General features: G+C 67.8%; 105 protein-coding genes, 5 tRNA genes and 4 pseudogenes (2 of these 114 only partly in view). 49 read left to right on the top strand and 65 right to left on the bottom strand.

The features are described from left to right. The 8 genes from UAJ10_RS20245 to UAJ10_RS20280 all read right to left on the bottom strand — a co-directional run. Positions 1 to 21 carry the start of a DUF1489 family protein gene (locus UAJ10_RS20245; protein WP_322917028.1) on the bottom strand. Its footprint begins 408 nt before the window's first position, so 21 of the gene's 429 nt are visible here — the first part of the coding sequence; its start codon is at positions 19 to 21; the stop codon falls past the left edge of the window. A gap of 123 nt (positions 22 to 144) precedes the next feature. After that, on the bottom strand, positions 145 to 486 hold the full coding sequence (locus tag UAJ10_RS20250) for an acyl carrier protein (protein ID WP_322917029.1): 342 nt from the start codon (positions 484 to 486) through the stop codon (positions 145 to 147). A gap of 176 nt (positions 487 to 662) precedes the next feature. Next, on the bottom strand, positions 663 to 1,622 hold the full coding sequence (locus UAJ10_RS20255) for an ion channel (protein WP_322917030.1): 960 nt from the start codon (positions 1,620 to 1,622) through the stop codon (positions 663 to 665). Beyond that, positions 1,622 to 2,227, bottom strand: coding sequence for a 2-hydroxychromene-2-carboxylate isomerase (locus UAJ10_RS20260; RefSeq protein WP_322917031.1), 606 nt, complete (start codon positions 2,225 to 2,227; stop codon positions 1,622 to 1,624). Before UAJ10_RS20260 ends, UAJ10_RS20255 begins: the two co-directional genes overlap by 1 nt. Before the next feature lie 128 nt (positions 2,228 to 2,355). Continuing rightward, positions 2,356 to 3,543 carry an acetyl-CoA C-acyltransferase gene (locus UAJ10_RS20265; protein WP_322917032.1) on the bottom strand — a complete coding sequence of 396 codons (1,188 nt, stop codon included), beginning with the start codon at positions 3,541 to 3,543 and terminating at the stop codon, positions 2,356 to 2,358. After that, complete coding sequence (locus tag UAJ10_RS20270) at positions 3,533 to 4,162, bottom strand: TetR/AcrR family transcriptional regulator (RefSeq protein ID WP_322917033.1); 630 nt, start codon at positions 4,160 to 4,162, stop codon at positions 3,533 to 3,535. Before UAJ10_RS20270 ends, UAJ10_RS20265 begins: the two co-directional genes overlap by 11 nt. A gap of 159 nt (positions 4,163 to 4,321) precedes the next feature. Beyond that, positions 4,322 to 6,607, bottom strand: coding sequence for an NADP-dependent malic enzyme (locus tag UAJ10_RS20275; RefSeq protein WP_322917034.1), 2,286 nt, complete (start codon positions 6,605 to 6,607; stop codon positions 4,322 to 4,324). Between the two features lie 245 nt (positions 6,608 to 6,852). Beyond that, a tRNA-Leu gene (locus UAJ10_RS20280) sits at positions 6,853 to 6,937 on the bottom strand. A gap of 189 nt (positions 6,938 to 7,126) precedes the next feature. Between UAJ10_RS20280 and lipB the strand changes: the two genes are divergently transcribed. Both lipB and UAJ10_RS20290 read left to right on the top strand, forming a co-directional pair. Next, positions 7,127 to 7,885 (top strand): lipoyl(octanoyl) transferase LipB, encoded by a 759-nt coding sequence (gene lipB, locus UAJ10_RS20285; RefSeq protein WP_322917035.1) that lies wholly within the window; start codon positions 7,127 to 7,129, stop codon positions 7,883 to 7,885. A 102-nt stretch (positions 7,886 to 7,987) separates the two neighbouring features. Continuing rightward, positions 7,988 to 8,758, top strand: coding sequence for a hypothetical protein (locus UAJ10_RS20290; protein ID WP_322917036.1), 771 nt, complete (start codon positions 7,988 to 7,990; stop codon positions 8,756 to 8,758). A 24-nt stretch (positions 8,759 to 8,782) separates the two neighbouring features. Here UAJ10_RS20290 and mscL read toward each other — a convergent pair whose 3' ends face one another. The 7 genes from mscL to UAJ10_RS20325 all read right to left on the bottom strand — a co-directional run bounded on the left by mscL (position 8,783) and on the right by UAJ10_RS20325 (position 15,945). Beyond that, entirely contained in the window at positions 8,783 to 9,184 is a 402-nt protein-coding gene (mscL, locus tag UAJ10_RS20295; protein ID WP_145613939.1) for a large conductance mechanosensitive channel protein MscL, read from the bottom strand. 203 nt (positions 9,185 to 9,387) lie between these two features. Continuing rightward, positions 9,388 to 10,197 carry a CheR family methyltransferase gene (locus tag UAJ10_RS20300; protein WP_322917037.1) on the bottom strand — a complete coding sequence of 270 codons (810 nt, stop codon included), beginning with the start codon at positions 10,195 to 10,197 and terminating at the stop codon, positions 9,388 to 9,390. Then, on the bottom strand, positions 10,194 to 11,420 hold the full coding sequence (locus tag UAJ10_RS20305; protein ID WP_322917038.1) for a protein-glutamate methylesterase/protein-glutamine glutaminase: 1,227 nt from the start codon (positions 11,418 to 11,420) through the stop codon (positions 10,194 to 10,196). The genes UAJ10_RS20300 and UAJ10_RS20305 overlap by 4 nt, the downstream gene beginning before the upstream one ends. 20 nt (positions 11,421 to 11,440) lie before the next feature. Beyond that, positions 11,441 to 11,806 (bottom strand): response regulator, encoded by a 366-nt coding sequence (locus UAJ10_RS20310; protein ID WP_004272883.1) that lies wholly within the window; start codon positions 11,804 to 11,806, stop codon positions 11,441 to 11,443. Positions 11,807 to 11,860: 54 nt separating this feature from the next. After that, entirely contained in the window at positions 11,861 to 12,352 is a 492-nt protein-coding gene (locus tag UAJ10_RS20315) for a chemotaxis protein CheW (protein WP_044559593.1), read from the bottom strand. Continuing rightward, complete coding sequence (locus UAJ10_RS20320; RefSeq protein ID WP_322917039.1) at positions 12,349 to 15,018, bottom strand: hybrid sensor histidine kinase/response regulator; 2,670 nt, start codon at positions 15,016 to 15,018, stop codon at positions 12,349 to 12,351. Before UAJ10_RS20320 ends, UAJ10_RS20315 begins: the two co-directional genes overlap by 4 nt. 291 nt (positions 15,019 to 15,309) lie before the next feature. Further along, positions 15,310 to 15,945: a histidine phosphotransferase family protein gene (locus UAJ10_RS20325; protein ID WP_322917040.1), complete on the bottom strand. Its 636-nt coding sequence runs from the start codon at positions 15,943 to 15,945 to the stop codon at positions 15,310 to 15,312. A 206-nt stretch (positions 15,946 to 16,151) separates the two neighbouring features. Between UAJ10_RS20325 and UAJ10_RS20330 the strand changes: the two genes are divergently transcribed. The 3 genes from UAJ10_RS20330 to UAJ10_RS20340 all read left to right on the top strand — a co-directional run bounded on the left by UAJ10_RS20330 (position 16,152) and on the right by UAJ10_RS20340 (position 18,717). Continuing rightward, on the top strand, positions 16,152 to 16,367 hold the full coding sequence (locus UAJ10_RS20330; RefSeq protein ID WP_322917041.1) for a DUF3553 domain-containing protein: 216 nt from the start codon (positions 16,152 to 16,154) through the stop codon (positions 16,365 to 16,367). A 217-nt stretch (positions 16,368 to 16,584) separates the two neighbouring features. Next, positions 16,585 to 17,658 (top strand): GTP 3',8-cyclase MoaA, encoded by a 1,074-nt coding sequence (gene moaA / locus UAJ10_RS20335; RefSeq protein WP_322917356.1) that lies wholly within the window; start codon positions 16,585 to 16,587, stop codon positions 17,656 to 17,658. 189 nt (positions 17,659 to 17,847) lie between these two features. Continuing rightward, the gene (locus tag UAJ10_RS20340; protein WP_322917042.1) at positions 17,848 to 18,717 is read left to right on the top strand and encodes an NAD kinase; all 870 of its coding nucleotides are present in this window, start codon (positions 17,848 to 17,850) and stop codon (positions 18,715 to 18,717) included. Positions 18,718 to 18,864: 147 nt separating this feature from the next. Here the strand turns inward: UAJ10_RS20340 and UAJ10_RS29935 are convergent. Then, a pseudogene (locus UAJ10_RS29935) lies at positions 18,865 to 19,772 on the bottom strand (N-formylglutamate amidohydrolase). A gap of 146 nt (positions 19,773 to 19,918) precedes the next feature. On the opposite strand from UAJ10_RS29935, the gene UAJ10_RS20355 reads away from it, so the two are divergent. After that, positions 19,919 to 20,935, top strand: coding sequence for a M14 family metallopeptidase (locus tag UAJ10_RS20355; RefSeq protein WP_322917045.1), 1,017 nt, complete (start codon positions 19,919 to 19,921; stop codon positions 20,933 to 20,935). 21 nt (positions 20,936 to 20,956) lie between these two features. On the opposite strand, the gene UAJ10_RS20360 is transcribed toward UAJ10_RS20355, so the two are convergent. The 3 genes from UAJ10_RS20360 to UAJ10_RS20370 form a co-directional block, all read right to left on the bottom strand. Further along, on the bottom strand, positions 20,957 to 22,747 hold the full coding sequence (locus UAJ10_RS20360) for a hypothetical protein (RefSeq protein WP_322917047.1): 1,791 nt from the start codon (positions 22,745 to 22,747) through the stop codon (positions 20,957 to 20,959). Between the two features lie 222 nt (positions 22,748 to 22,969). Continuing rightward, positions 22,970 to 23,461: a CreA family protein gene (locus tag UAJ10_RS20365; protein WP_322917048.1), complete on the bottom strand. Its 492-nt coding sequence runs from the start codon at positions 23,459 to 23,461 to the stop codon at positions 22,970 to 22,972. After that, positions 23,458 to 23,874 (bottom strand): HRDC domain-containing protein, encoded by a 417-nt coding sequence (locus UAJ10_RS20370; RefSeq protein ID WP_322917049.1) that lies wholly within the window; start codon positions 23,872 to 23,874, stop codon positions 23,458 to 23,460. Before UAJ10_RS20370 ends, UAJ10_RS20365 begins: the two co-directional genes overlap by 4 nt. 278 nt (positions 23,875 to 24,152) lie before the next feature. On the opposite strand from UAJ10_RS20370, the gene UAJ10_RS20375 reads away from it, so the two are divergent. Continuing rightward, a complete protein-coding gene (locus UAJ10_RS20375; protein WP_322917050.1) occupies positions 24,153 to 24,470 on the top strand; it encodes a 2Fe-2S iron-sulfur cluster-binding protein in 318 nt (105 codons plus the stop codon). Positions 24,471 to 24,547: 77 nt separating this feature from the next. On the opposite strand, the gene UAJ10_RS20380 is transcribed toward UAJ10_RS20375, so the two are convergent. From UAJ10_RS20380 to UAJ10_RS20395, 4 genes are all read right to left on the bottom strand, one after another. After that, positions 24,548 to 25,315 carry a SapC family protein gene (locus tag UAJ10_RS20380; RefSeq protein WP_322917052.1) on the bottom strand — a complete coding sequence of 256 codons (768 nt, stop codon included), beginning with the start codon at positions 25,313 to 25,315 and terminating at the stop codon, positions 24,548 to 24,550. Between the two features lie 187 nt (positions 25,316 to 25,502). Next, positions 25,503 to 25,868 (bottom strand): hypothetical protein, encoded by a 366-nt coding sequence (locus UAJ10_RS20385; RefSeq protein ID WP_322917053.1) that lies wholly within the window; start codon positions 25,866 to 25,868, stop codon positions 25,503 to 25,505. A 170-nt stretch (positions 25,869 to 26,038) separates the two neighbouring features. Continuing rightward, a complete protein-coding gene (locus tag UAJ10_RS20390; RefSeq protein ID WP_322917054.1) occupies positions 26,039 to 27,106 on the bottom strand; it encodes a Leu/Phe/Val dehydrogenase in 1,068 nt (355 codons plus the stop codon). A gap of 248 nt (positions 27,107 to 27,354) precedes the next feature. Beyond that, positions 27,355 to 28,263, bottom strand: coding sequence for a peptidoglycan-binding domain-containing protein (locus tag UAJ10_RS20395; RefSeq protein ID WP_322917056.1), 909 nt, complete (start codon positions 28,261 to 28,263; stop codon positions 27,355 to 27,357). Positions 28,264 to 28,606: 343 nt separating this feature from the next. Between UAJ10_RS20395 and UAJ10_RS20400 the strand changes: the two genes are divergently transcribed. Next, entirely contained in the window at positions 28,607 to 28,999 is a 393-nt protein-coding gene (locus tag UAJ10_RS20400) for an Hpt domain-containing protein (RefSeq protein WP_322917057.1), read from the top strand. 238 nt (positions 29,000 to 29,237) lie between these two features. Here the strand turns inward: UAJ10_RS20400 and UAJ10_RS20405 are convergent, their stop codons facing one another. Next, complete coding sequence (locus tag UAJ10_RS20405) at positions 29,238 to 29,963, bottom strand: response regulator transcription factor (protein ID WP_004273058.1); 726 nt, start codon at positions 29,961 to 29,963, stop codon at positions 29,238 to 29,240. Positions 29,964 to 30,250: 287 nt separating this feature from the next. Continuing rightward, complete coding sequence (putA, locus tag UAJ10_RS20410) at positions 30,251 to 33,433, bottom strand: bifunctional proline dehydrogenase/L-glutamate gamma-semialdehyde dehydrogenase PutA (RefSeq protein WP_322917058.1); 3,183 nt, start codon at positions 33,431 to 33,433, stop codon at positions 30,251 to 30,253. A gap of 129 nt (positions 33,434 to 33,562) precedes the next feature. Here putA and UAJ10_RS20415 point away from each other — a divergent pair, with 129 nt between their 5' ends. Together UAJ10_RS20415 and UAJ10_RS20420 are read left to right on the top strand one after the other, a co-directional pair. Beyond that, positions 33,563 to 34,048, top strand: a complete 486-nt coding sequence (locus UAJ10_RS20415; RefSeq protein ID WP_322917059.1) for an Lrp/AsnC ligand binding domain-containing protein — start codon at positions 33,563 to 33,565, stop codon at positions 34,046 to 34,048. Positions 34,049 to 34,097: 49 nt separating this feature from the next. Continuing rightward, entirely contained in the window at positions 34,098 to 34,676 is a 579-nt protein-coding gene (locus UAJ10_RS20420) for a hypothetical protein (protein WP_322917060.1), read from the top strand. A gap of 112 nt (positions 34,677 to 34,788) precedes the next feature. Here the strand turns inward: UAJ10_RS20420 and UAJ10_RS20425 are convergent, their stop codons facing one another. Together UAJ10_RS20425 and UAJ10_RS20430 are read right to left on the bottom strand one after the other, a co-directional pair. After that, on the bottom strand, positions 34,789 to 35,301 hold the full coding sequence (locus UAJ10_RS20425) for an NAD(P)/FAD-dependent oxidoreductase (protein WP_322917061.1): 513 nt from the start codon (positions 35,299 to 35,301) through the stop codon (positions 34,789 to 34,791). After that, positions 35,298 to 36,023 carry a TIGR03862 family flavoprotein gene (locus UAJ10_RS20430; protein WP_322917062.1) on the bottom strand — a complete coding sequence of 242 codons (726 nt, stop codon included), beginning with the start codon at positions 36,021 to 36,023 and terminating at the stop codon, positions 35,298 to 35,300. Before UAJ10_RS20430 ends, UAJ10_RS20425 begins: the two co-directional genes overlap by 4 nt. Before the next feature lie 220 nt (positions 36,024 to 36,243). On the opposite strand from UAJ10_RS20430, the gene UAJ10_RS20435 reads away from it, so the two are divergent. Then, positions 36,244 to 37,317, top strand: a complete 1,074-nt coding sequence (locus UAJ10_RS20435) for a homocysteine S-methyltransferase family protein (RefSeq protein WP_322917063.1) — start codon at positions 36,244 to 36,246, stop codon at positions 37,315 to 37,317. Between the two features lie 13 nt (positions 37,318 to 37,330). Continuing rightward, a pseudogene (gene metH / locus UAJ10_RS20440) lies at positions 37,331 to 40,051 on the top strand (methionine synthase); the annotation flags it as partial. 51 nt (positions 40,052 to 40,102) lie between these two features. Here the strand turns inward: metH and UAJ10_RS20445 are convergent. From UAJ10_RS20445 to UAJ10_RS20460, 4 genes are all read right to left on the bottom strand, one after another. Next, positions 40,103 to 40,450: a beta/gamma crystallin-related protein gene (locus tag UAJ10_RS20445; RefSeq protein ID WP_322917065.1), complete on the bottom strand. Its 348-nt coding sequence runs from the start codon at positions 40,448 to 40,450 to the stop codon at positions 40,103 to 40,105. Positions 40,451 to 40,479: 29 nt separating this feature from the next. Beyond that, positions 40,480 to 41,175, bottom strand: coding sequence for a beta/gamma crystallin-related protein (locus tag UAJ10_RS20450; RefSeq protein ID WP_322917067.1), 696 nt, complete (start codon positions 41,173 to 41,175; stop codon positions 40,480 to 40,482). Between the two features lie 137 nt (positions 41,176 to 41,312). Further along, the gene (gene metF / locus UAJ10_RS20455; RefSeq protein ID WP_322917068.1) at positions 41,313 to 42,278 is read right to left on the bottom strand and encodes a methylenetetrahydrofolate reductase; all 966 of its coding nucleotides are present in this window, start codon (positions 42,276 to 42,278) and stop codon (positions 41,313 to 41,315) included. Between the two features lie 26 nt (positions 42,279 to 42,304). Then, positions 42,305 to 43,234, bottom strand: coding sequence for an ArsR/SmtB family transcription factor (locus tag UAJ10_RS20460; RefSeq protein WP_322917069.1), 930 nt, complete (start codon positions 43,232 to 43,234; stop codon positions 42,305 to 42,307). 402 nt (positions 43,235 to 43,636) lie between these two features. On the opposite strand from UAJ10_RS20460, the gene UAJ10_RS20465 reads away from it, so the two are divergent. The 8 genes from UAJ10_RS20465 (at position 43,637) to UAJ10_RS20500 (ending at position 52,065) form a co-directional block, all read left to right on the top strand. Continuing rightward, positions 43,637 to 44,407 (top strand): MlaA family lipoprotein, encoded by a 771-nt coding sequence (locus UAJ10_RS20465; protein ID WP_322917070.1) that lies wholly within the window; start codon positions 43,637 to 43,639, stop codon positions 44,405 to 44,407. Positions 44,408 to 44,544: 137 nt separating this feature from the next. Next, positions 44,545 to 45,198, top strand: coding sequence for an MlaC/ttg2D family ABC transporter substrate-binding protein (locus UAJ10_RS20470; RefSeq protein ID WP_322917071.1), 654 nt, complete (start codon positions 44,545 to 44,547; stop codon positions 45,196 to 45,198). A gap of 99 nt (positions 45,199 to 45,297) precedes the next feature. After that, complete coding sequence (locus tag UAJ10_RS20475; RefSeq protein WP_322917072.1) at positions 45,298 to 46,077, top strand: hypothetical protein; 780 nt, start codon at positions 45,298 to 45,300, stop codon at positions 46,075 to 46,077. A gap of 95 nt (positions 46,078 to 46,172) precedes the next feature. Continuing rightward, entirely contained in the window at positions 46,173 to 46,688 is a 516-nt protein-coding gene (locus tag UAJ10_RS20480; protein WP_322917073.1) for an RNA polymerase sigma factor, read from the top strand. Then, positions 46,688 to 47,293, top strand: coding sequence for a DUF4880 domain-containing protein (locus UAJ10_RS20485; protein ID WP_322917074.1), 606 nt, complete (start codon positions 46,688 to 46,690; stop codon positions 47,291 to 47,293). Before UAJ10_RS20480 ends, UAJ10_RS20485 begins: the two co-directional genes overlap by 1 nt. Next, entirely contained in the window at positions 47,203 to 47,682 is a 480-nt protein-coding gene (locus tag UAJ10_RS20490) for a FecR family protein (RefSeq protein ID WP_322917075.1), read from the top strand. The genes UAJ10_RS20485 and UAJ10_RS20490 overlap by 91 nt, the downstream gene beginning before the upstream one ends. A 136-nt stretch (positions 47,683 to 47,818) precedes the next feature. Then, positions 47,819 to 50,710, top strand: coding sequence for a TonB-dependent receptor (locus UAJ10_RS20495; RefSeq protein WP_322917076.1), 2,892 nt, complete (start codon positions 47,819 to 47,821; stop codon positions 50,708 to 50,710). After that, the gene (locus UAJ10_RS20500; RefSeq protein ID WP_322917077.1) at positions 50,710 to 52,065 is read left to right on the top strand and encodes a histidine-type phosphatase; all 1,356 of its coding nucleotides are present in this window, start codon (positions 50,710 to 50,712) and stop codon (positions 52,063 to 52,065) included. Before UAJ10_RS20495 ends, UAJ10_RS20500 begins: the two co-directional genes overlap by 1 nt. Here UAJ10_RS20500 and ettA read toward each other — a convergent pair. After that, on the bottom strand, positions 52,037 to 53,713 hold the full coding sequence (gene ettA, locus UAJ10_RS20505; protein ID WP_322917078.1) for an energy-dependent translational throttle protein EttA: 1,677 nt from the start codon (positions 53,711 to 53,713) through the stop codon (positions 52,037 to 52,039). The two genes, UAJ10_RS20500 and ettA, sit on opposite strands and share 29 nt — an antisense overlap. A 126-nt stretch (positions 53,714 to 53,839) precedes the next feature. Between ettA and UAJ10_RS20510 the strand changes: the two genes are divergently transcribed. After that, a complete protein-coding gene (locus UAJ10_RS20510) occupies positions 53,840 to 54,292 on the top strand; it encodes a YaiI/YqxD family protein (RefSeq protein WP_322917357.1) in 453 nt (150 codons plus the stop codon). A 369-nt stretch (positions 54,293 to 54,661) separates the two neighbouring features. Here UAJ10_RS20510 and UAJ10_RS20515 read toward each other — a convergent pair. Beyond that, positions 54,662 to 56,011, bottom strand: a pseudogene (locus UAJ10_RS20515) (calcium-binding protein); the annotation flags it as partial. A 251-nt stretch (positions 56,012 to 56,262) separates the two neighbouring features. Here UAJ10_RS20515 and UAJ10_RS20520 point away from each other — a divergent pair. Both UAJ10_RS20520 and UAJ10_RS20525 read left to right on the top strand, forming a co-directional pair. Continuing rightward, the gene (locus UAJ10_RS20520) at positions 56,263 to 56,994 is read left to right on the top strand and encodes a tetratricopeptide repeat protein (protein WP_322917079.1); all 732 of its coding nucleotides are present in this window, start codon (positions 56,263 to 56,265) and stop codon (positions 56,992 to 56,994) included. Positions 56,995 to 57,077: 83 nt separating this feature from the next. Beyond that, positions 57,078 to 57,938 carry a tetratricopeptide repeat protein gene (locus UAJ10_RS20525; RefSeq protein WP_322917080.1) on the top strand — a complete coding sequence of 287 codons (861 nt, stop codon included), beginning with the start codon at positions 57,078 to 57,080 and terminating at the stop codon, positions 57,936 to 57,938. 89 nt (positions 57,939 to 58,027) lie between these two features. Here UAJ10_RS20525 and rpoC read toward each other — a convergent pair whose 3' ends face one another. The 12 genes from rpoC to UAJ10_RS20585 form a co-directional block, all read right to left on the bottom strand. After that, complete coding sequence (gene rpoC / locus UAJ10_RS20530) at positions 58,028 to 62,227, bottom strand: DNA-directed RNA polymerase subunit beta' (RefSeq protein WP_322917081.1); 4,200 nt, start codon at positions 62,225 to 62,227, stop codon at positions 58,028 to 58,030. A gap of 107 nt (positions 62,228 to 62,334) precedes the next feature. Continuing rightward, positions 62,335 to 66,522, bottom strand: coding sequence for a DNA-directed RNA polymerase subunit beta (gene rpoB, locus UAJ10_RS20535; protein ID WP_322917082.1), 4,188 nt, complete (start codon positions 66,520 to 66,522; stop codon positions 62,335 to 62,337). A 313-nt stretch (positions 66,523 to 66,835) separates the two neighbouring features. Further along, entirely contained in the window at positions 66,836 to 67,216 is a 381-nt protein-coding gene (gene rplL, locus UAJ10_RS20540; protein WP_040842378.1) for a 50S ribosomal protein L7/L12, read from the bottom strand. Between the two features lie 54 nt (positions 67,217 to 67,270). Beyond that, a complete protein-coding gene (rplJ, locus tag UAJ10_RS20545) occupies positions 67,271 to 67,789 on the bottom strand; it encodes a 50S ribosomal protein L10 (protein ID WP_322917083.1) in 519 nt (172 codons plus the stop codon). A 365-nt stretch (positions 67,790 to 68,154) separates the two neighbouring features. Further along, the gene (gene rplA, locus UAJ10_RS20550) at positions 68,155 to 68,862 is read right to left on the bottom strand and encodes a 50S ribosomal protein L1 (RefSeq protein ID WP_416235386.1); all 708 of its coding nucleotides are present in this window, start codon (positions 68,860 to 68,862) and stop codon (positions 68,155 to 68,157) included. After that, entirely contained in the window at positions 68,859 to 69,293 is a 435-nt protein-coding gene (rplK, locus tag UAJ10_RS20555) for a 50S ribosomal protein L11 (protein ID WP_044562769.1), read from the bottom strand. The genes rplA and rplK overlap by 4 nt, the downstream gene beginning before the upstream one ends. A 181-nt stretch (positions 69,294 to 69,474) precedes the next feature. Further along, the gene (gene nusG / locus UAJ10_RS20560) at positions 69,475 to 70,005 is read right to left on the bottom strand and encodes a transcription termination/antitermination protein NusG (RefSeq protein ID WP_004271317.1); all 531 of its coding nucleotides are present in this window, start codon (positions 70,003 to 70,005) and stop codon (positions 69,475 to 69,477) included. A 4-nt stretch (positions 70,006 to 70,009) separates the two neighbouring features. After that, positions 70,010 to 70,207: a preprotein translocase subunit SecE gene (gene secE / locus UAJ10_RS20565; RefSeq protein WP_040842369.1), complete on the bottom strand. Its 198-nt coding sequence runs from the start codon at positions 70,205 to 70,207 to the stop codon at positions 70,010 to 70,012. Positions 70,208 to 70,311: 104 nt separating this feature from the next. Then, positions 70,312 to 70,387 (bottom strand) — tRNA-Trp (locus UAJ10_RS20570). Between the two features lie 355 nt (positions 70,388 to 70,742). Continuing rightward, complete coding sequence (gene tuf / locus UAJ10_RS20575; RefSeq protein WP_322916196.1) at positions 70,743 to 71,933, bottom strand: elongation factor Tu; 1,191 nt, start codon at positions 71,931 to 71,933, stop codon at positions 70,743 to 70,745. Between the two features lie 65 nt (positions 71,934 to 71,998). Then, positions 71,999 to 72,072, bottom strand: a tRNA-Gly gene (locus UAJ10_RS20580). 97 nt (positions 72,073 to 72,169) lie between these two features. Next, positions 72,170 to 72,255 (bottom strand) — tRNA-Tyr (locus tag UAJ10_RS20585). Between the two features lie 170 nt (positions 72,256 to 72,425). Here UAJ10_RS20585 and rlmB point away from each other — a divergent pair. Next, positions 72,426 to 73,406, top strand: coding sequence for a 23S rRNA (guanosine(2251)-2'-O)-methyltransferase RlmB (gene rlmB, locus UAJ10_RS20590; protein ID WP_322917084.1), 981 nt, complete (start codon positions 72,426 to 72,428; stop codon positions 73,404 to 73,406). A 46-nt stretch (positions 73,407 to 73,452) separates the two neighbouring features. Next, positions 73,453 to 73,528, top strand: a tRNA-Thr gene (locus tag UAJ10_RS20595). Positions 73,529 to 73,585: 57 nt separating this feature from the next. Here the strand turns inward: UAJ10_RS20595 and UAJ10_RS20600 are convergent. Further along, positions 73,586 to 74,347 carry a hypothetical protein gene (locus UAJ10_RS20600; protein ID WP_322917085.1) on the bottom strand — a complete coding sequence of 254 codons (762 nt, stop codon included), beginning with the start codon at positions 74,345 to 74,347 and terminating at the stop codon, positions 73,586 to 73,588. Between the two features lie 139 nt (positions 74,348 to 74,486). Next, positions 74,487 to 75,200, bottom strand: coding sequence for a phosphate signaling complex protein PhoU (gene phoU, locus UAJ10_RS20605; RefSeq protein WP_322917086.1), 714 nt, complete (start codon positions 75,198 to 75,200; stop codon positions 74,487 to 74,489). A 295-nt stretch (positions 75,201 to 75,495) separates the two neighbouring features. Between phoU and UAJ10_RS20610 the strand changes: the two genes are divergently transcribed. The 5 genes from UAJ10_RS20610 to UAJ10_RS20630 all read left to right on the top strand — a co-directional run bounded on the left by UAJ10_RS20610 (position 75,496) and on the right by UAJ10_RS20630 (position 81,141). Further along, positions 75,496 to 76,797 (top strand): pentapeptide repeat-containing protein, encoded by a 1,302-nt coding sequence (locus UAJ10_RS20610; RefSeq protein ID WP_322917087.1) that lies wholly within the window; start codon positions 75,496 to 75,498, stop codon positions 76,795 to 76,797. A gap of 227 nt (positions 76,798 to 77,024) precedes the next feature. Continuing rightward, the gene (aguB, locus tag UAJ10_RS20615) at positions 77,025 to 77,903 is read left to right on the top strand and encodes an N-carbamoylputrescine amidase (RefSeq protein WP_322917088.1); all 879 of its coding nucleotides are present in this window, start codon (positions 77,025 to 77,027) and stop codon (positions 77,901 to 77,903) included. A 168-nt stretch (positions 77,904 to 78,071) separates the two neighbouring features. Further along, entirely contained in the window at positions 78,072 to 78,536 is a 465-nt protein-coding gene (locus UAJ10_RS20620; RefSeq protein WP_040848567.1) for a helix-turn-helix domain-containing protein, read from the top strand. A gap of 98 nt (positions 78,537 to 78,634) precedes the next feature. Beyond that, positions 78,635 to 79,798 carry a succinylglutamate desuccinylase/aspartoacylase family protein gene (locus UAJ10_RS20625; RefSeq protein ID WP_322917089.1) on the top strand — a complete coding sequence of 388 codons (1,164 nt, stop codon included), beginning with the start codon at positions 78,635 to 78,637 and terminating at the stop codon, positions 79,796 to 79,798. 236 nt (positions 79,799 to 80,034) lie between these two features. Continuing rightward, entirely contained in the window at positions 80,035 to 81,141 is a 1,107-nt protein-coding gene (locus tag UAJ10_RS20630) for a bactofilin family protein (RefSeq protein WP_322917090.1), read from the top strand. Here the strand turns inward: UAJ10_RS20630 and UAJ10_RS20635 are convergent. Beyond that, positions 81,135 to 81,608 (bottom strand): Rrf2 family transcriptional regulator, encoded by a 474-nt coding sequence (locus UAJ10_RS20635; RefSeq protein ID WP_322917091.1) that lies wholly within the window; start codon positions 81,606 to 81,608, stop codon positions 81,135 to 81,137. The genes UAJ10_RS20630 and UAJ10_RS20635 overlap by 7 nt on opposite strands. A 138-nt stretch (positions 81,609 to 81,746) precedes the next feature. Between UAJ10_RS20635 and UAJ10_RS20640 the strand changes: the two genes are divergently transcribed. Together UAJ10_RS20640 and UAJ10_RS20645 are read left to right on the top strand one after the other, a co-directional pair. Then, complete coding sequence (locus UAJ10_RS20640; protein ID WP_322917092.1) at positions 81,747 to 82,634, top strand: NAD(P)/FAD-dependent oxidoreductase; 888 nt, start codon at positions 81,747 to 81,749, stop codon at positions 82,632 to 82,634. Positions 82,635 to 82,707: 73 nt separating this feature from the next. Beyond that, the gene (locus UAJ10_RS20645; RefSeq protein WP_322917093.1) at positions 82,708 to 83,214 is read left to right on the top strand and encodes a hypothetical protein; all 507 of its coding nucleotides are present in this window, start codon (positions 82,708 to 82,710) and stop codon (positions 83,212 to 83,214) included. 13 nt (positions 83,215 to 83,227) lie between these two features. Here the strand turns inward: UAJ10_RS20645 and UAJ10_RS20650 are convergent, their stop codons facing one another. Both UAJ10_RS20650 and UAJ10_RS20655 read right to left on the bottom strand, forming a co-directional pair. Next, entirely contained in the window at positions 83,228 to 84,187 is a 960-nt protein-coding gene (locus UAJ10_RS20650) for a pseudouridine-5'-phosphate glycosidase (RefSeq protein ID WP_322917094.1), read from the bottom strand. 40 nt (positions 84,188 to 84,227) lie between these two features. Then, positions 84,228 to 85,001, bottom strand: a complete 774-nt coding sequence (locus tag UAJ10_RS20655; RefSeq protein ID WP_322917095.1) for a 5'-methylthioadenosine/adenosylhomocysteine nucleosidase — start codon at positions 84,999 to 85,001, stop codon at positions 84,228 to 84,230. 93 nt (positions 85,002 to 85,094) lie between these two features. Between UAJ10_RS20655 and UAJ10_RS20660 the strand changes: the two genes are divergently transcribed. Next, positions 85,095 to 87,584, top strand: a complete 2,490-nt coding sequence (locus tag UAJ10_RS20660) for a ligase-associated DNA damage response DEXH box helicase (protein ID WP_322917096.1) — start codon at positions 85,095 to 85,097, stop codon at positions 87,582 to 87,584. Between the two features lie 66 nt (positions 87,585 to 87,650). Here UAJ10_RS20660 and UAJ10_RS20665 read toward each other — a convergent pair whose 3' ends face one another. Further along, entirely contained in the window at positions 87,651 to 88,001 is a 351-nt protein-coding gene (locus tag UAJ10_RS20665; protein ID WP_463667866.1) for a carboxymuconolactone decarboxylase family protein, read from the bottom strand. Between the two features lie 171 nt (positions 88,002 to 88,172). Between UAJ10_RS20665 and UAJ10_RS20670 the strand changes: the two genes are divergently transcribed. The 6 genes and pseudogenes from UAJ10_RS20670 to UAJ10_RS20695 all read left to right on the top strand — a co-directional run bounded on the left by UAJ10_RS20670 (position 88,173) and on the right by UAJ10_RS20695 (position 93,828). Further along, positions 88,173 to 89,117, top strand: a complete 945-nt coding sequence (locus tag UAJ10_RS20670; protein ID WP_322917097.1) for an AraC family transcriptional regulator — start codon at positions 88,173 to 88,175, stop codon at positions 89,115 to 89,117. Between the two features lie 20 nt (positions 89,118 to 89,137). After that, positions 89,138 to 89,902, top strand: coding sequence for a ligase-associated DNA damage response endonuclease PdeM (gene pdeM / locus UAJ10_RS20675; RefSeq protein ID WP_322917098.1), 765 nt, complete (start codon positions 89,138 to 89,140; stop codon positions 89,900 to 89,902). 422 nt (positions 89,903 to 90,324) lie between these two features. Beyond that, the gene (locus tag UAJ10_RS20680) at positions 90,325 to 91,257 is read left to right on the top strand and encodes a cryptochrome/photolyase family protein (RefSeq protein WP_322917099.1); all 933 of its coding nucleotides are present in this window, start codon (positions 90,325 to 90,327) and stop codon (positions 91,255 to 91,257) included. Then, positions 91,161 to 91,801, top strand: a pseudogene (locus UAJ10_RS20685) (FAD-binding domain-containing protein). Before UAJ10_RS20680 ends, UAJ10_RS20685 begins: the two are co-directional and overlap by 97 nt. 79 nt (positions 91,802 to 91,880) lie before the next feature. Further along, complete coding sequence (locus UAJ10_RS20690; RefSeq protein WP_322917101.1) at positions 91,881 to 93,218, top strand: NAD(P)/FAD-dependent oxidoreductase; 1,338 nt, start codon at positions 91,881 to 91,883, stop codon at positions 93,216 to 93,218. Between the two features lie 115 nt (positions 93,219 to 93,333). After that, positions 93,334 to 93,828, top strand: a complete 495-nt coding sequence (locus UAJ10_RS20695; RefSeq protein WP_322917103.1) for a P-loop nucleotide/nucleoside kinase family protein — start codon at positions 93,334 to 93,336, stop codon at positions 93,826 to 93,828. Positions 93,829 to 93,851: 23 nt separating this feature from the next. Here the strand turns inward: UAJ10_RS20695 and UAJ10_RS20700 are convergent, their stop codons facing one another. After that, positions 93,852 to 94,613: an alpha/beta fold hydrolase gene (locus UAJ10_RS20700; protein WP_322917104.1), complete on the bottom strand. Its 762-nt coding sequence runs from the start codon at positions 94,611 to 94,613 to the stop codon at positions 93,852 to 93,854. Positions 94,614 to 94,691: 78 nt separating this feature from the next. After that, entirely contained in the window at positions 94,692 to 95,162 is a 471-nt protein-coding gene (locus UAJ10_RS20705) for a GNAT family N-acetyltransferase (RefSeq protein WP_322917105.1), read from the bottom strand. A 361-nt stretch (positions 95,163 to 95,523) separates the two neighbouring features. On the opposite strand from UAJ10_RS20705, the gene UAJ10_RS20710 reads away from it, so the two are divergent. From UAJ10_RS20710 to UAJ10_RS20720, 3 genes are all read left to right on the top strand, one after another. Beyond that, entirely contained in the window at positions 95,524 to 96,330 is an 807-nt protein-coding gene (locus UAJ10_RS20710; RefSeq protein ID WP_322917107.1) for an N-formylglutamate amidohydrolase, read from the top strand. Positions 96,331 to 96,358: 28 nt separating this feature from the next. After that, entirely contained in the window at positions 96,359 to 96,667 is a 309-nt protein-coding gene (locus UAJ10_RS20715) for a DUF1244 domain-containing protein (RefSeq protein ID WP_322917108.1), read from the top strand. Between the two features lie 105 nt (positions 96,668 to 96,772). After that, positions 96,773 to 97,033 carry a DUF2312 domain-containing protein gene (locus tag UAJ10_RS20720; protein WP_322917109.1) on the top strand — a complete coding sequence of 87 codons (261 nt, stop codon included), beginning with the start codon at positions 96,773 to 96,775 and terminating at the stop codon, positions 97,031 to 97,033. Positions 97,034 to 97,107: 74 nt separating this feature from the next. Here the strand turns inward: UAJ10_RS20720 and UAJ10_RS20725 are convergent, their stop codons facing one another. From UAJ10_RS20725 to UAJ10_RS20735, 3 genes are read right to left on the bottom strand one after another with little or no spacing between them, the layout of a single operon-like run. Further along, positions 97,108 to 97,455, bottom strand: a complete 348-nt coding sequence (locus tag UAJ10_RS20725; RefSeq protein WP_322917110.1) for a type II toxin-antitoxin system PemK/MazF family toxin — start codon at positions 97,453 to 97,455, stop codon at positions 97,108 to 97,110. After that, positions 97,452 to 97,694 (bottom strand): AbrB/MazE/SpoVT family DNA-binding domain-containing protein, encoded by a 243-nt coding sequence (locus UAJ10_RS20730; RefSeq protein ID WP_322917111.1) that lies wholly within the window; start codon positions 97,692 to 97,694, stop codon positions 97,452 to 97,454. Before UAJ10_RS20730 ends, UAJ10_RS20725 begins: the two co-directional genes overlap by 4 nt. A 55-nt stretch (positions 97,695 to 97,749) precedes the next feature. Then, on the bottom strand, positions 97,750 to 98,610 hold the full coding sequence (locus UAJ10_RS20735) for a DODA-type extradiol aromatic ring-opening family dioxygenase (RefSeq protein WP_322917112.1): 861 nt from the start codon (positions 98,608 to 98,610) through the stop codon (positions 97,750 to 97,752). A gap of 126 nt (positions 98,611 to 98,736) precedes the next feature. Between UAJ10_RS20735 and UAJ10_RS20740 the strand changes: the two genes are divergently transcribed. The 4 genes from UAJ10_RS20740 to UAJ10_RS20755 all read left to right on the top strand — a co-directional run bounded on the left by UAJ10_RS20740 (position 98,737) and on the right by UAJ10_RS20755 (position 103,319). Next, on the top strand, positions 98,737 to 99,741 hold the full coding sequence (locus UAJ10_RS20740; protein WP_322917113.1) for a LysR family transcriptional regulator: 1,005 nt from the start codon (positions 98,737 to 98,739) through the stop codon (positions 99,739 to 99,741). 79 nt (positions 99,742 to 99,820) lie between these two features. Further along, positions 99,821 to 100,855, top strand: a complete 1,035-nt coding sequence (locus tag UAJ10_RS20745; RefSeq protein ID WP_322917114.1) for an aromatic ring-hydroxylating dioxygenase subunit alpha — start codon at positions 99,821 to 99,823, stop codon at positions 100,853 to 100,855. Between the two features lie 53 nt (positions 100,856 to 100,908). Continuing rightward, positions 100,909 to 102,714: a M3 family oligoendopeptidase gene (locus tag UAJ10_RS20750; protein WP_322917115.1), complete on the top strand. Its 1,806-nt coding sequence runs from the start codon at positions 100,909 to 100,911 to the stop codon at positions 102,712 to 102,714. 71 nt (positions 102,715 to 102,785) lie between these two features. After that, positions 102,786 to 103,319 carry a hypothetical protein gene (locus tag UAJ10_RS20755; RefSeq protein ID WP_322917116.1) on the top strand — a complete coding sequence of 178 codons (534 nt, stop codon included), beginning with the start codon at positions 102,786 to 102,788 and terminating at the stop codon, positions 103,317 to 103,319. Positions 103,320 to 103,403: 84 nt separating this feature from the next. Here UAJ10_RS20755 and UAJ10_RS20760 read toward each other — a convergent pair whose 3' ends face one another. The 8 genes from UAJ10_RS20760 to UAJ10_RS20795 all read right to left on the bottom strand — a co-directional run bounded on the left by UAJ10_RS20760 (position 103,404) and on the right by UAJ10_RS20795 (position 108,615). Then, positions 103,404 to 103,895, bottom strand: coding sequence for a F0F1 ATP synthase subunit B family protein (locus UAJ10_RS20760; RefSeq protein WP_322917117.1), 492 nt, complete (start codon positions 103,893 to 103,895; stop codon positions 103,404 to 103,406). Then, positions 103,895 to 104,605, bottom strand: coding sequence for a F0F1 ATP synthase subunit B family protein (locus tag UAJ10_RS20765; RefSeq protein ID WP_322917118.1), 711 nt, complete (start codon positions 104,603 to 104,605; stop codon positions 103,895 to 103,897). Before UAJ10_RS20765 ends, UAJ10_RS20760 begins: the two co-directional genes overlap by 1 nt. A gap of 222 nt (positions 104,606 to 104,827) precedes the next feature. After that, entirely contained in the window at positions 104,828 to 105,052 is a 225-nt protein-coding gene (locus UAJ10_RS20770) for an ATP synthase subunit C family protein (protein WP_088870973.1), read from the bottom strand. 69 nt (positions 105,053 to 105,121) lie between these two features. Beyond that, positions 105,122 to 105,871, bottom strand: a complete 750-nt coding sequence (locus UAJ10_RS20775) for a F0F1 ATP synthase subunit A (protein WP_246134637.1) — start codon at positions 105,869 to 105,871, stop codon at positions 105,122 to 105,124. Next, positions 105,861 to 106,142, bottom strand: coding sequence for an AtpZ/AtpI family protein (locus tag UAJ10_RS20780; protein WP_246172610.1), 282 nt, complete (start codon positions 106,140 to 106,142; stop codon positions 105,861 to 105,863). Before UAJ10_RS20780 ends, UAJ10_RS20775 begins: the two co-directional genes overlap by 11 nt. Before the next feature lie 303 nt (positions 106,143 to 106,445). Continuing rightward, positions 106,446 to 106,958, bottom strand: coding sequence for a copper chaperone PCu(A)C (locus UAJ10_RS20785; RefSeq protein WP_322917119.1), 513 nt, complete (start codon positions 106,956 to 106,958; stop codon positions 106,446 to 106,448). Positions 106,959 to 107,041: 83 nt separating this feature from the next. Beyond that, complete coding sequence (locus UAJ10_RS20790) at positions 107,042 to 107,707, bottom strand: SCO family protein (protein ID WP_322917120.1); 666 nt, start codon at positions 107,705 to 107,707, stop codon at positions 107,042 to 107,044. A gap of 128 nt (positions 107,708 to 107,835) precedes the next feature. Further along, positions 107,836 to 108,615, bottom strand: coding sequence for a PhoH family protein (locus tag UAJ10_RS20795; RefSeq protein WP_322917121.1), 780 nt, complete (start codon positions 108,613 to 108,615; stop codon positions 107,836 to 107,838). A gap of 976 nt (positions 108,616 to 109,591) precedes the next feature. Here UAJ10_RS20795 and minC point away from each other — a divergent pair. From minC to minE, 3 genes are read left to right on the top strand one after another with little or no spacing between them, the layout of a single operon-like run. After that, complete coding sequence (gene minC / locus UAJ10_RS20800) at positions 109,592 to 110,368, top strand: septum site-determining protein MinC (protein ID WP_322917122.1); 777 nt, start codon at positions 109,592 to 109,594, stop codon at positions 110,366 to 110,368. A gap of 47 nt (positions 110,369 to 110,415) precedes the next feature. Beyond that, the gene (gene minD / locus UAJ10_RS20805) at positions 110,416 to 111,231 is read left to right on the top strand and encodes a septum site-determining protein MinD (protein ID WP_322917124.1); all 816 of its coding nucleotides are present in this window, start codon (positions 110,416 to 110,418) and stop codon (positions 111,229 to 111,231) included. Continuing rightward, on the top strand, positions 111,228 to 111,536 hold the full coding sequence (gene minE, locus UAJ10_RS20810; RefSeq protein ID WP_322917125.1) for a cell division topological specificity factor MinE: 309 nt from the start codon (positions 111,228 to 111,230) through the stop codon (positions 111,534 to 111,536). Before minD ends, minE begins: the two co-directional genes overlap by 4 nt. Before the next feature lie 82 nt (positions 111,537 to 111,618). On the opposite strand, the gene UAJ10_RS20815 is transcribed toward minE, so the two are convergent. Beyond that, positions 111,619 to 111,654: the 3' portion of a hypothetical protein gene (locus tag UAJ10_RS20815; protein ID WP_322917126.1), read on the bottom strand. 849 nt of this gene lie beyond the right edge of the window; the window shows 36 of its 885 coding nt (coding positions 850-885); its start codon lies off the right edge, out of view; its stop codon occupies positions 111,619 to 111,621.

Consider the following 111,654-nt stretch of genomic DNA (forward strand, 5'->3'; position numbering starts at 1 on the left):
GCGCAGCATATGAAGGGGCATGGTCTCAACAAGGCCGGTGTCTATCGGGGGATCGAGACTACGAGCTTAAGCCCCGGGGTCAAGGCGCCCCATCACAGGGGTGGCCCTCAAGCCGGCCACCGGCAACTGAAGGAACAAAAGAATCTAGGCCCCGGCCGAAGCGTTCATGGCGCGGCACTTGGCCTCGAACCCGTCGGAGATGAATTCCGGCCGCTTGAACATGCCCTTCAGCCATGCGGCCAACAGGCACAGCTCTTCCAGTTTCAGCACCTCATCCAGGGTGCCTTGGGGGAAACGGATGGCGAAGCTGTCGGCGACAATGTCCAGCACCTCTTCCACCTGCTCGATGCTGAGGCCGCAGTCGGTCTCCAGCACGGCGGTGCGGGTCAGGATTTTCTCGTCGACGCCGTAGTCGTCGCGGATCAGCTTCACGATCCAACGGAATAGGTGCATCCAGTTGGTGACGCCCTCGATCGACCGGCTCACGGCATCCCGCCCCTTAAGTTTAGGCCCCGCGCCAGGGGGGTTGCCCTACCCCGCGCGGCTTTCAGACCCCACCCCTATCAGAGAAGCGTTAAGACTTTTTTGACGCGGGCACCAGTGATGTTTCTCGGGCGACCAATGGCACGGGCCATGTACCGACATACCCTGCGACCTTGGGCTCAGCGGTCGGGCGGCCGGCGGCTGCTGGAGTAGCTGAAGATGGCGTTGAATCCGAACAGCAACAGCAGCATGCCGACGATGACCTCGGCCGCCACGATCAGGCGGATGAAGCTGCCCACCGGCACGATATCGCCGTAGCCCACTGTCGACAGGGTCACGACGGAGAAATAAAGGCTCTCCGCGAATCCGATCTTCTGCGGCGCGCCGCCGATCATGAATTGGCTGACGGGAGAGAAGCGGTCCACCACCGTGTAGAGGGCGGCGAAGACGATCACCAGCAATGAGTAGAAGGTGAAGAAGGCGAAGGCCGGCTCCGCCAGGCCGGCCACCTGCTCGAAGAACTCCTCGAACAGTAGGCCCGTCTCCAACAGCAGCACCACGACATCGTAGCTGACCAGCAGCACGATGAAGGCGATGAAGCCCATGGCGGCGACGAAGGCGTCGCGCACCACGGGCTCGGGCGTTTCGGGGGTCAGCAGGAAGGTGGCCGCCCCCACCAGGCCCAGCGGCACCACCCAGCCGAAGGCGCGACCGAAACGGCGCAGGTCGCGGCGCCTGGCGTTGCCCTCCGGCCGCGCCTGGACGATGGCGCGAATGCCCTCGCGCCGGATCACCACGCCGGCGAGGAAGGCCGCCAACGGCAGAACGAATCCCAGGCCCAGCAGGCCCGGCCGCAGCTGCGAGAAATGCGCCTCGACGAAGAACTCGAAAATGATGGCGTAGATGCCGACGAAGTTGGCCAGGCCAATGGTGAAGAACCGGCTGCCGGGAAACAGCAGGTGGCAGGTGCCCACCACGACGACCACCGCCCCCAACAGCGCCAGCATCAGGCCCGGATCCGCCCCCTGGATGGTGAGCGAGATCAAGGCCAGCAAGCCCACCGTCAGGACGATGGGCGTCACCAGGGTGCGCTTGCGCCGCCGCCGGGGGGCCGCGGGCCGGGGTGTGGTCGCGTTCATCACCAGCCGCCCCGCGCCAGCCAGCGTTCCACCTGCACCAGGCGGTCCGCCCCCCAGAACCCCTCCCCATCCACGAAAATGAAGGGGGAGCCGAAGACGCCCCGGGCCATGGCGGCATCGGTGGCGGCGCGCAGCGCGTCCTTCACCGCCGGCTCCTGTACACCGGCCTTGAGGCCATCCGCATCCATGCCGATGCCGGCGGCGACATCCGCCACCACGTCCATTCCGGAAATGTCGCGCCCCTCCTGCCAGTGGGCGCGGTAAAGCGCCTTCGCCAAGCTCCGCGCCAGGCCGGTGTCCCGCGCGGCCGTCCAGTAATAGGCGCGGGAGGACGCCACGGCGTTGATCGGCATCACCTGCGGCCACACCAGGGGCAGGCCGTAGTAGCGGGCGGAGCGCATCACGTCATGCCGTAGGTAATCGCCCTGCAAGGGGCGCAACACCGTGGCGGTGACGCCCGTGCTCTTGAACACCGCCCCCAGCAGGATGGGGTGCCAGGCGACGGCGCGGCCGTGGCGAGCCGCCAGCTCATCGATCGCCATGGCGGCGAAATAGCCGTAGGGCGAGGCGAAGTCGAAATAGAAGTCCAAGGGCTGCGCTGCCATCACAGATCCCCTCCCCACATGTTATTAGGGCGGCCGCACCCCTCGGCACGGCCGCCCGCCAGTATGCCCACTCGCCGGATCAGGTCCAGCGTGGATGGCCAGCGCGGATGGCCAGCGCGGATGGGGCGTCAGTTGAGACGCTCGATGGCCACGGCCGTGGCTTCGCCGCCGCCGATGCACAGGCTGGCCACGCCCCGGGTCTGGTCATAGCGCTGCAGCGCCGCCAGCAAGGTCACCAGGATGCGGGCGCCCGAGGCGCCGATGGGGTGGCCCAGGGCGCAGGCGCCGCCATGGACGTTGACCTTGTCATGGGGAATGTCGAATTCCCGCATCGCCGCCATGGGCACCACGGCGAACGCCTCATTGATCTCGAACAGGTCGACATCGCGGGCCGACCAGCCGGTCTTGGCGAACAGCGTCTCGATGGCGCCGATGGGGGCGGTGGTGAACCAGTTGGGCGCGCGGGCATGGCTGGCATGGCCGACGATGCGGGCCAACGGCTTCAGACCGCGCTTCTCCGCCACGCTGGCGCGGGTCAGAATCAGGGCGGCGGCGCCGTCGCTGATGCTGGCGCTGCTGGCCGCCGTCACCGTGCCATCCTTGCGGAACGGCGTCTTCAGGGTGGGGATCTTTTCCGGCTTGCCCTTCAGCGGCTGCTCATCCCGGCTGATGACGACGTCACCGGCCCTGCCCTTCACGGTGACGCCCACCGTCTCGCCGTCGAACCAGCCGCCTTCCACCGCGGCCTTGGCCCGGCGCAGGCTCTCGATGGCGTAGGCGTCCTGCATCTCGCGGGTGAACTGGTAATGGGCGGCCGTGTCCTCGGCGAAGGTGCCCATGGCGCGGCCCCGGTCGTAGGCGTCCTCCAGCCCATCCAGCGCCATGTGGTCGTAGATGGTGGCGTGGCCGTAGCGATAGCCGCCACGGGCGCGATCCAGCAGGTAAGGCGCGTTGGACATGCTTTCCATGCCGGCGGCCAGCGCGATGTCGACGCTGCCCGCCACCAGCAGATCGTGGGCGACCATGGCCGCCTTCATGCCGCTGCCGCACATCTTGTTCAGGGTGCTGCAGGGCACCGACTGCGGCAGGCCCGCGGCCAGCGCCGCCTGGCGGCCGGGCGCCTGGCCCTGGCCGGCCTGCAGCACGCAGCCCATCACCACCTCGTCGATGGCGTCGGGGGCGAGGCCCGCGCGCTCCACCGCCGCCTTCACGGCGGCCGCGCCTAGCTGGGCGGCCGGCAGGCTGGACAGATCACCCATCATGCCGCCCATGGCGGTGCGGGCGGCGCTGACGATGACAATCGGATCACTCGACATGGTTCATCTCTCCCGTTTGATTATGTGCGGAGCCCAAGGCGCCTTCCACCTGAAGGCGCCAGGCGCGGCGAACGAAATCCAGACCCTCCGGCTCGCCCAACAGGCGGCAGGTCATGGTCTGGGCGAAGGCGATACCCACCATCTGGAAGGCGAACAGGGTACAATCGAGGCCGGGGCGGAAATGCCCCGCCGTCACCGCCATGGCGGCCCCCTGCCGGATGAAGGCGCGCAAGCGGCGCTGGGCCCCCGCGATCTCATCCCGCAGCAGGCCCGGCCGGTCGTCCAGTTCCAGGCTGGCCGCCTGGATGGGACAGCCGCCTGGAAAGGGGGGTGAGCGGTTCCACGCCCACCAACCCTCGGCGAAGGCCTCCAGCCGCGGCAAGCCGCGCGGCAGGTCCAGCACGGGACGGATGACATGGGTGGTGAAGCAGGCCTGGGCCTCCTGCAACACCGCCACCTGCAGCTGTTCCTTGGACCCGAAGTGGGCGAACAGCCCGCTTTTCGACAGGCCGGTACGCTCCGCCAGCAGGCCGATGGTGAGGCCTGACAGTCCATCCGTGCTCATGAGGCTCAAGGCCTCACCCAGGATGGCGGCGCGCGTGCGGACACCCTTGCTCATGGGGACGAAAAATAAACGAACGATCGTGCTATTGTCAAGGCGAGCTCCCGCGCTGAAAGGCGAAGACCCGCCCCAGATCAATCCGGGACGGGTCTCATCAACAGGCCTTGCAAGCCTTCCGGCCGGAACGCGGGACCGGAACGCCGGGGAAGCGGAGCCTTACGCGTCCTCGCCCATCTCGTGCATCTGGGCGTCGACCACGGCCAGGGCCGACATGTTGACGATGCCGCGCACGGTGACCGAAGGGGTGAGGATGTGCACCGGCTGGGCGGCGCCCAGCAGCACCGGACCCACCGGCTGCCCCTCCCCCAGGGTCTTCAGCAGATTGAAGGCGATGTTGGCGGCATCGCGGCTGGGCATGATCAGCAGGTTGGCCATGCCCTTCAGGCGGCTGTTGGGGAACACACGGTTGCGGATGTCTTCCGAGATGGCGCTGTCGGCATGCATCTCGCCCTCGACCTCCAGCGTCGGGCACTGCTGCTCGATCTTGGCCAGGGCGGCCCGCATGGTCAGGGCCGAGGCGTCGCCGTGGCTGCCGAAGTTGGAGTGCGACAGCAGGGCCACCTTGGGCACCACGCCGAAGCGCCGCACCTCTTCCGCCGCCAGGGCCGTCATGGCGGCGATCTGATCGGCCGTGGGTTCCGGCGTCACATAGGCGTCGGCCAGGAAGAAGGTGCCCTTGGGCAGGATCAGCACCGACAGGGCGGCGGGAATGGTGGTGCCCGGCTTCAGCCCGATGACGTCCAGCACATGCTTCAGATGCCAGTCATAGAGGCCGACCGTGCCGCCGATCATGGCGTCGGCGTCGCCCTTGCGCACCATCATCAGGCCGATGACGGTGGTGTTGTTGCGCACCACCTGGCGGGCGCGGTCCGGGCTGACGCCCCGGCGCTCCATGATGGCGTGGTAGCTCTGCCAGTAGTCGGCATAACGCGGGTCGTTCTGCGGATCGACCAGTTCGACGTCGCGGTCCAGCTGGATGCGCAGGCCCAGCTTCTCGATACGGCGCGCCACCACCTCGCGCCGGCCGATGAGGATGGGCTTGGCCAGGCCGTCGTCCACCACGAACTGCACGGCGCGCAGCACCCGCTCCTCCTCGCCCTCGCAATAGACCAGGCGCTTGGGCGCCTGCTTGGCGCGAGAGAACACCGGCTTCATCAGCAGTCCGGAGCGGAAGACGAACTGCGACAGCCGCTCGCGGTAGGCGTCGAAATCGGTGATGGGCCGGGTGGCCACCCCGCTGTCCATGGCGGCCTTGGCCACCGCCGGTGCGATCTCCAGGATCAGCCGCGGGTCGAAGGGCTTGGGGATGATGTTGTCGGGGCCGAAGCCGGCCTGCTGGTCGCCATAGGCGGCGGCCACCACGTCGTGCTGTTCCGCCATGGCCAGGCGGGCGATGGCCTCCACCGCGGCGATCTTCATCGCCTCGTTGATTTGGGTGGCGCCCACGTCCAAGGCGCCCCGGAAGATGAAGGGGAAGCAGAGGACGTTGTTGACCTGGTTGGGGTAGTCGGACCGCCCGGTGGCGATGATGGCGTCGGGCTGCGCCTCGCGCGCCTCCTCCGGCATGATTTCCGGGGTGGGGTTGGCCAGCGCCAGGATGACCGGCTGGCCCGCCATCTTGGCCACCATGGGCTTGGTCAGCACCCGCGGGGCGGACAGGCCCAGGAAGATGTCCGCGCCATCGATGATGTCGTCCAGGGTACGGGCGTTGGTCTTCTTGGCGTAGCGGGCCTTGCGCGGGTCCATCAGCTCGGTGCGGCCGTCATAGACCACGCCCTTGATGTCGCTGACCCAGATGTTGTCCACGGGCATGCCCATGTCGACCAGCAGGTCCAGGCAGGCCAGGGCGGCGGCGCCGGCGCCGCTGGCCACCAGCTTGACCTCGTCGATCTTGCGGCCGCGCAGCTTCAGCGCGTTGGTGATGGCGGCGGCGACGATGATGGCGGTGCCATGCTGGTCATCATGGAAGACCGGGATCTTCATGCGCTCGCGCAGCTTGCTTTCCACGTAGAAGCATTCCGGCGCCTTGATGTCCTCAAGGTTGATGCCGCCGAAGGTCGGCTCCAGCGCGGCGATGACCTCGACCAGCTTGTCGGGATCCTTCTGGTCGATCTCGATGTCGAAGACGTCGATGCCCGCGAACTTTTTGAACAGGACGCCCTTGCCCTCCATCACCGGCTTGGCGGCCAACGGACCGATGTCGCCGAGGCCCAGCACGGCGGTGCCGTTGGTGATGACGGCCACCAGGTTGCCGCGCGAGGTCATCTGGCTGGCCTCGGCCGGATCGGCCACGATGGCCTCGCAGGCGAAGGCCACGCCGGGCGAATAGGCCAGGGCAAGGTCGCGCTGCGTCGCCAGGGGCTTGGTCGGCGTGACGGCGATCTTACCCGGCGTCGGCAGCCGGTGATAGTCAAGGGCGGCTTCGCGAAACTCGTCGGACATGGGGCCGGTCTCTTCTGCGGGGGACTGGGTCGCGAGCGGCGTCACGGGGCGCCGATGCTTCCACGGGCGTCGTAAACCGTTCGGTCTGCTTCCTGCTTAAGGCGGGGGGGCGGCATTGTCCAGAGGCCATGGGCACTATGGTGCCATTCGACGCCAGCGCGCCCGTCTGCCATGCGCGATATCGGCCCATAAGCGATGCCCGGAAACGCGAAAGGCCGACCCCATAGGGCCGGCCTTTCAGGTGATGGTGCGGTCAAGAAGACTCGAACTTCCACGGGTTGCCCCACAGCGACCTCAACGCTGCGCGTCTACCAATTCCGCCATGACCGCATCATGTCAGAACCTCGTCGGCAAGGGCTTGCCAACGGGTGAACGGGGGAATAGCAAATCGCCGATCCCATAGCAAGCCCTCGTGTGGCCCCATCGGGATCGGGACACACTATATAAAGGTGTGACCCGGAAAAGCCCCCGGCGCCGCACCCGCCGGAACCGCCTTAGCACGACAGGTAAGCAACCGCGATGTCCCTGCCCCTGACCGAAACCGACGCCATTCCACCCTCCCCGCATTTGGCCTCCCCGCATTTGGCCTCCCCGCCTTCGGCCGGCCCGGAATGGCGCATCAGCGACCAGCCCGTGGCCTATCCCGAGGCGGTGGCCGCCATGGAGGAGCGCGTGGCGGCCATCCGCGCCGGCACGGCGCCCGAACTGGTGTGGCTGCTGGAACACCCGCCGCTGTACACCGCCGGCACCAGCGCCAAGGCGGAGGACCTGCTGGACCATGGCCGCTTCCCCGTGTTCCAGACCGGGCGCGGCGGGCAGTACACCTATCATGGTCCCGGCCAGCGCGTGGCCTACGTCATGCTGGACCTGGTGAAGCGCGGGCCCGACGTCCACCGCTACGTCACCAACCTGGAGGAATGGATCATCCGCACCCTGGCCCTGTTCAACATCAAGGGCGAGCGGCGCTGTGGCCGCGTGGGCATCTGGGTGGACAAGCAACCCTATGGCGGGCTGCGGGGCCAGGAGGACAAGATCGGCGCCATCGGCGTCCGGGTGCGCCGCGGGGTCACCTTCCACGGCATTTCCCTGAACGTGGATCCGGATTTGGAGCACTTCGGCGGCATCGTGCCCTGCGGCATCACCCAGTTCGGCGTCACCTCCATGCATGCCTTGGGGCACCTGGTCAGCCTGCACGAGGTGGACGCGGCGTTGCGCGACAGCTGGAACGGGGTGTTCGAAACGCCGGACGCCGCCCCAGCGGGGACGTGCGCCCGGTAGACGGGCGCTCGCTATCCATTCGACAGCTAAACCTGTGATAGTTGGATCCCGGCCACCAAAGCCACGCATAATTGAAGCGGTGTGGCAACGGTGGGGGGCGCCATGAAAACCGCGATCACATCTCGGCCGGTCGCAACGGCCAATCGGCACACCTTTTATGTGGCCATGGCCGCCATCTTCCTAGCCATCGCCTTCGGCGGGTTCACGCCGACCTATTGGCGGCCGGTGCTCAGCGGCACCTTCCACCGGCCGGCCATCGTCCATATCCACGGCTTCGTCCTGTTTTCCTGGTGCCTCTTCTATTTCGCGCAGACGCTGCTGGCGGCGCGGGGCCGGACACCCGACCACCGCAGCTGGGGCCTGGCCGGCATCGCCCTGTTCAGCGTGATGATCTGCACCATCCTGGCCAGCCAGGTCGCCGTGCTGAACCTGTACGCCCAACTGGGGTTCGGCGATGCGGCCAAGCGCTTCGCCGCCGTCTCGCTGACGGCGTTGCCCCTGTTCATCGCCGTCTTCGTGCTGGCCATCGTGATGGTTCGACGGCCGGAGGTACACAAGCGGCTTATGATCCTGCTCATGGCCCTGCTGATGCAGCCGGCCATCGCCCGCGTTTTCGTGGCCCTGCTGGCACCGCCCGGGGCGGCGGCGGAGGGTCCGCCCCCGCCGCCCTTCGTGGCAATCCCCCCGGGTCTGGTCGCCGACCTGCTGCTGGTCGCGGCCCTGGTCCATGACTGGCGGACACGCGGACGGCCCCATCCCGTCTATGCCTATGGCCTGCCGCTGGCCATCCTGAACCAGGTGGTCATGGTGCCCATCGCCGGCAGCGCCGCCTGGATGACCCTCATGGATGGCTACACCAAGCTGTTCGGATAGGACGCCCGGCGGACAGTCCCCGGATCAGTTCCTGGCCTTCAGCAGATCGCGGATTTCCTCCAGCAGCACCTCTTGCCGGGGCGGGGCGGAAACCGCCTTGGTGCGGAAGCGGTTCACCTGCTTCACCAGCAGGAACACGGCACCGGCGACGATGAAGAAGCGGATGACGACGTTGATGAAGACGCCGTAGTTGACGGTGGCGGCACCCGCGTCCTGCGCCGCCTTGAGGTTGGCGTAGTGTTCGCCGTTCAGGGCCAGGAAATAGCTGGAGAAGTCGATGCCGCCCATGAGATAGCCGATGGGGGGCATGATCAGGTCATTGACCAGCGAATTGACGATGCCGGTGAAGGCGGCGCCAACGATGATGCCGACGGCCAGGTCGATGACGTTGCCCCGGCTGATGAACGACTTGAATTCTTCCCACATCCTCGCGTCCCCTTTATTCGTGCGGTCCCGGTTGCGCGGGCCGCTTCATGGGTTGGTGGACGCAGTATGCAGGCAGCGGGCCGCCAGGGTCACTACCCACTGGATGTAGGCGGTCCCCCGCGAAAGCCCGATACGGAAAGGGCCGGTCCCGTCACCGGGCCGGCCCTCTATGAAGCGAAATTCTCCGCCCTCAGGCCCCGCCCTCAGGGTAGGACGTACAGGCCGCGCTGGCCTTCCATGGGCTTGAACCTGTCGGTGATGCCTAAGACCGTCTCGGCACCGCCCAGGTACAGCACACCGTCGGGCGGCATCTGCTTGGCGATGGCCTCCAGCACCTTGGTCTTGGTCGGCTGGTCGAAGTAGATCAGCACGTTGCGGCAGAACACCACGTCGAACTGGCCCAGCGGCGACAGGTCGGTCAGCAGGTTGTATTCCCGGAAGGTGGCCATCTGCCGGATCTGCGGCGACAGCTGCCACTTGTCGCCGGTCTGCTTGAAATACTTCACCAGCATGGTGATGGGCAGGCCGCGCTGCACCTCGAACTGGGTGTAGATGCCGGCGCGCGACTTCTCCACCATCTCCGACGACAGGTCGGTGCCCACGATCTCGATGCGCCAGCCGTTCAGGCGGACGGAGTCCTCCGATAACATCATGGCCAGCGAATAGGCCTCCTGTCCACTGGAGCAGGCGGCCGACCAGATGCGGATGGACTTCTTGGTGGCCCGGCTTTCCAGCAGGGCCGGCAGGACCACCTGCTTGAACTGGTCGAAAGGCTTTTGGTCGCGGAAGAAGGACGACTCGTTGGTCGTCATCGCCTCCGTGATGTCCTTCAGCAGGTTTTCGTCCTTGCGGGCGCGAACCGTGGCCGCCAGTTCATCCAGCGTTTTCAGGTTCCACTTCCGCGCCACGGGCATGAGGCGCGATTCCAGCAGGTAGGCCTTGTCCTTGGTCAGGACCAAGCCCGAACGCTGCTTCAGCATCGTGCAGAACATGTCGAAGTCTTCGACCTTCATGCCGCCGTCCTCAGTGCGATCTTGCGGATAAACGGACCGATCTCCTTCAAGGGCAGGATGGAACTGCACAAGCCCGCGGTTGCCACGGCACCCGGCATGCCCCACACCACGCTGCTGGCCTCGTCTTGGCCAACAACCATACCCCCGGCCTGGACCACCTGGTCGCAGCCGCCGCGACCGTCATGCCCCATGCCGGTGAGGATGACCGCCAACACCTTACGCCCATAAATCTTAACAATACTGCGCAACATGGGATCGACCGCCGGCCGGCAGAAATTTTCCGGCGGGTCCTTGGTCAGTTGCGCGGTGGTGACGCCGTTGCGCGACACCAGCAGGAAGTGGTTGTCGCCCGGCGCCACATAGGCCCGGCCGCCGACGATGGGCTCCCCGTCCTTGGCCTCCGCGCACTCGATCCCGCACTGGCGGGTGATGTGCTCGGCCAGGATGGTGGTGAAGGTCGCCGGCATATGCTGGGTGATGACGATGGGCTGTTGCAAGCCGCCCCGGAAATTGGCCATCACCTCGAACAGGGCCTGGGGCCCGCCGGTGGAGCTGCCGATGGCGATGATGTCCGGCCGGATGTCCGGCGCCGGGCGCAGCACCACCGGACCGTGGTCCAGCAGGCGGCTGCGGATGGGCGACGGTGCCGCGGGCGCCGCGGTGCCGGTGGGGGCGGCCGCAGGTGCCGCACCCGGAACGGGTGCCACGACGGGGCGCGGCGCCAGCGGTCGCGAGGGTGTGCCCTTGGACGGATCGGCCCGGCGGGCGGCTTCGCCCAGCGCCTGGACCTTGCTGACCAGTTCCGCCTTGAAGCTTTCCGCGCCCGTCAGCTCCCGCGTCGAGGACGGCTTGGTGACATAGTCGGAGGCGCCGGCGCGCAGGGCCCGCAGCGAGATGTCGGCGTTCTTGGCCGTCAGGGTCGAGGCCATGATGATCTTGACCGCCGGATCGGCGGCGATCAGCTGCGGCAGGGCCGTCAGCCCATCCATCACCGGCATCTCGATGTCCAGGACGATGACGTCCAGGGTCTGGCGCTGCAGGGTGTTGATGGCCATCTGGCCGTTGGCCACCGAAGCGACGACACGGATGGTGCCGTCACCCTCCAGGGTACGCGTCAGCAAGCCACGGATGACCGCCGAATCGTCCACGACCATGACCCGGTACGGCTCGGTCGTGGAGGCCGCCGAGGACGCGGCCTGAGGTCGTCCGGGGATATCGATCATGATCTTATGGTTCCCGGGCGTCAGAGAAGCCCGACCTGCTGGAACTTGGTTTGGATGATCTCGCTGTCGAAGGGCTTCATGATGTACTCGTTCGCCCCGGCCGACAGCGCCTCCTGGATGTGGGCCAGATCGTTCTCGGTGGTGCAGAACACCACCTTGGGCGTCTGGCCCCCCGACATCTTGCGCAGACGCCGCAGGAACTCGATGCCGGTCATGACCGGCATGTTCCAGTCCAGCAGGATGGCGTCCGGCATGGACGCCGCGCACGCTTCCATCGCCTGCTTGCCATCCTCGGCTTCTGAACAGGTGAAGTTCAGCTCTTCCAGGATCTTGCGCGCGACCTTGCGGACGACGCGGCTGTCATCGACGACCAGGCAGGACTTCATGCAAAGGACCTCGGTTGCTAAGCGCTCGAAAGCACCGGTGGGTTAAGCCCAGGCTCAGGCGGCTTCGGTATTAGCGAAATTCAACAACCGCGACACGTCAAGCACAACGAGAAGATTTTCCCGCAGACGATAAATACCCGTGGACACTTCGCGCCACCGCGCGTCCATCGTGGCCGGCTGCCGTTCGAAGTCATCCGAGGTCAGGCTCAAGACTTCGCCGACGCTGTCGACCATCAGGGAGTAAAGCTCACCCTTGTGGTCCACGACGATGCTCATGCCGGGCTTGTCGGCCGCGCGCGGCGGCAGGCCCAGGCGCAGGCGCACGTCGATGGCGGTGACGATGCGGCCGCGCAGGTTCAGCGAACCGGCAACCTCCGGCGGGGCCAGGGGGATGCGGGTGATGCGCTGCGGCCCCAGCACGTCCTGCACCTGCAGGACCGGGATGCCGAACACCTGGTCGGCGATGGTCATGGTGACGAAGTCTTCGTTCTTGACGACCGCGACTTCGGTGCTGGCGGTGCGCTTGGCGGGCAGGTTCGTACTCATGCGGCACCCTTGGTCTCGGAGATGGTCTGCTGCAGCGTGAAGAGAAGCGCGTCGCGGTCGAACTTCGCCACATAGTCGGTGAAGCCGGCCTGGCGGCCCCGGTCGAGGTCGCGCGGGGTGGCGTGGCTGGACAGGGCCACCAGCGGCACGTTCTGCCAGCGGCTGTTGCCACGGACGGCCTGGGCGAACTCCAGCCCGCTCATGCCCGGCATCTCGATGTCGCTGACGATGACGTCGAAGTCCTCGCCCGATTCGCAGAGACCCAGGGCCTCATCCGCGCTCTGCACCGCCGTGACGTCGTAACCCGACACGGTCAGCAGCGGGGTCAGCAGGTTGCGGAAGAAGGGACTGTCGTCAACCAGCAGCACCTTGTGCAGGCGCTCGTCCTCGAAGCGGTCGGTGGCGTTGCCGAACCAATCGCGGAAGGCCTGGGTCAGGTAGAAGCCGGCGTCGATGACGTCCGTCGCCTTGTCGGCGATGATGGCGCTGCCCATGAAGCCGGCGCGTTCCGTGCCCAGCTCCACCTGCAGGCGGTCCTCGACGATGTCGATGATCTCGTCCACCACCAGGCCCATGGAGCGGTCGCCGTCGGCGAACACCAGGACCGGCTGGCGCTTGTCGCGCTGGACCTGCCAGGACGGGTCGATGGGCACCAGGGGCATCAGCTTGCCACGGTACTGCACCACCGGCTGGCCGTTGGAAGCCTCGACCTGGTTGAGGTCGATGTCCTCCAGGCGGGCGACCAGCGACAGCGGGACGGCCTTGGGGGCGCCATCGCCGGCGCGGAACAGCAGCAGGGCCATGCGGTCGTCCTGACGGGTGGACTGCTTCGCCTCGGCGGCGGCGGCGGCGGTGTCGTGCATGCCCCCCGCGATCTCGCCGGAGAAGCTGGCGATGCCGTTGGGGTCCAGGATCATGATGACGGAGCCGTCACCCAGGATGGTGTTGCCCGAGAACAGCTCGATATGGCGCAGGATGGGGGCCACCGGCTTCACCACGATTTCTTCCGTGTCGAAGACACGGTCGACGATGATGCCGAAGGTGTAGTTGCCGACCTGGGCCACCACGATGAAGGTCTCGCGGTTGTACTGATCACCGTCGCCCAGCTTCAGCAGCCGTTCCAGGCTGACCAGCGGCAGCAGGCGGTTGCGCAGGCGCAGCACCGGGGTGCCGTTGATGCGCTCGATCTTGTGCTCGCTGTCGTTGGCGGCGCGCACCAGCTCTATCACGCTGATCTGCGGGATGGCGAAACGCTCGCCACTGCATTCCACGACAAGGGCCGAAACGATGGCCAGGGTCAGCGGGATCTTGATGGTGAAGGTGGTGCCGCGGCCCTCGACGGACTTCAGCTCGATGGTGCCGCCGATCTTCTCGATATTGGTCTTCACCACGTCCATGCCGACGCCGCGGCCGGAGACGCTGGTGACCTTGGCGGCGGTGGAGAAGCCGGCCTTGAAGATGAACTGCTGGATCTGCTGATCGGACATGCCGGCCAGCTCGACCTCGGTGGCCAGGCCGTTCTGCAGGATCTTGCGCTTGATGGCCTCGATCGCCAGGCCCTTACCATCGTCGGAAATCTCGATGATGATGTGGCCGCCCTCATGGAAGGCGTTCAGCGTGACGCGGCCGGTCTCGGGCTTGCCCTTGGCCACGCGCTCCGCCGGCAGCTCCAGGCCGTGGTCGGCGGAGTTGCGGACCATGTGGGTCAGCGGGTCCTTGATCAGCTCCAGCACCTGACGGTCCAGTTCCGTCTCGGCGCCCAGCATCTGCAGGTCGATCTTCTTGTGCAGTTCGTGCGCCAGGTCGCGCACCAGGCGCGGCAGCTTGGCCCAGGCGTTGCCGATGGGCTGCATGCGCGTCTTCATGACGCCTTCCTGCAGCTCCGACGTCACGTGGTTCAGGCGCTGCAGCGGAACCGCGAACTCGCTTTCCTTCTGGCTGCGCAGGATCTGCAGCAGCTGGTTGCGGGTCAGCACCAGCTCGGAAACCATGGTCATCAGGTTTTCGAGCAGGTCGACGTTCACGCGGATGGTCTGGTTGGCCAGCGACGACTCGCCACCGTCACCGCCACCGGCGGCGGGTGGGGGCGGCGGGGGCGCCTGGGTGGCGGCGGGTGCCGGGGCCGGCGGGGCGGCCTCGGCCACGGGCGCCACTTCGCGGGTGGTGGCGGCGGCCGGCACCGACGGGGCGGCGGCCACGGGGGCCGGCGGCGGAGCCACAGGTTCCGGCACGGGCTCGTGCGGCGGGGGCGGCGCGGCGGCGGGGGGAGCGGCCGCGGCGGGCGCCTCCCGGCCCTCGGCCAGCGCGTTCAGGCGGTTGATCAGGTCTTCGTCGTTGCCGGCCGGCTCGGCCTCGGTCTTTTCCAGAACCAGCAGGATCGACTTGATGGCGTCCAGGGATTCCAGGATCAGCGTGACCGCGTAGGGGCTGACGTTCAGCTCGCCATCGCGGAAGCGGCCCAGCACGTTCTCCGAGGCGTGGGCCACCGCTTCCAGCCGCGGCAGGCCGAGGAAGCCGCACGTGCCCTTGATGGTGTGAACCAGCCGGAAGATGTTGCTCAGCAGGCTGGGGTCATTCGGGTTCTGCTCAAGCCGCACCAACTCAACGTCCAAGACCGCGATATTTTCATTGGTCTCGGTCAGAAATTCGCTCAGCAGATCATCCATGGTCCACGTCCCGTTGCCATGCGCGTATCGAAGCCGTCCCGACGGGCGGCCCCGTTTGGAATAAGGTGTAAACCCCCGACCCCGCCCCACATCAAAACACCCGGCCAAACCCCTTCGGCCGTGATGGGTGTCCTAATAGTGACAGGGGGCGCCACTCCCTACACCCATCTTTTCCAGAAAGACGATTAAGAACACGTTACTCCTGCGAGATTGATGGCGTGCCCCGGGCGACAAGACAAGCGATAAACGCGTTAAGGTTCGCTATCGGCGTGAAACGGCCCCCGGGCCTTGTCAACCGGCCCGCCGTTCCAGCCAGAAACGCAATGCTTCCGCACCTTTGGCCTCGGTGACAATGCGCCAGCCGCACTGTTCGGCGAAGCGGCCGGTGACATAGGCCTGGACGCTGCGCGGGGTCAGGTCGGCCTGCGCCACGGCCCCGTCCAGGGCCTCGCGCACCTCGTCGCGCAGGCTGACGGTGCGCCCCTCCGCCGTCACGGAGAGCGCCGCCCCGCCGTCGCCCGCCGCCATCGTCACCACGCCACCCAGGGGCATGGCCTCCTCCGCCAGCAAGCCCAGGTTCAGCGCCAGTTTCAGCACGCCGTCATTGGAGCTGGGCATGACGTCGGCCGGCCAGTCCAGGCGCGTGCGCGCGCCCCGGAACCAGGCGCCCAGCACCGTCCGCGCCTCGGCCGCGGTGAAGGCGCCGCTGTTGCCGGCCGCCCCATAGGCCAGGCGGAACAGGCGCAGGCGCCGCGCCGCCTGGTCGGCGCTGTCCGCGATCAGGGCCATGGCCTCTTCAGCCATGGATGGACCCATCTCCTCAATGAGTTCGACGCCATTGCCGATGGCGCCCACCGGGCTGATCAAATCATGGCAAAGGCGGGAGCAGAGCAGCTCGACAACGTGCAGTTCCAGGGAGACCGTCATTCATATGGGCCTTGTTTTGGGGCCTTGTCCGGGCGGCATGGCGGTTCATAGTGGGCATGGCGCAGCATAGTGGACGCCCGTCCGGATGGCAGGGGTTTAGCGAAGCGCCTGCCCAAGAACAAACGGATAAGGGCAAAAGGATAGGTGATGTTTTTTTCGCCACCGCCGGCGCCATCCCGACCCTCTAGCCCTAGGATATACGCCCCATGGCTCCCTTCCCACCCGAATCAGGCGCGGCCGCCGCGCTGCTGACCCCCGGCACCTACGTCGTGCACCCCGGCCAGCCGGACTGGGGCCTGGGACAGGTGCAGTCGGCCGTGGGCGCGCGCGTCACCGTCAACTTCCCCCACGCCGGCAAGCAGACGATTGATGCCAGCGTCGTGCCCCTGCGGGCGGTGGAGCCGGAAGACTGGACGCCTTGACCCGCGCCCACCCGGCCCCCCCACCCGGACCCCCGCCCACCCGGCCGTGGCCGCCATCACAACGTTGCGGGGGCTGTATTGCTATGGTTGCCGCACCATATTTGCCGTAGATGAGGGTGGGATGCGCCGCCGCCGGGCGGACAGCCCCTATACGGCAATTCCCTGTGCAGCGTGGTTGAGGACGGTTGAGACGATGGCGGACGGCGCCCTGACACCCATGGCGAACGGCATCCCCGGCGCGGCGGCGCCGGCACGCGGCCAGCCGCCGCTGGTCGATCCCTTCGGCCGGTCCATCCGGTACCTACGCGTCTCCGTCACCGATCGCTGCGACTTCCGCTGCGTCTACTGCATGGCGGAGGAGATGACCTTCCTGCCCAAGGCGCAGGTGCTGTCGCTGGAAGAGCTGGAGCGTCTGTGCGGCGCCTTCATCCAGACGGGCGTGCGCAAGTTGCGCCTGACGGGGGGCGAACCCCTGGTGCGCCGGGGGATCATGGACCTGATCCGCCGCCTGGGCCGCCACCTGGACGCCGGATCCTTGGATGAACTGACCCTGACCACCAACGGCAGCCAGCTGGCCAAGTACGCGACCGAGCTGTACGCCACCGGCGTGCGCCGGGTGAACGTCAGCCTGGACACGCTGGACCCCGACCGTTTCCACGCCATCACCCGCTGGGGCAAGCTGGCCCCCGTGTTGGACGGCATCAAGGCCGCCAAGGACGCCGGCCTGTCCGTGAAGATCAATTGCGTGGCGCTGCGCGGCGTGAACGACGGCGAGGTGCACGACCTGGTCGCCTGGTGCGGGCGCGAGGGCCACGACCTGACCTTCATCGAGGTCATGCCGCTGGGTGATATCGACGGCGACATGGGCGAGGGCAACCAGGGCGGCATGGTGCGGGCCGACCAGTACTGGCCTCTGTCCATGCTGCGGGCCGAACTGGCCAAGCGCTGGACGCTGACCGACCTGCCCGTCAGCACAGGCGGCCCCGCCCGCTATGCCCGCGTGGCGGAGACGGGCGGTCGCGTCGGCTTCATCACCCCCATGACCCATAATTTCTGCGAGAGCTGCAACCGGGTACGGCTGACCTGCACTGGCATGCTCTACATGTGCCTGGGCCAGGACGACGCCGCCGACCTGCGCGCCGTGATGCGCGGCGCGCCCGGCGATGACGACGCCCTGCTGGCCGCCATCAAGGAGGCCATCGCCCGCAAGCCCAAGGGCCACGACTTCATCATCGACCGCCGGCAGAAGGCGCCGGCCGTCGCCCGGCACATGAGCGTCACCGGCGGCTGAACGGGCGATGGCATACGGGTGGTGGAGAACGGGCGGCGCCCGCACCCCCGCGACCGGCTCTCAAAGACACCGGTTTCCGCCGCACCCCGGCATTCCTTTGCCGGGATCAATCCGTTAAGGTAACCATCCGTTTCGGTTAACGGGCCCTCCCCTTCCTTCCCCCGAGTCCTGGACCCAGGCGAAAGCGCCATGCTCGACGAACCCACACGCCCCGCCGCGCCCCTTCCCGGTTCGGCGGCCACCCCGGTCCCGGCGGCGGGCGACACGGTCGCGCACTGCGCCCCGGTGCCCTTGCCGGCCAAGCCGGCCTTCTGCATCGTCGCCGCCGAAACGCCCGAGGCCGAGGCCGCGCGCACCACCCTGTCCGAACGCTATCGCACCGTGCGGGCGGAGGACGCGGACGTCATCATCGCGCTGGGTGGCGACGGCTTCCTGCTGGAAACGTTGCACCGCCATCTACCCCTGTGCAAACCGGTCTACGGCATGAACCGTGGCTCCGTCGGCTTCCTGCTGAACAGCTTCAGCCCCCGGGGGCTGACCGACCGCGTGCGCCGGGCTCAGCGCGTGGCGCTGAACCCGCTGCGCATGGTGGCGGTCAATGCCCAGGGCCGGCATGAGGCGCTGGCCTTCAACGAGGTGTCGCTGCTGCGTGAGACGCGCCAGGCCGCCAAGCTGCGCATCAGCGTGGACGGCGTGGAGCGCCTGGCCGAACTGGCCTGCGACGGCGCGCTGGTCTCCACCCCCGCCGGCAGCACGGCCTACAACCTGTCGGCCCACGGCCCCATCGTCCCCCTGGGCGCCGGCATCCTGGCGCTGACCCCCATCAGCGCCTTCCGCCCCCGCCGCTGGCGCGGCGCCCTGCTGCCCCACACCGCCAAGCTGCAGTTCGAAATCCTGGAAGGCGCCAAGCGCCCCGTCAGCGCCGTGGCCGACTTCACCGAAATCCGCGACGTGGCCCGGGTGGAGGTCTGCGAGGACCGCAGCGTGGCGTCCATCCTGCTGTTCGACCCGGAAATGAACCTGGAGGAGCGCATCCTCAAGGAACAATTCACGCCGTAGTTTCCGCCCTCAAGTGCCGGGCGGCCACGTCCGTGGCCTTGGCCTGTCCTCAATTTCCAGTCCGCTGACACTCCCCGGAAATTTCCGGCGGACACGGTCGTGTCCTGTAGAAATTTAAAGTACGGCGATGCGTCGTCGCGCCAGGTGCTACTCCGCCGCCAGGCGCCGGTCGCCCACGCGGGCCATGGCGAAGGCGTGGATGGCGCGCATCAGGTCCTCCAGGTCGTGGGACAGGCGCCAGTAGCCGTCGTGGCGCTCCAGCGTCTCCTCGTCCATATAGAGACGCCGGTCGATCTCCAGCTGCAGGCTGTTGCGGCCCCGGGTGGGAATGCCGTAGCGCCGCACCAGCTCCACGCCCTTGTAGGGGTCGTTGTGCCGCACGCGGTAGCCCATGCCGCGCAGGGTGGCGGCCACGAAGCGGCTGAAGGACGGGTCGCAGCAGACGCCGTCGCGGTCACCCAGCACGAAGTCGGCACCGGCGTCGCCCGTGCCCAGGGTGGGCATGGAATGGCAATTGATGTGCCAGACCTGGCCGAAGCGGGCGTGCAGCCCGTCCAGCGCCGCCTTCAGCTGGGCATGGTAGGGACGCCAGTACCGCTCGATACGGGCCTGCACCTCCTTCACCGTCAGCTTGGCGGCGTACAGCGCCTCCCCGGGCGGCTGACGGTGCGCACCAGGCCCATGCCGTGGCGGCTTTTCTCCGACGGGTTCAAGGGGCCGGGCCAGGGGTCGGCCAGGCAGGCGGGGTCGATATCATCCTCCGCCCGGTTCACATCGATGTAGCTGCGCGGGAACAGGGCCTGCAGCAGCGTGGCACCCAGGGCCGGCGCGCGGGCGAACAGCTCATCCACATGCGCGTCTTCCGACTGGCGCAGCAGCATCAGCGGACAGCGCGGGGTGAAGCCCAAGGGATAGGCGGAACCGCTGTGGGGCGAGTCATAGACGACGGGAACGGGCGTGCCTTCCGGATCGTGGCGCACCAGCACGTCGTCTATGATGAATTTCATGCAACCCTCACAACCGCCGATGACGGCGGCAACAAAGCCAGCCGCCATAAGCTTTTACCATAGCGCAGGCTGGGGCATCCCGTCCCTTTCCTTGACGCGTCGGACCCGTCACTATTGCTCAACCAGCCCAATACGGAAAAGGCGGCCATGGTTCCAAGGGGTTCGGACCCGACAGTCAGGGATGGATGCTCGTGATGTGGGACCGGTTCAGCCAGCCCCCCGGTCCCACCGCGCCCGAGCCGCCGCTGGCCATGCCGGACCTGCGCGCCCACCGCACGGGCAACACCGGCGTCCCCTATGTCTGGCGGTTCGAGGCCAAGGCCGAGGGCCCCCATGTCGCCATCGTCGCGCTGATGCATGGCAACGAGCCCTGCGGCGCGGTGGCCCTGGACCGGCTGCTGCGCCGGGGGCTGCGTCCGGCGCGCGGCATCTGGACCCTGGCCTTCGCCAATACGGACGCCGCGGCGGGCGGCCGCCTGTTCGGGCCGGCTGGACCGCCGGCGCGCTATCTGGATCGCGATATGAACCGCCTGTGGGCCGGCGTCCGGGCGGAGGTGCCCGCCGGCGGCCCGCCGCCGGTCCACCCCCAGGGGCGGGAACAGGCGCGCGTGGCGGCCATCGCCCCCTGGATCCTGACGGCGGACCTGTTGCTGGACCTGCATTCCATGCAGGTGCCGTCGCCCGCGCTGACCCTGTGCGGCCGCTCCCCCCGCGCCCGGGCCCTGGCGGTGGCCCTGGCCGATCCCGGTTGGGTGGTGGCGGATGACGGCCATGCCGACGGCATGCGCCTGATCGACCATCCCCGCTTCTCCGCCCCCGGCGGCAGCGCCGCCGCCATCCTGATGGAGTGCGGCCAGCACTCGGCCCCGGCCGCCGGCGTCCAGGCCTGGCGCGGCCTGATCCGCTTCCTGGCGCAGTCGGAAACCCTGGACGCCGCCACCGCCCGCACCCTGCTGGCGGAGGCCAACGCCCCCGCCACGCCGGCCAAGCCCATCGTGGTGGACGTGACCCACGTCATCCAGGCGGAAACCGATGAGTTCGCCTTCGTGAAGCAGTTCCAGGGGCTGGAGCGCGTCGCCGCCAGCGGCACCCTGCTGGCCCTGGATGGCAAGCGCGCCCTGCACACGCCCTACGACGACTGCGTGCTGGTCATGCCCACGCGCATGCCGCGCCGGGGGCAGACCACGGTGCGCCTGGGCCGGATTGTTTGACCCGCGCCTAAGCGGTTCCCCTCACATGAACTGGGCGCGGTTCAGCAAATCATAGAAATTGCGCAGCACCGCGGCCTTTTCGGCCTCCGTCGCCAGGCCCTCGACAAACTTGGTGTCGAAATTGGGCTGGCGCAGATGGCTGATGATCTGGTCGCGCACGATGCGCCGCGCCTTCGGGCTGGCCAGCACCTCCGCCCCCGCGAACTGCACCAGGCGGGTGGCGCGCACCCGCAGGCTGGCGGAGGGATCGTCCAGCCGTTCGATCACCCGGCCGTCGACGATGTAGGTCGCCACTAGGTCATCCAGGCGAGCGCCCAGCTTTTCGCCCATGTCACCCGGTAGGGCGTCGCCCTCGGTCACCAGGCGATAGAGGGCGGCGCTGGCCTCCATCTTCGGCTTCAGCGGCAGGGTGCGGTCCACCAGATCGTTCAGGCCGCCCACGCGGTTGGCGATCTCCAGGGCTTGGGCGGCGATGGCGGCACCGTCCTTGGCGCCCAGGTCCGACCGCGCCAGGCAGGCCAGATAAACCAGCCGCTCCGCCCCCGTGGGCAGCAGCTGCAGCACCGATTCCAACGCAAGCCGGCGACCCTCGGCCCCGCCCTGCTCGATGAAGCGGTGATAGCCCATCAACACCGCCTCGGCCATGGCCGGGCCGCCCAGCAGGCCGTCGGGCCGCATCAGGCGGGTGACCAGGTTGCGATACTTGGCGATCTGCTGCAGCGGCTCGCCGTGCGACAGGCGCTGGGTGCCCCGCACCTGGCGACGCAGGAAATCCAGCAGCACCACGCGGGTCTCATTGCCATGGGGGCCCGCCACCCAGCGGCTGATGGCCGCCGTGCAGGGCGGCGACATCTCGATCGCCTGGGGCTCGAAAGTGCCGCTGATCAGGTCGATCATGCGGTTCAGGGCCGTCATCAGGTCCGGCTGGCGGCCCAGCATGTCGCGCACCATGTCGGGCGCGCCCAGCACGTCGGCCAAGAGCTGGTCCAACAGGGCCGCGTCATCGGCCGGCAGGCTGTCGTCCGACGCCAGGTCGATCAGCAACTCCGCCTTGCCCAGCAGGCCGCGGATGTTCACCAGGTCGCGGCAGACGATGACCTTGCCCAGATAGGCGGCCTCTTCCGCCGCCACCGCCGGGCTGGCGGCCGTGGCCGTGCCCAGGATCTCGTCCACCTGGCGCATGGTGGCGGCGAAGCCGATCTCCTTGGGGTACGGCAGGGCGCGGTTGGCCACGGCCTTCTCCGCCCGCTGGCGCAATTCCTCCAACACACCCAGGATGACATCGCGGCGGGCGCGGCTGTCCTCCCCCGTCTCCTTGCTCTGCAGGGTGGCGATGCGGCTGACGGCGTTGGGGACCAGCGCCTCGAAGTTCAGGACGCGCTTGGCCTCGCCGGCGTTGTGCAGCAATTCCGACGCGGTGACGCCCTTCTCATCCAGGTACTGGCGCAGCACGCGGGAGATCAGCACCCGGCTGTCGAAGGCCAGGTACTCCTGCGGCACCTTGCAATAGTGCGCCTCCTCCACCGGGACCGGGGCGATGGGGCGCTTGGGCTCCTGCCGATATTCGGTGTGGATGATGGTGTCGACGGTTTCACCGCCACGACCGGGGCGCACGAATTCACGGATGATGCGCACGCCGGTGCGGTTGGGCAGGATGCGCGCGGCCAACGCCCGGGCATCCTCCTCCTTGCGGCAAATCTGCTCGGTGATCCAGTGATCGTCCTTCAGGTATTGCACCTCGAAGGAGACGCCACGCGGCTCACTCAACGGCGGCGGCTTGTCCGCCTTGTCCTGCAGCAATCCCAAGACCATAGCCCGCCCCGACCGGCAATAGCGCCTGCGGGACGGAGAAGCCCCTTCCCCGTCCGCGCCAGGCCATCCTCCGGCCCGTTGGCAGCCCCGCCCCCTAAGCCGAACGCACCACCGATGTATGGATGCTGCCTAAAGGGTGACGCCGCCCAAGTGGGTAGTCAACCGAATGATGTATGTCCAGCGGAGGAGGTATTCGCTTTTTTACCCCAATTGAACAGGACATTAACGCTCAGGCTTGCCCTTCGTCCAGGTGGGGTTGGCATTGAACAGCGGCACGGTGGAAATGGCCATCTTGGCCGACGCGTCCTTCACCTGGCGGCTATAGACGACGTAGATCAGGGTGTCGTTGGCGCGGTCATAGATGCGCCGGACGGCGATGGACTTGAAGATCAGGCTCTTGCGCTCGGAAAACACCTCCTCGCCATGCTTGGAGGTGTCGATCTTGCCGATGACGACGGGACCCGTCTGCCGGCAGGAGATGGAGGTGTTGGACGGATCCTCGAACCAGTTGCCCTTGCGCAGCCGGTCGATGACGCTGCGCGAGAAGCTGACGATGTGGCAGGTCACGCCCTGGATGTCCGGGTCGGGCACCGCCTCCACCGTCAGTTCGTTGCCCGTCCAATCGTTGCTGAACGATCCCACCTCGTCGGCGCGGGCGGTCCCCGCCGCCAAGCCGGCGAGCGTGAGGGCGGCGGCGAGCAGCAGGCGCCTCAATTGGTGAGATCTTCCATGGTCTGGCGGACGATCTGCACGATCTGGCCGCCGCGGCCGGCCACGTCGAAGCCCGCAGCACTGCTGATGACCGACAGCTCGATCTCCGTCGTCGGGGCGTACCGGGCGATCTCCGCCACCACGACGTTGGACAGGACCTCTTCCTTGTCCACGCCCAGCGATTTGGCGACCTCGGTCCGCCAGCTGTTGATGGCGGAGATGATGGCCGATTCGATCTGGGCGGTTTCCTCCTTGCGGCGCAGGTCCCGGTATTGAACAAGCACACGCCAGGCGCCATCGGCGTAGGCGGTGTCGATGCGCGAAACCTCCACCGTTCGCAGGAACGAGGCCAGGCGGGTCTCGTCCTCGTCATGCGCGGCGTCACGGATGGAGAAGGTGCGGATTTCCAAGGTCATGCGCTGTCCCGGTCAGAGGGCCCGGAGGGTCCGCCCGGCACCGGGCCGGGGGCCACATCCATGGATATCCGGCAATATAACCGAGGCAGGGGCGCTTGACAGGGGGGCTAAGGCTCCGCCGCGGTGGTTTTTCGGGGTGGGTTTGCGGATTTTCGCCTCGCGCGCGCCCGTGGATTTCACTATCACCAGCGCGATCGTTCGCCGGCCGACGGGTCCCACATGCCCTGGCATCCCGACGAGCGGCCCCCTTTCGCCGACGCTGCCAAGGAAAACGACCCATGCCCACGATCCACGTTATCGATGCCGATGGCGCGGAGCACGTCATCGAGGGGGATGTGAAGGCCTCCGTGATGGAAAACCTGTGCGACCACGACCTGCCGCTGGACGCCGACTGCGGTGGTTCATGCGCCTGCGCCACCTGCCACGTCCTGGTCGACGCCGACTGGGCGGCCCGCCTGCCCGAGCCCAGCCTGGATGAACAGGCCCTGCTGGAGGAGGAACCGACCTACCAACCCGGCCGGTCGCGCCTGTGCTGCCAGATCGACTTCAAGCCCGAGTTGGACGGCCTGCGCCTGACCTTGCTTCCGCGCGGCTGAGGCCGGTGACCGCGTAATAAAAAGGGCGCTGGTGATGCCTCACCAGCGCCCTTCGCAGTCATGGGGTAAAGCCGGCGTCAGGCCTTCTGGGACAGCACCCGCTCCGATGCCAGTTCCGCCAGGACGCTCCAGCGGGACAGCGAGATGAAGTGCGAGAAGACCAGGCCCAGGTAGCCGCGCTTGCGCCAGTCCAGGAACACGTCGTCCGGCAGCTCGTTGAACTTCTTCTCATCGATGATGGTGAAGCCCGTGAGGGTCATGCGGCTGTTGTCGTGCGACAGCGTCAGGTCCAGGCGCTGTTCCACCAGCAGGCCGCGGTCGTGCAGTTCCTTGCAGAAGGCGCTGGTCGCGACGGCGGACTGGTTGAAGGTGGCGCAGAAATTCAGGGCGTCGTTACCGGCGGCGCCGGCCTTGTCACCCTCGAACAGGGGGACGTCGCCGTCCGGACCCACCAGGTTGGCATCCTCTTCCAGGCACAGCACCAGGCGCTCACGGTCCGGCGTCTCCATCATCAGGAAGGGGTAGCGGCGGACATAGGCCGGGATCGGGGTGTTCTTGCGCCAGGCGCCCTCGCCGTCCACGAACAGGTTCTCGTCCGGGCGCACGCCGGTCAGCACCACCGCGGCCGGGTTGTTGCCCAGGGTGAAGACGATGGGATAGTGGCCGTTGAGGGAGATGAACTCCTCGCCCACGATCGGAATGGCATTGGCGTTGGCGGCGTAAGAGAACGTCCGCTGCTGCTTCAGCTTCCAGTCCCCGTGACGGTTGATATCGACGGGAACGGGCTCCCGGTAGAACGGAGGCATCTGGCCGGCTTCGGAATTGGCGGCGGCGGCGTCGGTCATGGCAAAAGGTCCTGGTTTACCGGTTAAATTCAAACTGACCGGGAGCTGGACCCAGATGTGCGCGCCCTCTCCCCCGACAGGATGGGCTCTGGAGTGCCGGAATTGTATGCGTGAGTCAACAGCCCCGCGACCCAGCCATGACTTGCACGCGTGACGAACTGTGACATGCCGGCCCCGCGACAGGCCGTCAGCGGTTGCGCAACGTGGCCTTCTTGCGCTGGGGGCCCACCTCTTGCTCACCCAGCCAGATGACCAGCGTGGCGGCGCCGGAGATGATCTGCAGCACCTTCTCGGCCTTGGCCGGCATCCGGATCTTGCGCGTCATGCAGTAATTGACCAGCGCCGCGGCCACCTCCATCTCAGCGAAGGTGGCCTCGTGCATCTTGCCGTAATCATCCTCGATGGGAAGCTGCACGGTGACGGGCGGCCCCTCGACGATGACGGGATCCTTCACCATGCCCACGGGCAGCTTGCGATTGAGCCGCCCCGTGAATTCCACGATCGCCGTCATCAGCTCCCGTTCGGTGAAGCTGATCGCGCGCAGCTCCTGCATGCCCCGTCCCCTTGGATACCCCCGCCCCTGATTGGGGCAGGCGGCATCATATAGGGGGGCCACCGCCCAAGTCACCCCCACCGTAAGGATCATAATCATCCTGATTCACAACGAAAAAGGCCGGCCGCCCCAGCGGGGCGCCGGCCTTTCCCGTCGTGGTCCTGGAAACGTCAGGCGACCTTGGCCATGTCCTTGGCGCGGCCGGCGGCCAGGCGTTCCCGCGCCATCTGGTCCGCCACCTCGTTGGTGGGGCGGTCCTCGGCGTCGGCGCGGCGGAAGATGTCCGCCAGCGTGCCGTGGATGGCCTCCACCTTCGCCAGGATGGCCTCCTTGCTGTAGGTGCCGCCCACCTCGCCCGCGACGTTGATGATGCCGCCGCCGTTGATGACATAGTCGGGGGCGTACAGCACGCCCAGGGTCCGCAGCTGCCGGCCGATGGCGTCCACCGCCAACTGGTTGTTCGCGCCGCCGGCCACCACCTTGGCCTTCAGCTGCGGCAGCGACTGCTCATTGAGCACGCCGCCCAGGGCGCAGGGGGCGAACACGTCCACGTCCTGGGCATGGATGACCGAGGGGTCCACGGCGACGGCGCCGTGGCGGTCGACCACCCGCTTCACCTGGTCGGCGAAGATGTCGCTGACGGTCAGGATGGCGCCGTCATCAGCCAGGCGCTGGCACAGGTGGCTGCCGACATTGCCCAGGCCCTGCACGGCCACGCGCACACCCTTCAGGCTGTCGGTCCCCAGGCGGTGCCGCACGGCGGCCTTGATGCCCAGGTAGACACCGTAGGCGGTGAAGGGCGACGGATCACCGCTGGCGGCGGCGCCGTGGTTCAGGCCGGCCACGTGCCTGGTTTCGCGGCCCATGACCTGCACGTCGGCCACGGTGATGCCCACGTCCTCCGCCGCGATGTAGCGGCCGCCCAGGCTCTCGACCATGCGGCCGAAGGCGCGGAACAGCGCGTCGGACTTGGCGGTCTTGGGATCGCCGATCAGCACCGACTTGCCACCACCCAGCGGCAGGCCGGCCATGACGTTCTTGTAGCTCATGCCGCGCGACAGCCGCAGGACGTCCTTCACGGCGTCGGCCTCGGTCGCGTACGGCCACATGCGGCAGCCGCCGCAGGCGGGCCCCATGGTGGTGTCGTGGACGGCGATGATGGCCTTGAGGCCACTCTCCGGGTCACGGCCGAACAGGACCAGCTCGTGATTGTCGAAATCCGGAGCGTCGAACAGCATGGGGGCACTCTCCTGCCTGGGGCCCGGAACCATGGCGCCGGGCCGGTGATCCGGCCCACGGGCGCATGCGGCGGGGGCGGAACTGTCTGCAGGACGAAGCTTAGGGGCGGGGCCTGGGCCGGTCGATTTCGTTGTTTTATTGCGCGGCGCAGCTTTGGCGAACACTCGGGCATCCGCCGTGCAATGTCCTGTCGCGCGGCTCCGCCGGCGATGGAAATATGCCCGGAATCGGACCCGGGAAAAATTTATCAGCGGCCGACGCGCAGGCCCGGCGAGCGGCTCGGGCGGGCGACGGTGTCATCCAAGCGGGGCATGACGCGGCCGTCGGGCAAGCGCGTGTCCTCCCCACCCAGCGAAGGCTCACGCCGGACCTCACCCGCCCGACCGCGCTTGGGCGCCTTGCGGCTGGGGCGGCGGCCGCTCCACCACCAGATGCCCGCCATGAGGGCCAACAGGGCGGCGACGAAGCCCAGCAGGGCGTTGCGCGCCCAGTCCGGCGCGGTGATCTCGGTCGGCGCCTGCTCCGGCGTGTCGCCGGTGGACTGCGTCTCCACCGCGATGCGGCCGGCGCCGGTGGTGCCGGCGGCGTCCTGGCCCGGGGCCGGCTGGCCGTTGGAAACGGCACCGCCGGGACGCTGGGTCACCGAGGGCGGGGGCAGATCCGCGGGCGCGCCCGCCGGGGTGGAGGCCCCCGGGTTGCGCGACACGCTCAGCACGGTGCTTTCCTGCGCTTGTCCCCCACGCTCCACCCCCACGGCGGAGCGGGCGGCCTTGGGCTGCACGTCCTCTTCCTTCAGGCGCGGCTGCGAGGCCTTGGCGCGGCTGGTGGGATCGGCCAGGTTGCCGACCGTCTTGTCCACCGGGCGGCCTTCCATCATGCGGGCGATGGTGTCCTGGTCCAGCTTGCCGGTGACCTTCAGGCCCTCCGCCTTCTGGTATTGCCGCAGTGCGGCGACGGTGGGCGGGTCCATGCGCGAGGAGGCGCGACCCTCGTACAGCTCTTTTTCCTTCAGGATGTTCTGGGCCCACTGGATGGTGGCGCTGTTGGGCTCGCCAGTGGTGTCGGCGGGGGCGGCCAGCGCCGGACCGGCGCCCGCCGTGGTCAGCATCACCGCCGCGATGGCGGAGGCGAACAAGGGCCGGCGGGCATTGAACATCGCTGAACTATCCTTTTTCCAGGTCACGTCTTCCGGGTCACGTCCCGGCAGGGAAACCCTGCCTTCCGGGGCGCCGGCATCGACGGAATCACCAGGCCGCCCCTGAGGCAGCGTGTTACAATTCACGCCACTTTGCCATGCGCATTTTAGCCGCCGGCCCCCGTGCATGCTGCATTGCGTCCAAACAAAGTGGGTATCTCTGACGGTGACTTGGGGGTCGCCCGGGTGACAACCCCGCCAAAATCTCGCGTCATTGTGTGAAAATAAAGGCGCGGGGTGTTGTAACGTTCCCCCGTGGAACGCCAAACAAGACAACAAACCAAGACAGCAACGGAAAACGCCGATGACCGCGCACACCGAGGCCGAGAGCTGGCCACTTGAAGACACGCCCACCCTGGACCGTGGCGTGCTGACCGCCCACATCAACGACTTGGGGGCGGACCTGGTGCGCCAGATCGCGGAGAAATACCTGGACGACGCGCCGTCCAGCGTGGCGGCGGTGCGCGCGGCGCTGGAGGCGCAGGACCTGCCCCTGCTGCAGAAGCTGATCCACCGCCTGGGCGGCGGCGCGCAAACCGTGGGGCTGGCCGCCCTGTCGGCCCAGGCCCGCAAGGCGGAGCATGCGCTGCGCCAGGGCCATAACGACGAAGGCATCCGCGAGGCCACCCGCCTGCTGGCCCGGGTCGGCAGCGACCTGGCCGTGCTGGATGAATTCCGCGCCAGCCTGAAGGACTGATGCCAATGGCATTTGATCGTGACCGCTCAAATGCCACCCTCAAACGCCGGGCGCCAGCATCCGCTGGCTTGGCTCATCCTCGCTGCGCCCTGCGGTGCTCGCTCCGGCGGCCGCAGTCGCGGCCTCGGCGGCATGAGTCGACACTTCATGCCGCCGGTATGACCTCCGCGCCTTGAAATGAAACGGGCCCGATCCAGCCGGACCGGGCCCGTGACGTTTTTGGACGGTGCCGCGGCGGTTACGCCGGGCCGGTGACGTCGGCGCCCAGGCGGTAGCCCAGGCCCTTTTCCGTCAGGATCAGGCGTGGCTGGGCACCGCCGTCGTTCATCTTGCGGCGCAGGCGGCTGACCAGCACGTCGATGGTGCGGTCGCTGGGATTGCGGTCGGTGCCGCTGACGGCGTCGATCAGCTGGTCGCGCGTCACCACCCGGCCGCCGGAACGGACCAGCAGGGCCAGCAGCTCGAACTCGCCGCGCGTCACCCGCACCTCGACACCCTGGGTGTCGATCAGGCGGCGGCGCGCCAGGTCGATGGTCCAGCCGCCGAAGCGGCGCACGGTGCCCTCGGCCCGGCGCATCTTGCTGGGATGGGTCCGGCGCAGCAGGTTGCGCGCGCGGGCCAGCAGCTCACGCGGGTTCGGCGGCTTGGTCACATAGTCGTCGCCACCGGTTTCCAAACCGAAGACACGGTCGTCCTCGTTGGCCCGCCGGGTGACGATGATGATGCCGACGTTGGAAATCTCACGTATGTCGCGGGCGATGGAGAAACCGTCCTCGTCCGGCAGTTCGATGTCCAGCAGCACCAGATCCGGGGGCTGCCGGATGATGGCTTCCCGCGTCTGCTTGCCGTTGGCCGCTTCGGCGATCATGAACCCGGCCTGATGAAAGTATCCCGCCAGCAAGGCCCTGGTCGCCGGCTCGTCCTCAACGATCAGGACCAGCGGCGCTTCCACACTCTCCGTCATGACTCTTCCAACCCCCCTGCCGGCCATTGCCCCAAATGCACCGCCGGACGTTGGCGACAGAATGTCCCTCGCGGGCCGCCAACGCAAGTCCCTGGCGAACCAGGGCTGTACGGCCTCGCTATAGGGAAAAAGGGCAGGAAGGAATCGCGAAAAGCTCCCCCAAAAGAACGAGGCGGGCGCCCATGGCCAATCGCCACAAGTGCCCGCCCCCGTCCGGACCCTACCGCCCAAGGTGTTCCAAGCCCGAGTCTTTGCCCGAGTCTTGGATTATGACGCGCCGTTGCTGGTCAACCGCCGAGGCCCAGCAGGTCGGCGTTGCCGCCGAAGGCGGTGATGTTCACGGTCAGCGTCTTTTCCGTGGCGAAGCGCAGCAGGTAATGCGGGCCGCCGGCCTTGGGACCCGTGCCGGACAGGCCATGGCCGCCGAAGGGCTGCACGCCCACGACCGCGCCCACCATGTTGCGGTTGATGTAGGTGTTGCCGCAGTTCAGGCGCTGGAAGATCTCCTGCGCCCGGCCTTCCAGCCGGCTGTGCACGCCCAGGGTCAGGCCATAGCCGGTGGCGTCGATGTCGGCCAGCACCTGGTCCAGGCTGTCGGCCTTCCAGCGCACCAGGTGCAGGACGGGGCCGAACACCTCGCGCGGCAGGCGCTTCAGGCTGTTGATCTCATAGAGGCGCGGCCCGAAGAAGGTGCCGTTGGCGAGGTCCGCGCCCGTGGGGCAGGCGTGGACCAGCTTGGCCTCGCGATCCATGCGCTCGGCATGGGCCACCAGGATCTTGCGGGCGTCCTCGTCGATGATGGGGCCGACGTCCGTGGCCAGATCCATCGGATCGCCCAGGGTGACCAGCTGCATGGCGCCCTTCAGCAGATGGGCCATCTGGTCGGCCACGTCGTCCTGCACGAACAGGACCCGCATGGCGGAGCAGCGCTGACCCGCCGACTGGAAGGCGGAGGTGATGCAATCGTCCACCACTTGCTCCAGCAAGGCGGTGCTGTCGACGATCATGGCGTTCTGGCCGCCGGTCTCGGCGATCAGGGGGACGATGGCGCCGTCGCGGGCGGCCAGCGCCCGGTTGATCAGGCGCGCCGTCTCGGTGGACCCGGTGAAGGCCACGCCGCCGATGCGGGCGTCGGCCACGAGGGCCGCCCCCACCGTCTCCCCATCGCCCGGCAGCAGGTGCAGAACGTCACCCGGCACGCCGGCGCGGTGGAACAGGCGCACGGCGCGGGCACCCACCAGGGTGGTCTGCTCGGCCGGCTTGGCCGCCACGGCGTTGCCGGCGGCCAGGGCGGCCGCCACCTGGCCGGTGAAGATGGCCAGGGGGAAGTTCCACGGGCTGATGCAGACGAAGGTGCCGCGGCCATGCAGCGACAGCTCGTTGCTCTCGCCCGTCGGGCCCGGCAGGCGGGTGGGCGCGCCGAACTGCTTGCGGGCGAGGTCCGCGTAATAGCGGCAGAAATCCACCGCCTCGCGCACCTCGGCGACGGCGTCGCCCCAGGTCTTGCCCGCCTCGCGGATCAGGATGCCCAGCAGGGCCGGGGTATCGGCCTCCAGCGCGTCGCCCATGGCGTCCAGGATGCGGGCGCGGCCCTCGCCGCCCAGCCTGTCCCAGCCGGGCTGGGCCTGGGCGGCCCGCGCCAGGGCGCGGTCGATGTGCTCCGCCGTGGCGTCGGCGGTGGTGCCCACGGTGCGGGTGCGGTCGGACGGGTCCAGCACCGACCGGGCCTTCTGGCCAGCCAGGTCCTGGCCACCGACGATGGGGCCGGCCGTCCAGGCCTGGGCCAGGGCGGCATCGATGCCGGCGCGCAGGGACCGCACCGTGGCCTCGTCCGTCAGGTCGACACCGCGGGAGTTGGCGCGGTCGTCACCATAGAGCTTGTCGGGGGTGGGGATACCGGCATGGCGCAGCACGGGCAAAGCCTCCAAAAGGGCGATCGGGTCGGCAACCACCTGGCCCACCGGGATGGCCGGGTCCATGTAGGCGTTGACGAAGTTGCTGTTGGCGCCGTTCTCCAGGAGACGGCGGACGAGATAGGGCAGCAGGTCCTCATGCGTGCCGACGGGCGCGTAGATGCGCACGCGCGGCACGTTCTTCAGGCGGTCCCGCGCGGCGGCGTACAGCAGGTCGCCCATGCCGTGCAGGCGCTGGAATTCCAGGTCGCGGTTGTCGCCGGCCAGATGCAGGATGGCGGCGATGGTATAGGCGTTGTGGGTGGCGAACTGCGGGTAGATGGCGTCCTTGGCCGCCAGCATCCGCCGCGCGCACACCAGGTAGCTGAGGTCCGTCGCCGCCTTCTTGGTGTAGACGGGGTAGTCGGCGTGGCCCTGGGTCTGGGAGAACTTGATCTCCGTGTCCCAATAGGCGCCCTTCACCAGGCGCACCATCAGCCGGCGCCCGGCGGAACGGGCCAGCGCCGCCAGCCAATCGACCAGATGGGCGGTGCGCTTCTGATAGGCCTGGATGGCCAGGCCCAGGCCATTCCAGCCGGCGAGGTCGCCATCGCGCGCCAGGGCCTCAAGCAGGTCCAGCGAGATGTCCAGGCGGTCGGCCTCTTCCGCGTCGATGGTCAGGTTGATGTCCCAGCGCTTGGCGGCCAGGCACAGGTCCTTCACGCGGGGCAGCAGCTGGGCCATGACGTCGGCGCGCTTGGCGAAGACGTAGCGCGGGTGCAGGGCCGACAATTTGATGGAGACGCCGGGGGCGGCGTAGGGGCCACGGCCCGCCGCCGCCTTGCCCACCGTGTCGATGGCGTTGAGGTAGGAGGCCTGGTAGCGGTCCGCCTGTTCCCAGGTGCGCGCCCCCTCGCCCAGCATGTCATAGGAATGGACGGTGCCTTCCGGCTTCGCCTTCTTCGCTTCCCCCACCGCCTCGGCGATGGTGCGGCCCATGACGAAGTGTTCGCCCATGACGCGCATGGCCTTCATCATGGCGGCGCGGATGACGGGTTCGCCCGAGCGCTGAACCAGGCGGCGCAGCAGGCCGGGGGCGTCCCCCTGCTTCTTGGTGTCGACCTCCACCACCCGGCCGGTCAGCATCAGGCCCCAGGCGGCGGCGTTGACGAAGGCGCTGTCGGACTGGCCCAGGTGCTGGTCCCACTGGCCCTTCGTGATCTTCTCGGCGATCAGCCGGTCGGCCGTGGCCGGGTCGGCGATGCGCAGCAGGCACTCGGCGATGCACATGAGGGCGATGCCCTCCTGGTTGGACAGGCCGAACTCCTGCATGAAGGCGTCGAGCGGCCCCAGCTCCGACCGGCGGGCGCGGGCGGCGTTCACCACGTCCACCGCCTGGGCGTCGATGGCCCGCCGCTCCTCCGCCGTCAGGCCGTGCGCCGCCAGCAGGGCGCGCACCGCCGTCTCCTCATTCAGGTGCTTGGCCCGGCGCAGGGCCGCGCGGGGGCCGTCAAGGTCGGGCGTGGCCGGGGAGGGAGCCAGGGAGGGGGAACTGGACGGGGCGGTCGCCTGGTACATGACACTGCCTGGGGCTTGGGTGGGGTGATATTGTCGCGGATTATGGCGGGATCACCGGCATATTTCCCGCCATTTTGGGCAATTTTTCAGTATATCATCCGGCGAAGACGCCCTTCGGACGATGAAAATATGACCCGCCAAACCGCCGACCAGTTGGACCGCATCGACCTGAACATTCTGCGCATCCTGCAGGAGGATGGGCGCCTGTCGAATGTGGAGCTGTCCCGCCGCGTGAACCTGTCGCCAACCCCCTGCCTGGAGCGGGTGCGGCGCCTGGAACGCGACGGTTACATCCAGGGCTACGCGGCGCGGCTGGACCCGGAACGGCTGGGCCGCAGCCTGATGGCGTTCATCGAGGTGCGGCTGGACCGCACCAGCCCCGACGTCTTCAAAATCTTCGCCGACGCCATCGCCCCCATGGACGAGATCCAGGAATGCCACATGGTGGCCGGCGGCTTCGACTACCTGATCAAGGTGCGGGTGGCCGACATGGGGGCCTACCGCGCCTTCCTGGGCGACAAGCTGTCCAGCATCCCGGGCGTGGCCCAGACCCACACCTATATGGTGATGGAAGAGGTGAAATCGACGGCGGCCATACCCGTGCCGGTGCGGTGAAATGCGCATAAGCACGTTAACGACATAAATTAATCTTCCGGAGGAGAAGTTGGAAACGATCACTGCAGATTGCCCAAATTGTGGTTTAGGCAGAAACGTAATTGTTCTAAAGCGAGAAATAGAAAATAAATTAGACGAATATCTACTTGTTGAAGATTCCTATGAATACCTAATATGCAAATGCGCCGGCTGCGACTATATTTTTTTCAGAAAAGAGAGAACGAACAGCGAAGAATCAGAAATGGAGATAGATCCAATAACCGGCGAGGAAAAAGAAATATTACATTATAGAGTTATTAATTTTTATCCAGGAAAAGAAAAAATGAGGCCGGATTGGCTGGATATAATATATTTCTTTGAAAGTGAAATTTACGAATCTCTGGACAAGATCTATAGAACGCTAGACGCTTCCAGTTTCGACGATCTCCCAGCTTCGTGCCGAATGGCTATAGACAAGATAATTATCTACCTTGGGGTGCCAGAGAATCTTCCATTCTCCAAAAAAACTGAGGAATTATTGAATCGCAGTCAAATGACAGAGCACGACAAGAAAATTCTAGACATAATTATCAATGCCACAAATGCAGCAATTCACCGCAATTGGAAACCAGAATCCCTATTTTATTAAAAACATGGTGCTATGGATAGGAAATTGGGCGCATCGGGTTTTTCTTCTAAATAGCTTGATTGAAAACGAGAGCCCGAACATTCCCGCCAAGGCCGCCAGTAAAACCCCCACGTCAGGTAAATAACCCCGCAACCCCCTCCGCCGCCGCCAGCGCCCCGCTGAAGCACGCCTGCAGCAGATAGCCGCCGGTGGGCGCCTCCCAGTCCAGCATTTCGCCCACGGCGAAGACGCCGGGCAGGCGGCGCAGCATCAGATGGTCGTCCAGTTCGGTTAGCGTTATGCCGCCGGCGGTGGAGATGGCGCGGTCCATGGGGCGGATGGCGGTCAGGGTGATGGGCAGGGCCTTGAGACGCCGGGCCAGCGCCGCCGGGGTGGCGAGGTCGGCAGGCGTGGCGCTTTCCCGCACCAGGGTGGGGATGACGCCCTCCAGGCCTAAGGCCTTGCGCAAGCGGTTCTTCAGGCTTTCGGATGGCGGCGCCTTGGCCAGGCGCGCCGTGACGGCACCCAAGTCCAGGTCGGGCTTCAGGTCGATATGCAGGACGGCTCGGCCGTCGCGGGCGATGGCCTCCCGCAGGGGCGCGCCCAGGGCGTAGAGGGCACCCCCCTCCAGCCCCGTGCGGGTCACCACCGCCTCCCCCGGCTGGTCTGGCCGGCGAAGGACAGGGCGATGCGCTTCAGGGGCTGTCCCTCCGCCCGCTCGATGAAGGCGGGGGACCAGGCGACGTCGAAGCCGGCGTTGGCGGCGCGGAAGGGGGCGAGGTCAACGCCCCTCGCCGCCAGCAGGGCCGCCCATCCGCCATCGGAGCCCAGGCGCGGCCAACTGGCGCCGCCCAAAGCCAGCAGGGTGGCGTCCACCCGTACCGTCCGGGGCCCCTCCGGCGTGTCGAAGGCCAACGCGCCGTCGTCGGTCCAGCCGGTCCAGCGGTGGCGGGTCTTCAGCGTCACGCCCAGGCCGTCCAGCCGGCGCAGCCAGGCGCGCAGCAGGGGGGAGGCCTTGAGGCCCACGGGGAACACGCGGCCACTGCTGCCCACGAAGGTCTCGATGCCCAGGCCGTGCACCCAGGCGCGCAGGTCATCCGGCGTGAAGCGCCCGATCCAGGGCGCCACGACGGGTGCGGCCGCGCCATAACGGGTGAGGAAGCGGTCCAGCGGTTCGGAATGGGTGATGTTCAGGCCGCCGCGCCCGGCCATCAGGAACTTGCGCGCCGGCGAGGGCATCGCGTCGAACACGGTGACGGCGATGCCCCGGGCGGCAAGCGCCTCCGCCGCCATGAGGCCTGCGGGCCCCGCGCCGATGATGGCCACCGCCGGGCGCCGCCCCTCTTGATCCGCCGTCTGCGGCACCATCGAACCCCTTCGTTCCAATCCCAGGGCGCTTCTAGGCATGGGCGCTCGCCGCCGTCAATGCGCGCCGGGGAAGCGACCGCGCAAAAGCGCAGGACGCCCGCGTCCGGCGCATCACATAAAGACATCTTTATGTTTGCATCTGTATCCCCAGATGACTAGGGTGGCGAACATTGTTACCTGGAACATACCCGGCGCCCTCATGCCGGCGGAGTACGCGATCATGGCCCTGACCCGTTCCCAACGCCTGGCCCGCCTGCCGGACCTGCTGAAGCAGCGCATCCTGGTGCTGGACGGCGCCATGGGCACCATGATCCAGGGCTACAAGCTGGATGAGGCCGGCTATCGCGGGGAGAGGTTCAAGGACTGGCACCGCGACGTGCGCGGCAACAACGACCTGCTGAACCTGACGCAGCCGCAGATCGTGCGCGAAATCCACCAGCAGTATTTCGACGCCGGCGCCGACATCGTCGAGACCAACACCTTCAATTCCACCAGCATCAGCCTGGCCGACTACGGCATGGAGGATTTGGCGTACGAGTTCAACAAGGCCGGCGCCGGCCTGGCGCGCGAGGCCGGCGACGCGCTCGAGGACATTGACCCGTCGCGCCCGCGCTACGTCGCCGGCGCCATCGGCCCGACCAACCGCACCGCCTCCATCAGCCCACTGGTGACCGACCCCGGTTTCCGCAACGTGGACTTCGATGAGCTGCGCCTGGCCTACCGCACCCAGGTGGAGGGATTGATCGACGGCGGCGTCGACATGCTGCTGGTCGAGACCATCTTCGACACCCTGAACGCCAAGGCCGCCCTGTTCGCCGTCGACGAGGTGCTGGAGGAAAAGGGGCTGGAGCTGCCGGTCATGATCTCCGGCACCATCACCGACCGCTCCGGCCGCACCCTGTCCGGCCAGACGACGGAGGCCTTCTGGAACAGCCTGCGCCATGTGAAGCCGCTGAGCATCGGCCTGAACTGCGCCCTGGGCGCCGACCTGATGCGCCCCTATGTCCAGGAACTGAGCCGCGTCGCCGACACCTATGTCAGCGCCCACCCCAACGCCGGCCTGCCCAACGAGTTCGGCGGCTATGACGAGACGCCGGAGCAGATGGCCGACGCGCTGCGCCACTGGGCCGGTGACGGGCTGGTGAACATCGTCGGTGGCTGCTGCGGCACCTCGCCCGCGCACATCCGTGCCATCGCCGAGGCGGTGAAGGGCATCACTCCGCGCCCGCCCGCCGTCCGCCCGGCGCGCATGCGCCTGGCCGGGCTGGAGCCGTTCGAGATGCCGGCGTTCTGATCCGCCCCGCCCAGACCCCAGCGCCCCGCCCCTCGTTTCGCTTCCGGAATCAGCCGCCATGACCCAGCCCCGCACCGCCATCTTCATCAATGTGGGTGAGCGCACCAACGTCACCGGATCGGCCAAGTTCAAGAAGCTGATCCTGAACGGCGATTACGAGGCGGCACTGGCCGTCGCCCGCCAGCAGGTGGAGGGCGGCGCCCAGATCATCGACGTGAACATGGACGAGGCCATGCTGGACAGCGAGGCCGCCATGGTCCGCTTCCTGCGCCTGATCGCCTCGGAGCCGGACATCGCCCGTGTGCCCGTCATGATCGACAGTTCCAAGTGGAGCGTGATCGAGGCGGGGCTGAAGAACGTCCAGGGCAAGGCCATCGTCAATTCCATCAGCCTGAAGGAAGGGGAAGAGGCCTTCATCGCGCAGGCCCGGAAGGTGCGCCGCTATGGCGCCGCCGTGGTGGTCATGGCCTTCGATGAGAAGGGCCAGGCCGACACGGAGGCGCGCAAGGTGGAGATCTGCCGCCGCAGCTATGACGTGCTGGTCAACAAGGTGGGCTTCCCGCCGGAAGACATCATCTTCGACCCCAATATCTTCGCCGTCGCCACGGGCATCGAGGAGCACAACAACTACGCCGTGGACTTCATCAACGCCACGCGCCGCATCCGCACGGAGCTGCCGGGCGCCCACGTCTCCGGCGGCCTGTCCAACGTCTCGTTCAGCTTCCGCGGCAACGAGACGGTGCGCCAGGCGATGCACGCCGTATTCCTGTACCACGCCATCGCCGCCGGCATGGACATGGGCATCGTCAACGCCGGCGAGCTGCCGGTGTACGAGGACATCCCGGCCGAGCTGCGTGAGCGGGTGGAAGATGTCATCCTCAACCGCCGCGACGACGCCACCGACCGCTTGCTGGAAGTGGCGGAGAAGTACAAGGGTGGCGGCGCCAAGAAGGAGGCGGACCTCAGCTGGCGCCAGGCGCCGGTGAACCAGCGCCTGACCCACGCCCTGGTGCACGGCCTGACCGACTGGATCGACGAGGATGTGGAGGAGGCGCGGCAGGCCGCCGACCGCCCGCTGTCGGTCATCGAGGGCCCGCTGATGGATGGCATGAACGTGGTGGGCGACCTGTTCGGCGCCGGCAAGATGTTCCTGCCCCAGGTGGTGAAGTCCGCCCGCGTCATGAAGAAGGCCGTGGCCTACCTGCTGCCCTTCATCGAGGCGGAGAAGGACGGGGCCGCCAGCCGCAGCAACGGCAAGGTGCTGCTGGCCACCGTGAAGGGCGACGTGCACGACATCGGCAAGAACATCGTCGGCGTCGTCCTGCAATGTAACAACTACGAGGTCGTGGACCTGGGCGTCATGGTGCCCTGCGCCCAGATTCTGGAGACCGCCCGCAAGGAAAAGGCTGACATCATCGGCCTGTCCGGCCTGATCACCCCGTCGCTGGACGAGATGGTGTTCGTGGCCAAGGAGATGCAGCGCGAGGGCTTCGACCTGCCGTTGCTGATCGGCGGCGCCACCACCAGCAAGGTGCACACGGCGGTGAAGATCGACCCGGCCTACCAGGGGCCCGTCGTCCATGTCATCGACGCCAGCCGCGCCGTGGGCGTGGCCGGCAACCTGATCAGCCTGGCGGCCAAGGGCGACTATGCCCAGGGCGTGAAGGGCGACTACGCCCGCATGCGCGAGGCCCACGCCCGCGCCCAGGCCGGCCGCGCCCGCCTGCCCATCGCCGACGCCCGCGCCAATCGCGCCCGGCTGGACTGGGCGGCGTATGAGGCGCCGCAGCCGCTGAAGCCCGGCCTGACGGTGTTCGAGGATTACGACCTGGCGGAACTGGTGTCGCGCATCGATTGGCGCCCCTTCTTCCAGGCCTGGGAACTGGCCGGCACCTTCCCCGCCATCCTGGAGGATGCCGTGGTGGGCGAGGCGGCGCGCAACCTTTACGCCGACGCCCAGGCGATGCTGCAGCGGATCGTCGGTGAGAAATGGCTGACGGCCCGCGCCGTCGTCGGCCTGTGGCCCGCCAACACTGTGGGCGATGACATCGAGGTCTACACCGACGCCAGCCGGAAGGCGGTCAAGGCCACGCTGCACACCCTGCGCCAGCAGATGGCGCGCGAGGCCGGCCGCGACCGCCCGCACCTGGCCCTGGCCGACTTCGTGGCGCCCAAGGAAACGGGCGTGGCCGACTGGGTCGGCGGCTTCGCCGTCACCGCCGGCATCGGGCTGGAGGAGCGCGCCAAGGCCTTCGAGGCGGCGCACGACGACTACAGCGCCATCCTGCTGAAGGCCCTGGGCGACCGCCTGGCCGAGGCCCTGTCGGAACGCATGCATGAGCGTGTGCGCACCGAGCTGTGGGGCTACGCCGCCGGCGAGAACCTGAGCAACGAGGACCTGATCGCGGAGAAGTACCGGGGCATCCGCCCGGCCCCCGGCTACCCCGCCTGCCCCGACCATACGGAGAAGGGTATTCTGTGGCAGCTGCTGGACGCGGAGAAGAACGCCGGCGTCACGCTGACCGAAAGCTACGCCATGACCCCCACCGCCGCCGTCAGCGGCCTGTACTTCGCCCATCCGGGCGCCAAGTACTTCGGCCTGGGCAAGGTGGAACGCGACCAAGTGGCGGACTATGCCGCGCGCAAGGGCATGGACATGGCCACCATGGAACGCTGGCTGGCCCCCAATCTGAACTATGAGCCCGCCACGACGGATGGCGTGGCGGCGGCGTGACCTTTGATGTCCCAGGCGATCGGTTCAGGTTCAGCTGAACCGACTGCGCCCTCAAGGTCGCCCCTCCTCGACCTGCCGCAGGGAGGAAATGGCCCGGTCCAGGCCGATGCGCTGCAGGTCGTCGAACCGTTCGTAGGCATGGACGGTCACGCAGTCATGGTAGCCCGCCTGGCGGCACACTTCCCATGTGCCGGATTCGACATACAGCGACCGGGCCCTATCATTCCACCGGGTGTAGGCCAGGTTGTCCGTGTCGTCCGTGATGACGAGGGTATCGCCCTTCAGGCCTGGCTCCTTGTACAGAGTGATCTCCCCGTTGGCGGCGCTCGCCTGCCAGGGTATCGCCATCGCTGACAGCGTCCATGCCAGCAGCAAGCCCAAGCTCAGAACGCGTTTCATCGGTCCCCCAAAGATGGAAAAGCCCGACGTCAGCATCTGACGCCGGGCCCTTCACGATCATTGCCAGATGTTGATCTGCTCCGGCGTGCAGCGGTAGTGCCAGCGCTCGCCGTTCCAGCGGATGCGGCCTTCCCATTCCTCGCCTCGGAAGCCGAAATCGCTGGGCGGCCCGAAGCGCTGGACGAAGGCGTCATAGATGCGATGCCGGCATTCGCCCATGGGCGGCGGGCCATCGCGACGATCGTCGTCCCAGTTGATGCCGCCCTGCGGCGGCGGGGGGGCGGCTGGTCATAGGCGCCGGGACCGTTGTTCCAGGTGATGCCCCCGCCATAGCTGGGCGGCGGGCCGTAAACCGGCGGCGGCGGGGGCGGCGGTTCCGGCTGGTAGTAGCGGCCGTCGATCTGGCGGGCGGACGAAATGCTGGCGAACAGGCCGATCTCGCCCAGGTCGCCGATGCGGGTGCCACGGCCCACGCGCTTGCAGTCGCGGAAGCCCGCGTTCTTGCACACTTCCCACTCACCCGAGCGCACGATCATGGACTTGGCGCGGTCATTCCAGCGGCCCATGTCCGCCAGGTTTTCCACACCGTCACGGACGGTCAGCGCGTCACCCCGGAAAAAGGGTTCGGAGAATAGGGTGATCTCACCCGCCAGCGCGCCGCCGGCGGTCATCAGGGTGCCGGCCAGGACGGCCGCGCCCATCAATCGGTGCATCAATCGTGTCATGACGGTCCACCCTGTCATCGGCCCGGCGGAAGGCTTTCCGCCGGCTAATCCATTGGGGGCATTGCTTGCAAGAATGCCTTCCCGGCGGATTTAACCTAAACCGCCGAGAATGGCGAGCCCATGGCAAGGGGATGGCATCATTCGGGTTTGGCGGGTTTGGCACCTTTCGGGGCCCGCACCCCCAGCATGTGGCAGATGGCGACCGTCAGGTCGGCCCGGTTGAGCGTGTAGAAGTGGAAGTCGCGCACCCCTTCCCGCTCCAGCCGCAGGCATTGCTGCACCGCCACGGTGGCGGCCACCAGTTGGCGGGTCTCCGGCTCCGCGTCCAGGCCACCGAACAACTCGTCCATCCAGGCGGGCACGACGCAATTGCACTTGGCGCCCAGCTCCACCGCGCGGCCGAAGTTGGTGATGGGCAAGATGCCGGGCACGATGGGGATGTCGATACCGGCCGCCGCCACCGTATCGCGGAAGCGCAGGAACCGGTCGGTATCGAAGAAGAACTGGCTGATGGCGCGGGTGGCGCCGGCGTCCACCTTGCGCCGCAGATTGTCGATGTCGGCGGCGGCGCTGGCGGCCTCGGGATGGGTTTCGGGGAAGCAGGCCACGGAGATTTCGAAGTCCGCCACCCGCTTCAGGCCGGCCACCAGGTCGGTGGCGTAGGCGTAGCCGCCGGGATGGGGCTGGTAGCCGCTGCCGCCCAGGCCGCCGCTACCGTCCGCCGCCTGGGGCGGATCACCGCGCAGCGCCACGATGTGGCGGATGCCGGCGTCCCAATAGGCGCGCGCGATGGCGTCGATCTCTTCCTTGGTGGCCGCGACGCAGGTCAAATGGGCGGCGGCCGGAATGCCGGTCTGCCGCTGGATGGCGGTGACGGTGGCGTGCGTGCGCTCCCGCGTGGAGCCGCCGGCGCCGTAGGTGACCGAGACGAAGGCCGGCGACAGCGGCGCCAGGCGGCGGATGGCCTGCCACAGCGTCTGCTCCATCTTTTCCGTCTTGGGCGGGAAGAATTCGAAGCTGACGCGCAGGTCCCGCGGCACGGTCACCAGCGGCTCACCACCCCCCAAGGGGCTGTCGGCGGCGGTCTCATTCACGATGGTCATGGCAAGTCTCGGCGTATTCGGGGCGATCAGACGGGCCGCTGGCCGGACCACAGGGTCACGGTCAGGGGGGTGCCGGGCAGGTGCACGGGTTGGGCCGGCGTCAGGCCGGCATGGCCGAACCACTGCGCCATTTCGGCATCCGTGAAGCCCAGGCGGCGATGGGCGTGGTCGGTGCGCAGGTTCTCCAGGTCATGGCTGGCGAAGTCGACCACCACCACACGGCCGCCGGGCCGCAGCACGCGCGCGGCCTCCACCAGCACCTCCTGCGGGTCCTCGGCGTAGTGCAGAACCTGGTGGACGATCACCATGTCCTGGCTGCCGCTGGGGACGGGCACCTGGTACATGTCGGCCAGCCGCACCTGCACATGGCGCAGGCCCGCCTTTTCCAGGTTGGCCCGCGCCACCGCCAGCATCTCGCGCGAGGCGTCGATGCCCAGGGCGCGGGTGACATGGGGGGCGAACAGCTCCAGCATGCGGCCGGTGCCGGTGCCGATGTCCAGCAGGTCGCCGATGCCGCCGGCCGGCACCAGGCCCAGCAGGGCCTGTTCCACGTCGCGCTCGGGCACGTGCAGGCTGCGCACCTCATGCCAGCGGGCGGCGTTGTCGCGGAAATACTGGGCCGCCGTCTCCTGCCGCGCGCGCTTGATCTGGTCCAGCCGTTCCAGGTCCAAGGCCAGGCCGGGGTCGTCCGCCGGAATGGCGTCCACCAGGGTCCGCGCCAGTTCCGCCACCGCCCCCCGCTCCGCCAAGCGATAGTAGGCCCAGATGCCTTCGCGGAAACGGTCCAGCAGCCCGGCGTCGCATAGCAGCTTGAGGTGGCGGGACACGCGTGGCTGGCTTTGGCCCAGGATCTGCGTCAGCTCGCTGACCGTCAGTTCGCCATGGGCGCATAGGGCCAGCAGACGCAGGCGCGTCGGCTCCGCCGCCGCCTTCAGGGCCCCAAGCAAAAAATCCATGGTCCGACGATCCCCATGCCACCGCAGTCTCTGGGATCATTTGTACATATAAAGATGTCTTTATGCGAGCGAATAATGACAACGATACGAGACGGCGAACGCGCCACCCGGCGACGGGCAAGGCGGTATAATGGCCTACGTCCCGGTGCCGGCCCCAGGGGCGTGGGTGCGCCGCACCCACTCGTCCGATGGCCGACCCCTATATCGAAGGTCAGATAGAAAATGGCCCCACCTTGGCCCACCTCATAGTGGTGCCTGGATTTGGCCACAAAGTATGCCAATCATTCATCAATAACCAATTTAACCGTGGGTTGACGCATGCGCCTGATGTCGCCGATCCCGCAGGGCGGGCCCCTGGTTTCTTTCATGCCGGCATGGCGCCTGGCGCATCGGGGGCGACGATTGGCCCCCGCTTTACTTGCCGTGGGCATGCTGCTGGGTGTCTCGGCCTGCGCCTCCAATCCCGATGGCACGACCATGCGCCCGGCCCTCGCCGGACCCGAGGCCAACGACCCGCTGGAGGACGTGAACCGCGGCGTCTTCTGGTTCAACGACCAGGTGGACCAGGCCGTGCTGCGCCCCGTGGCCCAGGCCTATCGCTGGGCCATCCCGCCGGCGCTGCGCGACGCCGTGTCCAACGTGCTGAACAACGTGCGCTCCCCCCTCACGCTGGCCAACAACCTGCTGCAGGGCGACTGGGAGGGCGCCGGCGTCACGGTGGAGCGCTTCGTCATCAACTCCACGGTGGGCATCGGCGGCCTGGTGGACGTGGCCGCGGCCAACGGTATTCCTTATCATTACGAGAGCCTGAGCCAGACCTTCGCCGTCTGGGGCATAGACGAGGGCCCCTATCTGGTGTTGCCCTTCCTGGGGGCCTCGTCCGTCCGCGACGCCGTGGGCTTCGGCCTGGAGGCGTGGGGTGACCCGGTCACCCGCGTGTCCACCAACACCGACAACGACTGGGCCAACTATACCCGCGTGGGCTTGACGGTGTTGGACGCCCGCTCAACCTATTTCGAGGCGCTGGACGACTTGCGCAAGAACAGCGTCGACTATTACGCCGCCATGCGCGCCGCCTACCGGCAGCAGCGTGACGGCTATGTCCTGAACGGCAAGGCAGATCCGCGCCAATACCCCAGCATTCCCGACTACTCCCAGAACCCCGACCCGTAATAGAAAGACATGGGAGCCCGGGGGATCACCGGCGCCGGTCCGGCGTTGAAACTGTACTGGCCCGCCGTGACACCCATCACTGCGTCCGCCCCCGTCCCCGACAGACTGTCCTGACACACGAAGAGATCAACAAGGCCATGACCAACATGCTGACGCGCCGCACCCTTTTGCTCGGCACCGCCACGATGGGCCTTGCCCTGTCCCTGGGCTTGCCGTTCGCCACCCCCGCCCTGGCCGCCGCGGACGCCGGCGCCGCCGTCAAGTTCGTCCAGGGCTTGGGCGACAAGGCCATCGGTGTCCTGTCCAAGCCCGGCGCCTCGAAGGCGGAGGTCCAGTCCACGTTCAACCAGCTGCTGCAGCAGAACTTCGACCTGCAGACCATCGGCCGCTTCGTCCTGGGGCGCTACTGGAACGTCGCCAACGACGCCCAGCGCCAGGAATACATGAAGCTGTTCCAGACCATGATCGTGTCGGTCTATTCCGAGCGCTTCAGCCAGTACGCCGGCGAGACCTTCAAGGTCGGCGCGGCGCAGCCGGACGGTGAGAAGGACGCCATCGTCAACAGCCAGGTGATCCGGTCCAACGGCCCGGCCGTGAACGTCGATTGGCGCCTGCGCTTTAAGGACGGCAGCTTCCGCATCATCGACGTGGTGGTGGAAAACGTCAGCATGAGCCTGACGCAGCGGTCGGAGTTCGCATCGGTGATCGAAAGCCATGGCGGCGACTTCAACGCCCTGCTGGACGCCCTGCGCGACCGGATTCAGAAGGCCAACGCCGGCGTGGCCCAGTAAAGGCCGGCACCCGAGAGAATTGGCGGTTGGAATGGCGCCCCGAGGCAACGACCCCGGGGCGCCATTTTCTTTTGGCGTTGGGCGCCGTAGCCTTCCGCCATGCTTAGGGAATGGATCGCCAGCCGGCTGACCCTCTGCCCATCCGCCGCCCGGCGGTTGGGCTATCATCGTGAGTCCGCCGCCATCACGGCGCGGGCCCGGCGCCAGAGCGCGGCGTGGGCGTCCCATCTGGCCAACAGCCACCGCGTCGTGTCGCAGGCGGCGCAGCGCTTCGGCCGGGGCGGCACCCTGCTGGTGCTGGGTTCCGGATCCCTGCTGGACCTGCCGCTGGACACCCTGGCGCCCCGATTCAGCCGCATCATCCTGGCCGACATCGCCCACGGACCGGAAGCCCGATGGCGCGCCGGGCGCGATGCCAAAATCACGCTGGACCTGGTCGACCTGACGGGGACCGTGGCCGACATCGTCGCCGGCCGCCCGCTGAAGCCCCATTGCGACGCGTACGCCGACGTGGCGCCGGACCTGGTTCTTTCCCTGAACCTGGCCTCGCAGCTGCCACTGGCGGCGCGTGGCCTGGTGGCGGCGCAAGAAGGGGAAACGGCGGCCGATGCCTTGGCGGCGGACATCGTGCGGGCGCACCTGGACCATGTGGCGCGCCTGGCGACACCCTGCCTGATCCTGGCGGATGTGGAGCGGCGGTGGCTGGACGGGCAAGGCCGCGTCCTATCGGTCGAAGACCCCTTGTTCGGCCTGGCACTCCCGGGAGAGCCCTTGGCCACATGGCCATGGATGGTGGCGCCCGCCGGTGAAATCACCCGCGACAGGGGTTTCGAGACCACCGTGGCGGCCCACCTGATGCTGCCGCGCCCTCGGCCTTAAGGCGGGGGCGGTCATGAGAATGTCACGCGCCGGAGGTCGCATATGACGACGGTTGGTGATAGACGCCGCGCCATCGCAGGCCAGAGGCGCACGCCATGACCGAGGATTCGCTTCCAGAACGCACCAGTCTTTACCGGTTCATCATGCGCCGCGTGGGCGATCCCTGGGTCAGCGAGGACCTGGTGCAGGAAACCTTCATCCGCCTGTTCACCTACCGGCTGAAAAGCACGGTGGGCGACAGCGCCGCCCTATGCTTCCGCATCGCCCAGAACCTGGTGCGCGATCATTTCCGCGCCAGCCGCCGGGCGTCCACCGAGGAGTTGGGCGAGGATCTGGCCTGTGACGCGCCCCGGGCGGAAGAGGTGATCATGCATCGTCAGCGCGTCGCCGCCTTTCAACGGGCGCTGGACGCCATGCCGCCCCTGCGCCGCGAGGTCTTCGTCCGCCGCCGCCTGAAGGGGGAAAGCCTGCGCGACATCGCACGGGCGCTGGACATCAGCGAAGCGGCGGCCGAAAAACATGTGGTGCGTGCCTTGGAATGGTTGCACCAGGAAATGTCCCGCAGTGAACGCGCCCGCCCCCGCGCCGCGCGGCAGGAGGAATTGCCGTGATGGCCGAGCGTAGCGATGTCTGGAGCCCCAGCCCGGTGGAGGAGGCGGCCCGCTGGGCCCTGCGCCGTGCCGACGCGCCCCTGACGCCGGAGGAGGAAGCCGCCTTCCAGGCATGGCTGGCGGCCGATCCAGGCCATCGCGACAGCTATCAGGCGCTGCACGCCACCCTGGAAGACCCCGCCCTGACCGAGGCGATGGCTGGCCTGAAGGATGCCCCGCGCGCGGCCCGCCCGCCCGCCCGCCTGCCCCTGCCCCGGGCGATCCCCCAGGCACGGCGCCTGCTGCCAGGCCTGGCCCTGGCGGCCTGCGCCGCGTTGGTGCTGGTCGTTCTCTGGCCCAACATCGACCGCTACATGGCCACGCCGCTGCACTATGAGACGGCCGGCGGCCAAGGCCGCACCGTCACCCTGCCCGATGGCACGGCCCTGAACCTGAACGGCGACACGGTGGTGGAGGCGCGGCTGGGCCACGGCCATCGTTGGCTGACCCTGAGCCGGGGGAAGCCTATTTCGATGTGGCGCACGACAGTGACCGGCCGTTCGAAATCGAGGCCGGCGGCAGGGCCGCCATCACCGTGCTGGGCACCGCCTTCGACATCGACCTGACGCGCGACGTGGTGGAACTGTCGGTCTATCGCGGTCGGGTGCGTTTCACCGCCGCCGGCGCCGGCACGGGCCGGGAACTGACGGCGGGTCAGCGCGCCGCGGTGCACAACGGCCAGCTCCAAACCCTGGCGGACTTCAACCCCGCCGCCGAGGATTGGCGCCAGGGCTGGCTGGAGACGGACGGCATCACCCTGGGGCGGCTGGCGGAGCGGCTGAGCCGCCGCAGCCCCCAGCCCATCGTGCTGACGGACAGCCGCCTGGCGACGCGCCAGATTTCCGGCCGCTTCCGCCTGGACGACCCGGCGCGGCTGCTGACCACGCTGGGCCGGGTGCATGGCTTCACCGTGGACCAGCAGGCCGACCGGCTGCTGCTGGTCCCGGCGGCCTGAGCCCCGCCGGGAGCCCCGGACCGTCCGCGTCTTATAAGCTTCATAAAATTCGATGTCCGGTTTCCAGGCCGCCGGTCGTCTTCCGGCCCGAGGTCGCGCCCACGGGGGGACGCGGCCACGGGATTTGGGGACAAGAATGAAAAACCTGGACACGCCGTTCACCGGCGCCCTGCGCCGCCTGCGCGCCTCGGCCTCCGCCCTGGCCCTGGCCACGGCCGCCATCACCGTCGCGGCGCCGGCCGCCCTGGCGGCGCAAAGCGTGACGCAATTCACCATCGCCGCCGGCGACCTGCGTGCCGCCCTGAACGCCTTCTCCCGCGCCACCGGGATGCAGGTGCTGGCTGACCCCGCGCTGCTGGACGGCAAGCGCACCGGCGGCCTCAATGGCGCCTTCAGCACGCCAGACGCGCTGGGCCGCCTGCTGGCCGGTACCGGCCTGGATTACACGCTGGACGGCGACAGCGTCGTCCTGAAGATGGGGGCCACCAAGGTCGCGAGCGACACCAGCCCGCTGGAGGAGATCATCGTCACCGGCTTCGCCGGCAGCGTCACCCGCGCCCTGGACACCAAGCGCCAGGCGGACAACGTGGTGGACGCCATTTCGGCGGAGGATATCGGCAAGTTCCCCAGCCAGAACGTGGCCGAGGCCATGCAGCACATCCCGGGCGTCACCATCTCCCGCGACCGGGGCGAGGGCCTGTTCGTCCGCATTCGCGGCCTGGGCCCGGATTTCGAGGTCACCACCCTGAACGGCCGCAGCATGGCGGTGAACGAGAACGTGCGGGACAGCGGCCAGTCGGGCCGCAACTTCCGCTTCGACACCCTGCCGTCCGAACTGGTGTCGGGCATCGAGGTGGTGAAAAGCCCCCTGGCCAGCCAGGATGAAGGCGCCATCGGCGGGCTGGTGAACATCCGCACCTTTCGCCCGCTGGAGCTGGGCGACCTGGCCTTCACCGGCTCCGCCAGCGGCAGCTATGCCCAGCTGGCCGACGCCGCCGACCCCCATGTCTCCGGCCTGACCAGCTGGAACAACGACGCCAAGACCTTCGGCGTCCTGCTGGCGGCCGTGTATGACGAGCGCACGGTGCGCCAGGACCGCGTGCTGGGCAGCAACTGGACCCTCTACCCCAACGGCATCGACACCAATGGCGACGGCAAGGCCGACAGCGGCCCGGTGATCGACGCCAGCGGCGTGCGCCCGACGCTGGAGATGCAGCACAGCCGCCGCGTGGGCATGAACGCGGCGGCGCAGTGGGCGCCGAACGATGACCTGGAAATCGGCCTGGACGTGCTGTTCACCCGGCTGAACATGCACTATGACGAGAAGACCTACTCCGCCGACTGGACCATATCCAAGGCGGTGCCGGGCAGCGTGTCCATCCGGGACGGCGCCGTCGTGGCGGCGACCGCCCCGGTCAGCGTGCAGATCGGGCGCGAGGAGTCCGACCTGCTGCACACCAACTACCAGGTGGGGCTGAACGGCAAGTACCGCATCGACGGCTGGACCCTGTCGGCGGACGGCGCCTACAACCGCGCCGACAGCGGCACGCCCACGCCCATCCGCCGCTCGCGCATCCTGGGCTCCGCCGGCCAGGTGAGCTTCAGCATGCCGTCGTCGGACGACGGCGTGCCCAGCCTGAACTACCTGACGGCCGACCTGAACTCCATCACCCTGCTGCCGGGCCGCCGCCTGGAATGGCGCACCGAGAACGCCAAGGACACGGAAGGCGCCATCCAGTTCGACGCGGAACATGACCTGGGCTGGGGCCCCTTCTCCAAAATCCAGATGGGCGCCAAGTATCGCGACCGGGGCCGCGACTATGACCGCCGCGACCTGACCATCACCCAGAACATCGCCGGCCAGTACTTCCCCGCCAGCTACTACGACAGCTTCCCGGTCAGCGGCTTCCTGGCCGACGCCTCCGGCACCCTGCCCCGCACCTGGCTGGTGCCGGACACCAACGCCTTCTACAGCCGCATGGATCCGAACCTGGTGAACCAGCCGCTGACGGCCGCCGATCAGCGCAATTCCTACAAGGTGACGGAAACCATCAGCGCCGGTTACGTCATGACCAGCCTGTCCACCACCCTGTTCGGCCTGCCCTTGCGCGGCGATGCCGGTGTGCGCGTCACCAACACCGACCAGACGTCCAGCGGCAGCGCCACCAGCGGCACCAAGGCCATTCCGGTGCGGTACGAGCGCATCTACACCAACGCCCTGCCCTCGGCCAACCTGGTGCTGGAACTGCGGCCCGACGTGCAGCTGCACCTGGCGGCCTCCAAGGTCATCACCCGGCCGTCGCTATCCAGCCTGGGCCCACAGATCACGCTGAACTCCTCCAACACCATCTTCACCGCCAGCGGCGGCAACCCGCAGCTGCGCCCCTATGAGGCCTGGCAGTACGACGCCTCGGCCGAATGGTACTTCACCCGCAGCAGCGCGCTGATCGCCGACTTCTTCTACAAGGACATCAGCACCTTCACCTTCAACCAGGTGACGCCCCTGGTGGTGGACGGGCAAAGCTATCTGCTGACCGCCCCCGTCAACGGCGGCGGCGCGCATGTCATCGGTGGCGAACTGGCCTATCAGCAGCTGTTCACCTTCCTGCCCGTCCCCTTCGACGGCCTGGGCTTCCTGGCCAACCTCACCATCACCAACTCCGGCGCGACCTACCACGACATCACGACCGGCCGCTTCTTCGAGGCCGACCTGGCCGGCGTAGCCCGCCATAGCTACAACCTGACCGCCTTTTACGAGAAGGGCCCCATCGGCGTGCGCGCCGCCTACAGCTGGACGGGCAACATCCTGAACCAGGTGGGCACCAACGGCCTGTCCTCGGTCAACGACCGGGCCTTCGGCACCCTGGACCTGAACGCCACCTACGCGGTGGACGACCACCTGACCCTGACGGCGGAGGCCATCAACGTCACTGGCTCGGCGCAGAGCCAGTATGTGAACAACGGCCTGTTCGCCACCTACACCGACTTCGGCCGCACCTTCCGGTTCGGCGTGCGGGCGAAGTATTGATGCGCGGCAAGGCCCCGCTGCGGGTGCTGGCGGCGGCGATGCTGCTGCTGGCCCTGCCCGACCGGCCGGGGGCCGCCGGTGCGGCGGACCACCTGGAACGTGTGGTCATCCTGACCCGGCATGGCATCCGGGCCGCCATGTCGACGCCGGCGGACCTGGGGCGTTGGACGGCGGAGCCCTGGCCGGCCTTCGCCGTGCCGCCCGGCCACCTGACGGCCCACGGCTTCCAGGCCGCCGCCCTGTTCGGTGGCTATTACCGGGAGCATTACCGGGCGCTGGGCCTGCTGCCGGCGGGCGACTGCGCCGCCGCCCGGGTGCATGCCAACCTGCCCCAGCGCACAGTGGAAACGGGACGGGCGCTGGCCGAGCAGTTGCTGCCCGACTGCCCCGCCCGGGTCGACACCGCGATGACCAGGGCGGACCCGCTGTTCGACCCGGTGCGGGCGGGGGCCACGCGTCTAGATCCCGACCTGGCCCTAGCCGCCGTGCGCGGGCGCATCGGCGACGCCACGGCCTGGACGGCGGCGCACGCCGACACGGTGGAGGCCTTGCAGCGCCTGCTGCTGAACTGCACGCCCGCGGACTGCCGGGACCAGGTCCAGCCGGGTGGCCGGCTGGCGGGCCGCCGCCTGCTGACCGACGTGCCGTCGGCGCTGGACCGGGGCCAGGGCGATGACTGGCTGGCCCTGCAAAGCCCGCTGGCGACGGCATCAGGCCTGACGGAGAGCCTGATCATGGCCTATGCCGACGGGGCGCCGCTGGCCAGCCTGTTGGGCGGGCGGGTGAACGCCGACGCGCTGAACCGCGCCGGGGCCGCCCATGCCGCCGACCTGGACGCCCGGCTGCGCACGCCCTACATCGCCCGTGTGGGCGCCGGCCCGCTGGCCCGGCACCTGGCCGACCTGCTGGCCGGCGACGGCCCCGCCGTCAGCGTGCTGGTGGGCCATGACGGCACCATCCTGCTGCTGGCCGGCCTGCTGCGTCTGGATTGGGTATTGCCGGGCTATCAGCCCGACCAGGTGCCCCCGGGATCGGCGCTGGTGCTGGAACGCTGGCGCCGGGCGGACGGCCAGACCGTCATCCGCGCCCGCTTCACGGCGCAAAGCCTGGACCAACTGCGCGCCCTGACCCCGCTGACCGAAGCGCAGCCCCCCTGTCGGCACCGGTCTTCATTCCCGGGTGCAGCCAGGCGGGCCCGGCGATGGATTGTCCTCTGGAGCGCTTCCGCCGCGTTGTGGACGACGCCACGCGGGCCGACTGAGCCACCAATGAAAACGGGGAGCGGTCCTGCCGCTCCCCGTTCCCAATTCCACCAACCTCAGCCGCTCAGTTGCGCACCAGCGGGCGGTACTTGATGCGGTGCGGCTGGTCGGCCGCGGCACCCAGGCGGCGCTTGCGGTCGGCTTCGTAGTCCTGATAGTTGCCCTCAAACCAGACCACCTGGCTTTCGCCTTCGAAGGCCAGGATGTGGGTGGCGATGCGGTCCAGGAACCAGCGATCGTGGCTGATGACCACGGCACAGCCGGCAAAGCTGACCAGCGCCTCTTCCAGGGCGCGCAGGGTTTCCACGTCCAGGTCGTTGGTCGGTTCGTCCAGCAGCAGGACGTTGGCGCCGGACTTCAGCATCATGGCCAGGTGCACGCGGTTGCGCTCACCGCCCGACAGCTGCCCCACCTTCTTCTGCTGGTCGGACCCACGGAAGTTGAAGGCGGAGACGTAGGCGCGGCTGGGCATGGACTTCTTGCCCAGCTCGATGATGTCCAGGCCGCCGGAGATCTCTTCCCACACCGTCTTGTTCGGGTTCAGGGCGTCGCGGCTCTGGTCGACATAGCCCAGCTTCACCGTCTCACCCACCTTGAAGGTGCCGGCGTCCGGCTTGTCCTGGTCGGTGATCATGCGGAACAGGGTGGTCTTGCCGGCGCCGTTGGGGCCGATGATGCCCACGATGCCGCCCGGCGGCAGGCGGAAGGACAGGTCGTCGATCAGCAGGCGGTCGCCGAAGCCCTTCCTCAGGTGATCGGCCTCGATGACCACGTTGCCCAGGCGGGGCGGCACGGGGATAACGATCTGCGTGTCGGTGATCGCCTCCTTCGTGCTCTGGGCCAACAATTCCTCGTAGGCCTGGATACGGGCCTTGGACTTGGCCTGGCGGGCGCGCGGGCTCTGCCGCACCCACTCCAGCTCCTGGGCCAGCTGCTTCTGGCGGGCGTCCTCGGTGCGGCCTTCCTGGGCCAGACGCTTTTCCTTCTGCTCCAGCCAGCTGGAGTAGTTGCCCTCGTAGGGGATGCCCGAGCCACGGTCCAGTTCCAGGATCCAGCCGGTGACGTTGTCCAGGAAGTAACGGTCGTGGGTGACCATCACCACCGTGCCCTTGTAGTCGGCCAGGAAGCGCTGCAGCCAAGCCACACTTTCGGCGTCCAGATGGTTGGTCGGTTCGTCCAGCAGCAGCATGTCAGGCTTGGACAGCAGCAGCTTGCACAGCGCCACGCGGCGCTTCTCACCGCCCGACAGCTTGGTCACGTCGGCGTCGCCCGGGGGGCAGCGCAGGGCGTCCATGGCGATGTCCACGGTGCGCTCGATGTCCCAGGCGTCGGCGGCGTCGATCTTCTCCTGCAGCTCCGCCTGCTCGGCGATCAGCGCGTCGAAGTCGGCGTCCGGGTCGGCCATGGCGTTGCTGACCTCGTTGAACCGGTCCAGCAGGCCCTTGGTGGCGCCCAGGGCGTCCATGACGTTTTCCTGGACGTTCTTGTTGGGATCCAGCTGCGGCTCCTGCGGCAGGTAGCCCACGGACACGCCGTCGGCGGCCCAGGCCTCGCCGTTGTAGTCCTTGTCCAGGCCGGCCATGATCTTCAGCAGGGTGGACTTACCCGATCCGTTCACGCCCAGCACGCCGATCTTGGCGCCGGGGTAAAAGCTCAGCCAGATGTTCTCGAACACCTTGCGGCCGCCGGGGTAGACCTTGGTCACACCCTTCATCACATAAACATATTGGTACGACGCCATGGGCTGTCTCTTCACAAAGGGTGGCAACAAGGGCAGGGTCTGAACCCAGCCGGCGACGCCTTTTACCCCACCATCCCACCCGCGCGCAACGCGGGTGGCAAGCATTCGAAAGCCTTAAACCCCATGCTGGAGATCTATGTCGACGCCGACGCCTGCCCCGTGAAAGACGAGGTGTTCAAGGTGGCGGAGCGGTATCAGCTGAAGACCTATCTGGTGTCCAACGGCCCGCTGCGGGTGCCGCCCGGGGGCCTGGTGCAGTTGGTGGTGGTCAGCGACGGGTTCGACGCCGCCGACGACTGGATCGCCACCCATTGCGGCGTGGGCGACATCGTCATCACCGCCGACATCCCCCTGGCCGACCGCAGCCTGAAGGCCGGCAGCCGGGTCATCGGCCCCACAGGCCGCCCCTTCACGCCCCAGTCCATCGGGACGGCCATCGCCACCCGCGCCCTGATGAGCGACCTGCGCGCCATGGGCGTGGTCCAGGGCGGCAACGCACCCATGGCCAAGCGCGACAAGTCGCAGTTCCTGCAGGCGCTGGACCAGGCGGTGAACGCCATAAGAAAAGGGGGCAAGTGACCCCCGGTCCCAATGACCCTGACCGTGGGCGCGCCCCTCAGCCGTGATAGGTGAGGGCGAGGTAACCGAGCCCCCCGCCCCGGAGGTGCCCACCGTCTGGGTGACATGGTTTTGGATGTCGGCCAGGCTAAGTCCCGCCAGGGTCACATAGGTGCTGGCGGTCGTGCCAACCCCGCCGATCAGCGCCTGCAAGGTCGCGCCTTTGAAGCCATCCGCCCCTTCGTCCGCCCCCCAGGTGGCCTGGGACGAGCCGGAATAGCCCCAAATGGTAACTGTATCGCCCGCGTGGAAATTGACGACCGTGCTCCAGGTCGACTGACCATCCTGCGCGTCAATGAAGAAGACGTCGCTGCCGCCGTCCTGACCGGTGGCACCCACCAGGAAGTTGGAGCCACCGCCCCCGTCCAGCACGTTGCTGCCAGCGGAAACCGCCAAGGCATCCTCGCCGGCACCGCCCCGCAGGTAGACGTTGGAGCCTGTCGCCTTGATCGCCACATTGTCGGTGCCGGACCACAGGAACTGGCTCTTTAGATAGTTTACCGGACCCTCATAGGGGGAGAAAGCGCTGGAGGTGCTGGACTGCCCCGTCGTGGTGTCGGTCCAAAGGGCGGCCGGCCGATCAACCGACAACAGATCCGCCGTGTAGGTGGTGCCGTAGCCCGCGGGGTAGGTGCCAATAACCGGGTCGTATCGGGAAAGGTCCTTGAGGCCCGCCGCACCCGCGTCAATACCCAGTTGCAAGGTGCCCAAGCCCGAAACCGCCCCGACGGTCACGACATAGGAATTGCCCGAGCCGGTCACACTGGTGACGGCCCCATCCGCCGTTCCCGTCTTCACCAGCATGAAGTCGTTGATATCGACGCCAGTGACATTATCGTTGAACGTCACCTGGTACTGTGCACTTCCATCGGATGCGGCGCCCAGGGAGGTGATGCTGGATACGAAAGCGGCGTGCCGGGCCGTGGACATCACGGCGGTGGCGGTCACGTCCTGGACACCATCGGACACAACAATTTGGATGGCGTCGGCCGCGCTCCCCACTTCATTCACACGGAAAAGCAATTTTGGCCAGTCAGCGTAGGAAACGACTATGCTGCCGTTGTCTGTCATGACGGGGACTGAGTCGGGATTAAAATACTCAACATTGGGTGTGAGTGTGAGGCGAACGGTGGTGGGTGTCGAACCCGGCAGCGGTGTGATTGAGAACAGCGACGCGAACGTCCCGCCGATTGAGAGTGGAAACATGGTCTGGGATATCGGCGTCACCACCGTGCTCAGTTGGACCATGCCGTCGCTGAACTGCGCGTACTGCACGCCGGACAGGGTGTCGGTGCCACCGTCCGGCGTGGTGATGGTGACCGTGCCTCCCGACCGGGTGATGGTCGCCTGACTCTGCTTGACATCATAGAGGGCGGTGGTCACGGACCCGGTACCGGTGATCGTGTCATCCCCCGCGCCCCCCACCAGCAAGCCGGTGCCGGTGATGACATCGTTGCCGGCGCCACCAACCAGGGTATCCACCCCACCGCCACCGGTCAGCGTGTCGTTACCATTGGCGCCGCTGATATAATCCGCCAGGGCGGTGCCGGTCAGCATGTCATCACCGGATGTGCCGATGATGCGCTTGCCGCCATCCGGCAGAGAAACCGTCGTGATCGTCTCAGTCATCCTCTTCACCACTCTCCGGCTAAGCGTCCCACCAGAGGCGACGCCATCCATATCATTACGTGTAAAACTTCCCCGCAATATTGCATATGGCGGTGCTGCTCGGAAGCTGGACCGGCGTTATAAGCCGGGCACACAGCGGGCCGCCCACATCCAGAACGAGGGGTGCCTGGGTTTGTCACACGTAAATCACAGGCCTCGCACCTCCGTGCCCCCTTCCCGCCCCAATGCCCCCGCAGGCTGCCCCGCAGGCCGCATGGAATCACGCGGCGGGCCTGCCACGGCGGTAACGGAAGGGGTTTGGCATGCATCATTGTTCCTGGCACAAATCCGCCGTGCTGGCGGCCGGCTTGCTTCTTCCCCTGTGCGCCGCCCCGCTGCTGGGCAACGCATGGGCCAACACCCAAAAGGGCGTCGGCGCCTTTCAGCGCAAGGATTACCCTGCTGCCCTGACCGAGCTGGGCCCGGCGGCCGACAAGGGCGATGGCGAGGCGCAAACCTATTTGGGCTGGATGTATGAGAAGGGCTTGGGCGTGCCGGTCGATTATGCCCGCGCCCAGGCCTGGTACACCAAGGCCGCCGCACAGGGCCATGCCCATGCCCTGAACAACCTGGGCTCCCTCTATTATCTGGGCAACGGCGTGCCCAAGGACGCGCCCAAGGGCATCGGCCTGTTCCGCAAGGCGGCCAAGAAGGGCGACGCCCAGGCGCAGATGAACCTGGCCATGATCTATTACATCGGCCATGACGCGCCCAAGGACGATGCCGAGGCCGCCCACTGGGCCCGCGCCGCCGCCCGCCAGGGCGAGGCCCACGCCCAGATCCTGCTGGCCCGCCTGTACGACACCGGCGCCGGCCTGCCGCGCAACCCCGTGCTGGCCTACACCCTGACCGTGCTGTCCGGCGACAACCCCGACGCCCAGGCCCTGCGCACCCGCCTGGAGGGCGAATTGAGCACCGCCCAGAAGGCGGAGGCGCAGACCCTGGCCAAGACCTGGCGCCCGGGGCAGCCGCTGCCGACGGCGACACGGACGTAGAGCGCTGCCATCATCCCGCCTTAGTTGTTGATCACCCTCCTTCCACACGCCTGAGCTTGGGCTGATGGGGAGAGGACGGTGAGATGGGAAACAGACGGACGGGATGGCCGCGCGCGTCGTGCGCCTTGATCGTGGCGGCATGGGCCGCCACCGGACTTGCCATGGCGGCGGGATCGGCCGGTGCCGCGTCGACACAGGCGGACACGCCACCCGCGTCCAGCGTGCCCGCCGCCCCGCCGGGTGCGAAATCCGCCCTGGACCAGGGTATCGCGGCCTTCGAGGCGGGAAAAAAGGTCGAGGCGGTGGCCCTGCTGACGCCGCTGGCGGAGAAAGGTGATGCCGACGCGCAAACCTATCTGGGCTGGATTTATGAAGAACCGCTGGTGACCATCACCGCCACCGGCAGCCAGCCGGCCTTCGTCCCCGACAATACCAAGGCCCGTGCCTGGTATGAGAAGGCCGCGGCCCAGGGCCAGGCCCATGCCCTGAACAACCTGGGCTCACTCTATTTCCTGGGACGGGGGGTGCCGGAAGATCGGGCCAAGGGCATCGAGCTGTTCCAACAGGCGGCCGCCAAGGGCGACATCCAAGCCCAGAACAACCTGACCATGATCTATTACAATGGCGTGGGGACGGCAAAGGACAGCCAGGCGGCGCTGATGTGGTGCGAGCGCGCCGCCATTCAGGGTGACCCCCAGTCCCTGCACTTCCTGGCCGCCCTATCCATCGCGGGTGAGGGCGTGCCCCACGACCCCGCCCAGGCCTATATCCTGATGCTGCTGAGCCCAGACGCCGACGCCGATGCCGCCAAGACACGGACGACGCTGGAACAGCAACTGCCCGCCGCGATCCAGCAGCGCGCCCGTGAGTTGGCCGCCGCGTGGCATCCTGGGATGCCCCTGCCCACCGCCGACCAGACCAAGGGGCGGGCGCACCCTTTGTAAAAGCGGCAAGCGCGGTGACGCCGGAATGAGAAAAGGGCCGCACCCCGGTTGGGATGCGGCCCTTCGCTTTACTCAGACAGTCGATCGCCTCAGGCGGCCGGCTGCTCCGTCGAGACCTCCGACGGCAGGGCCGGATCCTCGCCCGCCTGCAGGGCGGAGAGTTCGCGGTCGCGCTCGGCGGCGATCTGCTTCAGACGGTTCACGACACTGCCGGTACCCGCCGGGATCAGGCGGCCGACGATGACGTTTTCCTTCAGGCCTTCCAGGTTGTCCGACTTGCCCTGGACGGCGGCTTCCGTCAGGACGCGGGTCGTTTCCTGGAACGAGGCGGCCGAGATGAAGGAACGCGTCTGCAGGCTGGCCTTGGTGATGCCCTGCAGCACCGGACGGCCGCGGGCGAACCGCAGACCACCCTCGCCTTCGTCCATGCGGGCCTGAACCTTGCGGTTCTCGGCCTCGAACTCGGCGCGATCGACCTGTTCGGCGATCAGCAGCGTGGTGTCACCCGGCTCGTCGATCTCGACCTTCTGCAGCATCTGGCGAACGATCACCTCGATGTGCTTGTCGTTGATCTTCACGCCCTGCAGACGATAGACGTCCTGGATTTCGTTGGTGAGGTAGGAGGCCAGAGCCTCCACGCCCATGACGGCCAGGATGTCGTGCGGGACGGGGTTGCCGTCCATCAGCAGGTCGCCCTTCTGGACGTAGTCACCCTCCTGCACGGAGATGTGCTTGCCCTTCGGGATCAGGTACTCACGCTGGTTCTCGGCCTCGTCGTTGGGAACGACGACGATGCGGCGCTTCGTCTTGTAGTCCTTGCCGAACTCAACCCGGCCGTCGATGTCCGAGATGATGGCGAAGTCCTTGGGACGACGGGCTTCGAACAGCTCGGCCACGCGCGGCAGACCGCCGGTGATGTCACGCGTCTTGGAGCTTTCACGCGGGATACGGGCCAGCACGTCGCCGGCCTTCACATGCGCGCCGTTCTCCACCGACAGGATGGCGTCCACGCTCAGGTAGTAGCGGGCTTCCACGCCGTTCGGCAGCTTGATGACGTCGCCGTTGGCGTCGCGCAGGGTCACACGGGGGCGGAGATCCGCGCCGCGCGGCTGCTGGCGCCAGTCGACCACGACCTTGGACGAGATGCCGGTGGCCTCGTCGACCACCTCGCGCATGGACACGCCCTCGACCAGGTCGACGTAGTTGGCGACACCCTCCCGCTCGGTGATGATCGGCAGGGTGTAGGGGTCCCACTCCGCCAGGCGATCGCCCTTCTTCACCAGAACGCCGTCCTCGACCAGCAGCTTGTTCAGCTTGGCGCCGTAGGGGACGCGGTGACGGGCGCGCTCGCGGCCCTGGCTGTCGAACAGCGCCAGCTCCACGTTGCGGCCCATGATGACGGGCACGCCCTCGCCGTTCAGAACCATGTTGCGGTTCTTCACGACGACCTTGGCATCAAGGCTGCTGTCCACGGACGACTGCTCGGCACCACGCTGGGCCGCACCGCCGATGTGGAAGGTACGCATCGTCAGCTGCGTGCCGGGCTCGCCGATCGACTGAGCGGCGATGACGCCGACGGCCTCACCGATGTTCACGGTGGTGCCGCGGGCCAGGTCGCGGCCATAGCAGCAACCGCACACGCCCTCGCGGGTTTCGCAAGTCAGCACCGAGCGGATCAGCACGGTGTCGATGCCGGCGCGCTCGATCAGCTCCACGGCCTGCTCGTCGATCAGGCCGGCGGCCGGAACGAGAACCTTGCCGCTCAGCGGATCGACCACGTCGACCGAGGCGCAACGGCCCAGGATGCGCTCCGACAGGGGCGAGATCACCTCGCCGCCGTCGATGACGGCGCGCATGGTCAGGCCCTTGGTCGTGCCGCAATCGTTTTCCACGACGATGGCGTCCTGGGCGACGTCGACCAGACGGCGCGTCAGGTAACCGGAGTTCGCCGTCTTCAAGGCGGTGTCGGCCAAACCCTTACGGGCGCCGTGGGTGGAGTTGAAGTACTCCAGCACGGTCAGGCCTTCCTTGAAGTTGGAAATGATGGGCGTCTCGATGATCTCGCCCGAAGGCTTGGCCATCAGGCCGCGCATGCCGGCCAGCTGCTTGATCTGGGCGGCGGAGCCACGGGCACCGGAGTGCGCCATCATGTACACCGAGTTGACGCCCACGCCAGGGCGGGGCTGCTCGATGACCTTCATCATGGCGCCGGCGACCTTTTCGGTCGTTTCCGACCAGACGTCGACCACCTTGTTGTACTTTTCGCCCTGGGTGATCAGGCCGTCCAGGTACTGCTGCTCGTACTCCTTGACGCGCTCCTGCGCCTCATGGATCAGCGTCTCCTTCTCGGCCGGGATGACCATGTCATCCTTGCCGAAGGAGATGCCCGCGCGGCAGGCGTGGCTGAAGCCCAGCTTCATCAGGCGGTCGGCGAAAATCACCGTCTCCTTCTGACCGCAATGGCGGTAGACGGCGTCGATGATGTTGCCCACGTCCTTCTTGGTCAGCAGCCGGTTGATCATCTGGAAGCTGATCGCCGGGTGGCGCGGCAGGATCTCCGACAGCAGCATGCGGCCGGGGGTGCTCTCCACGCGGGTCACGATGGGGTTACCATCCTGGTCCACGGTGTGGTAGCGGGCCTTCACCTTGGAGTGCAGGGTGACGACCTTGGCCGCGAGCGCCTGCTCGATCTCACCGATGTCGGTGAAGGCCATGCCCTCGCCCACGGAGCCTGGCAGTTCCATCGTGATGTAGTACAGGCCCAGGACGATGTCCTGGCTGGGAACGATGATGGGCTTGCCGTTGGCGGGCGACAGGATGTTGTTGGTCGACATCATCAGGACGCGCGCTTCCAGCTGGGCCTCGAGGCTCAGCGGGACGTGCACGGCCATCTGGTCGCCGTCGAAGTCGGCGTTGAAGGCGGTGCAGACCAGCGGGTGCAGCTGGATGGCCTTGCCTTCGATCAGGGTCGGCTCGAAAGCCTGGATGCCCAGACGGTGCAGCGTGGGCGCCCGGTTCAGCATGACCGGATGCTCGCGGATGACCTCTTCCAGGATGTCCCAGACCTCGGGACGCTCCTTCTCCACCATGCGCTTGGCCGCCTTGATGGTGGAGGCCATGCCGTACAGTTCCAGCTTGGCGTAGATGAAGGGCTTGAACAGCTCCAGCGCCATCTTCTTGGGCAGGCCGCACTGGTGCAGCTTCAGCTCGGGGCCCACCACGATGACCGAACGGCCGGAGTAGTCGACGCGCTTGCCCAGCAGGTTCTGACGGAAGCGGCCCTGCTTGCCCTTCAGCATGTCGCTGATGGACTTCAGCGGGCGCTTGTTGGCGCCGGTGATGACGCGGCCGCGGCGGCCGTTGTCGAACAGGGCGTCGACGGCCTCCTGCAGCATGCGCTTCTCGTTGCGCACGATGATGTCGGGCGCGCGCAGCTCAATCAGCCGCTTCAGGCGGTTGTTACGGTTGATGACGCGGCGGTACAGGTCGTTCAGGTCGGACGTGGCGAAACGGCCGCCGTCCAGGGGGACCAGCGGGCGCAGTTCCGGCGGAATGACCGGGACGACGTCCAGGATCATCCATTCCGGCCGCGAGCCGGACTCCAGGAAAGCCTCGATCAGCTTCAGGCGCTTCACCAGCTTCTTGCGCTTGGCCTCGCTGGAGGTCTCCTTGAGCTCCTCGCGGACGGTCTTCATCTCCTCTTCCATGTCGATGGCGGAGAGAAGGACCTTGATGGCCTCGGCGCCGATGGACGCGGTGAAGGCGTCCTCGCCGTACTCGTCCTGGGCCTGGATGTACTCCTCCTCCGACAGAAGCTGGTGCAGCTTCAGCGGGGTCAGGCCGGGCTCGGTGACGACGTAGTTCTCGAAGTACAGGACCCGCTCCAGATCCTTCAGCGTCATGTCCATGAGCAGGCCGATGCGGCTCGGCAGGCTCTTCAGGAACCAGATGTGCGCGACGGGGGAGGCCAGCTCGATGTGGCCCATGCGCTCGCGCCGGACCTTGGCCAGCGTCACTTCGACGCCGCACTTCTCGCAGATGATGCCGCGGTACTTCATGCGCTTGTACTTGCCGCACAAGCACTCGTAGTCCTTGATCGGGCCGAAGATGCGGGCGCAGAACAGGCCGTCGCGCTCCGGCTTGAAGGTCCGATAGTTGATGGTCTCGGGCTTCTTGATCTCGCCGAACGACCACGACCGGATGCGCTCCGGGCTGGCGATCGAGATGCGGATCTGATCGAAGCTCTGCGGCCCCTGCACCTGGCCGATAATGTTCATCAACTCATTCATAAGCCGTCTCCCCTGGGAAGGGCTGGGAATTCAATTGGCTGCGAACCGGGACGGACGAGCGCCCCCGGGGGAATCCCCCGAGGGCGCCGCCCAAGCTCAACCGGTGATCAGTAGGACCGCTCGTTCAGCTCGACGTTCAGGCCCAGGGACCGCAGTTCCTTGACCAGCACGTTGAAGCTTTCCGGAATGCCGGCCTCGAAGTTGTCGTCACCGCGGACGATCGCCTCGTAGACCTTGGTGCGGCCGGACACGTCGTCCGACTTCACCGTCAGCATTTCCTGCAGCGTGTAGGCGGCGCCGTAAGCTTCCAGCGCCCAGACCTCCATTTCACCGAAGCGCTGGCCACCGAACTGGGCCTTGCCGCCCAGAGGCTGCTGGGTGACCAGGCTGTACGGGCCGATGGAGCGCGCGTGGATCTTGTCGTCCACCAGGTGGTGCAGCTTCAGCATGTAGATGTAGCCGACGGTGACCTTGCGATCGAACGCCTCGCCGGTACGGCCGTCGGTCAGCACCATCTGGCCCGAGCTGTCGATGCCGGCTTCCGTCAGCATGCGGACGATGTCGTCCTCCCGCGCGCCGTCAAAGACGGGGGTGGCGAACGGGATGCCGCGGCGCAGGTTGCCGGCCAGCTCAAGCACCTCACCATCGGTCAGGTCGCTCACCTCCTCGGTGTAAGCGGCCTCGCCGTAGATGTGCTTCATACGGCCCTTGATGTTCTCAAGGACGGGGGCCTTGGCCTCCGGCTCGGCATGGCGCATCTGGTCCAGCATCTGGCCGATCTGCTTGCCGAGGTTGGCCGACGCCCAGCCCAGATGGGTCTCCAGGATCTGACCGACGTTCATGCGCGAGGGCACGCCCAGCGGGTTCAGAACGATGTCGACCGCCTGGCCGTCGGCCAGGTAGGGCATGTCCTCGATGGGCAGGATGCGGCTGATCACACCCTTGTTGCCGTGACGGCCGGCCATCTTGTCGCCGGGCTGCAGCTTGCGCTTCACCGCCACGAAGACCTTGACCATCTTCATGACGCCGGGCGGCAGCTCGTCGCCGCGCTGCAGCTTCTCGACCTTGTTCTCGAACCGCTCCTGCAGCTTCTGGATGCTCTCGTCGAACACCCGGCCGTAGGCCTCCACATTCTCCATGATCTGGTCGTTGGCGACCGCGATCTGGCGCCACTGGCCGCGCGACAGGCCGGACAGCAGCTCTTCGGTGATGACCTCGCCCGACTTGATGCCGCGCGGGGCGGACAGGACGGACTGGCCGACCAGGGTTTCCTTCAGGCGGGTGTAGAAGCTGCGCTCCAGGATCCCCTTCTCGTCGTCGCGGTCCTTGGCCAGCTTCTCGATCTCGGCCCGCTCGATCGCCAGCGCGCGCTCGTCCTTGTCGACGCCGCGGCGGGAGAAGACGCGGACCTCGACCACCGTGCCGGTGACGCCCGGCGGCAGGCGCATGGACGTGTCGCGCACGTCGCTGGCCTTTTCACCGAAGATGGCGCGCAGCAGCTTCTCTTCCGGGGTCATCGGGCTTTCGCCCTTCGGCGTCACCTTGCCGACCAGGATGTCGCCCGGCTTCACCTCGGCACCGATGTAGACGATGCCCGCCTCGTCGAGGTTCTTCAGAGCCTCTTCGCCGACGTTGGGGATGTCGCGGGTGATTTCTTCCTGGCCCAGCTTGGTGTCGCGGGCCATGACCTCGAACTCCTCGATATGGATCGAGGTGAAGACGTCATCGCGCACGATGCGCTCGGAGATCAGGATCGAGTCTTCGAAGTTGTAGCCGTTCCAGGGCATGAACGCGACCAGCACGTTACGGCCCAGGGCCAGCTCGCCCAGGTCGGTCGAGGGACCGTCGGCGATGATGTCGCCCTTCTCCACCCGGTCGCCAACCTTCACCAGCGGACGCTGGTTGATGCAGGTGTTCTGGTTGGAGCGCTGGAACTTCAGCAGGTTGTAGATGTCGACGCCGGGGGCCGCCGCGTCGGTGTCGCCGGTGGCGCGCACGACGATGCGGGTGGCGTCGATCTGGTCGATCACGCCGGCGCGGCGGGCGGCGATGGCGACACCCGAATCACGGGCGACCGTCGCTTCCATGCCGGTGCCGACCAGGGGCGAGTCCGCCTTGATCAGCGGCACGGCCTGACGCTGCATGTTCGAGCCCATCAGCGCGCGGTTGGCGTCGTCGTTCTCCAGGAACGGAATCAGCGCCGCGGCGACGGACACCAGCTGCTTCGGCGACACGTCGATCAGGTCGATCATGTCCGAGCGGGTCATCATGTACTCGCCGCCCTTGCGGCAGCTGATGAGCTCGTCCACGAACCGGTTGTCGGCGTCCAGCGTGGCGTTGGCCTGCGCCACCATATAGCGGCCTTCCTCCATGGCGGAGAGATAGACCACCTCGTTGGTGACGCGCTTGTCCACCACCTTGCGGTAGGGGCTCTCGATGAAGCCGTACTGGTTCACGCGGGCATATGTGGCCAGCGAGTTGATCAGACCGATGTTCGGACCTTCGGGGGTCTCAATCGGGCAGATGCGGCCGTAGTGGGTCGGGTGCACGTCGCGGACTTCGAAGCCCGCGCGCTCACGGGTCAGACCGCCCGGCCCCAGGGCCGAGAGACGACGCTTGTGGGTGATTTCCGACAGCGGGTTGGTCTGGTCCATGAACTGCGACAGCTGCGAGGAGCCGAAGAACTCACGCACCGCGGCCGCGGCCGGCTTGGCGTTGATCAGGTCGTGCGGCATGACCGTGTCGATCTCCACCGAGCTCATGCGCTCGCGGATCGCACGCTCCATGCGCAGCAGGCCGACGCGGTATTGGTTCTCCATCAGCTCGCCGACGGAGCGGACGCGACGGTTGCCCAGGTGGTCGATGTCGTCGATCTCGCCGCGGCCGTCCTTCAGCTCGACCAGGAGCTTGAGGATGGCCAGGATGTCGTCCTTGCGCAGGACGCGCATCTGGTCGTCGGTCTGGAAGCCCAGGCGCGCGTTCATCTTCACGCGGCCCACGGCCGACAGGTCATAGCGCTCGCTGTCGAAGAACAGGCCGCTGAACAGCGCTTCCGCGCTTTCCAGCGTCGGCGGCTCGCCCGGGCGCATGACGCGGTAGATGTCGATCAGCGCGTCCTCACGGCTGGCGTTACGGTCCGCCGCCATGGTGTTGCGGATGTAGGCGCCGACGTTCAGGTGGTCGATGGCCAGGACCGGCACCTCGTCCACGCCGAACTTCTCCAGCTTCTCCAGGGCGGCGGTGGTGATCTCGTCACCCGCCTCGAAGATCACTTCGCCGGTCAGCTCGTTGATGATGTCGATGGCGAGGTAGCGGCCGGCCAGCTCCTCGGTCGGCACCTTCACCTCTTCCAGGCCACCCTCCTGCAGCTTCTTCAGCACGCGGGGGGTCATCTTGGTCTCGCGCTGCAGCAGGACCTCGCCCGTGCGGGCGTCGATCAGGTCGGAGGCCAGCTTCACGCCCTTCATGCGCTCGGCGACGAAGGGGGTCTTCCAGCCGTCGCCGGCGCGGGAGTAGGTGATGGTGTCGTAGAAGGCGGAGAGCATCTCCTCCTTCGACATGCCCTGGGCCTCATAGGGGGCCAGCCCCTGGCCGGCCTTGGCGCGCTGGGCCCGCAGCTGCTGCGTCTCAGCGCCGTCCAGCGCGAACAGCAGGGTGGTGGCGGGCAGCTTGCGGCGACGGTCGATGCGGACGTACACGAGGTCCTTGGCGTCGAACTCGAAGTCCAGCCAGGAGCCGCGGTAGGGGATCACGCGGGCGGCGAACAGGTACTTGCCCGAGGAATGGGTCTTGCCCTTGTCATGGTCGAAGAACACGCCCGGCGACCGGTGCATCTGGCTGACGATGACGCGCTCGGTGCCGTTGATGACGAAGGTGCCGTTGGCCGTCATCAGGGGCATGTCGCCCATGTAGACGTCCTGTTCCTTGATGTCGCGGATGGACTTCAGGCCGGTGTCCTCGTCCATGTCGAAGACGGTTAGGCGCAGAGTCACCTTCAGGGGCGCGGCGAAGGTCATGCCGCGCTGCTGGCATTCCTCGACATCGTACTTGGGCTGTTCAAGCTCGTACTTAACGAAGTCGAGCACGGCACGGTCGGAAAAGTCCTTGATCGGGAAGACCGACTTGAACACTTCCTGAAGGCCCAGATTGGCGCGCTTCTCGGGCGCCGTGTCCATCTGAAGGAAGTGGTCGTAGGAACTCCGTTGAACCTCGATGAGGTTCGGCATGCGGGTCACTTCGGGGATGCGTCCGAAGCTCTTACGAATACGCTTACGTCCCGTGAACGACTTGGCCATGAAATGCGCCTCTCGTGAACTAGGCCCGGGTCAACTGCGCCGGCCGATTTGGATGCGACGGCAAGCGAAACAAACACAAATAGGCGCGTCCGGCCCCGCCCCCTCCGGGAGCGGCCGCCGTCCGGCGCCAAACACTCACACTGCCCTTCCCGCCCCAAATTCCATCGCGGAACCTTCCTCGGGAAGAAACTGGAGGATCACCATACGACATCCCCCAGAAAAAGGCGACAGCGCCGGGCGGCGGTCCCCCATATGGGGAGTGCCGCCGTCCAGCGCCATCTTTTTTTCAGAAACGCCCACAGGGGATCGTTTCTTACTTCACCTCGACCTTCGCGCCGGCGTCTTCCAGCTGCTTCTTAATCTTAGCAGCTTCGTCCTTCGTGGCGCCTTCCTTCACGGTCTTCGGCGCACCCTCGACCAGGTCCTTGGCCTCCTTCAGGCCCAGGCTGGTGATGGCACGGATTTCCTTAATCACGTTGATCTTCTTGTCGCCGGCGTCGGCGAGGATCACGGTGAATTCGGTCTGCTCTTCGGCGGGAGCGGCGGCTTCAGCGGCCGGGCCGGCAACGGCGGCAACGGCGACGGGAGCAGCGGCGGAAACGCCCCACTTCTCTTCCAGCAGCTTCGACAGCTCGGCGGCCTCGATGACGGTCAGAGCGGACAGCTCTTCAACCAGCTTTTCCAGCTTGGACATGGATGTTCTCCTAAATCAGGTCTTGTCTTGAGATTTACGAAAAGTACGCGAGGCTCAGGCCGCCTCGCCCTTCTTGGCATAAGCCGACAGCACGCGCGCCACCTGGCCGCCCGGAGCCTGCAGCACACCGGCGATGCGGGTGGCGGGCGTCTGGAGCATGCCGAGCAGGCGACCACGCAGTTCTTCCAGGGACGGGAGCTTCGAGAGAGCCTCGATGCCCTTGTCGTCCAGGACGGTACCGCCCATGCCGCCGCCAATGATCTTGAACTTGTCATTGGCCTTGGCATAAGCGATCGCAACCTTGGCCGCCGCGACCGGATCGCTCGAGTAAGCGATGGCGGTCACGCCGACGAACAGGTCGTCCAGCTTTTCGAACTGGGTGCCCTTCAGGGCGATACGGGCGAGCCGGTTCTTGGTCACCTTGAAGCTCGCGCCAGCGGCCCGCATCTTGCGGCGCAGGTCCGTCACCTCGGCGACCGTCATGCCCGACTGGCGGGTCACGACGACCAGGGAGGTGGCGGAGAGCGCCTGATGCAGAGCCGCGATAGTCGCTTGCTTTTCTGTGCGATCCACGGTTCGCCTCCTAACAACTGGGACAGACGGGCGGGTAACGCCCTTCTTCCCGGTCCAAATGTAGCTTCGGCCTCCACCCACGAATGGGCTTCACCCGAAACCGGTGAACCTGCCCCAGAAGCGACAAGCCATCCAATCCAAGCGGGCGGGGGAACCCGTCCACCTGTAAAACGCTTGCTACTCCCGTCTATGCCGGCATTCATTAAGCCGCCCCGGTCGTCACGCCCCCGAAGGGATGATCGGCCCCGGCTTGGCGCCCGCAGTCTTGGACAGGGTTGAAGGAACGGATCGCTCCGGCCCTCCGCCGACCTCGCCGTTCGCCCCCCGGAGGGAACGGACGGCTTGGACGGAAACTCTCTTCAGCCTTAGGCCGAGATCGACGCGACCAGGGCGGCGACGTCGAGCTTCAGACCCGGGCCCATGGAGGAGCTCAGGCTGACCTTCTCGATGTAGGTGCCCTTGGCGCCCGTCGGCTTGGCGCGGTTGATGGCGCCGACGAAGGCCTTGATGTTCTCGGCCAGGGCTTCCTGGCTGAAGCTGGCCTTGCCCACGCCGGCATGCACGATGCCGGTCTTCTCGGCGCGGAACTCGACCGAGCCGCCCTTGGCGGACTTCACGGCTTCGCCCACGTTCATCGTCACGGTGCCCAGCTTCGGGTTCGGCATCAGGCCGCGCGGGCCCAGCACCTTACCCAGACGACCCACCAGGGCCATCATGTCCGGGGTGGCGATGCAGCGGTCGAAGTTCATCTCGCCCGCCTGGATCTTCTCGGCCAGGTCTTCCGCACCCACCAGCTCGGCGCCGGCGGCCAGGGCTTCGTCAGCCTTGGCGCCACGGGCGAACACGGCGACGCGAACGGTCTTGCCGGTGCCGTTGGGCAGCTGGACCATGCCGCGGACCATCTGGTCGGCATGACGCGGGTCGATGCCCAGGTTCATGGCGATCTCGACGGTCTCGTCGAACTTGGCGGTGGCGTTGCCCTTCACCGACTGGACGGCCTCGTCCAGGGCGTAGAACTTGTTCCGGTCGACGGTGGCGTTAGCCTTCTTGAGACGCTTGCCGGCCATGATCAATCCTCCACCACTTCCAGGCCCATGGAACGGGCCGAGCCGACCAGCATGCTGGCAGCCGCCTCGATGTCGTTCGCGTTCAGGTCCGGCATCTTCGTCTTGGCGATTTCGCGGATCTGCGACATCTTCACCTTGCCCACCGGGGCGCCCTTGCCCACCTGGACGGCGCCCTTGGTGATGCCGGCGGCCTTCTTCAGGAAGTAGGTGTTCGGCGGGGTCTTGGTGACGAACGTGAAGGTGCGGTCACCGTAGGCGGTGATCACGACCGGGATGGGCATGCCCTGCTCCAGGTCGGCCGTCTTCGCGTTGAAGGCCTTCACGAATTCCATGATGTTCAGGCCGCGCTGACCCAGGGCCGGACCGATGGGCGGCGACGGGTTGGCCTTGCCGGCCGGCACCTGCAACTTGATATAACCGACGATCTTCTTCGCCATGATACGTCCTCAACAACAATCCGGACGGAACCCCGGTCAAGGGGCGCCACCCGGATCTGCGGGATGCGTGGTCCGGTTCGCCCCATGGACTTCGGCCCCGTTGCCGGGACCTTCGGGCTTACCTCCCACGCGGGGAATGGGAAGGCGCCCCGGGTTCCGAAGAACCGGGGCGCCGTCCCGCTTAAATCTTTTCGACCTGCGCGTACTCGAGCTCGACGGGGGTCGCACGGCCGAAGATGGACACCGCCACCTTGACCCGCGCCTTGTCCTCGTCGACCTCCTCGATGAGGCCGGTGAACGAGGTGAAGGGGCCGTCGGTGACGCGCACGTTCTCGCCCACTTCGAAGTGGATGGAGGGCTTGGGCCGCTCGATCCCTTCCTGCACCTGGTTCATGATGCGCAAGGCTTCCGCCTCGCTGATGGGCTGCGGCTTGCCGCCGCCACCCAGGAAACCCGTCACCTTCGGCGCGTTCTTCACCAGGTGCCAGCTCTCGTCCGTCAGCTCCATCTTCACCAGCACGTAGCCGGGAAAGAACTTACGTTCGGAGTTCACCTTGGCGCCGCGGCGCACCTCCACGACCTCTTCGGTCGGGACCAGGATTTCCTCGAACTGATCTTCCAGACCCTTCTGGGCGGCCTTCTCACGAATCGACTGAGAGACCTTCTTTTCGAATCCGGAATAAACGTGAACAACGTACCAACGCGCGGCCATGACCTTAGCCTCCGATACCGAAAACGAGGCGGACAGCGAACGCGATGATCTGATCGACCGCCAGGAAGAACAGAGACGCGACGATGACCATGAGGAACACCATCCAGGTGGAGATGACCGTTTCCTTGCGGGTCGGCCACGTCACCTTGGCGATCTCACGGCGCACTTCGCGCGCGAACTGGGCAGGACTGGTCTTCGCCATAAGGGCTACGCCACCACGTTCAGAGCTACTCGTCACACTGTTTCGGCATCGCTGCCGTCACCGGCCCGCTTGGCCGTCCGGACACGCTGTTCAGCGGGACGACGTGGCAGGAGTGGAGGGGATCGAACCCCCAACCCCCGGTTTTGGAGACCGGTGCTCTACCAATTGAGCTACACTCCTACGTCGCCGGCCGCAGTTTCCCGCGTCTCGGAGGGCCGGTTTATTCACCATTCGGAACCGCTTGTCCAGATAAAACAGCATACCCCTCGTATGCGGGGCAGATCTGCGTCTGTACAGGCGGCCGGTGGGCCGGCACCACCTTCCCCCAGCAGCCTTAAAGGCCCGGAAAGAACGGTGTTTTCAGGGGTTTGACCGTCGGCGCCCAGGATATTCCCGGAGACCGCCGGAGGGCCTCCGACGACCCTCCCCCTACTTAAAGGCAAGGGGCGCCACCGGCCGACCGGGGCACCCCTCACCAAATCGCATGGGTGCGGTGGGCCTTCAGGGAAGACCCGCCGCGCGACCCAAACGTCCCTTAGGCGATGATCTTCGCGACCACGCCGGCGCCGACGGTGCGGCCGCCTTCGCGGATGGCGAAGCGCAGGCCTTCGTCCATGGCGATCGGGGCGATCAGCTCCACGGTCACCTGCACGTTGTCGCCCGGCATCACCATCTCGGTGCCTTCCGGCAGCGAGACCATGCCCGTCACGTCCGTGGTGCGGAAGTAGAACTGGGGACGGTAGTTGGTGAAGAACGGGGTGTGACGGCCGCCTTCTTCCTTCGTCAGGATGTAGGCTTCGGCCACGAACTTGGTGTGCGGCGTGATCGAGCCGGGCTTGGCCAGAACCTGGCCGCGCTCGACGTCCTCACGCTTCGTGCCGCGCAGCAGCGCGCCGATGTTGTCGCCAGCCTGGCCCTGGTCCAGCAGCTTGCGGAACATCTCGACGCCGGTCACGGTCGTCTTGACCGTCGCCTTCAGGCCGACGATCTCGATTTCCTCGCCCACCTTCACGATGCCGCGCTCGACACGGCCGGTCACCACGGTGCCGCGGCCCGAGATCGAGAACACGTCTTCGATCGGCATCAGGAAGGGCTTGTCAACCGGACGCTCCGGCTGCGGGATGTAGGCGTCGACCTGCTTCATCAGCTCCAGGATGGCGTCATGGCCGATCTCGGGGCTGCGGTTCTCCAGCGCGCACAGGGCGGAGCCCTTCACGATCGGAATGTCGTCGCCAGGGAAGTCGTAGCTGCTCAGCAGCTCGCGCACTTCCAGCTCCACCAGCTCCAAGAGCTCGGGGTCATCGACCATGTCGACCTTGTTCATGAACACCACCAGAGCCGGCACGCCGACCTGACGGGCCAGCAGGATGTGCTCGCGGGTCTGCGGCATCGGGCCGTCGGCGGCGGACACGACCAGGATCGCGCCGTCCATCTGCGCGGCGCCGGTGATCATGTTCTTCACATAGTCGGCGTGGCCGGGGCAGTCGACGTGGGCATAGTGACGGTTGGCCGTCTCGTACTCGACGTGCGCCGTCGAGATCGTGATGCCGCGCGCCTTCTCTTCCGGCGCCTTGTCGATCTGGTCGTACGCGGTGAACGTCGCGCCACCGGTTTCAGCCAGCACCTTCGTGATCGCAGCCGTCAGCGACGTCTTGCCATGGTCAACGTGACCGATCGTGCCGATGTTGCAGTGCGGCTTGGTGCGCTCGAATTTCGCCTTGGCCATGGTCTTGTCCGCCTTTGCCTGACAGTCTGAAGTTAAGCTTTAGGATTTCGCGTGGAGCTTTGTACTGGAGCGGGTGAGGGGAATCGAACCCCCGTCGTAAGCTTGGAAGGCTTCTGCTCTACCATTGAGCTACACCCGCCTAAGTCTCTGCCGCCCCATACCCCGGAACTGCTTCGCGCACGCGGGGAACCAGTAAACCCACCCCTCATCACTGGGGGGCGGTTTTACCGGCAAAGTGGTGGAAGGGGTAGGATTCGAACCTACGTACGCTAACGCGGGCAGATTTACAGTCTGCTGCCTTTAACCACTCGGCCACCCTTCCGTCGCCGCGTGTCCGACCGGGGTCGAAAACGGTGGACAGGTGGGTAGGCGTTTCGACCCCCTCCTGTCAACGGGGAAATGTTGGTCGGATGAAAAGACTTGGCGGCAACCGTGCCATGCCCTGCGGAAAGCAGTGGCAACCCTGCACCGCTTGGCGCTAAGGATGGCACCATGAAGCGATCTGGATTTTCCAACCAGGGTGGTTCCCGCACCGGCGGCAACGGCCCCTCCTCCCCCAATTCCCCCCGTCCGCCCCGCGATGGCGGCCGCCCGGGCGCGTCCACGCCGCGCGGCCAGGGCGAGCGCCCGCGCGCGCAGGAGGGTCGTGCGGACGGCGCGCCGCGCGCCGATGGACGGGCCGAGGGACGCGGTGAGCCCCGGGGCGGCGCCAAGAAGCCCGCGGCCCCCAAGGCCACGCCCAAGCCCGGCATGCTCTATGGCCAGCACCCGGTGGTGGCCGCCTGGACCAACCCCGAGCGGCGCTGCAAGGCCCTGCTGGCCACACCGGCGGGCCTGGAGCTGATGACCGAGGCCTTCGCCCAGGCCAAGGCCGCCGGCCTCGCCCGGCCCGAGCCCACGGTGGTGGAGCGCGAGGCCCTGGACCGCCTGCTGCCGGCCGGTGCCGTGCACCAGGGCCTGGTGCTGGACGCCGGCGCCCTGCCCGAGCTGGACATCGCCGACGTCGCCCGCGCCTGCGGTGAGACGGACATGGTGGTGGTGCTGGACCAGGTGACCGATCCGCACAACGTGGGCGCCATCCTGCGCTCCGCCGCCGCCTTCGGCGCCAAGGCCGTCATCGTCCAGGACCGGCACGCGCCGGAGGTGACGGGCGTGCTGGCCAAGACCGCCTCGGGCGCGCTGGAGGTGGTTCCCCTGGTGCGGGTGACCAACCTGTCCCGGGCGCTGACCGAATTGCGGGATGGCGGATTCTTCTGCGTCGGCCTGGCCGAATCGGGCCCCAAGCCCCTGCACGCGCTGGACTTCCCCGGCCGCGTGGCCGTCGTCATGGGCTCCGAGGGGGATGGGCTGCGCCGCCTGACCATGGAACGCTGCGACGCCCTGGCCCACCTGCCGACCCAGCCCCCCATCGGCAGCCTGAATGTGTCGAACGCGGCCGCCGTGGCGCTTTACGAGGTCGCGCGGCGACGCTAAGGTCTGCGCGCGTTCCGCACCCGGGAGCATTTCTGGGATCTTGGGAGCCGGCTTAGCTCAGTTGGTAGAGCAACCGCCTTGTAAGCGGTAGGTCGCGAGTTCAAGTCTCGCAGCCGGCACCAGTCTTGGTTTTTCGCCCCCGCCGGACGGCTTCGGGCGGCCGCAGCCACGAAACGGCGTCAGCGAATCACGTAGGGCTTGTGCCCCAAATCCAGTCCGACATTGCCTTCGGGCACGTCGTTGAAGCTGCGGTAGTGGGTGCCCGGGCCGCCGACATATTCGGCCAGCGCGTCGTCGTTCACATAATAGACCGCCTGCGAGCGATAGATGTAGTAGCCGTCCCGGCTGATGGAGACGGTCAGCATCAGTTCGGTCGAGGTCTCTTCCACCGTGGCGCGGGCGGTGTCCAGCGCCAGGCCGCCGGCCGCGGCCGTGATTCCCCAGGGCATGGCGTCCAGCATGAGCTTGCCCACGGCCACGCCAGCGCCGAGGGCCGTCAGCGGGCCGGGCACGGTGTGGTTGGCGTTGGTGAACTTCGGATGGGCGATGGCGTTGGCGTCGATGGCCACCGCAACCACGTCGGGCTTGGGCTCCATGGCCACGGCGTGGCCGTTCTGGACGAAGGCGGTGGTCAGCGCCTGCTGGAAGGCGTCGGCGAAGGTGGTGTCGCTGTGCCGGGTCAGATAGATCTGCACCGGCGGTTTTTGCCCCGTCTGCTCCTGCAGGTAGGCGGAAACTGCCGAGGCCACGTCCTTGGCCACGATCACCCAATGGGCCGCCGTTTCCATCTTGTACTGCGGCGGCGTCAGGAAGGCGGCCGCCATGGGCCGTTCCGAACAGCCCGACACCAGGCCACCCGCCAGCAGCAGGCCGCCAAGCGCCGCCGCGGGCAGGGCGCGGAGGTGGGAGGAAAGTCGGGACCGGAGGGCGGCGCGGGGCATGGGGCGGTTCATCTCTGGCGGCTCGATTCTGGAAGGGAAGCCGCCACCGGACGGTCCCCCACCCGTCACCCCAGCAAACCACATGCCAGATCTATGCCCGGTATCCGGCGCAACACCCCCGATGTCACACTGGCGGGGGTCACGCCGGCGGCGTGACGATGGTCAGCGCGGTGTCGTCCCCCTTGACGCGCTCCGCGTCGGGGGCCTGCCCCAGCACCTGGAAGCACAGCGTCTCGGCGATGTTGGTCGCGTGGTCGCCGATACGCTCCAGGTTCTTGGCGGCGAACATCAGGTGGGTGCAGGCGGTGATGCGCTGCGGCGCTTCCATCATATAGGTCAGCAGTTCGCGGAACAGGGCGGTGTAGGCCAGGTCCACCTCATTGTCCGCCTCGCGCACGGCCAAGGCCGCCGCCGCGTCGGCATCGGCATACGCCGTCACCACCCGGGTCAGCATGTCGTTGGCGGCGTCGCCGATGCGGCGCAGCGAGCGGGTCAGCTCCACCTCCGGCATCTGGTTCAGGGCGAGCGAGCGCTTGGCCACGTTCGCGGCGAAGTCGCCGATGCGTTCCAGGTTGTTGGCGATCTTCAGCGCCGCCACCACCTCGCGCAGGTCCCGGCCCACCGGGGCCCGCAGCGCCAGCAGCTTCAGCGTCTGGTTCTCGATCTGATTCTCCAGGGCGTCGACCAGGGCATCGTCGGCCATGACGGCGGCGGCCAAGTCGCCATCCCGTTCCAGCGTCGCCTTCAGCGCCCGGCTCAGCTGCGTGGAGGCCAAGCGCCCCATATCCGTGATGGTGCGGTGCAGCTGGGCCAGTTCCTCGTCATAGGACGCCACGATATGGCCGGTCGACATTGGCTCTTGTTCCTTGAAAGCGGTAAACGGCGAAAACGATGAGCGGCGGCATCCCCGGAGGGGGCCGCCCAGGATTTTATCAGGACCTGAAAGGATGACGGCCCCCGATTCCGCCCGGGTCCCGTCCCCCTTTTACCCGCGGCGCGGGCTGCGGATTCACGACCTAGCTTGTCCAATGCGCCGCCAGCGTCAATGTTTTCTTAGCAAAGGGGTAGGATGATTAGTTGTAACCAGTCCAAAAGAAATACAGACTGCCCGCAAATTTGTGATCGCTGCTGAGGGGCCCGATCGGGGCATGACACCGCACGAACTGATCGCCGTACTGGAAAAGCACGATCGCTGGCTGAAGCGGAAGACCGGCGGGGCGCGGGCCATGCTGCCCCTGGTCGACCTGCAGGGCGCCAGCTTCGTCGGCATGAACCTGCAGTCGGCCAAACTGTCGGGCGCCAACCTCACCGGCTGCGACTTCACCACCGCCAACCTCAGCATGGCTGACCTGTTCGCCGCCAAGCTGACCCGCGCCGTCCTGATCAACGCCAACCTGTACCGCGCCGACCTGCGCGGCGCCCACATGCGCGGCGCCCGCCTGAAGGGCGCCATCCTGCGCGAGGCCGATTTGCGTGGCGGCGCGCTGCTGGACCGCCGGGGGCCCGGCCAAGTCAGCATGCAGCAGTCGGACCTGCGCGGCGCCGACATGGACGACGCCCTGCTGTCCAGCGCCAACCTGGCGGGCGCCGACCTCAGCGAGACCAGCATGGTGGGCGCCGATTGCTCCGGTGCCCAGCTGTCGGGCTGCAACCTGGCCAAGTCGGTGCTGAAGTCGGCCAACTTCACCAATTGCGACATGCGCGGCGTGAACCTGTCGGGCAGCAACCTGACGGGCGCCGTGCTGCGCGACTGCCGGCTGACCGGCGCCACCCTGGCCGGCGCCATCCTGATGAACGCCGACCTGACGGGCGCCAACCTGGACGGCGTCGACCTGACGGGTGTTGACACCACGGGCGCCAACCTGGCCCGCGGCTCGGAAAACTTCTCGGAGAAGATCCAGAAGGCGCTGGGCCACCACCGCACCTGGATCCTCAGCAACGGCGCCAAAGGCATCCGGGCGGAGCTTGCGGCCGAGGACCTCAGCCATATCGACCTGAAGGGCGTGAACCTCAGCGGCGCCGACCTGAAGGGCGCCAAGATGGTGGGCGCCAAGCTGCGCGATTCCATGTTCATCATGTCGGACCTCGCCGGGGCCGACCTGCGCGGCGCCGACCTGACCGGCGCCACCCTGGACGGCGTCAGCCTGCGCGGCACCGACCTGACGGGCGCCAAGCTGGACGGGGCCGAGATCGGCTCCGTCGACATCAAGGGGCCGGACGGCCGTCCCATCGGCCGGCTGTGGCCCGCCAACCTGGCCGACGCCCTGCTGCTGAAGGCCAGCCTGCAGCGCGCCAACCTGCGCAGCGCCAACCTGTCGGGCGCCGACCTGCGCGGCGCGGACCTGTCCGGCGCCAACCTGATCGACGCCAACCTGCGCGGCGCCCAGCTGGAGGGCGCCATCCTGGACGGCGCCGCCATGCCGGCCCAGATCGACGACGACGACGAATAAGCGCCGCCATCGGGATCCGCGACCTACCCTGGTAGTACAGGTGGCGGCCGGCTCCTCGTCGGTCCTCGCCCCCGGCGCGCGCAGGCTTGCCCCCACGAATCGGCCAGACCGCTGGAACCTGCACCACCCCGCACCATCTAAGGCGCGACGGCGCGCTAGTGCCTGTCACGAAGACGGTTATCATGGACCCGGTTTCAGATTGGGTTGCTGAAGGAAGGGAGTGCGCAATGCGACAGGTGACGGTGGCGGCCACCCAGACGTGGTGCGACTGGAACAAGGGGGGCAACATCGACCGGGTGGAGGCGCTGGTGCGCCGCGCCGCGGCCCAGGGTGCCCAGATCATCCTGCCGCAGGAGCTGTTCGAGACGCCCTACTTCTGCATCAACCAGAAGGCCGCCCACTTCGCCCACGCCGCCCCGGCGGAGGGCCATCCCGTGCTGGCCCGCTTCACCGCCCTGGCGCGCGAGCTGCAGGTCGTCCTGCCCACCAGCTTCTTCGAGCGGGCAGGCAACGCCTACTTCAACTCCCTGGCCATGATCGACGCCGACGGCAGCATCCTGGGCATCTACCGCAAAAGCCACATCCCCGACGGCCCGGGATATCAGGAAAAATTCTACTTCAGCCCCGGGGACACGGGCTTCCAGGTCTACAAGACACGCTACGCCACCATCGGCACCGCCATCTGCTGGGACCAGTGGTTTCCGGAGGCCGCGCGCGTCATGGCCCTGCAAGGGGCGGAGATCCTGTTCTACCCCACCGCCATCGGATCGGAGCCGCAGGATCCCACCCTGGACAGCCGCGACCACTGGCAGCGGGTGATGCAGGGGCACGCCGGCGCCAACCTGGTGCCGCTGGTGGCCAGCAACCGCGTGGGCACCGAGCCCGACGACGACCGCGCCATCACCTTCTACGGCTCCTCCTTCATCGCCGGACCCAAGGGCGAGAAGGTGGCGGAGGCGAATCGCGAGGAGGAGACGGTGCTGACCGCCACCTTCGACTTGGACGAAATCGCGAAGGTCCGTTCCTCCTGGGGGGTGTTCCGCGATCGCCGGCCGGAGCTCTATGCGCCCCTGTTGACCCTGGATGGACGCACACGCAGGGGTTGACGGCAAATCATTGCCAATTCAGTAGGCAAATGCCGCGTTAACCAACAATAACCATTACAAATGTGTCATGCATTGGCCTCAACTGCCGCATCCTCAGATAAATCCTTTTGCCAAGGGCGATTCTGCGATAAATGAGGGGCGGCAGTTGTTAAATCGAGGTCAATACAAATGGGTGCTCAAAAGAGCTCTGTGACCGGTACCCTTGCGTCCGCGTACTCACTTTCCAAGCGCGGCGAGGGTCCCAATCCTATCGATATCCATGTCGGCAATCGCTTGCGCTTACGCCGTACTTTGCTGGGCCTGAGCCAGGAAATCCTGGGTGAGGCCGTGGGCATCACGTTCCAGCAGCTGCAAAAGTACGAGCGGGGCATGAACCGCATCAGCGCCAGCCGGCTGTTCAACCTTTCGCAGGTGCTGGGTGTGCCCGTCGGGTACTTCTTCGAAGACCTGCCGGCGACGGAGCAGGCCACGCGCATCGCGCTGGGCAGCGAGGAAGGCGAGACCATGGCCCGGCGCGAGACGCTGGAGCTGGTGCGCGCCTACTACCGCGTGCCGGACGGCGCCGTGCGCCGCCGCGCGTTCGACCTGCTGAAGGCCCTGGGTGGCGACGTTCGGGAAGCCGAAGACGCCTAAAGCCTGAAAGCGTCACGTTTTTTCAGGTATATTGCCGACCGCCGGATGGTCCCCATCCGGCGGTTGCCTTTTGGGGCCCCTCACCCGCGGATGCCGGAATGCCGCTGACCACCGAAGAGATCATCCTGGACCATGGCTTCCCGGGCACCCACCGGGCCGTGATTGTCCATCGCTTCGGCCCGGCAAGCCCCGACGCGTCCGCCCCGCGCCCCAAGGCCTACATCCAGGCGGCCCTGCACGCCGACGAGATCCCCGGGCTGCTGGTGGCGCAGCACCTGCTGAACCGGCTGAAGGCCGCCGACGCGGAGGGCCGCGTGCGGGGCGACATCATCCTGGTGCCCTACGCCAACCCCATCGGCCTGTCGCAAGCCGTGCTGGGCACGGCCATCGGTCGCTTCGCCCTCAGCAGCGGCGTCAATTTCAATCGCGACTTCCCCGACTTGGCCGCGCCGGTGGCCGACCGGGTGCTGGGCCGCCTGGGGCCTGACGCCGCCGCCAACGTCGCCCTGGTGCGCCGCGCCGCCTTGGCCGCCATCGCTGCCTGGGAAACGGCGACCGAGGCGGACAGCCTGCGCAAGACCTTGATGGGCCTGGCCATCGACGCCGACCTGGTGCTGGACCTGCATTGCGACAGCGAGGCCCTGGTCCATGCCTATACCGGCACCGAAGCCTGGCCCGACGCCGCCGACCTGATGGCCGAGCTGGGCTGCCGCGCCGTGTTCCTGGCGCTGGAGTCGGGCGGCAATCCGTTCGACGAGGCCTGCTCCGGCCTGTGGTGGCGCCTGCGCAACCGCCTGACCGCCGGCCTGTCGGGCGCGGTGCCGCCCCTGCCCGCCGCCTGCCTGGCCGCCACCATCGAGCTGCGCGGCCGCCGTGACGTGGACGATGCGCTGGCCGCGACCGACGCCGACGCGCTGGCGCGGGTGCTGATCCGGCGCGGCCTGCTGGCGGGCGACGCGGGCGCGACCCCCGTCCCCGCCTGCCAGGCGACACCGTTGGCCGGGGTGGACCGCGTGCGGGCCCCGGTGGCCGGCGTGGTCCTGTACACCGTGGCGCTGGGCGACACGGTCAGCGTGGGCCAGACGGTGGCGGAGGTGGTGGACCCCGTGACCGGCACCCGCCACGCCGCCCGCGCACGCACCTCGGGCGTCGTCTGGGCCCGGGCGGAGCAGCGCTACACGGCCGCCGGCGCCATCATCACCAGCATCGCCGGCGACCGCCCCCTGGCCGAGGAAGGCAGCGGCCTGCTGACGGCGAGATAGGGCTTTGGTCCCGCGGCACCGCGCGCGCTTTCACAGACACATCGTCACACCCCCGTCATAATGGCCCCCCGCCCGTCCGCGTGGGCGGCCCTTGCTCCTGGGCGCGCTTCCAAGGGAAACTGGCGGTGGGAGAAGACCCGTCGCAGGCGCGGCGGCATCTAAGTCAACGCGGGGATATCATGGTGCGGGGAATTCGGGCGGCGTTGGCCGCTCTCATGGTGGCTGGGCTGGCGGCAATGGCGCCCGCCCCGGCCGACGCCGCCTGGTACACGGGGCGCAACGTCACGGTGGACCAGACGGCCGATGATACGGTCATCGCCTTGGGGCGCAACGTCCAGCTCAACAGCGCGGTGGCCGGCAGCGCCATCCTGATCAGCTCCACCGCCACGGTCGGCGGCACGGTGGCCGACAGCCTGATCGTGGTCTCGGGCAGCACCACGCTGACGGGCCAGGTGGGCGGCGACGTCGTGCTGGTGGCCGGCAACATCGACATGCAGAAGGGCTCCGTCGTGTCCGGCGACGCCACGCTGCTGGGCGGCGAGGTCACGCTGAACGGCACGGTGGCCGGCGACGTGGCCGTGAAGGGCGGCGAGCTGACCGTGGCCGGCACCATCATGGGCGACGTCGACGCCACCTCCGGCAAGCTGATCCTGCAGCCCGGCGCCCACATCATGGGCGACGTCACCTTCAGCGGCGGCCATGCGCTGGAACTGCCGGCCGGCGCCCATATCGAGGGCAAGGTCCAGTACAAGGGCGACGGCATGGAACACCATCGCCACCGCGACCGGGATGAGGACGCCGACAACGACAGCGGCAACGATACCCGTGGCCACCATCACAGCGGCTGGCACATCTGGATGCCCTGGTTCGGCGGCATCGGCATGATCAGCTTCGCCGTCGGCATGCTGCTGGTGGGTGCCGTGCTCTATATCCTGTTCCCCGGCGCGGTCACCAACGTGGCCGCCGGGATCGCCGGCGACCCCGGCCCGGCGGCGGTGAAGGGCCTGGTGCTGCTGGTCGTGGTCCCGCTGTTCAGCCTGTTCTGCCTGATCACCATCATCGGCATCCCCGTGGCCCTGGTGCTGGGCTTCGCCTATATCCTGGCGCTGATGGTGGCGATGCCCCTGGCCGGCTTCGCCCTGGCCGACATGGTGACCCAGCGCCGGGGCCCGCCGGTCAGCCCGGGCGACCGCATCCGCCGCTATGCCCTGGTGGTGCTGATCCTGGCCGTGCTGCAGCTGATCCCCTTCGTGGGCGGGCTGGTGAAGTTCGGCCTGCTGATGATGGGCCTGGGTGGCCTGGTGAGCCACCTGCGCCGCCGGGGACCGGTGGCGGCCTACTGAGCCGCCACCGCGTTAGGACATTGATGGGGGCGGCCCTGGTCCATCGCCGCCCGCAGGGCCTGTCCCTCCGCCAGGATGTCCGACAGATGCACCTGGGCCAGCGCCGATTCCAGCACGGCTTCGGCCTGGCCCAAGGCGCCTGCGATGGCCTGGTTGGCCAGATGCTCCACCACGCATGCCGCATGGTCGGCGCTGGGGCCGATGGTGAAGACCGACGCCGTCTCCAGCGCCCGGTGCACATCCAGCAAGGTGAGATCTTCCAAGGGCCGTGTCAGGCGCCAGCCGCCGCGCGGCCCCTTTTCCGAGGCGACATAGCCCCGGTCGCGCAGGCCCGCCATGGTCCGGCGCACCACCACCGGGTTGGTGTTCAGCATGCGGGCGATGGTGTCCGACGTGGCCGCCCCCTCGTGGCAGGCCATGTGGACCAGCACGTGCGCCATGCGCGCCAACCGCGAATCCTTGCTCAAAACCCCTGACCTTTCCTGGTGACGGCCCCAGCCTAGCGGCCGTCGCCGCTATTCGCAACTGTGACAGTGGCGTATCGCTTGACGGCTCGGATTGAATCGTAATAGTCAGAGTTACGTTTCATTCTCCGGAGACCCAAGATGCGTTACGACGTCCTGATCATCGGCGGCAGCTACGCCGGCCTGTCGGCGGCCCTGCAGTTGGGCCGCGCCCGCCGCCGTGTGCTGGTGATCGACGCCGGCCAGCGCCGCAACCGCTTCGCTGACACCTCCCACGGCTTCTTGGGCCAGGACGGTGTGGCGCCCGGCCGGATCATCGCCACCGCTCGGGACCAGCTGGCGCGCTACACCACGGTGGAGGTGCGGGAGAGTGCGGCCATCGCCGTAAGGGGGGATGAGGCCGGCTTCGTGGTGGAGACCAGTGGCGGTCCCGTGGCGGGCGCCCGCCTGATCCTGGCCAGCGGCGTGACCGACAGCCTTCCCGAGGTGCCGGGCCTGGCGGAGCGCTGGGGCCGCCATATCTTCCACTGCCCCTATTGCCATGGCTATGAGCTGAACCAGGGCCCCATCGGCGTGCTGGCCACCGGCCCCATGTCGCTGCACCACGCGCAGATGCTGCCCGACTGGGGCCCCACCACCCTGTTCCTGAACGGCGCGGTCGAGCCCGACGCCGCCGAGCTGGCGGATTTGGCCCGGCGCGGCGTGACGGTGGAGCGCACGCCCGTCGTCGGTTTCTTCGGCGCGGGCGCCGACATCCGCCTGGCCGACGGCCGCATCATCCCGCTGGCCGGCGTCTTCACCTTGGCCCGCGCCGGCATCACCGGTCCCCTGGCCGCCGAACTGGGCGTGGACATCGAGGATGGCCCCCTGGGGCAGTGCATCCGGGTGGACGTCACGCAACAGACCAGCGTCCAGGGCGTCTTCGCCTGTGGCGACGTGGCGCGCATGGCCGGATCGGTCGCCCTGGCCGTGGCCAGCGGCACCATGGCCGGCGTGTCCGCCCACCGTTCCCTGATCTTCACGGCGTGATGCTACTGAATACCCGGCCATGCTAATTAGGATAGTGCCCATAGCGCTCCGAGAAGCCGCCTAGAGGACCGCCATGCTGAAACGAGTGCTGTTGATCATGCCGATCACGATGGCGCTGGACACCGCTGCGTATGCCGCCGAGGACGCAAACTGTGACCTGCCCCGGGCCATCAACGCCCGGGTGCTCCATGAGCTTTTGGGCCATCGGTCAGTTGAGATCATCAGCCGCGCAGGCCGGACCGACTGGAATTCCGATCCCCGCTTATCCCAGTTGCTTAGCCTGTCCGCCGACTTCGGCACGGGCGCGGGTGACGTGGGTGTGCCATTGGCCTCGGGAATCGCGGGCGCCCGGGCCCTCGCCCTAAGGATGAACGCTGACAGCTATAGTTTCAAAGGCTGGGACTATATAGACGGACCGGTGAATGGCTGCGAGCTTCAACAGATAACAGTTGTCTTCAAGGACACGGGCCATAGGAGCTATTCCGAGCTCACGTTCCGATACATCAACGGTCGCTTGGTCACTGCCAAGGGCTGGCAGGGGTCTTACATCGAAGGGCCGCTGGAACCTCCCGGCAAGTAAGACCCCGCTGCGATCAATACAAAGCCCGCTTGCCCGGCGGACGGCGGGGTAACGTCGTCTCCCGGCGCAGGGTGGCGTAAGCCACGGCGATCTGGGCCGCCACCGCCGCGTTGTTCAGCAGCAGGGCGCGGTTGGCCACCAGGCTGGCGCCTTCGGTCAGCTGTTCCAGGCGGGACAGCAGGAAGGGCGTCAGTTCCTTGCCGCGCACGCCCTGTCCTTCGGCCTCGGCCACCGCCAGGCGGATGGCCTGTTCGATCGCCTCGGCGTCCAAGGCCGCCTCTTCCGGAATGGGAACGGCGATGATCGCGCCGCCGCTCAGGCCCAGCTGCCATTTCGCGCGCAGGATGCGGGCCACGTCGTCGGCCGAGTCACAGCGGCTGTCGACCGGCAGGTTGCACTGGGCGGTGTAGAAGGCGGGGAAATTGTCGGTGCCGTAGCCCACCACCGGCACGCCCCGCGTCTCCAGGTATTCGAGCGTCTTGGGCAGGTCCAGGATGGCCTTGGCGCCGGCGCAGACCACGGCCACGTCGGTACGGGCCAGTTCCTCCAGGTCGGCGGAGATGTCCAGCGTGGTCTCCGCCCCCCGGTGCACGCCGCCGATGCCGCCGGTGGCGAACACGGAAATACCGGCCAGGCGTGCCGCGATCATGGTGGCGGCCACGGTGGTGGCGCCGTCGCCGCCGGCCGCCAGCACCAGGGGCAGGTCGCGCCGGCTCACCTTGCGGATGCCGCCGGCAGCCAGCCGCTCGAAATCCTCCGCCTCCAGGCCGATGCGGATGCGGCCGTCCAGGATGGCGATGGTGGCGGGCACGGCGCCGTTGGCCCGCACCGTCGCCTCCATGGCCTTGGCGGCCTCGATGTTGGCGGGATAGGGCAGCCCGTGGCTGATCACCGTGGATTCCAGGGCGACGACGGCCCGGCCGGCCTTGATGGCCGCCGCCACCTCCCCCTTGATCACGCAATAGTCCAACATGCCCGCCCCCGTTTGTCGTGATGCCCTCAGTCGCCGGGCGTTACAGCACCGCCGCCAGGCGCCGGATCAACTCGGCCGCCCCGGCCGCCGCGGCCCGGCAGAAGGCGGGAAAATCCATGTGGCTGTCGGCCCCGGCCAGGTCGCTGAGGCTGCGCACCACCAGGTAGGGCACGCCCCAGCGCGTCGCCACCTGAGCCACCGACGCGCCCTCCATCTCCACCGCTTGGGCGGAGAAGGTACGGAACAGCCGGTCGCGCGAGGTCTCGCAGTTCAGGAACTGGTCGCCCGTCAGCACGGTTCCGAAATGGATGCCGGGCACCCGCGCCTCCCCGCCCGTGGCTTCCGCCGACAGGGCCGGCAGCACCAGGCCGTCCAAGGCTGCCCGCGCCTTGGCCTCAAGTCCCTGATCCAGGTCATAGCCGTGAGTCTCGTCGAAGCCCGGCAGGGGCGGCACCCCCGGCTGGTAGACCTTCAGTTCGCCCTGGGCCAGGGCGCCGTAGTCATGCTGCACCAGGCGGGTGGCCACCACCACATCGCCGATGGCCAGATCCGGGTCCACGCCGCCGGCCACACCGGAAAACAGCAGGGCACGGCAGCCGAACACCTGCAACAGCAGGGTGGAGACGACGGCGGCGTTGACCTTACCGATGCCAGCCTCCACCAGCACCACCTGGCGGCCGTCCATGTCGCCCTGCCGGAAGGTGAAGCCCGCGATGTCGCGCGTGCTCTCCGCCCGGAAATGCGCGCCGAAATGGGCGATCTCCTCCGGGATGGCGCAAATCAGCCCCAGCGGGCCGCCCTTCTGATCGGTCATGTCGGACTTGATCCCATTGGTCATACCAGGGGCCGGCGGCACGCCCCCACACAAAGGCGGACGCCGGGCCTGAACCTCATATATCCTGAGGGCATGCCGCCTGTCGCGCCAATCCCTGTTCCAGGGCCAGATCCAGAGCTGTTGCCCGCCAACATCGCGGGCTGGTTCGCCCATCGCGGCTGGACGCCCCACACCCACCAGCTGGAGATGCTGCGCGCCGCCCAGCGGGGCGAGCACACGCTGCTGATCGCCCCCACCGGCGGCGGCAAGACGCTGGCGGGATTCCTGCCCAGCCTGATCGACCTGTCGGAACGCCCGCGCGAGGGGCTGCACACCCTTTACATCTCCCCCCTCAAGGCGCTGGCGGTGGACATCGCCCGCAACCTGGAACAACCGGTGGCGGAGCTGCGCCTGCCCATCCGGGTGGAGACGCGGACCGGCGACACACCGGAGGCCAAGCGCCGCCGCCAGCGCGCCCACCCGCCGCAAATCCTGATGACCACGGTGGAAAGCCTGGCGCTGCTGCTGTCGTATCCAGAGGCGGCGACGCTGTTCGGCACCCTGCGCACCATCATCGTGGATGAGCTGCACGCCCTGGCCGGCAGCAAGCGCGGCGATCTGCTGGCCCTGCACCTGGCGCGGCTGGCCAGCCTGGCGCCCGGCGCCCGCCGGGTGGGCCTGTCCGCCACCGTGGCGCATCCCCAGGCGCTGGCCGACTACCTGGCCCTGCCCCATCATCCCGTCGCCCCCGCGACCCCGGTCAACATCGTGCGCGGCGCCCCCGGCGCCCCGGCGGAGGTGGGCATTCTGCTGACCATGGAGATCCCCTGGGGCGGGCACATGGCGCTGCAGACCATGCCGGACGTCTATGAGCAGGTGAAGGCCTGCGGCACCACCCTGATTTTCGTGAACACCCGCGCCCAGGCCGAACTGGTGTTCCAGGAGCTGTGGCGGGTGAACGCCGACGCCCTGCCCATCGCCCTGCACCACGGCAGCCTGTCGACCGAGCAGCGCCGCAAGGTGGAGGCGGCGATGGCGCGGGGCGCCTTGCGCGCCGTGGTCGCCACCAGTTCGCTGGACCTGGGCATCGACTGGGCCGCCGTGGACCTGGTGGTGCAGATCGGGGCACCCAAGGGCGTCAGCCGCCTGCTGCAGCGCATCGGCCGCGCCAACCACCGCATCGACCTGACCTCCCGCGCCCTGCTCGTTCCGGCCAACCGGTTCGAGGTGCTGGAGTGCAAGGCCGCCATCGACGCCGTGCACGCTGGTACCCTGGACGGCGACCCGCCCCGCCCCGGCGGGCTGGAGGTGCTGGCCCAGCATGTGGTGGGCACCGCCTGCGCCGGGCCCTTCGACGCGGACCATCTCTATGCGGAGGTCGCCAGCTGCGCGCCTTACGCCAGCCTGACGCGGGAGCGGTTCGAGCAGGTGATGGATTTCGTCGCCACCGGCGGCTACGCGCTCAGGGCCTATGAACGCTTCCAGCGCCTGCGCCGGCGGGAGGATGGCCTGTGGCAGCTGGCCAATTACCAGGTGGCGCGGCAGTACCGCCTGAACGTCGGCACCATCGTGGAGGAGCCGACGGTCAAGGTCCGAATGTCCAACGGCGGTTCCATCGGCGACGTGGAGGAATATTTCATCCAGGGCCTGGTGCCGGGCGACACCTTCATCTTCGGCGGCCAGCTGCTGCGCTTCGTCGGCATGCGCGACAATGCCGCCATCGTGGTCAAGGGCGGCCAGGGCCAGCCCAAGGTGCCGGTCTATGCCGGCGGCCGCCTGCCCTTGACCACCCATCTGGCCGACCGCGTGCGCGCCATGCTGGCCGACCCCGGCCAATGGCGCGACCTGCCGGCAGAGGTGGCGGAATGGCTGCGCATCCAGCGCTATGTCTCGGCCCTGCCCGACCGCACCGGCCTGCTGGTGGAAACCTTCCCCCGCGGCGGCAAGGAATTCCTGGTGGCTTACACCTTCGAGGGCCGCAACGCCCACCAGACCCTAGGCATGCTGCTGACCCGCCGCATGGAGCGGCTGGGCCTGCACCCGCTGGGCTTCGTCGCCACCGACTATGTGCTGGCCATCTGGTCGCTGAGCACCGCCACCGACATGGATGCCCTGTTCGCCCAGGACATGCTGGGCGACGATCTGGAGGAATGGATGGACGAGTCCAGCATGCTGCGCCGGACCTTCCAGACCGTGGCCACCATCGCCGGCACGCTGGAGCGCCGCCACCCGGGCGAAGAGAAGACTAAGCGCCAGATGACCGTCAGCGCCGACCTGATCTACGACGTGCTGCGCCGCCACGATCCCGGCCACCTGCTGCTGCAGGCCACCCGCGCCGAGGCCGCCGCCGGCCTGACCGATGTGCGCCGCCTGGCCGACATGCTGGCCCGTGTGAAGGGGCACATCCGCCACATGGCGCTGGACCGCATCTCCCCCCTGGCGGTGCCCGTGCTGCTGGAGATCGGCCGTGTCATGGTGGGCGGCCGCGCGGACGAGGTGCTGTTGCAGGAGGCGGCCGAGGAACTGGCGGCCGAGGCCCTGCCCAAGACCATGCGGCAGGGCCAGGGGCTGTTGCCTTTTTGAGGCGGTGGACGACAAAACGGCGCGGGATCGCTCCCGCGCCGTTTGGAACCGTCGTCGCCGCCCGCGTCAGCCGGCGTTGGACGGGTGGGTGTCGTAGGCGTCCATGACGCGGGTGGTGTAGACTAGGGCGGCACCGGCGCCGATGGCCACGGCCACGCCCAGGGCCTCGGCGATTTCCTCCTTGGTCGCGCCGTTCTTGATGGCGGCGTCGGTGTGGACGGTGATACAGCCGTCGCACTTCACGCTCACGGCCACCGCCAGGGCGATCAGCTCGCGGGTCTTGGCGTCGAGGTGGTTGGTGTGCTGGCCGGCGCCGCTGATGGTGATGTAGCCCTTCACCGTGTCGGGGCTGAGTTTGGCGTAGGCACCGACGCCGGCGCCAATCTGCTGACGATACTGGTTCCAATCGAGCATCATGATCTGCTTCCTTTCCTCTACGGGGTCATCTGCGGGGCGCCGCGGGGTGAGGCGCCATCCGGGGGGTGTTTCGATGAGTGAAAGGTAGCGCCGGCCCGCCCGCCGCTGAATGCCCGGGCGGATCGAGGTCATGACCGGCAGGATCAACGTTGGCTGGGTGAAGCAAAGTCGATGGACGACGATCGCAACGATGTGCTGAGCGCGCTGGCCCCCCTGATCCAGGTGCGCCCGCAGGTGGAGCAGCACTGCCTGTTCGGGCCCGGCTGGTCGGCCCCGCACGGGCGGGAACCCTTCGGTCTGGCGCCCTTCCACATCGTGACGGCGGGCAAGGCCCAGGTGCTGTTGCCCGACCTGGACCGGACGCTGGACCTGAGCGACGGCGATGTCCTTTTGTTGCCCCATGGCGCGCGGCACACGGTCCGCACCGCCGGCGCCCCGGCCGACGCCACAACAAGACTGGAGCGTCACGACAACGGCGTGGTGGAGGTGCGGCGGACCAGCGACCTGTCCGGGGGCACCTCTCCCGCCCCGGCCCTGGACCTGATCTGCGGGCGATTCGCCTTTGAGCGCGTGGCCGACAACCCGCTGCTGGCCCTGTTGCCGGAAGCGGTGCACCTGCGCGGCGGTGGGCAGCGCCTGGCCCGGCTGGTGGAAACCATCCGCGATGAGGTGGCCGCCCCCCGCCCCGGCGCCCGCGCCATCGCCACCGACCTGGCCCGCGCCCTGTTCACCATGATCCTGCGCGGACACCTGGAGGATCACGGCGAGGGCACCGAGGTGGCGGGACTGCTGGCCCGGCCGGCGACCGCCCGCGTGGTGGCGGCCCTGGTGGGCGATCCCGCCCGGCCCTGGACCCTGGACGAACTGGCGGACCAGGCCCATCTTTCCCGCGCCAGCCTGGTGCGCGCCTTCCGCGCCGCCGGCGCCCCCGCCCCGCTGGCCTTCCTGGCCCAGGTGCGCATGACGCTGGCCGTGCGCCACCTGGTGGCGGAGGGGCTGTCGCTGGCGGAGACGGCGGCCCGCGTGGGCTATGAATCCGAAAGCGCGTTCAGCCGCGCCTTCAAACGCCATTACAATGCCGCCCCCGGGGATTACCGGGACGCGGCACGCGCCTGACTGATGGGGATCCTTTTCGCATGAACGCCCGTTTCGGCACCGGCAGCACCGGCGACCAGACCAGCCTGACCGTCAACGGGACCGTGGTGCTGGCGGATGCCAGCGGCGCCCTGTTCTGGCCGGACCGGGGCCTGCTGGTGGTGGCGGATCTGCATCTGGAAAAGGGCACGGCCTTCGCCGGGCGCGGCACCCTTCTGCCGCCCTACGACACCGCCGCCACGCTGGCCCGGCTGGAGGCGGTCTGCCGCCGCCTGGCGCCGCGGCGCGTCCTGTGCCTGGGCGACAGCTTCCATGACCCGCGCGCGGGCGCCCGCGTGTCGGCCGGCGATGGCCGCCGCTTGGCAGGGCTGATCCAGGCCCATGACTGGCTGTGGGTGGTGGGTAACCACGACCCGGCGCCGCCGCCGGATTGGGGGGGCCAGGTGGTGGACGATTGGGTGGAGGGGCCCCTGATCTTCCGGCATGAGGCGCAGATCACCGCGCCGGGAGACATCACCCCGGCCGGTGAAATTTCCGGCCACTATCATCCCAAGGCCAGCGTGCCCACGCGGGCGCGGCGGGTGGGCGGACGCTGCTTCGTCACCGACGGCCAACGCCTGGTGCTGCCGGCCTTCGGCGCCTACACCGGCGGACTGGACGTGCGCGAGGCGGCACTACGCCGGCTGTTCCCGGGCGCGTTCAGCATCGTGCTGCTGCACCGGGACCGCGGCTACGCGTTCCACTCAAGCCATATCCTGGGGAACCATATCCTGGGGCCCGACCTGGCGGATACCGGCACATATTGACGGGGTCCCAAAAAGGAAACGGGCGGCCCGGGGATGGGGGGACCCGGGCCGCCCTTAGGTCGTCCGCCGAACGCGCTTTGGGGGGTGCGCAGCCAGGCCGGGATGGGGGAACCGGTACACTGGATCATCGAGCGGACACTGTTTCAGATAGGATGGGTACCGGGAAAAACAAGCACGCCAATACATCAGTATAGGGTGAGGAATAGATTTCACCGGGGGTGATCCACCGGATGGACGGGTACGTATCTTACGTCATATGCGGTTCGTCCTGCGGCGTTCCGTCCAACATCCTGCCAAAACCCCCATGAAGCCCCGCGGCCAGTCGGAATGTCGCCTTTTTTCTTGCCCGCTATTGTAGCGCTCACATCCACCCAGCCCGCCGCCGCATACCAGTCCTCCGCCAAATCGCTAAGGTTTGCCTGATGTCCACGGCCTCCCATCCCGCCGTCCGTCCCATCGTCGTCTGGTTCCGCCAAGACCTGCGGTTGGCCGACAACCCGGCCCTGACCCACGCCGCCCAGTCCGGCCGGCCAGTGGTTCCGGTGTACATCCTGGACGACCAGACACCGGGCCCCTGGGGGCCAGGGGGCGCGTCGCGCTGGTGGCTGCACCACAGCCTGGCGGCCCTGTCCGGGGCGCTGGCCGGCTTGGGCTGTCCCCTCATCCTGCGGCGGGGCCGGTCGGACGTTGCGCTGCGCGCCCTGGTGCGGGAAACGGGGGCGGAGGCGGTGGTGTGGAACCGCTGCTATGAGCCGCACGCCATCGCCCGCGACAGCGCGCTGAAAGCCGACCTCAAGGCCGAGGGCGTCGCCGTCGACAGCTTCAATTCCGCCCTGCTGGCGGAACCGTGGACGGTGAAGACCGGCACGGGCGGCCCCTACAAGGTGTTCACCCCCTTCTGGAAGGCCGTGCGGGAGGGGTTGGATCCGGGGCCGCCGGAGCCCGCGCCCCAGCACCTGGCCGCCCTCCCCGCACCGCCCAGCGGCGACCGGCTGGAGGACTGGGGCTTGCTCCCCACCCGGCCCGACTGGGCGGGCGGCCTGCGCGACAGCTGGTCGCCCGGCGAAACGGGCGCGCGACGGCGTCTGGAGGATTTCCTGGCCCAGGCCGTGGCCCGCTACCCGAAAGGGCGCGACTATCCGGCGCAACCGCTGACGTCCCGCCTGTCCCCCCATTTGCACCACGGTGAGATCTCCCCCCGCCAGATCTGGGCGGCGGCGCGGACCCATGGTGCCGTCCCCCGGGGCGCCCAGGGGGGATGGACGGCGTGGAGTCGTTCCTGCGCGAGCTGGGGTGGCGCGAGTTCTCCCACCACCTGCTCTATCATTTCCCCTTCCTGCCCGAGCGCCCCTTGAACCCGAAGTTCGAGGCCTTCACCTGGGATGACAACGCCGCCCACCTGGCGGCCTGGCGATGCGGGCAGACGGGCTATCCCATCGTCGACGCCGGGATGCGGGAGCTGTGGGCCACCGGCTGGATGCACAACCGGGTGCGCATGGTGGTGGGGTCCTTCCTGGTGAAGCACCTGCTGTTGCCCTGGACCGCCGGCCAGGCCTGGTTCTGGGACACGCTGGTGGACGCGGACCTGGCCAACAACGCCGCCAGCTGGCAATGGATCGCCGGCTGCGGTGCCGACGCCGCCCCCTATTTCCGCGTGTTCAACCCGGTGCTGCAGGGGGAGAAGTTCGACGCCGGGGGGACTATGTGCGCCGCTGGGTGCCTGAGCTGGCGGGCCTGCCCGACCGCGTGCTGCACCAGCCCTGGACGGCCGACCCCATCACCCTGCGGGCGGCCGGCGTGCGCCTGGGCCACGACTACCCTTACCCGGTGGTGGACCACAAGGCGGCGCGGCAGCGGGCGCTGGACACCTTCGCGGCGATCAAGGACGACAACGATTGACCTCTGGGGTTAAATGCCGATGCGAGATCAGATGGATGGCCAGGGACCCGCGAACGGCGCGGGCAGCGGGAGCGCGGGTATGAAGATCGCCGTCATTGGCGCCGGCATCACGGGCATGAGCTGCGCCTGGCTGCTGGCGCGGCAGGGCCATGACGTGACCCTGTTCGAGCAGAACAGCTACCTGGGCGGCCATTCGAACACGGTGGACGTGCCCGGCCGCGGCGCCCATCCCATGCCCGTGGACACCGGCTTCATCGTCTACAACGCCGCGACATATCCCAACCTGGTGGCGTTGTTCGAGCATCTGGACGTGCCCACCCAGGCGTCCGACATGTCCTTCGCCGTCAGCCTGGACCGGGGGAAGCTGGAATATTCCGGCACCAACCTGGCCGGCATGTTCGCGCAAAAGCGCAACCTGCTGTCGCCCACCTATCACCTGATGCTGCGCGACATCCTGCGCTTCTACAAGACGGCCCCGGCGCTGCTGGACCAGCCCTCGGCCGCCGCCATGACACTGGGCGAATACCTGGTGGCGCAGCGCTACGGCCATCGCTTCATTTACGACCACCTGCTGCCCATGGGCGCGGCCATCTGGTCCTCCACCATCGGGGAGATGCTGTCCTTCCCGGTGCAAAGCTTCGTGCGCTTCTTCTGCAACCACGGCCTGCTGAAGCTGAAGGAACGGCCGCAGTGGCGCACCGTCACGGGCGGCAGCCGCGCCTACGTCGCCCGCCTGACCCGGTCGCTGGAAGGCCGGCTGCACACCGGCCGCGCCATCGTGGCCCTGCGGCGTACCGGCACCGCCGTGCATATCCAGGACTCCCAGGGGTGGAGCGGCAGCTATGACCACGTGGTGCTGGCGACCCACGCCGACCAGTCCCTGGCCCTGCTGCTGGACCCGTCGGAGGAGGAGCGGCGCATCCTGGGCGCCTTCCGCTATCAGATGAACCGGGCGGTGCTGCACCGCGACCCCCTGCTGATGCCCCGGCGCGCCAAGGCCTGGTCCAGCTGGAACTACAGCGCCCATTCCACCCGGGACCGCGACGCCAAGGTGTCCGTCACCTATTGGATGAATTTGCTGCAGGGCCTGGACAAGCGCGTGCCCCTGTTCGTCACCCTGAACCCCATCACCGAGCCGCGCCCGTCGCTGAAGGTGCGGGAGTTCATCTACGACCACCCGCTGTTCGACCTGGCCGCCGTGACGGCGCAGCAGGAATTGGGCCTGATCCAAGGCATCCGCCGCACCTGGTTCTGCGGCGCCTACTGCGGCTACGGCTTCCATGAGGATGGCCTGTCGGCCGGCCTCGCGGTGGCCGAATCGCTGGGGGCCCAACGGCCCTGGCAGGTCACCGACGCCTCCCCCGCCGGGCGCAACGCGCGCCCGCGGGGCAGCGCCCGCCTGGCGGCGGCGGGGTAAGGGGAATGGTTCTGGTCGGCACGCGCATGGGGCGAATTACCACCCCGGCCTGATCCACAGGCCGGGCCGTTGGCGTTCACCCCATCCGTCGCACCTTCCCGAGGACATCATCCCCATGACATCCCCCACGCCCATGCTGCACCTGGTGTGCGGCAAGATCGCCGCCGGCAAGTCCACGCTCACCGCCACCCTGGCGGCCGCACCCGGCACCATCCTGCTGAGCGAAGACCACTGGCTGGCCCGTCTTTATCCCGAGGAACTGGGCAGCGTCGCCGACTACATCCGGCTCAGCGCCCGCCTGCGCCAGGCGCTGGGGCCGCACGTCGTGGCCCTGCTGCGGGCCGGGCTGTCGGTGGTGCTGGACTTCCCCGCCAACACGCCCGGCTTGCGCCTGTGGATGCGCGGCGTGTTCGAGGAGGCCGGCGCCGCCCACACCCTGCATTTCCTGGATGTGTCGGATGAAATCTGCCGCCGGCGCCTGCACGCCCGCAACGCCGCCGGTGGCCACGACTTCGCCGCCACCGACGCGGAGTTCGACGCCATCACCCGCTATTTCGTCCCGCCCGACCCGGCGGAGGGGTTCAGCGTCATTCGCCACCTCGCCGATTGACGCCAGCCCGGCTGGGCGGCAGGTCAGCCCGCCAGGAAGTCCGCGATGGCCCGGCCCAGGTCGGGCTTGGTCACGGCGCTCATATGGTCACCGGGGATTTCGACGTAGCGGGCATTGGGCAGGGCAGCGACCAGGTCGGACGCGGACCCGTTATCCTGGTCCTGCGCGCCGGCGGTGATCAGGATGGGCAGGTCCAGGCCGGCCAGGACGCCGGGCGGTGTGTCGACGAAGGTCTCCAGGATGTTCAGCAGGGCGACGGGATCGCCGCCCACCGTCTTCAGGAAGGCCTCCGCCATCCATTCCGGCGTGCCACGCTCGAAGGTGCCCAGGTTGGTCAGGATGCGGCGGAAATGCTCCCCCCGGCCGGCGGTGTTGGTCAGGCCGGCCAGGCCCATGCCGGCGCAGATGGCGCGGGCCGGGGTGGCGCCGCGCGCCAGCATGCGCATGGTGGTGCGCCCGCCCAGGGAATAGCCGCCCAGGTCATAGTCGGTCAGGCCCAGATGCTCCACCAGCGCCAGGCCGTCGTCGGCCAGCACGTCGGGCGGATAGGCCGAGACCTCATGCGGCTTGGCGCTGTCCCCGTGGGCCCGCAGGTCGGGCATGATGACGCGATACCCCCGCTCCGCGATGCGGGCGGCATGGCCGTACCTCAGCCAATTGACCGTGGCGGTGGAGAAATAGCCGTGGATCAGCACCAGCGGCCGGCCTTGGCCCAGCTCGCGATAGGCCAGGCGCTGGCCGTCGCGGCCGAAAAAGTGCTGAACGGCGATGTCGGAAGGGGCCACGATGGTGCATCCGGCGTTGGGAAAGGTCGGGTCCCAAAACTATCGCCGGGCCGCCGGATTGGAAAAGTCTTCCGCCGCTTAACGGCCGAGCGTCTTGCGCATGCCCCACGCGGCCAGCTGGGTGCCGCAGCCCATGGTCATCAGGCGGGGACCCTGCCGCTGATAGCCCATGGCCTCATAAAACCCCACCGCGTTCATGGAGGAGGTGAGGTGCAGGGCGCCGGCGCCCCGGTCGCGGGCCAGGGTCTCGATCTCTTCCAACAGGCGGCGGCCGGTGCCCTTGGCGGCCACGGGGTCGACGTAGACGGCCCGCACCTCGGCGCTGTACAGCGCGGAGAAGCCGACCACGCGGCCCGCCTGCTCCGCCACCAGCACGTGCTCCCCCCACTCCGTCATGGCGGTGCGATAGTCCGCGGCCTCACGCCCGCCCAGAAGGGCGATGAGTTGTTCGGGCGAATAATGCCCGGCGCAGAAAGCGTGGACGGAGCGGATGTGGACTTGGCGAATGCCCTCGGCGTCGTCGGCCTCGCCAGCGCGGATCACCGGCATCGGGGCATCAAGGGGGGGTGTGCGTATGCTCGACCGGTACATGCCGCCCAATTCTATCCTCGCCCAGGGGCTTCGGCAGCGCCCGTCCAGCCCCAGGAACGGGCGCGGTCATTTCAAAGGAAACGTGCGCACCCCGGTTCCCCAACGCGGGAAAGCTGCACGTCAACGAAGTATGCACGGCGAAGACGCCGAAAGCGATGCCTCGCATGCACCCATTGCTATTTTCCCGACAATCCGAGCGGCGCGCAAGCCGGCCGTTCATCGTTTCGACATCAGCGGTGCAGGAATGCCCGGCGGGGGCTTCCATCCCCGACCGGGGCCGCTATCCTGGCGAGACATATTCCCTGCGATAGGCCGCCCCTTGGACACGCTTGCCTCCCCCTCCGCCTTGCTTGCCCCGGACGAGCCGCCCGCCGTCACGGTGGTGAATCCCCAGGGGCCCGCGCCTGTGGTGCTGCTGTGCGAACATGCCGCACGCCGCGTGCCCGCGCACCTGGGCACCCTGGGCGTTCCGGCGGCCGACATGGAACGGCACATCGCCTGGGACATCGGGGCGGAGGCCGTGACTCGCGCGCTGGCCCAGCGGCTGGACGCGCCGGCGGTCATCGCCGGATATTCCCGCCTGGTGGTGGATTTGAACCGCCCTCTGGACAGCGCCACGCTGATGCCGGCGGTCAGCGATGGCACCCCCATCCTGGCCAACCAGGCCCTGACCGATGCCGATCGCCAGGCGCGGCTGGACACCCTGTTCCACCCTTACCACGCCGCCGTGCACGCCTGTGTCGACGCCAAGCGCGCGGTGGGCCAGGCGCCGGCCATCATCTCCGTCCACAGCTTCACGCCGGTCATGAACGGCGTCCAGCGCCCCTGGCACCTAGGCGTGCTGTGGGACCAGGATGGCCGCCTGCCCCTGCCCTTGCTGGACCTGCTGCGGGCCCTGCCGGGCGTGATGGTGGGCGACAACGTCCCTTACTCGGGCCGCGACGGCCACGGCTACACCCTGAAGACCCATTCCACCCGCTCGGGCCTGCCCGGGGTGTTGATCGAGGTGCGGCAGGATCTGATCGGCGACGCGGCCGGGGTGGAGCATTGGTCGGCCCTGCTGGCCCAAGCCCTTGGACAGCTGATCGGGCGCCCCGATATACACCACGTGCTGGCCGGCGCCTGAGCCGCCCCCCCATTCACAAGGATATCCCATGGTTCCCGAGATCGACGACGCCACCCGGGTGGAGCTTGAGGCCGCCGCCTTCCGCCGGCTGGTGGCGCATTTGCGTGAGCGCACCGACGTCCAGAACATCGACCTGATGAATCTGGCCGGTTTCTGCCGCAACTGCCTGTCCAAATGGTACCGGGCCGCCGCCGAGGAGAAGGGCGTGGCGTTGGATTACGAGGCCGCGCGCGAGATCGTCTACGGCATGCCGTACGACGACTTCAAACGCCTGCACCAGCGCGAGGCGACGGCGGAGCAGAAGGCGGCGTTCGAGCAGAACAAGCCCAAGGACTGACGCGGGCGCCGCCCCCATTCCCGGCGCTTGCCCATCCCCGGCGGCGCAGGTAAGGTCGCGCCCTCACCATTCAGACCACCCACTTAGAACGAAGAGGCATTCCCCATGTCGGACGCCCCGGTATCGGATGTTGGCGGCATCGCCGGCGACCGCCTGCGCTCCATCATCGAGCGCATCGAACGCCTGGAAGAGGACAAGAAGGGCATCGCGGACGACATCAAGGACATCTACGCCGAAGCCAAGGGCGTGGGGTTCGAGACCAAAATCATCCGCGCCATCGTCCGCCTGCGGAAGATGGAAAAGAACGACCGGCAGGAACAGGACGCCCTGCTGGAGCTCTACAAGGCCGCGTTGGGCATGGAATGAGCTGCGGGGCTCGTGAGAGCCCCGGCGCCGTCAGGATCAAGGCCGGGCCGCCAGCGGGCGCCCGGCCTTTTTCTTCAGCCCGCGAGACCGATGAGAGCCCCCAACTTCGCCCTCAAGTCCACCAGCACCTCCAGCGGAACCGCAGCCCCCATCGGCCGGACAAGTCGGGCCAGAGTATCTATGCTGCGCACATGACTGGTCAGTATTTCGCCCGTGATCGGCAACCCCTCCGGCAGCACCACGCTGGTTCCGAAGGGGCGAACCTTGCTGGTTATGGGGCAGACGATGGCGAAGCGGCTGGCATCCCAGAACACCCCCGGCGATACCACCACGGCTGGCCGGCGGCCGCCCTGTTCCCGTCCCAACCTGGGATCAAAATCCGTCCAGATGAGGTCTCCGGCCTCAGGCCGGTATTCGGTCACTCGACCACCTCACGGCCGACATCATCACCCCACTCGAAGGCGGCTCCCATGGCATCGGGAGTCATGCCCGCAAGCAGATCAGCCAACTGGTAACGCGGGCGGGTCGGCGAGATGACGATCCGGCCATGCTCGGCCACCATCTCCACGCGGTCGCCTTCGGTCAGGCCCACTTCACTCGCGATATCCTTGGGCACCCGCAGCCCCAGGCTGTTGCCCCACCGTGAAATCTGAACCTGCATGACAGCCTCCTGGCTTCTTCCAAGCCGAAGGATATCCGCCGGATATACAGACTTGTCAATCGAACCGGTACGCGTCCATGGCCAGGGCGCCCAGCTGCACGCTGCCGTGCAGGCGGCGGCCGGGCTGCCCGGGGCTGGCGGCGCCCACAGCGGCGAACAGGGGCAGAAGGTGCTCATCGCGCGGGTGGTTCTGGCGGGCGAAGGGGGCGCGGGCGCGATAGTCGTCCAACGCGGCCACGTCGGCACCGCTGACCTTGTCATGGATCCAGGACTGGAAGGCGGCGGCCCAGGGCGCCACCTCGTCCGTGCCCTCCCACGCCAGGTCGCGCAGATTGTGGGTCAGGGAGCCCGAGGCGATGATCAGCACCCCCTGGTCGCGCAGGGGCCGCAGCGCCTCACCCAGGCGCCGGTGATGGACGGGGCCCAGGTGCGGCTGGATGGACAGCTGGACCACCGGGATGTCGGCCTCCGGGAACATCAGGATCAGGGGGATCCAGGCGCCGTGGTCCAGCCCCCGCGCCTCCCCGGCCGTGACCGTGATGCCGGCGGCGGCCAGGGCCCCCAGGGCCGCCCGCGCCACCTCCGGCGCGCCGGGGGCGGGGTAGCGCATCTCGAACAGCGCGCGGGGGAATCCGCCGAAATCGTGGATGGTCTCGGGCCGGTCGGCCAGGGAGGCCGTGGGCGCCGCCGTCTCCCAGTGCGCCGACAGCACCAGGATGGCGCGAGGGGCGCCCGCCGCCCGGATGTCGCGGCCCAGGGACTGCAGGAAGCGCCGCGCCGCGCTGTCCTGCAGCGCCAGCATGGGGGAGCCGTGGGAGATGAAATAGACCGGCTGGCGCGCCGCCGTGGCCGGGGCCGCGCTGGGGGCGGCACTGGGGACGGGGGTGGGCATGACGGCGGAGAAGGCGGGCGGCATGGGGCGGGACCTTGGGTTCGGAAGGACTGACCCTTCCAACATGGGCCCATCGGCACCATTTGCCAAATCACTGGTTATCAACATCACCATTCACCATAGTGATGTGCCATTGCCGAGGGGCCATTCATGGACATCAGCCAGATCGACCTGAACCTGCTGCACGTCTTCGACGCGCTGTACCGGGAGCGGCAAGTGACACGGGCCGGGCGGGCGCTGGGCCTGTCGCAGTCCGCCGTCAGCAACGCCCTGGCCCGCCTGCGCCAGCATATGGGCGACGACCTGTTCGTGCGCACCCCCACCGGCATGGTGCCCACCGCCGTGGCCGACACCATGGCCGGCCCCTTGCAGGGGGCGTTGGACCAGGTGCGGGCCGCCCTGGCCGCCCGGCAGCCCTTCCTGCCCTGCCAGGCGCGGGACGCGATCACCGTGGGCCTGTCCGACCATGCCGAGTTCGTGCTGGGCCCGCCCCTGGTGGCGGCCCTGCGGGCGGAGGCCCCGGGCCTGTCCCTCGTGCTGCGCCATGCCGACAAGGACACCGCCCTGCCCGGGTTGGAATCAGGCCTGCTGGACCTGGCGCTGGGCATGCTGCCCGACCCGCCGGCGCACATGACGCGCCAGATGCTGGTGCGTGACGGCCTGGCGGTGCTGATGCGTCCGGGCCATCCGGCGCTGGACGCCCCCTGGACCCTGGAGACCTACCTCGCCTACCCCCACCTACTGGTGTCGGCCACCGCGTCCAAGGTCGGGGCGGTGGACCGCATGCTGGAGACGGTGGGCCGGCAGCGCACCCTGGCGGTGGTGGCGTCCCACCTGTTGGCGGCCGCCCCCATGCTGCGCGACAGCGACCTGGTCTGCACCATGCCGGCGCGCGTGGCCCACCCGCTGGCCAATTCCTTCGGCCTGGTGGTCCTGCCCCTGCCGCCGGACATGCCCGTGGGTGATAGGCCGACGGGTGACAGGCCGGTGGGCGACAAGCCCGCAAGCGGCATGCGCCTGTCCATGGTCTGGCACCGCCGCCTGGACAGCCACCCGGCGCACGCCTGGCTGCGCCGCCGGGTGGCGGAGGTCGCCCGGTCCCTGCCGCCCGTCCCCGGGATCGCGGGCGGCGGGACCGACACTGCCGCCGCTTGACCTGTCTCATTGGCCGCCACCCGGCGCCGATGTAAAGTGCGGCCCCTGATTCTTCCCCTCCTGACCTGGTGACGACGCCTTGGCCGAGCCCAACTTTTTCCTGAACGACATCTGGTACTACGCCATGCCCGGCCGCACCCTGGCCGTGGGCGCCATGCGGGCGCAGACCCTGCTGGGCCAGCCGGTGCTGTTCGGCCGCACCCAGGAGGGCGCCGTCTTCGCCCTGCGCGACATCTGCCCCCACCGCGGCATCCCGCTGTCCTGCGGGCGATTCGACGGCAAGGAGGTGGAGTGCTGCTACCACGGCTGGCGCTTCGACCGGGAGGGCAAGTGCACCGACATCCCCTCGCTGGTGGAGGGGCAGGAGTTCGACCTGAACCGCATCCGCGTGCGCAACTATCCGGTGCGGGAGATCAGCGGCAACGTCTGGATCTGGATGGGCACCGGGGAGCCCGACCAGGAACCGCCGCAGCCGCCGGGCCTGCCCGCCGACAAGCGGCCGGACATGGTCATGTCCATGGATTTCCCCTGCCATCTGGACCACGCCGTGGTGGGCTTGATGGACCCGGCCCACGGGCCTTTCGTCCACCAGTCCTGGTTCTGGCGCTCCACCAAGTCCATCCACGCCAAGGAAAAGGCCTTCGGGCCCGGTCCCTATGGCTTCGTCATGAAGAAGCACCGGCCGTCCAGCAACTCCCGCGCCTACACCATCCTGGGTGGCGTGCCGGAGACGGAGATTTCCTTCCGCCTGCCCGGCATCCGGACGGAGACGATCTCGACCGGCAAGCACACCGTCTGGAACCTGACGGCGGTGACGCCGGTGGATGAGGGCAACACCCGCATCACCAACCTGTTCTACTGGACCCTGCCCTGGGCCAACCTGCTGAAGCCGGTGCTGCGCCCCATCGCGGAGCGTTTCCTGGGCCAGGACCGCGACGTGGTGGTGATGCAGCAGCAGGGCCTGCGCCACGACCCGACCCTGATGCTGATCAAGGACGCCGACACCCAGGCGCGTTGGTATTACCAGCTGAAGAACGAGTTCCGGCGCGCCCGGGAAGAGAAGCGTCCCTTCGAAAATCCTGTGCGCGATACCGTCCTGCGCTGGCGCAGCTGAGGGATCGATCCGCTATAGTCATGTCCGAACCGCTCGCAGACGAGAGACCGGACATGACCGCGACCGCCGACTCCACCGCCACCCTGGGGGCCCTGCCCAACTGGGACCTGTCCGACCTGTACAGCGGCCCGGACAGCCCACGGCTGCGGGCGGACCTGGAGCGGGTGGAGCGCGAGGCGCAGGCCTTCCATGGCCGCTATTCGGGCAAGCTGCCCGGCCTGTCGGGCAAGGAGCTGGGCCAGGCCGTCGCCACCTACGAGGCGCTGGATGAGACGCTGACGCGGATCATGAGCTATGCCGGGCTGCTGTACGCCGGCGACCAGAGCGACGGCGTCATCGCCCGCTTCTACCAGTCCATGCAGGAGAAGGTGACCGCCGTCTCCGTCCACCTGCTGTTCTTCACGCTGGAACTGAACCAACTGGCCGACAAGGACATCGACGCCAAGCTGAAGGCGCCGGAGCTGCACCGGTACGCGGCCTGGCTGCGCGACGTCCGCATCTTCCGCCCCCACCAGCTGTCGGATGAGCTGGAGCGCTTCCTGCACGAGAAGGCGGTGGTGGGCCGCAACGCCTGGACCCGCCTGTTCGACGAGACCATGGCATCGTTACGCTTCCGTATCGATGGACAGGATCTGACCTCGGCGGAGGCGCTGAACCTGCTGTCGGCGCCGGAATCAGCCGTGCGCAAAGCGGCCGCCCTGGAGATCGGCGCCGTGCTGGGCCGCAACATCAAGCTGTTCGCCCTGATCACCAACACGCTGGCCAAGGACAAGGAGATCGAGGACAAGTGGCGCCGCTATGACCAGCCCTGGTCGTCGCGCAACCTGTCCAACCGCGTGGAGGACGCGGTGGTGGAGGCGCTGGTGGGCGCCGTCAAGGACAGCTATCCCGGCCTATCGCACCGCTACTACAAACTGAAGGCCAAGTGGTTCGGCGGCGACACCCTGGACTATTGGGACCGCAACGCCCCCCTGCCAGACGTGGCGGAGCGCACCATCCCCTGGGAGGAGGCGCGGGAGATCGTGCTGTCCTCCTACGCGCGCTTCAGCCCCGACCTGGCCGGCGTGGGCCGCCGCTTCTTCGAGAACGCCTGGATCGACGCCCCGGTGCGGCCGGGCAAGAACCCCGGCGCCTTCGCCCATCCCACCGTGCCCAGCGCCCATCCCTACCTGCTGGTCAACTACATGGGCAAGACGCGGGATGTCATGACGCTGGCCCATGAGCTGGGCCACGGCGTGCACCAGGTGCTGGCTGGCGGCCAGGGCCACCTGCAATCCGACACGCCCCTGACCCTGGCGGAGACGGCCAGCGTGTTCGGGGAGATGCTGACCTTCCGCGGCCTGCTGGCTGCCGAGACCGATCCCGCCCGCCGCCGCGCCCTGCTGGCCGGCAAGGTGGAGGACATGCTGAACACCGTGGTGCGCCAGACGGCGTTCTATGACTTCGAACGCCGCGTGCATGCCGAACGCCGCCAGGGCGAGCTGTCGGAGGAACGGCTGGGCGAAATCTGGCAGGCGGTGCAGACCGAGAGCCTGGGTCCGGCGCTGCGATTCGACGCGGGCTACGCCACCTACTGGTCCTACATCCCCCACTTCATCCACTCGCCCTTCTACGTCTACGCCTACGCCTTCGGCGATTGCCTGGTGAACAGCCTCTATGCCGCGTTCGAGGAGGCATCCGCCCACAACGGCTCCGAGGCCTTCGCCCGCCGCTATCTGGAGATGCTGGCGGCCGGCGGCACCAAGCGGCATAAGGAACTGCTGGCGCCCTTCGGCCTGGATGCCACCGACCCGGCCTTCTGGCACAAGGGTCTGGGCATGCTGAAGGGCTTCATCGATGAGCTGGAAGCGCTGGGCTGAGCGCCGCCGGTTCGTCCAATTTCCGACTCAGGGCCAGGGGCGGCCCCCTCCTCCAGGTACGAAGAACAACCATGAAGCACCGCACTTCCCGCCTGGGCGCCTGCCTGCTGGCGGCTCTGGCCTTCGGCGCCGCCTCGGGCACGGCGCTGGCGGCCGCCAAACCCAAGCATGAGCCGGCCAAGCCGCCGGCGAAGGCGAAGGATGTGAACGGCTGGGGCCAGGTCACCTGGGGTATGACCCATAAGCAGATCCTGGCCGCCTACCCCAAGGCACGGGAGTTCGAGATCGGCGGCGGAGGTCATGTCCGCTACCTGTTCGGCCTGGAGAGCATCCGCCTGGGCGGCTGCGCCTATGCCGTGGACTTCGAGATGAAGAAGAACGCCCTGCGCCGCGTCACCCTTTACGGGCAAGAGGCGTCCAAGGAGTGCGGCGACGGCGTCGACGCGCAGTTGGTGAAACAGTTGGGCGCCCCCGCCGGCCGCCAGAAGGACGCCGAGTCGGCCAGCGCCGAGTGGAAGGCCGGCCACACCAAGGTCACTCTGCGCCGGGGGATCGGCAAGGCCGCCCGCAAAGTGGCGCCAGTGGTTGAGTACCAGCCGAAGTAGGCTCTTGGTCCGACTCCCAAAAAAGCAAAGGGCGGCCCCTATGGGACCGCCCTTTTTCAATCGCCTGAGCCGCTGATCAAACGATCAATGCAGCTTACCGGGCAGTTCCTCGATGGCCGAGGCCACCATGGCGTCGCTGCGCGACTGGTCGATGGTCTGGGTCAGCAGCGATTCGGTCGCGGCCAGGGCCACGTCCACGGCCAGGCTGCGCACCTGCTGCAGGGCGGCGGCCTCGGCCTGAGCGATCTTCTCCAGGGCCTGGGCCTCGCGGCGCTTCAGGGTGGCATCCAGGTCCGCTTCCGCGTGCTGGCGGATGCGATCGGCCTCTTCGCGGGCGGCGGCGATGATGGCGTCAGCCTCCTTCATCGCGTCGCGCTGCTTCTTCTGATAGGCGGTCAGGGCCGCCTCGGCGTCCTGGCGCAGCTTCTGCGCGGTCTCGATCTCCAGGCGGATCTTCTCCGCCCGGGCGTCCAGGCTCTTGCCCAGGGCGCCGAAGCCGCCCTTCCAGATCACCAGGGCCAGGAAGACGACGAAGGCGACGCCAACCCAGAAAGTGGGATTCTGCAGATCGAACATCACGCACGCTCCTTCAGGGCGGCATTCACGGCGCCATCGACACCGGCCTGATCGGGTTCGACACCCGCCAGCTTGGCGACGGCGGCGCTGGCGGCCTCGGCGGCCACGGCGCGCACATTGGCCAGCGCGGTCTGCTTCTGGCCCTCGATGCGGGCCTCGGCTTCCTTCTGCTTGGCGACCAGGCCGGCGACGACATCGGCCGTGCGCTTGGCGGCCGCGGCATCGGCCGTGGCGGCGGTCTCGTTCAGCAGCTTGTGGGCGCCGGCACGGGCCTCGGCCACCGCCTTCTCATAGGCGGCGACAATGGCGTCGGTCTCGGCCTTCAGCTGCGTGGCCTTGTCCAGATCGCCGGAAATCTTGGCCTCGCGGGCGTCCAGAACGGCGCCGACGCGCGGCAGGCCGACCTTGGCCACCAGCACGTAGAGCGTGCCGAAGGTGATGGCCAGCCAGAAAATCTGAGACGCGAACGTCTTGGTGTTCAGCTGGGGCAGGCCCTTTTCCTCGTGCACGCCAGCTTCCTGCTCCACGCTGTCCGTCGCGTGGGTGGATTCTTCACCCGACTGCGCGAACGACGGCGCGCCACCCAGGGCCACCGTCAGGACGGCGGCGGCGGCAAGGCCCTTCAGCCACACCATGAGCCTTGGATTCACCATGAAGATCACCTTGTCTGCGAGATCGCCCGGGAAGGGCTGGCGCTGGGATCGCGTCAAGGGCTTATGCCCATGAAACATCCCGCACCGGGCCATCGCCGGAAATCGGATCGGAACCTGTAGGCGGGTTTGACGGGCGGCGGACCAGGACGGCCCCGAACAAGGGCTCAGGGGCGGCGGCCGGCATGACGCCGGCCCCGCCCCTTCGACCCACTTCAAACACGGGCGGCCCGCCCCGAGGGGCCAGCCGCCGCGGCCGTTCCATCAAGCCCAGGGTCAGGCTTAGGCGAACAGGATCAGGAAGGCGATCAGCAGCGCGAACAGCGCCACGGCTTCGGTCAGCGCGAAGCCCAGAATGCCGATCGGGAACACGGAGGCGCGGGCGGCCGGGTTGCGGCCCACGGAGGCGATCAGGTTGGCGAAGATGTTGCCGATGCCGATGCCGACACCAGCCAGGGCGAACATGGCCAGACCGGCGCCGATGAACTTAGCGGCTTGCGGATCCATTATAGACTTCCTCTGTGTGATGGAACGGTTGAAGGGTGAAGACAGGCCCTACGGTCGGACGATCGCGGCTTAGTGCAGCTCGATGGCGTCGCGGATGTAGAGGCAGGTCAGGATGGTGAAGACGTAAGCCTGCAGGAAGGCGACCATGATCTCGAAGCCGATCAGGGCCACATTGATCGCCACAGGCACGGCGCCGGCCAGCCAGCCGACGGCGCCCAGGGCGCCGATCATGGTGATCGTGAAGCCGGCGAAGACCTTCAGCATGGTATGGCCCGCCATCATGTTGGCGAACAGTCGGATGGACAGGCTGACCGGCCGCATCAGATACGAAATGATCTCGATGGGGATCAGGATGGGCGCCAGCGCGATGGGCGCACCCGAGGGGAAGAAGAAGCTGAAGAAGTGGAAGCCGTGGCGGATCAGCGCCACCAGGGTCACGAACACGAACACCAGGGCCGCCAGCGTGAAGGTCACGATGATGTGGCTGGTGAAGGTGAAGGTGCCGGGGACCATGCCGATCATGTTGCCGAACAGCACGAAGGCGAAGATCGAGAACACCAGCGGGAAATAGGGGCGCGCCTGGGCGCCGGCGTTGTCCCGCACCATGCCCGACACGAATTCGTAAAGCAGTTCCGCCACCGACTGCAGCCGGCCCGGGACCAGCGCGCGCGAGGCGGTGCCGGCGACCAGCAGGCCGGTGACAAGCACGGCCGCGACCACCATGTAGAGGGAGGAGTTGGTGAAGGAGACGTCGTGCCCGGCGAGATGCAGAGGAACGATCTGCTCGATGCGAAACTGATGCAGCGGATCAGTGGCCACGATTCCCCTCACCTTCATCCTTGGCGGGGGTGGAGTTGGTTCCGCCCCCTGAGTTGGCGCCCGTGTCCGGTCGCCGATATCCCACCGCGTATCCCATGCCGTTGACGGCCCGGTATACATTCAACATCGCGGCAGCCGACCCCAGGACGAACATCACGATCAGTCCCCAGGGCGACGTGCCCAGCCAGCGATCGATGACCAAACCGCCACCGACGCCGACCACCATCGCCGCGACCAGTTCGGCACCGACGCGAAACGCGACGCCCAGCATACCGTTGCCCGCCTCATCCTTCCGCTGTGCGGGAGAGGAGGAGGAAGACTCGGCGCCACGTCGCGCATCCCGCAATCGGGCCTCAAGCTCATCCAAGGAAGGCGGGGGTGTCTGGTCCGTCAAGGTCTAAACCCCTGGAGGTATGCCCCTTCCGCCGCAATGGAGTCGTCGCCATGCGAAAGCGGCGGCACCATACGGGGCGGTACACCCCCTGTCAAGTCGCAAAAGCACAGGGCCAAGTATATGATTCTAAAGGACTATTTTATCGCCCCGCGCGGCACGCGCAGGCGCGATGTCCCAAGCTCAACCGCCATTGCGCGCGCCACCCTGCGTAGCACCGCCGCCCATGCCGGGCTCAGCCCCCGGCGCCAGCACCGTCGCCTCGACGGCAAGGGGCGCCGCGGCCTTGAAGCGCAGGGTCAAATGGACGCGTTGCCCAACCTGTAGGGGCTGGGTCAGGCCCATGAGCATGATGTGCGGCCCCTCGGGCTTCAGCGTCACCGTGCCCCCGGCCGGCAGCGCCACGCCATCGGCCAAGGGCCGCATGCGGGCGATTCCGTCCACCACCTCGGCCAGGTGGATCTGGGCCACCTTGCCCACGTCGGCCTCCACCCCCACCAGCCGGTCGGCCGGCCCCTTGTTGCGCAGGGTGACGAAGGCGACACCGGCCTTCGCCCCCCGGATGGTGGGCCGCGACCAGGCGGCGGTGGCCTCGATCGCCGGTGCCGGGGCCTCCTGCGCGACGGCCGGCGCGACGGCCATCACCGGCGCGGCGGCGATCATCAGCGACGCGAGAAGGGAGCGGATGCGGACCATGGTTTGCCCCTATTGAGAATGCGACGGCCCCGTCTGCCCCAACGGGCCGGCCGGTCGCAATTGGACAGAAGCGCCTAGCGGCCCTATTTCCCGGCCGCCCCTTTGGCCATGGCCTCACGGATGCCCTTCACCATGTCCTCCGCCGTGGTGCCCCGGGCGAAGATGGTGGCCAGGCGGTTGTCCGGGTCCATGAGGTAGACGTAGGTGGAATGGTCCATGAGGTAGTTTTCCGGGTCGTCGCCGGCCACCTTGGCGGCGTAGACCCGCCAGGCGCGCGTGGCGGCGGAGACCTGGGCGGCCGTGCCGGTCAGCCCCACCAGGCGGGGATGGAACTGCGCGACATAGTCCGACAGTTGCTGCGGCGTGTCGCGACCGGGATCGACGCTGACGAAAATGGGCTGCACCTTGTCGCCCTCCGCCCCCAGCTGGTCCATGGCCTGGGCCATGACCTGCAGTTCGGTCGGGCAGATGTCGGGGCAGAAGGTGTAGCCGAAGAACATCAGCCGCCAGGACCCGGCGTAGCTTTTCTCCGTCACCGTTTTGCCGGACTGGTCCACCAGGGTGAAGGGGCCGCCCACGGCCACGCCCGGCACGATCTGGCCGCCGCCGCCCGGGGCCGCCCCCGTGCTGCTGGCGCTGGATGCGGGGCGGGACGAGGGCGGCGCCCCCAGCCACCACGCCACCAGGGCCGCGAAGGCGAGCGCCGGCACCAGGGTGACCAGCAGGCGGATCAGACGTTTCTTGGCCATGGGATGTGCGGCGCCCGCGCGACGGGAAAATAAGGTCGCGTTTACCCTACCGCGCCCCGGCCCTGAAAACAAAGGCGGGCGGCACCCGTCGGCACCGTCCGCCCCTGGTTCTAAAGTCTAGGCCGCCCTTACAGCACGCTCAGCATGCTGGCCACCAGTGGGTGGCGCACGATGTCGCGGTCGTTCAGGCGGACGACGGCGATGCCCTCCACCGCCTCCAGCCGGCGGGCGATGTCGGCCAGGCCGGACAAGCCGTTCAGCAGGTCGGACTGGTCCGGGTCGCCGGTCAGCACCATGGTGGAGTGCCAGCCCAGGCGGGTCAGCAGCATCTTGATCTGGCCGTAGGTGCAGTTCTGCGCCTCGTCGATGACGACGAAGGCGTTGTTCAGGGTGCGGCCGCGCATGAAGCCCACCGGCGCGATCTCGATGGTGCCTTCCGCCATCAGGGTACGCAGGCGTTTGCCGCCCAGGCGGTCGTTCAGCGCGTCGTACAGCGGGCGGAGGAAGGGGGCCATCTTCTCCCCCATGTCGCCCGGCAGATAGCCGATGCTCTCACCCGCCTCGATAGCCGGTCGGGAGAGGATGATGCGGTCGACCCGGCCGGCCTCCAGCGCTTCCACCGCGCTGGAGATGGCGAGGTAAGTCTTGCCTGTGCCCGCCGGGCCCAGCGCCAGCGCCAGATTGTGGCTGGCGATGGCTTCCATCAGCACCTTCTGGTTGGGGCTTTGCGGTTTGACCTTGCGCACATAGCTCTGATCCCGCCGTTCCTCGATGGGATCCCAGCCGGCGCTAACGGGGCCGCCAGCGGCCCCATTGGCGGCCCGGGCGGGCATCACATCGGGGAAAAGCGGGCGCACCTTGTCGGAGCTGGAGCCGCCGGAAGTCACCTTCACTGGACGCTTGGCCATGTCTGTCTCCTCAGTCACACCGAATTGCGCCGCGGGAACGCCCGCGGCCAGGTTACTAGGCAGGCAGGAACCGCGTGCCGGGCGACCCCGGGGGTTGGGACCCCGGGCGCCGGAGACCGGGCACGAAAAAACCGCATCCCCAGGTCAGCGGGGCATGCGGTTTGGAGAGGGCCATCGTGCGGCGCCGGATGGGGCGATCCGCATCCCCTTGCGGGGCCGGATGCCGCGGACCGTGCGATGCGGCGGGACGATGGCGGCCGACTGCGGGTGGCCTCAAGGGTCAACGGTGGCGGGGACGTCGGGGGAAGTCCGTTCCCCCGGCAGGCACACGACAGCACAGGCAGCGGCGCACAGTTTCGCAATACCCCGACCCGTCATTCTTGAGTGACGACCCTGGTATGCACCTTACCGCACCTGCGAGCATCTGTCAGCAGGCCTTGGGGCATACATCAAATATTCATACCAGATGTGGTGGCCGCTCCGCCCCGAGTCGGCGCCCCGTGGCCAGCACGACGCGGCCGCCGAGTCGACCCACCCTTGCCCTTTCGGGATAAGGTGGCGTGAGCCGGCGCGGCGGGCCAGTTTTGGCACTGCGGCGAAAACGCCCCCGCGATTCAAGAGGCTGCCCCTGGGCCGCCCCCCACCATCCAGCGTCGCACCGCCGGCGCGGACACCCCGAAGGTGCACTAAGACGCAATAAATATTGTGTGGGCTGGCGCTTTCCGCTCAAAATGTGGATCTGAGGATTCCCTTGACGCCTGCGCCCATCTGGTCTTGAAACGCGCCTTCGATGGGTCCGGCCTGGGGCGCCGTCCTGCCGTTCGGCCAGGACGTGCCGTGGCATTTCGAGGACCCTCTGCCCCCCGCGGGCGATTGGACACGAGCCCCCACCCCCGGCTGGGGCGCGAGGGACGTTCCGGTCACGCGCGGACGGGTGATGGTCAGGCAGATTAGGGACTAAGGGGTCAGGGGCGAGATGAGCAACCAGGTGGCATTCCGCGACGCGCCGTTCCAATTGCGCGGCAGCAACTTCACCATGATGGTGCTGAAGGTCTCGGACCCGCATGCCCAGAACTTTTTCTTCGCCCTGTCGGACAAGGTGCGCCAGGCGCCCAATTTTTTCCGCAATGCGCCGGTAGTGCTGGACCTGGACGATCTTCCTCCGGGGCAAGGCTTTGATTTCGAGAATTTCTGCGACCTGCTGCGCACGCTGGGCCTGATCGCCGTGGGTCTGCAAGGCGGCACCCGCGAACAGCAGGAGGCGGCGCTGGCCGTGGGCCTGGCCGTGTTCCCACAGGGCCGCGCCACGGCCGAGGCGCCGCCGGCCGCCCGCCCGCAGGCGGTGGCGGACGCGCCCGCCGCCCCAGTGGCCGCCGCGGTGGCCGCCGCCCCGGCGCCGGCGCACGACCTGCCCTACCAGAAGGCCACCCTGCTGGTGCGGGAGAATGTGCGCTCCGGCCGGCAGCTGTACGCCCAGGGCGGCGATCTTGTGGTCATCGGGTCGGTGTCGCCGGGCGCCGAGCTGGTGGCCGACGGAAACATCCATGTTTACGGTTCGCTGCGCGGGCGCGCGCTGGCGGGCATGGCGGGCGACCACAACGCGCGCATCTTCTGCCAAAGCCTGGAGGCGGAGATGGTCTCCATCGCCGGGCTGTACCGGGTGAGCGAGGATCTGGAGAAATCCGTCCTGCGCCGCCAGGTCCAGATCTACCTGGACCAGGGTTTCCTGCACATCGATCCGGTCACCGTCTGACGCACGGCCGGTTTTCCCAGTAACCTTCTTTTCCAAGGGAGACGTTCTTGGCCAAGATCATCGTCATGACATCGGGCAAGGGCGGCGTCGGCAAGACCACCTCATCCGCCGCCTTCGGCACCGGCCTGGCCTTGCGGGGGTTCAAGACCTGCATCATCGATTTCGACGTGGGCCTGCGCAACCTGGACCTGATCATGGGGTGCGAGCGCCGCGTGGTGTTCGACTTCATCAACGTCATCAATGGCGAGGCGCGCCTCAGCCAGGCGTTGATCAAGGACAAGCGGGTGGAGAACCTCTACATCCTCCCCACCTCGCAGACCCGCGACAAGGATGCCCTGACCGAGCAGGGGGTCGAGAAGATCCTGAACGAACTCAAGAAAGAGTTCGACTACATCATCTGCGACAGCCCGGCCGGCATCGAGCGAGGCGCCCTGATGGCGCTGTACTTCGCCGATCACGCCATCATCGTCACCAACCCCGAGGTTTCCTCGGTGCGCGACAGCGACCGCATCCTGGGCGTCATCCAGGCCAAGTCGCGCCGCGCCGAGAAGGGCGAGGCCCCGGTGGAGGAGCACCTGTTGGTCACCCGCTACGACCCGGAGCGGGTGGAGAAGGGTGAGATGCTGAAGGTCGAGGACGTGCTGGAGATCCTGGCCATCCCGCTGCTGGGCATCATCCCGGAAAGCCCCGCCGTGCTGCGCGCCAGCAACGTCGGCATGCCCGTGGTGCTGGACGACAAGTCCAACGCCGGCCAGGCCTACTCCGACGCCGTCGGCCGCTTCCTGGGCGAGAAGATCGAGCACCGCTTCGTCAAAGTGGAGAAGAAGGGCTTCTTCGACCGGCTGCTGCGGAGGACCGCATGAGCATCTTCGATTTCTTCCGCACGCCCAAGAAGGCGTCCGCGGCCGACCAGGCCAAGGAACGCCTGCAGATCGTCCTGGCCCATGAGCGGGCCGGCCGCGACAGCCCGGATTTCCTGCCCCAGCTGCAGAAAGAGCTGCTGGACGTCATCAAGAAGTACGTCTCCATCGACGACGACAAGGTGGCGGTGAAGCTGGACCGGGCCAGTGGCTATTCCACGCTAGAGGTCAACGTGGAACTGCCCGCCCCGGCCAAGGGGGCGGCCCGCGCCGCCGCCAGCAAGGTCGCCGCCGCCGGGAATGCCTGACCCGAAAAGGGCCGAGCAGAGCGTGTTCATGGCAGAGGCCGGTCCGTTTGGGCCGGCCTCTGTCGTTTCAGGAGGCGTCGTTTCAGGCGGCATCCGCCTGCACCGCCTGCTGGCGCAG

This window comes from Nitrospirillum guaranorum (assembly GCF_034653275.1).
Lineage (GTDB): Bacteria > Pseudomonadota > Alphaproteobacteria > Azospirillales > Azospirillaceae > Nitrospirillum.

Bases quoted from the DNA above. Each gene is read 5' to 3' on its own strand.
- UAJ10_RS20610 (WP_322917087.1), top strand. From the start codon at position 75,496: ATGACACCGCACGAACTGATCGCCGTACTGGAAAAGCACGATCGCTGG.
- UAJ10_RS20785 (WP_322917119.1), bottom strand. From the start codon at position 106,958: ATGGTCCGCATCCGCTCCCTTCTCGCGTCGCTGATGATCGCCGCCGCG.
- UAJ10_RS20460 (WP_322917069.1), bottom strand. From the start codon at position 43,234: ATGGATTTTTTGCTTGGGGCCCTGAAGGCGGCGGCGGAGCCGACGCGC.
- UAJ10_RS20395 (WP_322917056.1), bottom strand. From the start codon at position 28,263: ATGTTCAATGCCCGCCGGCCCTTGTTCGCCTCCGCCATCGCGGCGGTG.
- minC (WP_322917122.1), top strand. From the start codon at position 109,592: ATGAGCAACCAGGTGGCATTCCGCGACGCGCCGTTCCAATTGCGCGGC.
- UAJ10_RS20625 (WP_322917089.1), top strand. From the start codon at position 78,635: ATGCCGCTGACCACCGAAGAGATCATCCTGGACCATGGCTTCCCGGGC.
- UAJ10_RS20680 (WP_322917099.1), top strand. From the start codon at position 90,325: ATGTCCACGGCCTCCCATCCCGCCGTCCGTCCCATCGTCGTCTGGTTC.
- UAJ10_RS20655 (WP_322917095.1), bottom strand. From the start codon at position 85,001: ATGACCGATCAGAAGGGCGGCCCGCTGGGGCTGATTTGCGCCATCCCG.
- UAJ10_RS20780 (WP_246172610.1), bottom strand. From the start codon at position 106,142: ATGCTGGGCGTCGCGTTTCGCGTCGGTGCCGAACTGGTCGCGGCGATG.
- lipB (WP_322917035.1), top strand. From the start codon at position 7,127: ATGTCCCTGCCCCTGACCGAAACCGACGCCATTCCACCCTCCCCGCAT.
- UAJ10_RS20375 (WP_322917050.1), top strand. From the start codon at position 24,153: ATGCCCACGATCCACGTTATCGATGCCGATGGCGCGGAGCACGTCATC.
- UAJ10_RS20275 (WP_322917034.1), bottom strand. From the start codon at position 6,607: ATGTCCGACGAGTTTCGCGAAGCCGCCCTTGACTATCACCGGCTGCCG.
- phoU (WP_322917086.1), bottom strand. From the start codon at position 75,200: ATGTCGACCGGCCATATCGTGGCGTCCTATGACGAGGAACTGGCCCAG.
- UAJ10_RS20630 (WP_322917090.1), top strand. From the start codon at position 80,035: ATGGCGCCCGCCCCGGCCGACGCCGCCTGGTACACGGGGCGCAACGTC.
- UAJ10_RS20310 (WP_004272883.1), bottom strand. From the start codon at position 11,806: ATGAAGTCCTGCCTGGTCGTCGATGACAGCCGCGTCGTCCGCAAGGTC.
- UAJ10_RS20690 (WP_322917101.1), top strand. From the start codon at position 91,881: ATGAAGATCGCCGTCATTGGCGCCGGCATCACGGGCATGAGCTGCGCC.
- UAJ10_RS20475 (WP_322917072.1), top strand. From the start codon at position 45,298: ATGCTTAGGGAATGGATCGCCAGCCGGCTGACCCTCTGCCCATCCGCC.
- UAJ10_RS20430 (WP_322917062.1), bottom strand. From the start codon at position 36,023: ATGGTGCCGCAGACGGCGGATCAAGAGGGGCGGCGCCCGGCGGTGGCC.
- UAJ10_RS20770 (WP_088870973.1), bottom strand. From the start codon at position 105,052: ATGGATCCGCAAGCCGCTAAGTTCATCGGCGCCGGTCTGGCCATGTTC.
- UAJ10_RS20660 (WP_322917096.1), top strand. From the start codon at position 85,095: ATGCCGCCTGTCGCGCCAATCCCTGTTCCAGGGCCAGATCCAGAGCTG.
- UAJ10_RS20380 (WP_322917052.1), bottom strand. From the start codon at position 25,315: ATGACCGACGCCGCCGCCGCCAATTCCGAAGCCGGCCAGATGCCTCCG.
- UAJ10_RS20390 (WP_322917054.1), bottom strand. From the start codon at position 27,106: ATGCTGTTCGACGCTCCGGATTTCGACAATCACGAGCTGGTCCTGTTC.
- UAJ10_RS20695 (WP_322917103.1), top strand. From the start codon at position 93,334: ATGACATCCCCCACGCCCATGCTGCACCTGGTGTGCGGCAAGATCGCC.
- secE (WP_040842369.1), bottom strand. From the start codon at position 70,207: ATGGCGAAGACCAGTCCTGCCCAGTTCGCGCGCGAAGTGCGCCGTGAG.
- UAJ10_RS20670 (WP_322917097.1), top strand. From the start codon at position 88,173: ATGGACGACGATCGCAACGATGTGCTGAGCGCGCTGGCCCCCCTGATC.
- minE (WP_322917125.1), top strand. From the start codon at position 111,228: ATGAGCATCTTCGATTTCTTCCGCACGCCCAAGAAGGCGTCCGCGGCC.
- rlmB (WP_322917084.1), top strand. From the start codon at position 72,426: ATGAAGCGATCTGGATTTTCCAACCAGGGTGGTTCCCGCACCGGCGGC.
- UAJ10_RS20790 (WP_322917120.1), bottom strand. From the start codon at position 107,707: ATGGCCAAGAAACGTCTGATCCGCCTGCTGGTCACCCTGGTGCCGGCG.
- UAJ10_RS20400 (WP_322917057.1), top strand. From the start codon at position 28,607: ATGACCGCGCACACCGAGGCCGAGAGCTGGCCACTTGAAGACACGCCC.
- putA (WP_322917058.1), bottom strand. From the start codon at position 33,433: ATGTACCAGGCGACCGCCCCGTCCAGTTCCCCCTCCCTGGCTCCCTCC.
- UAJ10_RS20320 (WP_322917039.1), bottom strand. From the start codon at position 15,018: ATGGATGATCTGCTGAGCGAATTTCTGACCGAGACCAATGAAAATATC.
- rpoB (WP_322917082.1), bottom strand. From the start codon at position 66,522: ATGGCCAAGTCGTTCACGGGACGTAAGCGTATTCGTAAGAGCTTCGGA.
- UAJ10_RS20740 (WP_322917113.1), top strand. From the start codon at position 98,737: ATGGACATCAGCCAGATCGACCTGAACCTGCTGCACGTCTTCGACGCG.
- UAJ10_RS20650 (WP_322917094.1), bottom strand. From the start codon at position 84,187: ATGTTGGACTATTGCGTGATCAAGGGGGAGGTGGCGGCGGCCATCAAG.
- UAJ10_RS20445 (WP_322917065.1), bottom strand. From the start codon at position 40,450: ATGAAACGCGTTCTGAGCTTGGGCTTGCTGCTGGCATGGACGCTGTCA.
- UAJ10_RS20755 (WP_322917116.1), top strand. From the start codon at position 102,786: ATGAAGCACCGCACTTCCCGCCTGGGCGCCTGCCTGCTGGCGGCTCTG.
- nusG (WP_004271317.1), bottom strand. From the start codon at position 70,005: ATGGCCGCGCGTTGGTACGTTGTTCACGTTTATTCCGGATTCGAAAAG.
- ettA (WP_322917078.1), bottom strand. From the start codon at position 53,713: ATGGCGTCGTACCAATATGTTTATGTGATGAAGGGTGTGACCAAGGTC.
- UAJ10_RS20760 (WP_322917117.1), bottom strand. From the start codon at position 103,895: ATGTTCGATCTGCAGAATCCCACTTTCTGGGTTGGCGTCGCCTTCGTC.
- UAJ10_RS20270 (WP_322917033.1), bottom strand. From the start codon at position 4,162: ATGAGCAAGGGTGTCCGCACGCGCGCCGCCATCCTGGGTGAGGCCTTG.
- UAJ10_RS20265 (WP_322917032.1), bottom strand. From the start codon at position 3,543: ATGTCGAGTGATCCGATTGTCATCGTCAGCGCCGCCCGCACCGCCATG.
- UAJ10_RS20370 (WP_322917049.1), bottom strand. From the start codon at position 23,874: ATGACCTTGGAAATCCGCACCTTCTCCATCCGTGACGCCGCGCATGAC.
- UAJ10_RS20795 (WP_322917121.1), bottom strand. From the start codon at position 108,615: ATGGCCAAGCGTCCAGTGAAGGTGACTTCCGGCGGCTCCAGCTCCGAC.
- UAJ10_RS20720 (WP_322917109.1), top strand. From the start codon at position 96,773: ATGTCGGACGCCCCGGTATCGGATGTTGGCGGCATCGCCGGCGACCGC.
- moaA (WP_322917356.1), top strand. From the start codon at position 16,585: ATGGCGAACGGCATCCCCGGCGCGGCGGCGCCGGCACGCGGCCAGCCG.
- UAJ10_RS20620 (WP_040848567.1), top strand. From the start codon at position 78,072: ATGGGTGCTCAAAAGAGCTCTGTGACCGGTACCCTTGCGTCCGCGTAC.
- UAJ10_RS20485 (WP_322917074.1), top strand. From the start codon at position 46,688: ATGGCCGAGCGTAGCGATGTCTGGAGCCCCAGCCCGGTGGAGGAGGCG.
- UAJ10_RS20500 (WP_322917077.1), top strand. From the start codon at position 50,710: ATGCGCGGCAAGGCCCCGCTGCGGGTGCTGGCGGCGGCGATGCTGCTG.
- UAJ10_RS20520 (WP_322917079.1), top strand. From the start codon at position 56,263: ATGCATCATTGTTCCTGGCACAAATCCGCCGTGCTGGCGGCCGGCTTG.
- UAJ10_RS20715 (WP_322917108.1), top strand. From the start codon at position 96,359: ATGGTTCCCGAGATCGACGACGCCACCCGGGTGGAGCTTGAGGCCGCC.
- UAJ10_RS20645 (WP_322917093.1), top strand. From the start codon at position 82,708: ATGCTGAAACGAGTGCTGTTGATCATGCCGATCACGATGGCGCTGGAC.
- UAJ10_RS20525 (WP_322917080.1), top strand. From the start codon at position 57,078: ATGGGAAACAGACGGACGGGATGGCCGCGCGCGTCGTGCGCCTTGATC.
- rplL (WP_040842378.1), bottom strand. From the start codon at position 67,216: ATGTCCAAGCTGGAAAAGCTGGTTGAAGAGCTGTCCGCTCTGACCGTC.
- UAJ10_RS20290 (WP_322917036.1), top strand. From the start codon at position 7,988: ATGAAAACCGCGATCACATCTCGGCCGGTCGCAACGGCCAATCGGCAC.
- UAJ10_RS20325 (WP_322917040.1), bottom strand. From the start codon at position 15,945: ATGACGGTCTCCCTGGAACTGCACGTTGTCGAGCTGCTCTGCTCCCGC.
- UAJ10_RS20730 (WP_322917111.1), bottom strand. From the start codon at position 97,694: ATGCAGGTTCAGATTTCACGGTGGGGCAACAGCCTGGGGCTGCGGGTG.
- UAJ10_RS20415 (WP_322917059.1), top strand. From the start codon at position 33,563: ATGACCCGCCAAACCGCCGACCAGTTGGACCGCATCGACCTGAACATT.
- UAJ10_RS20470 (WP_322917071.1), top strand. From the start codon at position 44,545: ATGACCAACATGCTGACGCGCCGCACCCTTTTGCTCGGCACCGCCACG.
- UAJ10_RS20495 (WP_322917076.1), top strand. From the start codon at position 47,819: ATGAAAAACCTGGACACGCCGTTCACCGGCGCCCTGCGCCGCCTGCGC.
- UAJ10_RS20300 (WP_322917037.1), bottom strand. From the start codon at position 10,197: ATGAAGGTCGAAGACTTCGACATGTTCTGCACGATGCTGAAGCAGCGT.
- UAJ10_RS20735 (WP_322917112.1), bottom strand. From the start codon at position 98,610: ATGCCGCCCGCCTTCTCCGCCGTCATGCCCACCCCCGTCCCCAGTGCC.
- UAJ10_RS20435 (WP_322917063.1), top strand. From the start codon at position 36,244: ATGGCCCTGACCCGTTCCCAACGCCTGGCCCGCCTGCCGGACCTGCTG.
- UAJ10_RS20705 (WP_322917105.1), bottom strand. From the start codon at position 95,162: ATGCCGGTGATCCGCGCTGGCGAGGCCGACGACGCCGAGGGCATTCGC.
- UAJ10_RS20330 (WP_322917041.1), top strand. From the start codon at position 16,152: ATGGCTCCCTTCCCACCCGAATCAGGCGCGGCCGCCGCGCTGCTGACC.
- aguB (WP_322917088.1), top strand. From the start codon at position 77,025: ATGCGACAGGTGACGGTGGCGGCCACCCAGACGTGGTGCGACTGGAAC.
- UAJ10_RS20480 (WP_322917073.1), top strand. From the start codon at position 46,173: ATGACCGAGGATTCGCTTCCAGAACGCACCAGTCTTTACCGGTTCATC.
- mscL (WP_145613939.1), bottom strand. From the start codon at position 9,184: ATGTGGGAAGAATTCAAGTCGTTCATCAGCCGGGGCAACGTCATCGAC.
- UAJ10_RS20385 (WP_322917053.1), bottom strand. From the start codon at position 25,868: ATGCAGGAGCTGCGCGCGATCAGCTTCACCGAACGGGAGCTGATGACG.
- rplK (WP_044562769.1), bottom strand. From the start codon at position 69,293: ATGGCGAAGAAGATCGTCGGTTATATCAAGTTGCAGGTGCCGGCCGGC.
- UAJ10_RS20340 (WP_322917042.1), top strand. From the start codon at position 17,848: ATGCTCGACGAACCCACACGCCCCGCCGCGCCCCTTCCCGGTTCGGCG.
- tuf (WP_322916196.1), bottom strand. From the start codon at position 71,933: ATGGCCAAGGCGAAATTCGAGCGCACCAAGCCGCACTGCAACATCGGC.
- UAJ10_RS20450 (WP_322917067.1), bottom strand. From the start codon at position 41,175: ATGACACGATTGATGCACCGATTGATGGGCGCGGCCGTCCTGGCCGGC.
- metF (WP_322917068.1), bottom strand. From the start codon at position 42,278: ATGACCATCGTGAATGAGACCGCCGCCGACAGCCCCTTGGGGGGTGGT.
- UAJ10_RS20305 (WP_322917038.1), bottom strand. From the start codon at position 11,420: ATGATCGATATCCCCGGACGACCTCAGGCCGCGTCCTCGGCGGCCTCC.
- UAJ10_RS20750 (WP_322917115.1), top strand. From the start codon at position 100,909: ATGACCGCGACCGCCGACTCCACCGCCACCCTGGGGGCCCTGCCCAAC.
- UAJ10_RS20315 (WP_044559593.1), bottom strand. From the start codon at position 12,352: ATGAGTACGAACCTGCCCGCCAAGCGCACCGCCAGCACCGAAGTCGCG.
- UAJ10_RS20405 (WP_004273058.1), bottom strand. From the start codon at position 29,963: ATGACGGAGAGTGTGGAAGCGCCGCTGGTCCTGATCGTTGAGGACGAG.
- pdeM (WP_322917098.1), top strand. From the start codon at position 89,138: ATGAACGCCCGTTTCGGCACCGGCAGCACCGGCGACCAGACCAGCCTG.
- UAJ10_RS20355 (WP_322917045.1), top strand. From the start codon at position 19,919: ATGTGGGACCGGTTCAGCCAGCCCCCCGGTCCCACCGCGCCCGAGCCG.
- UAJ10_RS20260 (WP_322917031.1), bottom strand. From the start codon at position 2,227: ATGGCAGCGCAGCCCTTGGACTTCTATTTCGACTTCGCCTCGCCCTAC.
- UAJ10_RS20665 (WP_463667866.1), bottom strand. From the start codon at position 88,001: ATGATGCTCGATTGGAACCAGTATCGTCAGCAGATTGGCGCCGGCGTC.
- UAJ10_RS20640 (WP_322917092.1), top strand. From the start codon at position 81,747: ATGCGTTACGACGTCCTGATCATCGGCGGCAGCTACGCCGGCCTGTCG.
- UAJ10_RS20255 (WP_322917030.1), bottom strand. From the start codon at position 1,622: ATGAACGCGACCACACCCCGGCCCGCGGCCCCCCGGCGGCGGCGCAAG.
- UAJ10_RS20360 (WP_322917047.1), bottom strand. From the start codon at position 22,747: ATGGTCTTGGGATTGCTGCAGGACAAGGCGGACAAGCCGCCGCCGTTG.
- UAJ10_RS20600 (WP_322917085.1), bottom strand. From the start codon at position 74,347: ATGCCCCGCGCCGCCCTCCGGTCCCGACTTTCCTCCCACCTCCGCGCC.
- rpoC (WP_322917081.1), bottom strand. From the start codon at position 62,227: ATGAATGAGTTGATGAACATTATCGGCCAGGTGCAGGGGCCGCAGAGC.